Annotated in this window: 98 protein-coding genes and 1 riboswitch (1 of these 99 running past the window's edge); of the genes, 34 read left to right on the top strand and 64 right to left on the bottom strand. The window is 66.7% G+C overall.

Annotation, left to right across the window (positions count from 1 at the left end; genetic code table 11):
• Both ACPT9U_RS06495 and ACPT9U_RS06490 read left to right on the top strand, forming a co-directional pair.
• Nucleotides 1-141, top strand: the 3' portion of a protein-coding gene (locus tag ACPT9U_RS06495) for an SIS domain-containing protein (RefSeq protein WP_418364230.1). Its footprint begins 453 nt before the window's first position; the window shows 141 of its 594 coding nt (coding positions 454-594); its start codon lies beyond the left edge, outside the window; the stop codon is at nt 139-141.
• The gene (locus tag ACPT9U_RS06490; protein WP_418364231.1) at nt 141-809 is read left to right on the top strand and encodes a BON domain-containing protein; all 669 of its coding nucleotides are present in this window, start codon (nt 141-143) and stop codon (nt 807-809) included. Before ACPT9U_RS06495 ends, ACPT9U_RS06490 begins: the two co-directional genes overlap by 1 nt.
• A 73-nt stretch (nt 810-882) precedes the next feature.
• Here ACPT9U_RS06490 and mpl read toward each other — a convergent pair whose 3' ends face one another.
• Nucleotides 883-2250 carry a UDP-N-acetylmuramate:L-alanyl-gamma-D-glutamyl-meso-diaminopimelate ligase gene (gene mpl, locus ACPT9U_RS06485; RefSeq protein WP_418364232.1) on the bottom strand — a complete coding sequence of 456 codons (1368 nt, stop codon included), beginning with the start codon at nt 2248-2250 and terminating at the stop codon, nt 883-885.
• A 156-nt stretch (nt 2251-2406) separates the two neighbouring features.
• On the opposite strand from mpl, the gene ACPT9U_RS06480 reads away from it, so the two are divergent.
• The 5 genes from ACPT9U_RS06480 (at nt 2407) to ACPT9U_RS06460 (ending at nt 7403) form a co-directional block, all read left to right on the top strand.
• Nucleotides 2407-3024 carry a hypothetical protein gene (locus ACPT9U_RS06480; protein WP_418364233.1) on the top strand — a complete coding sequence of 206 codons (618 nt, stop codon included), beginning with the start codon at nt 2407-2409 and terminating at the stop codon, nt 3022-3024.
• A 430-nt stretch (nt 3025-3454) separates the two neighbouring features.
• Nucleotides 3455-3907 carry an acetyl-CoA carboxylase biotin carboxyl carrier protein gene (gene accB, locus ACPT9U_RS06475; protein ID WP_435750279.1) on the top strand — a complete coding sequence of 151 codons (453 nt, stop codon included), beginning with the start codon at nt 3455-3457 and terminating at the stop codon, nt 3905-3907.
• Nucleotides 3908-3918: 11 nt separating this feature from the next.
• Nucleotides 3919-5277 carry an acetyl-CoA carboxylase biotin carboxylase subunit gene (gene accC / locus ACPT9U_RS06470; protein ID WP_435750278.1) on the top strand — a complete coding sequence of 453 codons (1359 nt, stop codon included), beginning with the start codon at nt 3919-3921 and terminating at the stop codon, nt 5275-5277.
• A 6-nt stretch (nt 5278-5283) separates the two neighbouring features.
• A complete protein-coding gene (prmA, locus tag ACPT9U_RS06465) occupies nt 5284-6186 on the top strand; it encodes a 50S ribosomal protein L11 methyltransferase (RefSeq protein ID WP_435750277.1) in 903 nt (300 codons plus the stop codon).
• Nucleotides 6183-7403 (top strand): DUF3426 domain-containing protein, encoded by a 1221-nt coding sequence (locus tag ACPT9U_RS06460; protein ID WP_435750276.1) that lies wholly within the window; start codon nt 6183-6185, stop codon nt 7401-7403. Before prmA ends, ACPT9U_RS06460 begins: the two co-directional genes overlap by 4 nt.
• Nucleotides 7404-7480: 77 nt before the next feature.
• Here ACPT9U_RS06460 and ACPT9U_RS06455 read toward each other — a convergent pair whose 3' ends face one another.
• The 3 genes from ACPT9U_RS06455 to ACPT9U_RS06445 all read right to left on the bottom strand — a co-directional run bounded on the left by ACPT9U_RS06455 (nt 7481) and on the right by ACPT9U_RS06445 (nt 9458).
• Nucleotides 7481-7954 (bottom strand): glycine zipper 2TM domain-containing protein, encoded by a 474-nt coding sequence (locus ACPT9U_RS06455; protein WP_418364238.1) that lies wholly within the window; start codon nt 7952-7954, stop codon nt 7481-7483.
• A complete protein-coding gene (locus ACPT9U_RS06450; RefSeq protein ID WP_435750274.1) occupies nt 7948-8883 on the bottom strand; it encodes a carbohydrate kinase family protein in 936 nt (311 codons plus the stop codon). The genes ACPT9U_RS06455 and ACPT9U_RS06450 overlap by 7 nt, the downstream gene beginning before the upstream one ends.
• A 134-nt stretch (nt 8884-9017) precedes the next feature.
• Nucleotides 9018-9458, bottom strand: coding sequence for an HIT family protein (locus ACPT9U_RS06445; RefSeq protein ID WP_435750273.1), 441 nt, complete (start codon nt 9456-9458; stop codon nt 9018-9020).
• Nucleotides 9459-9571: 113 nt separating this feature from the next.
• Here ACPT9U_RS06445 and ACPT9U_RS06440 point away from each other — a divergent pair, with 113 nt between their 5' ends.
• Both ACPT9U_RS06440 and ACPT9U_RS06435 read left to right on the top strand, forming a co-directional pair.
• The gene (locus ACPT9U_RS06440) at nt 9572-10339 is read left to right on the top strand and encodes a GNAT family N-acetyltransferase (RefSeq protein WP_418364268.1); all 768 of its coding nucleotides are present in this window, start codon (nt 9572-9574) and stop codon (nt 10337-10339) included.
• A 38-nt stretch (nt 10340-10377) separates the two neighbouring features.
• Nucleotides 10378-11232 carry a lysophospholipid acyltransferase family protein gene (locus ACPT9U_RS06435; protein ID WP_435750272.1) on the top strand — a complete coding sequence of 285 codons (855 nt, stop codon included), beginning with the start codon at nt 10378-10380 and terminating at the stop codon, nt 11230-11232.
• Between the two features lie 87 nt (nt 11233-11319).
• Here ACPT9U_RS06435 and ACPT9U_RS06430 read toward each other — a convergent pair whose 3' ends face one another.
• Nucleotides 11320-12117, bottom strand: a complete 798-nt coding sequence (locus ACPT9U_RS06430) for a symmetrical bis(5'-nucleosyl)-tetraphosphatase (protein ID WP_435750271.1) — start codon at nt 12115-12117, stop codon at nt 11320-11322.
• A gap of 75 nt (nt 12118-12192) precedes the next feature.
• Nucleotides 12193-13200, bottom strand: a complete 1008-nt coding sequence (locus ACPT9U_RS06425; protein ID WP_418364271.1) for an NAD-dependent epimerase — start codon at nt 13198-13200, stop codon at nt 12193-12195.
• Between the two features lie 214 nt (nt 13201-13414).
• On the opposite strand from ACPT9U_RS06425, the gene waaA reads away from it, so the two are divergent.
• Nucleotides 13415-14686, top strand: a complete 1272-nt coding sequence (waaA, locus tag ACPT9U_RS06420) for a lipid IV(A) 3-deoxy-D-manno-octulosonic acid transferase (protein ID WP_435750270.1) — start codon at nt 13415-13417, stop codon at nt 14684-14686.
• A gap of 19 nt (nt 14687-14705) precedes the next feature.
• Here the strand turns inward: waaA and ACPT9U_RS06415 are convergent, their stop codons facing one another.
• From ACPT9U_RS06415 to ACPT9U_RS06390, 6 genes are all read right to left on the bottom strand, one after another.
• Nucleotides 14706-16010, bottom strand: coding sequence for a TolC family outer membrane protein (locus ACPT9U_RS06415; RefSeq protein WP_418364273.1), 1305 nt, complete (start codon nt 16008-16010; stop codon nt 14706-14708).
• A 33-nt stretch (nt 16011-16043) separates the two neighbouring features.
• Nucleotides 16044-16367 carry a rhodanese-like domain-containing protein gene (locus tag ACPT9U_RS06410; protein ID WP_435750269.1) on the bottom strand — a complete coding sequence of 108 codons (324 nt, stop codon included), beginning with the start codon at nt 16365-16367 and terminating at the stop codon, nt 16044-16046.
• A 7-nt stretch (nt 16368-16374) separates the two neighbouring features.
• A complete protein-coding gene (locus ACPT9U_RS06405) occupies nt 16375-17028 on the bottom strand; it encodes a protein-L-isoaspartate O-methyltransferase family protein (RefSeq protein WP_418364275.1) in 654 nt (217 codons plus the stop codon).
• A gap of 65 nt (nt 17029-17093) precedes the next feature.
• The gene (locus ACPT9U_RS06400; RefSeq protein WP_418364276.1) at nt 17094-20318 is read right to left on the bottom strand and encodes an efflux RND transporter permease subunit; all 3225 of its coding nucleotides are present in this window, start codon (nt 20316-20318) and stop codon (nt 17094-17096) included.
• On the bottom strand, nt 20315-21322 hold the full coding sequence (locus ACPT9U_RS06395; RefSeq protein ID WP_418364277.1) for an efflux RND transporter periplasmic adaptor subunit: 1008 nt from the start codon (nt 21320-21322) through the stop codon (nt 20315-20317). The genes ACPT9U_RS06400 and ACPT9U_RS06395 overlap by 4 nt, the downstream gene beginning before the upstream one ends.
• Before the next feature lie 192 nt (nt 21323-21514).
• The gene (locus ACPT9U_RS06390) at nt 21515-23302 is read right to left on the bottom strand and encodes a surface-adhesin E family protein (RefSeq protein WP_435750268.1); all 1788 of its coding nucleotides are present in this window, start codon (nt 23300-23302) and stop codon (nt 21515-21517) included.
• A gap of 96 nt (nt 23303-23398) precedes the next feature.
• Nucleotides 23399-23494, top strand: a riboswitch (TPP riboswitch).
• Here ACPT9U_RS06390 and thiD point away from each other — a divergent pair.
• The 3 genes from thiD to ACPT9U_RS06375 all read left to right on the top strand — a co-directional run bounded on the left by thiD (nt 23488) and on the right by ACPT9U_RS06375 (nt 29841).
• Complete coding sequence (gene thiD / locus ACPT9U_RS06385) at nt 23488-24381, top strand: bifunctional hydroxymethylpyrimidine kinase/phosphomethylpyrimidine kinase (RefSeq protein WP_435750267.1); 894 nt, start codon at nt 23488-23490, stop codon at nt 24379-24381. Its footprint overlaps the riboswitch before it by 7 nt.
• Nucleotides 24382-24463: 82 nt before the next feature.
• Nucleotides 24464-26395, top strand: a complete 1932-nt coding sequence (thiC, locus tag ACPT9U_RS06380; protein ID WP_418364280.1) for a phosphomethylpyrimidine synthase ThiC — start codon at nt 24464-24466, stop codon at nt 26393-26395.
• A gap of 143 nt (nt 26396-26538) precedes the next feature.
• Nucleotides 26539-29841 carry an SNF2-related protein gene (locus ACPT9U_RS06375; RefSeq protein ID WP_435750266.1) on the top strand — a complete coding sequence of 1101 codons (3303 nt, stop codon included), beginning with the start codon at nt 26539-26541 and terminating at the stop codon, nt 29839-29841.
• A 138-nt stretch (nt 29842-29979) separates the two neighbouring features.
• Here ACPT9U_RS06375 and ACPT9U_RS06370 read toward each other — a convergent pair whose 3' ends face one another.
• Both ACPT9U_RS06370 and crcB read right to left on the bottom strand, forming a co-directional pair.
• The gene (locus tag ACPT9U_RS06370; RefSeq protein WP_418364282.1) at nt 29980-30645 is read right to left on the bottom strand and encodes an OmpA family protein; all 666 of its coding nucleotides are present in this window, start codon (nt 30643-30645) and stop codon (nt 29980-29982) included.
• 111 nt (nt 30646-30756) lie between these two features.
• A complete protein-coding gene (crcB, locus tag ACPT9U_RS06365; RefSeq protein ID WP_418364283.1) occupies nt 30757-31140 on the bottom strand; it encodes a fluoride efflux transporter CrcB in 384 nt (127 codons plus the stop codon).
• Nucleotides 31141-31297: 157 nt separating this feature from the next.
• Here crcB and ACPT9U_RS06360 point away from each other — a divergent pair, with 157 nt between their 5' ends.
• From ACPT9U_RS06360 to mnhG, 13 genes are all read left to right on the top strand, one after another.
• Entirely contained in the window at nt 31298-33031 is a 1734-nt protein-coding gene (locus ACPT9U_RS06360) for a glutamine--tRNA ligase/YqeY domain fusion protein (RefSeq protein ID WP_435750265.1), read from the top strand.
• A 429-nt stretch (nt 33032-33460) separates the two neighbouring features.
• Nucleotides 33461-34351 carry a restriction endonuclease gene (locus ACPT9U_RS06355; RefSeq protein WP_435750264.1) on the top strand — a complete coding sequence of 297 codons (891 nt, stop codon included), beginning with the start codon at nt 33461-33463 and terminating at the stop codon, nt 34349-34351.
• Nucleotides 34352-34364: 13 nt separating this feature from the next.
• Nucleotides 34365-35513: an efflux RND transporter periplasmic adaptor subunit gene (locus tag ACPT9U_RS06350; protein WP_435750263.1), complete on the top strand. Its 1149-nt coding sequence runs from the start codon at nt 34365-34367 to the stop codon at nt 35511-35513.
• Nucleotides 35514-35538: 25 nt separating this feature from the next.
• A complete protein-coding gene (locus ACPT9U_RS06345) occupies nt 35539-36258 on the top strand; it encodes an ABC transporter ATP-binding protein (RefSeq protein ID WP_418364286.1) in 720 nt (239 codons plus the stop codon).
• Complete coding sequence (locus tag ACPT9U_RS06340) at nt 36255-37463, top strand: ABC transporter permease (RefSeq protein ID WP_435750262.1); 1209 nt, start codon at nt 36255-36257, stop codon at nt 37461-37463. Before ACPT9U_RS06345 ends, ACPT9U_RS06340 begins: the two co-directional genes overlap by 4 nt.
• Nucleotides 37464-37474: 11 nt before the next feature.
• A complete protein-coding gene (locus ACPT9U_RS06335; RefSeq protein WP_435750261.1) occupies nt 37475-38674 on the top strand; it encodes an ABC transporter permease in 1200 nt (399 codons plus the stop codon).
• A 187-nt stretch (nt 38675-38861) separates the two neighbouring features.
• A complete protein-coding gene (locus ACPT9U_RS06330) occupies nt 38862-39074 on the top strand; it encodes a hypothetical protein (protein ID WP_418364289.1) in 213 nt (70 codons plus the stop codon).
• Between the two features lie 180 nt (nt 39075-39254).
• Complete coding sequence (gene mbhE / locus ACPT9U_RS06325) at nt 39255-41981, top strand: hydrogen gas-evolving membrane-bound hydrogenase subunit E (RefSeq protein WP_435750260.1); 2727 nt, start codon at nt 39255-39257, stop codon at nt 41979-41981.
• Between the two features lies 1 nt (nt 41982).
• A complete protein-coding gene (locus tag ACPT9U_RS06320) occupies nt 41983-42393 on the top strand; it encodes a sodium:proton antiporter (RefSeq protein ID WP_435750259.1) in 411 nt (136 codons plus the stop codon).
• Nucleotides 42390-43883: a proton-conducting transporter transmembrane domain-containing protein gene (locus tag ACPT9U_RS06315; protein WP_435750258.1), complete on the top strand. Its 1494-nt coding sequence runs from the start codon at nt 42390-42392 to the stop codon at nt 43881-43883. The genes ACPT9U_RS06320 and ACPT9U_RS06315 overlap by 4 nt, the downstream gene beginning before the upstream one ends.
• 2 nt (nt 43884-43885) lie before the next feature.
• Entirely contained in the window at nt 43886-44425 is a 540-nt protein-coding gene (locus tag ACPT9U_RS06310; protein ID WP_435750257.1) for a Na+/H+ antiporter subunit E, read from the top strand.
• Nucleotides 44422-44790, top strand: coding sequence for a monovalent cation/H+ antiporter complex subunit F (locus ACPT9U_RS06305; protein WP_435750256.1), 369 nt, complete (start codon nt 44422-44424; stop codon nt 44788-44790). Before ACPT9U_RS06310 ends, ACPT9U_RS06305 begins: the two co-directional genes overlap by 4 nt.
• Nucleotides 44787-45179: a monovalent cation/H(+) antiporter subunit G gene (mnhG, locus tag ACPT9U_RS06300; RefSeq protein WP_418364295.1), complete on the top strand. Its 393-nt coding sequence runs from the start codon at nt 44787-44789 to the stop codon at nt 45177-45179. Before ACPT9U_RS06305 ends, mnhG begins: the two co-directional genes overlap by 4 nt.
• A 5-nt stretch (nt 45180-45184) precedes the next feature.
• Here the strand turns inward: mnhG and ACPT9U_RS06295 are convergent, their stop codons facing one another.
• The 7 genes from ACPT9U_RS06295 to ACPT9U_RS06265 form a co-directional block, all read right to left on the bottom strand.
• Complete coding sequence (locus ACPT9U_RS06295) at nt 45185-46273, bottom strand: pseudouridine synthase (protein ID WP_435750255.1); 1089 nt, start codon at nt 46271-46273, stop codon at nt 45185-45187.
• Between the two features lie 84 nt (nt 46274-46357).
• Nucleotides 46358-46771, bottom strand: coding sequence for a Na+/H+ antiporter subunit G (locus ACPT9U_RS06290; protein WP_418364297.1), 414 nt, complete (start codon nt 46769-46771; stop codon nt 46358-46360).
• 10 nt (nt 46772-46781) lie between these two features.
• Nucleotides 46782-47051, bottom strand: a complete 270-nt coding sequence (locus ACPT9U_RS06285; RefSeq protein WP_418364298.1) for a K+/H+ antiporter subunit F — start codon at nt 47049-47051, stop codon at nt 46782-46784.
• Nucleotides 47048-47575 carry a Na+/H+ antiporter subunit E gene (locus ACPT9U_RS06280; RefSeq protein WP_418364299.1) on the bottom strand — a complete coding sequence of 176 codons (528 nt, stop codon included), beginning with the start codon at nt 47573-47575 and terminating at the stop codon, nt 47048-47050. The genes ACPT9U_RS06285 and ACPT9U_RS06280 overlap by 4 nt, the downstream gene beginning before the upstream one ends.
• The gene (locus tag ACPT9U_RS06275; protein ID WP_418364300.1) at nt 47575-49098 is read right to left on the bottom strand and encodes a monovalent cation/H+ antiporter subunit D; all 1524 of its coding nucleotides are present in this window, start codon (nt 49096-49098) and stop codon (nt 47575-47577) included. Before ACPT9U_RS06275 ends, ACPT9U_RS06280 begins: the two co-directional genes overlap by 1 nt.
• Nucleotides 49095-49529, bottom strand: a complete 435-nt coding sequence (locus ACPT9U_RS06270; RefSeq protein WP_435750254.1) for a Na+/H+ antiporter subunit C — start codon at nt 49527-49529, stop codon at nt 49095-49097. Before ACPT9U_RS06270 ends, ACPT9U_RS06275 begins: the two co-directional genes overlap by 4 nt.
• Nucleotides 49529-52390: a monovalent cation/H+ antiporter subunit A gene (locus ACPT9U_RS06265; RefSeq protein WP_435750253.1), complete on the bottom strand. Its 2862-nt coding sequence runs from the start codon at nt 52388-52390 to the stop codon at nt 49529-49531. Before ACPT9U_RS06265 ends, ACPT9U_RS06270 begins: the two co-directional genes overlap by 1 nt.
• 342 nt (nt 52391-52732) lie before the next feature.
• Between ACPT9U_RS06265 and ACPT9U_RS06260 the strand changes: the two genes are divergently transcribed.
• A complete protein-coding gene (locus tag ACPT9U_RS06260) occupies nt 52733-53464 on the top strand; it encodes an IclR family transcriptional regulator (RefSeq protein ID WP_418364371.1) in 732 nt (243 codons plus the stop codon).
• Nucleotides 53465-53482: 18 nt separating this feature from the next.
• On the opposite strand, the gene pbpG is transcribed toward ACPT9U_RS06260, so the two are convergent.
• From pbpG to ACPT9U_RS06245, 3 genes are all read right to left on the bottom strand, one after another.
• Nucleotides 53483-54562: a D-alanyl-D-alanine endopeptidase gene (gene pbpG, locus ACPT9U_RS06255; protein WP_418364302.1), complete on the bottom strand. Its 1080-nt coding sequence runs from the start codon at nt 54560-54562 to the stop codon at nt 53483-53485.
• Nucleotides 54563-54726: 164 nt separating this feature from the next.
• Nucleotides 54727-55866 carry a patatin-like phospholipase family protein gene (locus ACPT9U_RS06250; RefSeq protein ID WP_418364372.1) on the bottom strand — a complete coding sequence of 380 codons (1140 nt, stop codon included), beginning with the start codon at nt 55864-55866 and terminating at the stop codon, nt 54727-54729.
• A 100-nt stretch (nt 55867-55966) separates the two neighbouring features.
• Nucleotides 55967-58240, bottom strand: coding sequence for an NADP-dependent malic enzyme (locus tag ACPT9U_RS06245; RefSeq protein WP_435750252.1), 2274 nt, complete (start codon nt 58238-58240; stop codon nt 55967-55969).
• Nucleotides 58241-58679: 439 nt separating this feature from the next.
• Between ACPT9U_RS06245 and ACPT9U_RS06240 the strand changes: the two genes are divergently transcribed.
• Both ACPT9U_RS06240 and ACPT9U_RS06235 read left to right on the top strand, forming a co-directional pair.
• Nucleotides 58680-60527 (top strand): phosphoenolpyruvate carboxykinase (GTP), encoded by a 1848-nt coding sequence (locus ACPT9U_RS06240; protein WP_418364304.1) that lies wholly within the window; start codon nt 58680-58682, stop codon nt 60525-60527.
• 100 nt (nt 60528-60627) lie between these two features.
• A complete protein-coding gene (locus tag ACPT9U_RS06235; protein ID WP_435750251.1) occupies nt 60628-61803 on the top strand; it encodes a pyridoxal phosphate-dependent aminotransferase in 1176 nt (391 codons plus the stop codon).
• 91 nt (nt 61804-61894) lie between these two features.
• Here the strand turns inward: ACPT9U_RS06235 and ACPT9U_RS06230 are convergent, their stop codons facing one another.
• The 10 genes from ACPT9U_RS06230 to ACPT9U_RS06185 all read right to left on the bottom strand — a co-directional run bounded on the left by ACPT9U_RS06230 (nt 61895) and on the right by ACPT9U_RS06185 (nt 71652).
• On the bottom strand, nt 61895-62740 hold the full coding sequence (locus ACPT9U_RS06230; protein ID WP_435750250.1) for a transglycosylase SLT domain-containing protein: 846 nt from the start codon (nt 62738-62740) through the stop codon (nt 61895-61897).
• A 456-nt stretch (nt 62741-63196) separates the two neighbouring features.
• The gene (ampD, locus tag ACPT9U_RS06225) at nt 63197-63760 is read right to left on the bottom strand and encodes a 1,6-anhydro-N-acetylmuramyl-L-alanine amidase AmpD (RefSeq protein ID WP_435750249.1); all 564 of its coding nucleotides are present in this window, start codon (nt 63758-63760) and stop codon (nt 63197-63199) included.
• A gap of 66 nt (nt 63761-63826) precedes the next feature.
• Nucleotides 63827-64951 (bottom strand): deoxyguanosinetriphosphate triphosphohydrolase, encoded by a 1125-nt coding sequence (locus ACPT9U_RS06220; RefSeq protein ID WP_418364308.1) that lies wholly within the window; start codon nt 64949-64951, stop codon nt 63827-63829.
• A gap of 36 nt (nt 64952-64987) precedes the next feature.
• Nucleotides 64988-66070: a 3-dehydroquinate synthase gene (gene aroB, locus ACPT9U_RS06215; protein WP_435750248.1), complete on the bottom strand. Its 1083-nt coding sequence runs from the start codon at nt 66068-66070 to the stop codon at nt 64988-64990.
• The gene (locus tag ACPT9U_RS06210; RefSeq protein ID WP_418364310.1) at nt 66058-66588 is read right to left on the bottom strand and encodes a shikimate kinase; all 531 of its coding nucleotides are present in this window, start codon (nt 66586-66588) and stop codon (nt 66058-66060) included. Before ACPT9U_RS06210 ends, aroB begins: the two co-directional genes overlap by 13 nt.
• 88 nt (nt 66589-66676) lie before the next feature.
• Nucleotides 66677-68791 (bottom strand): type IV pilus secretin PilQ, encoded by a 2115-nt coding sequence (gene pilQ / locus ACPT9U_RS06205; RefSeq protein WP_435750247.1) that lies wholly within the window; start codon nt 68789-68791, stop codon nt 66677-66679.
• Nucleotides 68788-69309 (bottom strand): pilus assembly protein PilP, encoded by a 522-nt coding sequence (locus ACPT9U_RS06200; protein ID WP_418364312.1) that lies wholly within the window; start codon nt 69307-69309, stop codon nt 68788-68790. Before ACPT9U_RS06200 ends, pilQ begins: the two co-directional genes overlap by 4 nt.
• A complete protein-coding gene (locus ACPT9U_RS06195; protein WP_418364313.1) occupies nt 69309-69989 on the bottom strand; it encodes a type 4a pilus biogenesis protein PilO in 681 nt (226 codons plus the stop codon). The genes ACPT9U_RS06200 and ACPT9U_RS06195 overlap by 1 nt, the downstream gene beginning before the upstream one ends.
• Nucleotides 69986-70579, bottom strand: a complete 594-nt coding sequence (locus ACPT9U_RS06190; protein WP_418364314.1) for a PilN domain-containing protein — start codon at nt 70577-70579, stop codon at nt 69986-69988. Before ACPT9U_RS06190 ends, ACPT9U_RS06195 begins: the two co-directional genes overlap by 4 nt.
• A complete protein-coding gene (locus ACPT9U_RS06185; protein ID WP_418364315.1) occupies nt 70576-71652 on the bottom strand; it encodes a pilus assembly protein PilM in 1077 nt (358 codons plus the stop codon). The genes ACPT9U_RS06190 and ACPT9U_RS06185 overlap by 4 nt, the downstream gene beginning before the upstream one ends.
• A gap of 189 nt (nt 71653-71841) precedes the next feature.
• On the opposite strand from ACPT9U_RS06185, the gene ACPT9U_RS06180 reads away from it, so the two are divergent.
• Nucleotides 71842-74259, top strand: coding sequence for a penicillin-binding protein 1A (locus ACPT9U_RS06180; protein WP_435750246.1), 2418 nt, complete (start codon nt 71842-71844; stop codon nt 74257-74259).
• A gap of 12 nt (nt 74260-74271) precedes the next feature.
• Here the strand turns inward: ACPT9U_RS06180 and cyaY are convergent, their stop codons facing one another.
• The gene (gene cyaY / locus ACPT9U_RS06175; RefSeq protein ID WP_435750245.1) at nt 74272-74598 is read right to left on the bottom strand and encodes an iron donor protein CyaY; all 327 of its coding nucleotides are present in this window, start codon (nt 74596-74598) and stop codon (nt 74272-74274) included.
• A gap of 45 nt (nt 74599-74643) precedes the next feature.
• Between cyaY and lptM the strand changes: the two genes are divergently transcribed.
• Nucleotides 74644-74817 carry an LPS translocon maturation chaperone LptM gene (gene lptM / locus ACPT9U_RS06170; RefSeq protein ID WP_418364318.1) on the top strand — a complete coding sequence of 58 codons (174 nt, stop codon included), beginning with the start codon at nt 74644-74646 and terminating at the stop codon, nt 74815-74817.
• Nucleotides 74814-76088: a diaminopimelate decarboxylase gene (gene lysA / locus ACPT9U_RS06165; RefSeq protein WP_435750244.1), complete on the top strand. Its 1275-nt coding sequence runs from the start codon at nt 74814-74816 to the stop codon at nt 76086-76088. The genes lptM and lysA overlap by 4 nt, the downstream gene beginning before the upstream one ends.
• Before the next feature lie 37 nt (nt 76089-76125).
• On the opposite strand, the gene ACPT9U_RS06160 is transcribed toward lysA, so the two are convergent.
• The gene (locus ACPT9U_RS06160; protein WP_418364320.1) at nt 76126-76488 is read right to left on the bottom strand and encodes a hypothetical protein; all 363 of its coding nucleotides are present in this window, start codon (nt 76486-76488) and stop codon (nt 76126-76128) included.
• Between the two features lie 150 nt (nt 76489-76638).
• Between ACPT9U_RS06160 and dacB the strand changes: the two genes are divergently transcribed.
• Nucleotides 76639-78087 carry a D-alanyl-D-alanine carboxypeptidase/D-alanyl-D-alanine endopeptidase gene (gene dacB / locus ACPT9U_RS06155; protein WP_435750243.1) on the top strand — a complete coding sequence of 483 codons (1449 nt, stop codon included), beginning with the start codon at nt 76639-76641 and terminating at the stop codon, nt 78085-78087.
• 22 nt (nt 78088-78109) lie between these two features.
• On the opposite strand, the gene ACPT9U_RS06150 is transcribed toward dacB, so the two are convergent.
• The 10 genes from ACPT9U_RS06150 to ACPT9U_RS06105 all read right to left on the bottom strand — a co-directional run bounded on the left by ACPT9U_RS06150 (nt 78110) and on the right by ACPT9U_RS06105 (nt 87114).
• Nucleotides 78110-78529: a DUF4870 family protein gene (locus ACPT9U_RS06150; protein ID WP_418364322.1), complete on the bottom strand. Its 420-nt coding sequence runs from the start codon at nt 78527-78529 to the stop codon at nt 78110-78112.
• A gap of 149 nt (nt 78530-78678) precedes the next feature.
• Nucleotides 78679-80169 (bottom strand): 4-hydroxy-3-polyprenylbenzoate decarboxylase, encoded by a 1491-nt coding sequence (gene ubiD / locus ACPT9U_RS06145; protein WP_435750242.1) that lies wholly within the window; start codon nt 80167-80169, stop codon nt 78679-78681.
• Between the two features lie 131 nt (nt 80170-80300).
• Nucleotides 80301-81125 carry an orotidine-5'-phosphate decarboxylase gene (gene pyrF / locus ACPT9U_RS06140; protein ID WP_435750241.1) on the bottom strand — a complete coding sequence of 275 codons (825 nt, stop codon included), beginning with the start codon at nt 81123-81125 and terminating at the stop codon, nt 80301-80303.
• A 70-nt stretch (nt 81126-81195) separates the two neighbouring features.
• Entirely contained in the window at nt 81196-82077 is an 882-nt protein-coding gene (gene ubiA / locus ACPT9U_RS06135; protein WP_435750240.1) for a 4-hydroxybenzoate octaprenyltransferase, read from the bottom strand.
• Entirely contained in the window at nt 82074-82667 is a 594-nt protein-coding gene (locus ACPT9U_RS06130) for a chorismate--pyruvate lyase family protein (protein WP_435750239.1), read from the bottom strand. Before ACPT9U_RS06130 ends, ubiA begins: the two co-directional genes overlap by 4 nt.
• A gap of 26 nt (nt 82668-82693) precedes the next feature.
• A complete protein-coding gene (gene recG / locus ACPT9U_RS06125) occupies nt 82694-84736 on the bottom strand; it encodes an ATP-dependent DNA helicase RecG (RefSeq protein ID WP_418364327.1) in 2043 nt (680 codons plus the stop codon).
• 90 nt (nt 84737-84826) lie between these two features.
• A complete protein-coding gene (locus ACPT9U_RS06120; protein ID WP_435750238.1) occupies nt 84827-85207 on the bottom strand; it encodes a RidA family protein in 381 nt (126 codons plus the stop codon).
• A 135-nt stretch (nt 85208-85342) separates the two neighbouring features.
• Nucleotides 85343-85786: a flagellar assembly protein FliW gene (gene fliW / locus ACPT9U_RS06115; protein ID WP_435750237.1), complete on the bottom strand. Its 444-nt coding sequence runs from the start codon at nt 85784-85786 to the stop codon at nt 85343-85345.
• Between the two features lie 78 nt (nt 85787-85864).
• Entirely contained in the window at nt 85865-86476 is a 612-nt protein-coding gene (locus ACPT9U_RS06110) for an SPOR domain-containing protein (RefSeq protein ID WP_435750236.1), read from the bottom strand.
• The gene (locus ACPT9U_RS06105; RefSeq protein WP_435750235.1) at nt 86473-87114 is read right to left on the bottom strand and encodes a DUF2802 domain-containing protein; all 642 of its coding nucleotides are present in this window, start codon (nt 87112-87114) and stop codon (nt 86473-86475) included. The genes ACPT9U_RS06110 and ACPT9U_RS06105 overlap by 4 nt, the downstream gene beginning before the upstream one ends.
• Before the next feature lie 173 nt (nt 87115-87287).
• Between ACPT9U_RS06105 and ACPT9U_RS06100 the strand changes: the two genes are divergently transcribed.
• Nucleotides 87288-88070 (top strand): YdcF family protein, encoded by a 783-nt coding sequence (locus tag ACPT9U_RS06100; RefSeq protein WP_435750234.1) that lies wholly within the window; start codon nt 87288-87290, stop codon nt 88068-88070.
• A gap of 119 nt (nt 88071-88189) precedes the next feature.
• Here the strand turns inward: ACPT9U_RS06100 and nqrF are convergent, their stop codons facing one another.
• From nqrF to ACPT9U_RS06010, 18 genes are all read right to left on the bottom strand, one after another.
• A complete protein-coding gene (gene nqrF / locus ACPT9U_RS06095; protein ID WP_418364333.1) occupies nt 88190-89413 on the bottom strand; it encodes an NADH:ubiquinone reductase (Na(+)-transporting) subunit F in 1224 nt (407 codons plus the stop codon).
• A 15-nt stretch (nt 89414-89428) separates the two neighbouring features.
• Nucleotides 89429-90037: an NADH:ubiquinone reductase (Na(+)-transporting) subunit E gene (nqrE, locus tag ACPT9U_RS06090; protein ID WP_418364334.1), complete on the bottom strand. Its 609-nt coding sequence runs from the start codon at nt 90035-90037 to the stop codon at nt 89429-89431.
• Between the two features lies 1 nt (nt 90038).
• Entirely contained in the window at nt 90039-90707 is a 669-nt protein-coding gene (locus ACPT9U_RS06085) for an NADH:ubiquinone reductase (Na(+)-transporting) subunit D (RefSeq protein ID WP_418364335.1), read from the bottom strand.
• A 2-nt stretch (nt 90708-90709) separates the two neighbouring features.
• Entirely contained in the window at nt 90710-91498 is a 789-nt protein-coding gene (locus ACPT9U_RS06080) for a Na(+)-translocating NADH-quinone reductase subunit C (RefSeq protein WP_435750233.1), read from the bottom strand.
• Nucleotides 91491-92702: an NADH:ubiquinone reductase (Na(+)-transporting) subunit B gene (locus tag ACPT9U_RS06075; protein ID WP_418364337.1), complete on the bottom strand. Its 1212-nt coding sequence runs from the start codon at nt 92700-92702 to the stop codon at nt 91491-91493. The genes ACPT9U_RS06080 and ACPT9U_RS06075 overlap by 8 nt, the downstream gene beginning before the upstream one ends.
• Nucleotides 92703-92704: 2 nt before the next feature.
• On the bottom strand, nt 92705-94045 hold the full coding sequence (locus tag ACPT9U_RS06070; protein WP_435750232.1) for a Na(+)-translocating NADH-quinone reductase subunit A: 1341 nt from the start codon (nt 94043-94045) through the stop codon (nt 92705-92707).
• Between the two features lie 241 nt (nt 94046-94286).
• The gene (locus ACPT9U_RS06065) at nt 94287-95486 is read right to left on the bottom strand and encodes an acetyl-CoA C-acyltransferase (protein WP_435750230.1); all 1200 of its coding nucleotides are present in this window, start codon (nt 95484-95486) and stop codon (nt 94287-94289) included.
• Between the two features lie 38 nt (nt 95487-95524).
• Complete coding sequence (locus ACPT9U_RS06060) at nt 95525-97906, bottom strand: 3-hydroxyacyl-CoA dehydrogenase/enoyl-CoA hydratase family protein (protein ID WP_435750229.1); 2382 nt, start codon at nt 97904-97906, stop codon at nt 95525-95527.
• Nucleotides 97907-97972: 66 nt separating this feature from the next.
• Nucleotides 97973-99616, bottom strand: coding sequence for a fatty acid--CoA ligase (locus ACPT9U_RS06055; protein WP_435750228.1), 1644 nt, complete (start codon nt 99614-99616; stop codon nt 97973-97975).
• A 55-nt stretch (nt 99617-99671) separates the two neighbouring features.
• Nucleotides 99672-100082 carry an acyl-CoA thioesterase gene (locus tag ACPT9U_RS06050; RefSeq protein ID WP_435750227.1) on the bottom strand — a complete coding sequence of 137 codons (411 nt, stop codon included), beginning with the start codon at nt 100080-100082 and terminating at the stop codon, nt 99672-99674.
• A gap of 108 nt (nt 100083-100190) precedes the next feature.
• Nucleotides 100191-102182 carry a 3-hydroxyacyl-CoA dehydrogenase NAD-binding domain-containing protein gene (locus ACPT9U_RS06045; protein WP_435750226.1) on the bottom strand — a complete coding sequence of 664 codons (1992 nt, stop codon included), beginning with the start codon at nt 102180-102182 and terminating at the stop codon, nt 100191-100193.
• Nucleotides 102182-103462 (bottom strand): acetyl-CoA C-acetyltransferase, encoded by a 1281-nt coding sequence (locus tag ACPT9U_RS06040; protein WP_418364344.1) that lies wholly within the window; start codon nt 103460-103462, stop codon nt 102182-102184. The genes ACPT9U_RS06045 and ACPT9U_RS06040 overlap by 1 nt, the downstream gene beginning before the upstream one ends.
• Complete coding sequence (locus ACPT9U_RS06035) at nt 103459-105945, bottom strand: acyl-CoA dehydrogenase (protein ID WP_435750225.1); 2487 nt, start codon at nt 105943-105945, stop codon at nt 103459-103461. Before ACPT9U_RS06035 ends, ACPT9U_RS06040 begins: the two co-directional genes overlap by 4 nt.
• Nucleotides 105946-105966: 21 nt before the next feature.
• Nucleotides 105967-106668, bottom strand: a complete 702-nt coding sequence (locus tag ACPT9U_RS06030; RefSeq protein ID WP_435750224.1) for a TetR/AcrR family transcriptional regulator — start codon at nt 106666-106668, stop codon at nt 105967-105969.
• 136 nt (nt 106669-106804) lie between these two features.
• Nucleotides 106805-109141 carry an efflux RND transporter permease subunit gene (locus ACPT9U_RS06025; RefSeq protein WP_435750223.1) on the bottom strand — a complete coding sequence of 779 codons (2337 nt, stop codon included), beginning with the start codon at nt 109139-109141 and terminating at the stop codon, nt 106805-106807.
• Nucleotides 109141-110115, bottom strand: coding sequence for a WD40/YVTN/BNR-like repeat-containing protein (locus ACPT9U_RS06020; protein WP_435750222.1), 975 nt, complete (start codon nt 110113-110115; stop codon nt 109141-109143). Before ACPT9U_RS06020 ends, ACPT9U_RS06025 begins: the two co-directional genes overlap by 1 nt.
• 138 nt (nt 110116-110253) lie before the next feature.
• Nucleotides 110254-111585, bottom strand: a complete 1332-nt coding sequence (locus ACPT9U_RS06015) for a DUF1329 domain-containing protein (RefSeq protein WP_435750221.1) — start codon at nt 111583-111585, stop codon at nt 110254-110256.
• A 29-nt stretch (nt 111586-111614) separates the two neighbouring features.
• The gene (locus ACPT9U_RS06010; RefSeq protein WP_435750220.1) at nt 111615-113540 is read right to left on the bottom strand and encodes a DUF1302 domain-containing protein; all 1926 of its coding nucleotides are present in this window, start codon (nt 113538-113540) and stop codon (nt 111615-111617) included.
• Nucleotides 113541-113948: the final 408 nt, after the last annotated feature.

Raw genomic sequence — 113948 nt, 5'->3', positions numbered from 1 at the left:
ATCGCAGAAATCCTGACCCCTGCCGACATCCTGCTCGACGTACCCGCCACACGCACCGCGCGCATCCAGGAACTGCACTTGCTCATTCTGCACTGCCTGTGCGACGGTATCGACTGTGTCTTACTCGGAGAAGAAGACTGATGAATACATCCCTCACCCCGCAGCCCACCCTCGACAAGGACACGCCGCACATCGGCCGGCGCCGGATCCTTCTCGCCCTTGGCGTTGCGGCCCTGCCGCTGCTCCAGGGCTGCTTCCCAGTGGTCGCCACCGGCGTCGGCGCCGGCGCCGCCATGGTTGCCGATCGGCGCACGAGCGGCACCTACGTCGAGGACGAAGGCATCGAGTGGAAGGTGTCTGCGCGCATCCGCGAGCGACTCGGCGACATGGCACACGTGAACGTGACCTCGTACAACCGCAACGTGCTGCTTACCGGCGAGGCGCCGAGCGAGAACATGCGCGCGCAGCTCAATGAGGTCGTGGCCGGGGTCGAGAACGTACGCGGCGTCGTCAACGAAGTCGTGGTTGGTCCGAATTCCACGCTCTCCGCGCGGGCCAACGACACCCTGATCACCTCCAACGTCAAGGCCCGCTTCGTGGATGCACAGCGCTTCTCGGCGCACAGCGTGAAGGTCGTGACCGAGGCGAACGTCGTGTTCCTGCTCGGCATCGTCACCCGCGCCGAGGCCGATGCGGCCGCAGAGATCGCCCGCACCAGCAAGGGGGTACGCAAGGTCGTGCGCGTGTTCGAGTACATCAGCGAAGAAGAAGCCCGCCGCCGCGACAACCCCACCAACGCGAAGCGCTGAGCGGCACCTCCGGCCGCGCCCACGCAGGGCGCCGGCCGGGAGGCAGCAGCCGGCAGCCTCCCGGCCGCAGGGCTCAGGTGGCTGCGTTCGGCGCGCGCGCGGCGAGCGCGTCCAGCAGCTTCTGATGCACCCCGCCGAAGCCGCCGTTGCTCATCACCAGCACGTGGTCTCCGCCCCGGGCGGCAGCGACCACGTCGTCCACCAGGCGTTCGAGCGCCACATACGTCCGTGCCCGCTCCCCCAGCGGCTCGAGTGCGGCCGCAACGTCCCAGTCCAGCCCTTGGGCGTAGCAGAACACCGCGTCGGCCGCCTCGAGGCTGGCGGGAAGCTGCGCCTTCATGGTGCCCATCTTCATGGTATTGGAGCGCGGCTCCAGCACGGCGAGGATACGTCCCCCGGGCTCGCGGCGGCGCAAACCCTCCACCGTCAGCGCGATCGCCGTCGGGTGATGCGCGAAGTCGTCGTACACGCGCACGCCCACCACCGTTCCGCGCAGTTCCAGCCTGCGCCGGATGCCCGCGAAGCGCGCGAGGCTGGCGATCGCCTGGGCCGGGGCGACCCCCACATGACGCGCCGCAGCGACCGCGGCCAGGGCGTTCTCGCGGTTATGGCTGCCGGCCAGCGGCAGTTCCGCCCGTCCCTGCTCCGTCCCGGCGAGCGCGAACACTGCCTCGGCATCGCACCCCCCCGCCTGCGCGGTCCACTGCGCGGGGTCGTTGAACCACTCCAGTTCCGACCAGCAACCGCGCCCGATCACACGCTTCAGGCTGTCCTCACGCGCATTCGCCACGATGCGACCGGAGGCGGGAATGGTCCGCACCAGATGATGGAACTGGGTCTCGATAGCCGCCAGGTCGACGAAAATATCGGCATGGTCGAACTCGAGATTGTTCAGGATCGCGGTGCGCGGCCGGTAATGCACGAACTTCGAGCGCTTGTCGCAGAAGGCAGTGTCGTACTCGTCCGCCTCGATGACGAAGAAGGGCGATTCCGTGAGGCGCGCCGACACGCCAAAATTCTGCGGCACGCCGCCCACGAGAAAGCCCGGGTTCAGCCCCGCATCCTCAAGCATCCAGGCCAGCAGCGAGGTGGTGGTCGTCTTGCCGTGGGTTCCGGCCACCGCCAGCACCCAGCGTCCGGCGAGCACATGCTCGGCCAGCCATTGCGGGCCGGAGACGTAGGGCAGGCCGCGGTCGAGGATCGCCTCGAGCAAGGGATTGCCGCGTGAGACGGCATTGCCCACGACGAATACATCGGCCGCCAGATCGACCTGGGCGGCATCGTAGCCTTCGATCAGGGTGATACCCTGCGCCTCGAGCTGGGTGCTCATGGGCGGGTATACATTGGCGTCGCATCCAGTGACCTTGTGGCCGGCCGCACGCGCCAGCAGCGCGACGCCGCCCATGAAGGTGCCGCAGATACCGAGGATGTGGAGATGCATGGCGAAGTCGCTCCGAGGATGCCGCGAGCGCGCCGCAAGAGCGCGCCGGAAGGGTTGCGAGGCGTTGCGAGGAGGTCGGCGCCGCGCGACACGGGGCGGTCATGCAGCTGCAATCCGCCCGTGTACAATGGACGCGCATTCTACCCGAGCCCGACCATGCCCTCACACGCCCAATCCCTACGCAGTGGCGGCCTGCGGCGCGAGATCGCCGCGCTGGCCGCGCGCATGATGGCCGAAGACGGCATCAGCGACTTCGGCTTCGCCAAACGCAAGGCCGCCAAGCAGTTGGGCGCGACCGACCTGGACGCGCTCCCCAACAACAGCGAGGTCGAAGCCGAACTGCGCGCATGGCTGGCGCTCTACCAGGACGAGGAGCAGCCCGAGCGCCTGTTCGAGATGCGCAGCGCCGCCGTCGAAGTGATGCGCCTGCTTGCGGACTTCCGCCCCTATCTGACCGGCGGCGCACTCGACGGCACCGCGGGGCGCTACTCCGAACTGGAGATCGAGATCTTTCCGGAAAGCACGAAGGACGTGGAGATCTTCTTCCTCAACCAGGACTTCCCCTACGAACACCGCGAGCCGAGACGGCCCGCACCGCATGCACCCGAGGCCGTGCTGAGCTTCGATTGGGGAGAGGTGCCGGTGAAGGTCTCCATCTACCCCTCGTCTGCCGAGCGCAGCCCGCGCCGCGGCCAGGATCGCGCACGGCTCGCCCAGGTCGAGGCGCTGCTCGCGGACGGACTCGCCACGGACACGCCGCCCGCCCCCTTCTGATCTGCCCTTGCGCGCGCTTCGTGCTGCATCGTTCCGGTGTGTCGCCCCGACCCGTTGCGGACGTGCGACCGCGCGGGATCGCTTGCGATGGACGAGACTCGGGCGCACAATCCGCGCACAAAAATCCTCGTGCCGCACTTGATGCGCCTGCGCAAACCGGCACCCAACGTGGACAAAATGCCGCGAAATGCGTCAAACTTGCAGGCATGAAGCACGCAAAACAACAAATGCGGCCACCCCCACAGCGTTGAAGGGCTCGCCCTCAGGCACGCACTGCGACAGATGGCGACGCCGCCGTCTTGGCACGTCATGCTTCGCCCCGCGTCGGCTCATCGACGCCCCCGGCCCGCCGCAAACCGACGGGCCCGCGAATACCAGTCACCCCAGGCCGTCAAGCACACTTCACTGACGGTCGCGTCCGGAGAACATCATGGATCTGCGCAAGCTGAAGAAACTCATCGACCTCGTCCAGGAGTCGGGCATCGCCGAACTCGAGGTCACCGAAGGCGAGGAAAAAGTCCGTATCGCCAAGCACAGTCCGGCAGCACCGACCACCTATTACGCCCAGCTTCCCGCTTCGGCGCCCGCACCGGCCGCGCTGGTGGCGGGTGACGCGCCGGCCGCCCACGTCAGCAGTGCGCTCCCCAGCGGCCACATCGTCAAGTCACCCATGGTCGGCACCTTCTATCGCGCCAGTTCGCCAGGCGCCAAGCCCTTGGTCGAGATCGGCCAGTCGGTCTCCGAAGGCGACCGACTGTGCATCATCGAGGCGATGAAGCTGATGAACGAAATCGAGGCTGACGCGGCCGGCGTCATCAAGGCCATCCTGGTCGAGAACGGCGAGCCGGTCGAGTACGGCCAGCCCCTGTTCGTCATCGACTGAGCGCACGCACGATGTTCGAGAAGATCCTGATCGCCAACCGCGGAGAGATCGCCCTGCGGATCCTGCGCGCATGCCGCGAGCTCGGCATCAAGACCGTGGCGGTGCACTCGGAGGCGGACACCGACGCCAAGTACGTCCGTCTCGCCGACGAGTCGGTGTGCATCGGCCCACCGCCCTCGCTGCAGAGCTACCTGAATGTGCCGGCCATCATCTCGGCTGCCGAGGTGACCGACGCCGAGGCCATCCACCCCGGCTACGGCTTCCTGTCCGAGAACGCCGACTTCGGCGAACGCGTCGAGCAGTCCGGCTTCGTCTTCATCGGGCCGCGCCCCGAGACCATCCGTCTGATGGGCGACAAGGTTTCAGCCAAGGACGCGATGAAGGCCGCCGGCGTGCCCTGCGTACCCGGCTCCGACGGCGCCCTGCCCGACGACCCGAAAGAGATCGTCAAGATCGCGCGCGCGATCGGCTACCCGGTCATCATCAAGGCGGCCGGCGGCGGCGGCGGTCGCGGCATGCGCGTGGTGCACACCGAAGCCGCCCTGCTCAACGCGGTGACCACCACGCGCACCGAAGCCCAGGCCGCGTTCAACAACCCGGTCGTGTACATGGAGAAGTTCCTCGAGAACCCGCGCCATGTCGAGATCCAGGTACTGGCCGACCAGCACGGCAACGCCGTGTATCTGGGCGAACGCGACTGCTCGATGCAGCGCCGCCACCAGAAGGTCATCGAGGAGGCGCCCGCGCCGGGCATCGACCGCAAGGCAATCGCCGCCGTGGGCGAGCGTTGCGCCGAGGCGTGCCGCAAGATCGGCTACCGTGGCGCCGGCACCTTCGAGTTCCTGTTCGAGAACGGCGAGTTCTACTTCATCGAGATGAACACCCGCGTGCAGGTCGAGCACCCGGTCACCGAACTCATCACCGGCATCGACATCGTGCAGGCGCAGATCCGTATCGCTGCCGGCGAAAAGCTGTGGTTCCGCCAGCGCGACATCGCGTTCCGCGGACACGCCATCGAGTGCCGCATCAACGCCGAGGATCCGTTCAAATTCACGCCCTCGCCGGGGCGCATCACCAACTGGCATACCCCGGGCGGCCCCGGCGTACGCGTGGACTCGCACGTCTATAACGGCTACACGGTGCCGCCGCACTACGACTCGATGATCGGCAAGCTGATCACCTACGGCGACACGCGTGACCAGGCGATCCGGCGCATGCGCATCGCGCTGTCGGAGATGATGGTCGAAGGCATCAAGACCAACGTCCCGCTGCACCAGACGCTGATGCTCGACCCGCGCTTCGTCGAAGGCGGCACCAGCATCCACTATCTCGAGCACAAGCTCGCCGACCGCAACGAAGTCCAGGGCTGACACACGATGTGGATCTCGGTCACCCTGCAGGCCGACGCCGACAAGGCCGAAGCACTCTCCGATGCCTTGATGGAGGCGGGCGCCCTGTCCGTCTCCATCGAGGATGCCGACGCCGGGACCGAGGCCGAGACACCGCAGTTCGGCGAACCCGGCCATCTGCCCACCAGCCTGTGGGCGCACAGCAAGGTGATCGCGCTGTTCGACGGCGACACCGGCGGCGAGACGCTCGCCGCCATGTTGGGCGAGGCGGCGAGCGCAGCGGGCTTCGCGGCCGTGCCGCCGTTCTCGACCGAAACCTTGGCCGAACAGAACTGGGTGCAGCTCACCCAGAGCCAGTTCGACCCGATCCGCATCACCGATCGCATGTGGATCGTGCCCTCGTGGCATGAGGCGCCGGACGCAGATGCAATCAACATCGAGCTCGACCCGGGCATGGCCTTCGGCACCGGTTCGCACCCCACCACCCGGCTGTGCCTGGAATGGCTGTGCGACACCGTTACGCCCGGCTGCAGCGTACTCGACTACGGCTGCGGCTCGGGCATCCTCGGCATCGCGGCGGCACGCCTGGGCGCAGGCGACGTGCTCGGGATCGATATCGACGAGAAGGCGGTCGAGGCTGCGCGGGACAACGCCGAGCGCAACCGGGTACGGCTGCGGCTGCAGCACTCCGCACAGCCCACCGGCGAGACCTTCGAGTGCGTCGTGGCGAACATCCTCACCAACCCGCTGTGCGTACTCGCCCCGGCGATCGCGGCACGCGTCGCACCGGGCGGTCAGGTCGCACTGTCCGGCGTGCTGGAGAGCCAGGCCGAGCAGGTCATCGAGGCCTGGGCGCCATTCATCACCCTGCGGGCCGGCGCCACGCTCGAGGGCTGGGTGAGACTGGAAGGGCGCCGCCCGGGGCCATGATGCTCACGCGCTGCCCTGCCTGCCAGACCGTGTTCCGGCTTCGCCCGGAACAGCTGGACGCACGAGGCGGCGAAGTCCGCTGCGGGCACTGCTTCCATCCCTTCAACGCGCGCGCGCACGCCTTCGAGCCACCCACAGAAGCCAAAAGGGAGGAAGCCCGTGCTGCTGCCAGGCAGCCCCCTCCGCAGGTCCAGACGCAGTCCGCACAGGGCGCGCCGACGGCGCCCGCATCGCTGACGACACTGGATTTCGACATCCCGGGCAGCCCATTCGATGCGGCGCAGGACACGCCGCCCCCAGCGCCCTTCGATGAAGCCGGCCTCGCGCCCCCTGTGACCGAGTTCGAACTCGCTCCACCAGCCCGAACGGAACAGGCTGCGCCGCATTTCCCCGAGGTATTGCGCCATGTACGGCGCGCCACGAACAACGATTCAGACCCAGCGCTCGACGATGCCCTCCGCGGCCGGCCGTCCGCTCAACCGTCGCCGGCAGAAGCACCGCTGCCTGCATTCGACCGCAGCCAGCACCCGATGACCGCGGACAGCACGGGGGCCTTCTCAAGCACACGAGCCATCGCCATCCCGGAGCCTTCCGAGGCCCCCGCCTCCCCCGAGCCCCCCAGTGCGGTCCGGACGGCGTCGATGGCACAGCGCGAAGCGGATCGATCCGAAGCGGATTCCGCAGAACCCGACCTCGCCCGCCTGGATGCCACCTACGGGCGACCGACGCAGGCCCGGAGCCCGCTGGCGAATGCCCTGGGCCGCGTACTGGTGCTGCTGATGGCGATTGGCCTGGGCGCCCAGGCCGTCTACCTGTACCGGACCGACATCGCACGCGAACTTCCCGGCCTGCGCCCGGTGCTGGAGCAGACCTGCGCGCGCATCGGCTGCATCGTTCCCTACCCACGCGACGCAGAGCAGATCGCCATCGAGGCATCCGACCTGCAAGCCGAGCCTGGAAAGCCCGGGTACTACATGCTCCGCGCAACGCTCAACAACCGCGCCCAGTACGCGCAGCAATGGCCCCATCTCGAACTGACGCTGACCGACGCCGGCGACAACCCGATTTCGCGCCGCGTGCTCGCGCCCGCGGAGTGGCTGGCGGAGACTCGCAGCGCGCCGGCCTTCGCCGCACGCAGGCTGGTCGACCTGCGCATCCCCTTCGAAACGACCGGAATCGCCCCCACCGGCTACCGCATCTACGCCTTCTACCCATGAACGGCGCGTAAACGCAGCCGGGGCCCCGCAAGGCCCCGGCCGGATAAGACCACGACGCCATCAGGCGCACGAAGGCGTCAGCGCGACACCCTCGTCGTTCCGCCGTCCCGCAACACGCGCACCCGCTCACCCGCCCGGAAGCGCTCACCTTCATCCGCCTGCACTACAGCGAGAAACTGCCCATTGTCGAGGCGCACCGTCACTTCCACGCCCGGCGTGCGCGTCGCGCCTTCCTCAACCGCCGCGCCCGCGACACCGCCCACGACTGCACCGATCACCGTCGCTACCGCCTGTCCCCGGCCGCCGCCGATCGTGCTGCCCGCGATGCCGCCGACCGCGGCGCCGGCCACCGAGCCCACCGGCGTCTTCGTGCCTTCGAGTTGCACCGCGCGCACGGACTCGATCGTACCGAACTGCACGGTCATGGCACGCCTTGCCTCCGTACGCGAATACGTCCCGCCCCCCAGCCCCTGCGCGCAACCGCCGAGGACCAGGGCCGCCAGCATCGCACCGACTGCCGCCTGCATCTTCATGCCCTTTCGACTCACCATAGCTCCTCCCCGAAGGCCGCGCGGAAGCGGGATCCGATCTCCGTCCGCGTGGGTTGATGATTCTGTCCGCCGCGATGGGCGATCTTGATCGCCCCCATGACCGCTGCCAGACGCGCGCTCTTGACCATGTCCCAGCCGCTGGCAATGCCGTGCAGCAGACCTGCACGATAGGCATCCCCGCAGCCGGTGGGATCGACGACCGCATCGGCCTGCACCGCGGGAACGACATGGCGCTCGCCCCTCCAGTACAGGCGCGACCCTTCGGCACCCAAGGTCACGACCAGCGCCTCGACCTCGCGCGCGAGTTCCTCCTCGCTGCGTCCGGTCTTGTCGCACATCAGGCGGGCCTCGTAGTCATTGACCGTACAGTAGCGCGCCTGTTGCAGGCATTTCAGTAACGCCTCGCTACCGAGGATCGGTAGCGCCTGGCCAGGATCGAACACGAAGGGCACGCCCGCCGCAGCGAATCCGTCGGCGTGGCGCAGCATCCCGTCCGCACCATCGGGCGAGACGATGCCCAGGGTCGCACCCTCTGCCTCGCGAACATCGTTGAGGTGGGAGTGGAACATCGCCCCCGGGTGAAACGCAGTGATCTGGTTGTCGTCGAGATCGGTGGTGATGAAGGCCTGCGCCGTGAAGGTCCCCGGCACCTCGCGCACGAAGTCCTCGCGCAGGCCAAGCGCACGCATGCGCGCACGGTAAGGACCGGCATCTTCACCCACGGTCGCCACGATTCTTGGATCGCTGCCCAGCAACTTCAGGTTGTAGGCGATGTTGCCTGCGCAGCCGCCGAACTCCCTGCGCATGTCGGGCACCAGAAAGGAAACGTTCAGGATATGGATCTGCTCAGGGAGGATGTGGTTCTTGAAGCGGTCATGAAAGACCATGATCGAGTCGTAGGCGACCGATCCACAGACGAGGATGGACATGGGCGGGAGGGCCGAGAGGATCGAAACCGCGATTATACGCAGCCCGCCCCTTGCCGCCCCGCCCCTGCCGCGCTCCCACGCGAACAGCCCATGCCGACGCAGCGGCGCGGAGCCAGCTCGCAGCCGTGCCGCACTCAGTCTCCGTCGGCGAGTGTGGTCCTGAGCTTCTCCGCCATCGCCTCCAGCGCCTCGCGCAGCGGATTCTTCACCGGCCAGGCCAGTTCCATGCCGTCCCCCTCCCAGCGCGGGAGCACATGGATGTGGAAATGGAACATGGTCTGCGCACCCGCCTTCTCGTTGGCCTGGAGCAGGGTCACACCCTGGCAGCCGGTGGCACGCTTGACCACGCGCGCCATGCGCGCGGCGGTGCGAAAAACCGCGCCAGCCAGTTCATCGTCGAGCGCATAGACGTTCGCCCGGTGCGGCTTGACGAGCACAAGCATGTGCCCCGGATTGACCGACTGGATATCCATGATCGCCAGCGTATGCGCATCCTCGTACACCTTCGCGGCAGGCAACTCACCGCGGACGATGCGGCAGAAAACACAGTTCTCGTCGTGATCGCTCACTGTCATGCCCAGGCAACTCCTTGTCGTTCATGGTCGTCACCCCATCGTAACGGGCACGTCAACGCGTCGCAACACAGGCTTTCGAGAATGGTCCGACCCGAACAGGACGGAAGGACACCATGCTCCAGCACATCCAGCCCCGCCAGGAAAGCCCGGCGCGCGCGCCGCGACGCCTGAACGTCAGCCTTGCAAGCTGCGAGACCGAAATCCTCGAGGCCCAGCGGCTGCGCTACCGCGTCTTCTCCGAGGAGATGGGGGCACGCCTGCCGACCCGCACACCCGGCGTCGACCGCGACATCTACGACCCCTTCTGCGAGCATCTCATCGTGCGCGACGAGGCGGCTGGACGCATCGTCGGCACCTACCGCATCCTCTCACCCTCCGCGGCGCGGCGCGTGGGCGGCTACTATTCGGAGAACGAATTCGACCTGACCCGCCTTCAGCATCTGCGCAGCCGTCTGGTCGAGATCGGGCGCTCGTGCATCGACGCGGAGTATCGCAGCGGCGCCGTGATCGCACTGCTGTGGTCCGGACTCGCCCGCTACATGCTGGAGAACGGCTACGACTACCTCATCGGCTGCGCATCGATCGCCATGGGGGACGGCGGCCACCGCGCGGCCAGCCTGTATAATCGGCTCGGCCAGGCGCATATGGCGCCGCTCGAATACCACGTGTTTCCGCGCAATCCGCTGCCGCTCGACAAGCTGCGTGGCGATCTCGAGGTCGACGCGCCCCCGCTCATCAAGGGCTACCTGCGTGCAGGAGCCTGGATCTGCGGCGCGCCCGCCTGGGACCCTGACTTCAACACCGCCGACCTGCCCATCCTGATGCCCGTCGGGCGGTTCGACGAGCGCTATGCGCGCCACTTCATGGGACGCAAGGACTGAAGACACCACTCCGATCTCCTCCCGACCACACGTCCGCGATGACCACGAACGCCTGCACAGCACCTACCCGCTCGCCCGGCGCCATGGGCTCGGGCGAGGATGCGCGAGACCTCCGCGAAGCCTCCCCGAACGGACGGGAGGCCACCACACCTCGCCTGCTTCGCGCCTGGCGCTATACGCACCTCGCTCTGCTCCTTGCCCGGGGCGTGGCGACCGTAGCGCTGCGTTACCCCTTCTGCAGCGCAGCGCGACGCAGAGCGCTGCGCCAGCGCTGGTCGGCACGCATGCTGGAGGTTCTCGGCATCCGCCTCGAGCATCGTGGCTGCCCAATCGCCCCGGGCTGCATGCTGATCGCGAACCACATATCCTGGGTGGATATCTTCGTGATCAACGCACTCGCGCCCGCAGCCTTCGTTTCCAAGGCCGAAGTGCGCGACTGGCCGGTGATCGGCTGGCTCGCCGCCCGCAACGACACCATCTTCCTGCGCCGGGGCAGCCGTGGTCACGCCCGCATCATCAATGCCGAAACCGCGGCGCTGCTCGACACTGGCAACAACGTGGCGATCTTCCCGGAAGGCACGACCACGGACGGCGGCACGCTGCTGCACTTCCATGCGGCGCTGCTGCAGCCGGCAATCGCCTGCGGTCATGCGGTGCAGACGCTGGCCCTGCAGTACCGCACACCCGAGGATCACTTCAGCAGCGCGCCGGCGTATATCGGCGAGATGAGCCTCGGTGCGTGTGTGGCGAACATCGTCGCCCGGCGCAAGACCCTCGCCCGCATCACGGTGGCCGAGCCGATCGCCACCACGGACGGAGCCGATCGCCGCGTCCTTGCCGTCCGCGCGCGCAGCGAGATCGCCGCTGCGATCGGCGTCGAACTGCCCGACTGAGGCCGCTGGAGTGCCGCGCACGAGCGCCTTCAAATCGCCTTGGGACGCCTTCAAACCCGCGCCAGTTCGCTTCTCAGCGCTTCCGGATCAGCCAGGCACCTGGAACACGGCGCCGTCCTCGATGCGCAGGGCAGTGAGTTTGCCACCCCACACACAGCCCGAGTCGAGCGCAATCAGACCCGGCTCGCGATAAAAGCCGAGCGCCGACCAATGGCCGCATACGATGGTGTGTGTCAGGCTTTCCCGCCCGGGCACGCGGAACCACGGCATCATGCCTGGCGGCGCCTTCTGTGGTGCCCCCTTCGCACGCAAATCCATGCGCCCCTCTGCAGAGCAGAAGCGCAGCCGCGTCATCGCATTGACGATCACCCGCAGGCGATCCCATCCGCGCAAGCCGTCCGACCAGCGCTCGGGCTGGTTTCCCGCGAGATTGAGGAGAAACTCCTTTGCCCTCTTCCCCGCAAGCGCCGCCGACACCTCGCCTGCCAGGGCTTCGGCACGCGTCACCGTCCACCCCGGCAACAGACCGGCGTGCACCAGCACGTACTCGCCTTGCACGCGCAGCAACGGCAGGCAGGAAAGCCAGTCGATGAGTTCCTCACGGTCAGGCGCTTCGAGCACCTGGTACAGGGTGTCATCGCCGAGGCTGCGTTTCAGGCCGGCATCGATCATCAGCAGGTAGAGATCGTGATTGCCGAGCACGATGCTTGCGGCATCGCCGAGATCGCGCAGCAGGCGAAGCACGCGCAACGACTCCGGCCCACGGTTGACGAGGTCGCCCACGATCCACAGCCGGTCCCCTGCGGGATCGAACGCGATCCGGTCGAGCATGCGCTCGAGTGGCGCATAGCAGCCCTGGATGTCTCCGATTGCGTAGGTTGCCATCTTTTCCTGTCGCAGCGGCCCGGGGCCAGCCGCGGATCAAGTTCCGATGTGTGGGGGGCCTCCCCCACGCCCAGATCAGACCCGATAGTACTCGCGGTACCAGGCCACGAACCGCCCCACCCCCTCGCGCACGCTGGTCGCCGGCGCGAAGCCGGTCCAGGCGTTGAGCGCGGCGGTGTCGGCGTAGGTCGCGGGCACATCTCCGTCCTGCAGGGGCAGGAAGTTCTTCTCCGCCGTCACCCCCAGTGCCTCCTCGATCGCGGCGATGAACTCCATCAGGTCGACCGGATCATGGTTGCCGATGTTGAACACGCGATAAGGCGCGCTGCCGGTGCCAGGATCGGGCTGCATCGGGTCGAAGGCCGGGTCCGGCTCGGCAACATGATCCAGCGTGCGCAGGACGCCCTCGACGATGTCGTCCACATAGGTGAAGTCGCGCCTCATGCGGCCGTGGTTGAAGACGTCGATCGGGCGGCCTTCGAGCATCGCCTTGGTGAACAGGAAAAGCGCCATGTCCGGCCGACCCCAGGGCCCATACACGGTGAAGAAGCGCAGCCCGGTGGTGGGCAGGCCGTACAGATGACTGTAGGTGTGCGCCATCAGCTCGTTGGCCTTCTTGGTGGCTGCATAGATGCTGACCGGATGGTCGACGCTGTCGCGCTCGGAGAAGGGCATCTTCGTGTTGCCGCCGTAGACGCTGGAGCTCGACGCGTAGACCAGGTGCTGCACCCGTGAATGCCGGCACCCTTCCAGGATGTTCATGAAGCCGACCAGATTGCTGTCCACATAGGCGTGCGGGTTCTGCAGCGAATAGCGCACCCCCGCCTGCGCCGCGAGATGAATCACGCGATCGAAGCGCTCTTCGGCAAAGAGCTTTTCCATGCCGGGGCGGTCAGCCACATCCATCTTGACGAAGCGGAAGCTGGCATGGGGCCGCAGCTTCGCCAGGCGCGCCTCCTTGAGCGTGGGGTCGTAGTAGTCGTTCAGATTGTCGAGTCCCACGACCTCATCGCCGCGGGCAAGAAGGCGCAGGGTGGTGTGCATGCCGATGAAACCGGCGGCACCGGTGACGAGGATCTTCATGAGAATGGGCGTCGCAACGGGAAAGTTGGCAGGGATTATCGCATGCACGCATCCTGTGAGCGCATTGCAGCGAGATTGCAGTCGTCCGGCCCCTGAACGGCGCCGCTGCCTTGCCAACCGGAGATGAAATCTCGGACAGGCGGCGCTTTCGTGTTCAGGGCGCCCACTGCGCAGCTTGCGTATACTGGCGCGCGTCGCGCCCTCTCCCGATCCGATGCTCAAGCGCCTGCCCTATACCCTACTGTGGTTGCTCGCCCTGCCCTTCGTGCTGCTGCGCCTGGCATGGCGCGCGCGGCGACAGCCGGATTACCTGCGCAATCTGGGCGAACGCTTCGCATGCTACCAAATGCGCGCACCGGCCCAGGTGATCTGGGTGCATGCTGTGTCGGTCGGTGAAACCCGTGCCGCGGAGCCCCTCGTGCGCGCGCTGCTCGCACGCTGGCCCGAGCACAGCATCCTGCTCACCCACATGACACCGACCGGCCGCGACACCGGCCGCAGCCTGTTCGGGGACGAGCGGCGCGTGCTGTGCGCCTACCTGCCCTACGACATCGGCTTTCTTGCGCACGCCTTCCTGCGCCACTTCCGTCCAAGCTTCGGCGTGATCATGGAGACCGAGTTGTGGCCCAACCTGCTCGCAGCCTGTCAGCGCCGCCGCATTCCGGTGATGCTCGCGAACGCCCGGCTGTCCGAGCGCTCGGCCCGCCGCTATGCCCGCCTCCCCGCTCTGACCGGCCTGACGCTGAAGGCGCTGGCCGCGGTCGGCGCGCAGACCGCGGCCGACGCCGCCCGGCTGAGCCAGCTGGGCGCACGACAGGTCACCATCACCGGCAACATCAAGTTCGACATCACCCCGCCCGATGCGCTGCTCGAACGCGGACACCGCCTGCGCGCCCGCTCAGGCACACGGCCGGTCGTGCTCGCTGCCAGCACGCGCGAGGGCGAGGAAGCACCCATGCTGGAGGCCTTCCTCCGGCACGCGCCGGCCAACGCGCTGCTACTGCTGGTGCCACGCCATCCACAACGCTTCGACGAGGTGGCGGCGCTGGTCGCAGCCCGTGGAGTCGCGCTGCAGCGGCGCAGCGCAGAAGGTGCCGTCGCAGCAGGCACACGGGTGCTGCTCGGAGACTCGATGGGAGAGATGTTCGCCTACTATGCCGCTGCCGACGTCGCGCTGATCGGCGGCAGCTGGCTGCCCTTCGGCGGTCAGAACCTGATCGAGGCGTGCGCGGCCGGCACTCCGGTGGTGATCGGCCCGCATACCTTCAACTTCCAGGCCGTTGCCGAAGATGCCGTGCGCGCCGGAGCCGCGCTGCGCGCCTCGGACGCAGACGAAGGCATGCGCCAGGCCTCGGCACTGCTCGGGGATAAGCCACGGCGGGAGACGATGGCGACCGCCGGACGGGCGTTCGCCACCACGCACCAAGGCGCGACGGCGCGCACGATTGCCGTTCTGGAGAGTCTGCAGGCCAGCACCCTGCCCTGACCGGGCCAGAGTGACCGGATCAGGGAGCGAGCAGGGCGTTGATCGCCTGCACGTCCTCTTCGCCCAGCGTACCCGCTGCGGCCTTCAGGCGAAGCTGTGCGAGCAGGGTGTCGTAGCGCGCACGCGAAAGCTGCTGCAATGTGTCGGCAAGCTGGGTCTGCGCGTTGAGCACGTCGATGTTGATGCGCACGCCGACCTCGTAGCCAAGCTTGTTGGCGTCGAGCGCCGACATGGACGAAACCCGCGCCGCCTCGAGCGCCTTGACCTGCGCCATGCCGCTGGTCACGCCCAGCCAGGACTGGCGGGCCTGCAGTGCAGCCGTGCGACGGGCATCCTCGAGATCGGCATCGGCCTTCATGCGCAGCGACGCGGCCTCGCGCGACACCGAGGAAACCCGCCCGCCCGCATAGAGCGGCACATTCAGCTGCAGCCCGATCGAAGTCGCCTCGGAGCGGTCGGTGCCCGGCTGCGGACGATTGTTGACGCCATGGCTGGCGACGATATCCACCGTCGGCAAGTGGCCGGCACGCGCACGCTCGACCTCTCGCGCAGCAATCTCGCGCGCGAGTTGCTGGGCCTGCACACCAAAACTGCCGGACTCCGCCGCTGCGACCCAGTCGGCGATGTTCTCGGGTTGCGGACGCTGCAGCGCCACGCCCTCGCGCAGGCCGGCGAGCGGCTCGGGCTGGCTGCCGATGATCTGCGCCAGGCTCTGGCGCGCGACCTCGAGCTGGTTCTGCGCGGCGATCTCCTGCGCCGAGGCGAGATCGAAGCGCGACTGCCCCTCATGCACGTCGGTAATGGTGACCGTACCAACCTCGAAGCTGGTCTTCGCCAGTTCGAGCTGCTCGGCGGCGGCGGTACGCAACTGCGTCACCGCGGCCAACGCATCCTGTGCATTGAGCACGTTGAAATAGGCTTCTGCGACCCGCAGTACGAGATCCTGGCGAGCGATACCGAACTGCGTCTCCGCGAGCGCAGTCTGCAGTTCGCCCTGCTTGTACTGCACCCAGTTCTGCCAGCGGAACAGGGGCTGGGTGAGTTGCACACCGTAGCCGTTGGTATTGTAGGTGTAGTCCCGTCCAGGGCCGGTCGCGGGGGTGATTTCGGAGTCGTTATGGGTCGTATTGGCCGACATCCCGATCTGCGGCAGCAGACCGGCACGCCCCTGCACCACCTTCTCCTGCCCGGCCTCGTACTGCGCGCGTGCTGCGGAGAACTTCGCATCGTTGGCAACCGCGTCCCGATACACCTGCATGAGGTCCGCAGCCGCGGTGCCCCCTGCAAACAGGCCTGCGACAAGAACTGCCAGGATTCGCTTCATCGTGCTCCGCTCCGCTGTTGTGCTGCGCCGCAGTCAATATTGCGGCATGTTCAGATCGACCTCGTTGGCCCAGCCGGCGACGCCGCCAGACAGATTGGCCAGATTGGAGAAGCCCTGGCGCTCGAGGAACATGCACACCTGCCAGCTGCGCCCGCCGTGATGGCAGATCACCACCGTCTCGCGCTCGCGATCGAGCTCCAGGTAGCGCGCCGGCACGCTGCCCATCGGCATCGCCACCGACCCCGGGATCTGACAGATCTGCAGTTCCCAGGCTTCTCGCACGTCGAGCAGCAAGGGTGCAGGCCGGCTTTCATCCTGCAGTCGTTCGGCAAGCTTGCGCGGAGTGATCTGCTGCATGCGTCGCTCAGAAGCTGAACGGGTCGCGCGCCGGGGCGTTACGCAGCACCGGCACCACGGTCTCGAAGATGTCCTCGGTGCGGAAGCGGCCTTCGGCCTCGCAAGTGATCAGGCGGGCCTTCATCACCGGCGCCTCCCCCACAAATGCAAACAGGCGGCCACCGACCTTGAGCTGCTCGAGCAGCGCCTGCGGCACCGAGGACAGTCCACCCGAAACGGCAATCACGTCATAAGGCGCACGCTCGGCGAAGCCATGGATGCCGTCCCCCTGCATGACCACGACGTTGCCCACACCGCTGCGCTCGAGGTTGGCGCTGGCCTGCTTGACCAGCTCCGGCTCGATCTCGATGCTGCGCACCCACTCGGCACGCGCGGCCAGCAGCGCGGCGAAATAGCCCGAACCCGAGCCGATCTCGAGCACCGAATCCGACTTCGCCGGACGCAGGGCCTGCAGCACCTTGCCTTCGATCACCGGCTTCAGCATCACCTGCCCGCAGCCGATCGGAATCTCGACGTCGGCGAAGGCCAGTTCGCGATGTTCGGCAGGCACGAACTCCTCGCGCTTGACCGTCATCAGGAGGTCGAGCACGTCCTGATCCAGCACCTCCCAGGGGCGGATCTGTTGCTCGACCATGTTGAAGCGCGCTTTCTCGAAATTCATCAGGGACTCCCGGCAGAATATTAGCACACGCTAATTGTTAGCGTTACCCGTACAGGCAAACCGCGTCATTCTAGCGCAGAAGCCGCAGCCCCATCCGCGCTGCCACCGCGCTCGACATGCGAAGGCTTTACCCGGAACCACGCGGCGTACAACGCCGGCAGGAAAAGGATGGTGAGCACGGTGGCCACCGTCAGGCCGCCCATGATCGCCACCGCCATCGGACCGAAGAAGGTGCTGCGCGACAGCGGCACCATGGCGAAGATGGCGGCGGCGGCGGTGAGCATGATGGGGCGGAAACGCCGCACCGTGGACTCCACGATCGCATCCCAACGCGTGCGCCCCGCCTCGATGTCCTGACGGATCTGGTCCACCAGGATCACCGAGTTGCGCATGATCATGCCCGACAGAGCGATGGAGCCGAGCATGGCGACGAACCCGAAGGGCTTGTTGAACGCGAGCAGGAAGGCCGTCACGCCGATCAGGCCCAGCGGCGCCGTCAGCACGACCATGAAGGTGAGCGAGAAGCTCTGCAGCTGCAGCATCAGCACCGTGAGCACGACGAGCACGAAGATTGGCATGCCGGCGCCGACCGATGTGGTGCCCTTGGCGCTCTCCTCCACAGAGCCGCCGACATCAAGCCGGTAACCGAGTGGCAAGGCGTCGCGGATGCCCTGCATCTGCCCGGCCAGCTGTCCCACCACGACGGCAGGCTGCGTGCCGCCGTAGAGCGAGGCGCGCACGGTGACGGTGGGGATGCGGTTGCGGCGCCAGATCACGCCCGGCTCGAAGTCGTGTTCCAGACGCGCGATCTGCGCCAGCGGCACACTGCGTCCGCCCGCCACCGGCAAGGCCAGATCGGACAGCTGGGACAGGTGAACGCGCTCGGATTCCGCCCCGCGCAACACCACGCCGATGGTCTCGGTGCCCTCGCGGAACTGGGTCACGGTCATGCCCTGCAGCGAGGTTGCGAGCAGGTTCGAAATGTCCTGGGTGCTCACCCCGAGCAGGCGGGCCTTGTCCTGATCAATGGCCAGGCGCACCACCTTGGACGGCTCTTCCCAGTCCAGATGCACGTTGGACAGGTGAGGATTGCCGCGCATCGCCTCGGCCACGGCGTGCGCCTGACGGCGCAGCTCGCCAAGATCCGGCCCGCTCACCCGGTACTGCACCGGGAAGCCGACCGGCGGCCCGTTCTCGAGCCGGTTGACAATGCCGCGCAAGGGCCAGGGCTCATCCTGGAACAGGCGGATCAGCTTCTCGCGCAACGCCTCCCGCTCGGCCAGCCCGGCGGTCAGGATGACGACCTGCGCGAAACTGGTCTGCGGCAACTGCTGGTCCAGCGGCAGGTAGAAGCGCGGGCTGCCGCTGCCAACCCAGGACACGTAGTTCTCGATACCGTCCTGCTCGCTCAGGAAGGCCTCCAGCCGCAGCACCGCCGCCTCGGTCGCCTGATGCGAGACGCCCTCGGCCATGCGCAGATCGACGAGCAGCTCGGGCCGGGTCGAATCCGGGAAGAACTGCTGCGGCACGAAGCGCCCGAACGCAAACAGCGATGCTGCGAAGATCGCCACCGTGAGCACGATCACCACCCAGCGCAGGCGCACGCAGGCATCGACCAGCCTGCGCAGGCGGTTATAGAAGGCGGTGTGGTAGATCGCAAACTCGTCGTGCTGCTCGTGGGCATGGAGGTCGTGCTCCGCCATGCGGCGCCCGATCGCCGGCCACAACTTGCCGACCAGGCGCGCCAGCCAGGAGGGCTTGCCTGCGCGCTTGCTGAAGTCGGGGAGCAGGTAGTAGCCGAGATAGGGCACGAAGATCACCGCCGCGATCCACGAAACCAGCAGCGCGGTCACCGTGACCTGGAAGATCGAGCGGGTGAACTCGCCCACCGATGAGGCAGCCAGCGCCACCGGCAGGAAGCCCGCCGCCGTCACCAGTGTGCCCGAGAGCATCGGCATCGCGGTCGAGGTCCAGGCGTAGCTCGCCGCCCTCACCCGGCCCCAGCCCTGCTCCATCTTGCTCGCCATCATCTCGACCGCGATGATGGCGTCGTCCACCAACAGGCCAAGCGCGATGATCAGCGCGCCGAGGGAGATCTTGTGCAGGCCGATGTCCAATAGGTGCATGAACATGAACGTGATCGCCAGCACCACCGGAATGATCACCAGCACCACCACCCCGGTGCGGAAGCCGAGCGACAGCAGGCTCACTGCCATGACGATGATCACCGCTTCGGCCAGCACCTTGACGAACTCGTTCACCGCCCGCGTGACCGCGCGTGGCTGATCGGCGACACGTTCGAGCCGGATGCCCGCCGGCAACTGGGCGTCGATCTTCTCCACCGCCTCGTCGAGGTGACGACCGAGCGCCACGATGTCACCGCCACTGCGCATCGACACGCCGATACCGAGCGCCTCCTGCCCCATGTAGCGCAGCCGCTCGCCCGGCGGGTCGGCGTACCCGCGCCGCACCTCCGCGACATCACCGAGCCGGAAGCTGCGCCCGGCGGCACGGATCACCGTATCGCGGATCGCGTCGAGATCCTCGAACTGGCCCGAGGGGCGCAGCCAGACGCGCTCCTCATCCGTCTCGAAGAAACCCGCACCCGTCTCCGCGTTCTGCTGGGCAAGCGCGCCCACGATGTCGTCCAGGCGCAGGCCGAAGGTCGCGAGCTTGGCATTGGAGATCTCGACGAACACGCGCTGCGGCTGCTCGGCGAAGAAGCTCACCTTGGCAACGTCCTTCACCCGCAGCAGCTCGCTGCGGATCGCATCGGCGTGGCGCTTCAGCTCCGCATGGCTGACGTCCTCTCCGACCAGCGCGAAGAGGTTGCCATAGGTATCACCGAACTCGTCGTTGAAGAAGGGCCCGCGCACGCCTGCTGGGAAAGTGCCGGCAATGTCGCCGATCTTCTTGCGCACCTGGTACCAGATGTCGGGCACGTCGCGCGAAAGGGTCGCGTCCTTGACGATGAAGAACACCATCGTCTCGCCCGGCTTGGAGTAGCTGCGGATGACGTCGGCCTGTGCGATTTCCTGCAGCTTCTTCTCGATCCTGTCGGTGACCTGCTCGGCCATTTCGAGCGCACTCGCCCCGGGCCACTCGGCGCGGATCACCATCACCTTGAAGGTGAACGGAGGGTCCTCGGACTGGCCCAGGCGGGCATAGGAAAACAGCCCGAGCAGGGTCGACACGATGAGGAAATACAGCACCAGAGCGCGGTGCTTGAGCCCCCACTCGGAGAGATTGAAGCGCCCGCTCCCGATCGGGCTGGGCTCGGGCAGGCTCATCGTGCAACGTCCAGCAGCACGGGCGCGCCCTCTTCCACTGCGCGCACCTGCTCGCCCTCGACCAGGGTATGCACGCCGGCCACCACCACCCTCGCCCGTGACGGCAAGCCGCCGCGAACCAGGGCGCCATCCTCGCGCCAGGCCGCAACCTCGACCGCATGCGGCGCCAGCCTGCCGTCGGTATCAACCAGCCATACGGTGGCCGCAGCATCGTCCAGCCGGGTGAGCGCTGCCAGCGGCAGCAGCAACGCATCGCCCGCCTCGGGCATGGCAAACCGCACCCCTGCCGTAGCCCCCAGCGGCAAGCCTGCATCGGCCTCAGCCAGCGCCACGCGCACCGCAAAGGTCCGGGTTGAGGCATCGGCCGCCGGCGCGATCTCGCGCACCTGTGCCGCATACTCGCGCTCGGGAGCCGCCCAGGCCCGCACCACCGCGGGCATGCCCTGGCGCAACGCGCCGGCGCGCCCCTCTGGCACATGGATGAGCACCTCACGCGCTTCCGGGCGGGCGAGACGGAACACCGGCTGCCCCGCGCCCACCACCTGCCCCGGCTCGGCCAGTACGGCCGTGATCACCCCGGCCGCGGGGGCCTCCAGGCGGGTATAGCCAGCCTGGTTGGCCGCGCCCTCGGCCTGCGCCCGCAACTGCCGCAAGCGCGCCTCGGCGGCCTGCAGCGCCGTGCGGCGCGCATCCAGCGCCGCGGGCGAAACGAACTTGCGCGCGGCCAACTCCTGCGCCCGCGCGTATTCGGCCCACGCCAGCGCCAGATCCGCCTCCGCAGCCATCGCCGCAGCGCCCGCGGCATCGGCCGCAAGGCGCGCATCCTCGGGATCGAGCAGCGCAAGCGTCGCACCTGCTGCCACCTCCGACCCCACATCGACCCTGCGCTCGACGAGCTTGCCACCGATCCGGAAGCCGACGTCGACCTCGATGCGCGCACGCACCTCGCCTGCATAGTGCTGGATAGCCTGCGGCGCCGCGGCGCCGTCTACGGTGCGCACCATGACGGCGCGGAGCGGCGGCGTTTCGGGTGCGGGCGCAGAGCAGGCGGCAAGCAAGCAGCAGCCGCCCAGAAAAATCGGGGCAAGACGGGAGCGCATCGGGGATCGATCTCTATGCAAGGCAGGCATGCCGCATGGGCACCGCGGCCGGCCTGCGCGACGAAGCGGCGTTAGTGTAACGCCGCAAAGGCCCGTTCAGCGCGACTCGAGCACGAGGCGGCCGTTATCCGGCTGGATCGGACGGCCGTTGCGCGGATAGAGTCGCGCAAAAACGTCGAGCTGGGCGTCAGAGATCCGCACCGGCGTCTTCATTACCACCCACAGCACGTCCTCCGTGCACGGCGGCGTGGGCAACGAGCCCGTGTAGAGGAAGTGCCCGGGGTCCTGCGGCACCATCGTCGCCAGGTCGATCACCGCCTCGGGCGTGAACGCACGCCCGCGGTCCAGCGGCAGGTTGGCCCACAAGGTGCGAAACAGGGGGTGCTCCTCCCCCCCAGCGGACAGCAGCACCGAGAGGATCATCTGCCGCCCGTCGGCGCTGCGATGCTCGAGATAGGCCGCCATGTCGTGCGCCATGCCACCGACCCGGTCCTGCGAGGGGCGATGCAGCGTGAAGCGCTCAAGCTCATAGCGCACGCCACGCACGATCACGCCCATGCCGTTGCCAACATCCACCTGCAGCAGGTTTCCGGTGTCGCGGATGCGGAACCCGCTGCGATGGTAGTGGAACCTGACCGGCTCCAGATCCACCGCAAGCCCGTCACGCAGGTCGATCGGCGACTGCCGCCTGCCCTCTTCGCAGACGCGCCACTCGGGCCGCAAGCGCCCCCAGTGCTCGGGCCCGGTCTCGCCTGCATAGCTCCAACCCGGCTGGCCTTCGCCCACCGCGCTAAGACGGATGGCCTGCCGCGCGAGCAGGTCGGCGATCGCATCCTGCTCTGCCGGGACGGCCGCTGCATCTCGACGCACCGCCGGCGAGCGCGGCGCCGCCAGGGCCACGTCGCGCGCACGCGCGCTGAGCGCCGGACTACCCTGACGGGACACAGCCACGGCCTTGCGCGCAGGCGCAGAAGGGGCACCTGCCGGGGGCGGCGCGGACGGCTTGCGGGTTTCGGCCGGCGAGGCCACTGAAACCCCCGTCACCGGACCCGATTCCTTCGAAGGAGTGGCCACCTGCGGCTGGGGACGGACCGCCTGCGTGGCCGGAGGCTCGGGTGGCCGTTCCGCTTTGGCTGCGAGCGTGGGGATCGGGGGGAGGATGGATGTGCGCGGAGCACTGTCGGCAGCTGCGCCCTGCCCCCCGGGCAGGAACTTGGCAGGAATCTCCACATGGGTTTCGAAGGCAGGCACCACCTCGCCTCCGTCCGTCGGCACGGCTGCGGTTTTCAAGGCGGCCGGCGGGGTCTCGGGCGCCGCTGCGATGCTGCCTGCACGCTCGCGCCCCGCAGCGCCCGCCCCTTCCGCGACCGACGGCTTCGCTTGCGCGGGCGCTGCAGGCTTTGCCACAGGCGCCACGGCCGTGGCGGACCCGTCCTGCCGGGCGGCAGCGGCGCTTGCAGCCTCGCTGGCGAGCTTCTGCAGGTCGGCTGCGGAGGGCGGCTCGCAAACCTCGCGCCACATGCGCTCATCGACCGAACCGCGCGCGACCTCCAGGAAAGTCTGGTCCGCAACCGACTCCTCGCGCACGATGTTGTCGAAGGCATCGACATACACGCGCTTGATGGTGGTGAAGCTGCGCTTACGACAGTCGTAGCGATTCAGGGCCTTGATCATCGCGTACCCCGAGGCGCGCGCCTCTTCGGTAGTCAGCACCACCCGTCCCCAGGAAATCTTCGTGCCCCCATCCGAGGTCAGGATGCTGCCACGGTCGATCTCGACGCGGCGATTGCGGTCGCTCAGCACGAGTTGCCAGTCGGCAGCCTGCACGGCTCCGGCAGCCTGGGCGAGCAGCAATGCGGCAAGGATCGAGCGGAAAGGTCTCATCGTCGTAGGCGGATGCGGAATGTTCATCATGCTAATCGACCTTTTCCACAAAATCTTGAGCACCTTGCCACGCCCGGGAGCATCCAGTATCGTCCCAGCTCTCGTTAGGGGTGCCCGCCGCGCACGGGCTGAGAAACACCCTTGGAACCTGATCCGGCTCGCACCGGCGTAGGGAAACGTAATTCATGAGCTCGTCCGCAACATCCGCTGCCACCGGCAGCGCGTCGTCCGCTTCTTCCTCCGTCCCACCGCGCATCCCCAACGTCGTCTCCATCGCCGGGGTTGATCCAAGTGGCGGCGCTGGCGTATTCGCCGACCTCAAGACCTTCTCCGCGCTCGGCGCCTACGGCTGCGGCGTGGTTGCCGCCCTCACGGCGCAGAACACGCAGGCGGTCACCGGCGTGCATGTACCGCCCACCGATTTCCTGCGCCTGCAGATCGACACCCTGTTCGCCGACGTCGCAATCCACGCCACCAAGATCGGCATGCTCGGCAGTGCGGAGGTCACCGCCACGGTGGCCGACCGCCTCGCGCACTGGAAGGCCGCCCGCGTGGTGCTCGACCCCGTCATGGTGGCCAAGAGCGGCGACAGCCTGCTGGCGAAGAGCGCAATCTCGGCGCTGCGCGAGGCGCTCTTCCCGCAGGCCTTCCTGATCACCCCCAACCTGCCCGAGGCCGGCGTGCTGCTCGAGCAGCGCGCGCCCGACACGGTCAAGGAGATGTACCGCGCCGCCGAGCGCCTGCGCGAGCTGCTGCCGCTGTCCTCCGAGCGCTGGGTGTTGCTGAAGGGCGGCCACCTGCCCGGCGACGACCTGGTCGACCTACTCTTCGACGGCGACCGTATGGTCGAACTGCCGGCGCAGCGCATCGACACCAAGAACACGCACGGCACCGGCTGCACGCTCAGCTCGGCGATCGCTGCACTGCTGCCGCAGGCCGAGGGCCAGTTCCGTCCCGTCGAAGCCGCGGTGCGCCATGCACGCCAATGGTTGCTCGGTGCGATCGCGCATGCGGGCGAGCTGGCGGTCGGCAGCGGCCATGGACCGGTGCATCATTTCCACGCACTGTGGAAGCGGTGAGCGCATCCACCGCCGGCGCCTGCCCGCCGGCATGCATCCCAGGCAGCACATAACCAACGCTCCCCCCTCCCCAGGAGACCGCATGAACGCCAACGAGAAATTCATCGCCGCCAAGGCCCATGTCGACGAGGCCGCGATCGCCCCGCTACCCAACTCGCGCAAGATCTACGTCGAGGGCTCACGCCCCGACATCCGCGTGCCGATGCGCGAGATCTCGCAGGCCGACACCCCGGCCTCCTTCGGCGCCGAGCAGAACCCGCCGATCTTCGTCTATGACTGTTCGGGCCCCTACTCCGACCCGGCCGCGAAGATCGACATCCGCTCCGGCCTGCCCGCGCTGCGCCAGCAGTGGATCGAGGAGCGTGCCGACACCGAGCTGCTGCCCGATCTTTCGTCCGAATTCGGGCGCCAGCGCGCCGCCGACAAGAGCCTGGACGAGTTGCGCTTCCCCGGCCTGCATCGCAAGCCGCGCCGCGCCAAGGCGGGGGCCAATCTCAGTGGCAATGTCACGCAGATGCACTACGCCCGCCGCGGCATCATCACCCCCGAGATGGAATACGTCGCCATCCGCGAGAACCTCAACCGCGAGCAGTACATCGCCTCGCTGCGTGCCAGCGGCGGCCTCAAGGGCCAGAAGATGGCCGAAATGATGCTGCGCCAGCACCCGGGCCAGAACTTCGGCGCCAGCCTGCCGGCGACGATCACCCCCGAGTTCGTGCGCGACGAGATCGCCCGCGGCCGCGCCATCATCCCGAACAACATCAACCACCCCGAGTCCGAGCCGATGATCATCGGCCGCAACTTCCTCACCAAGATCAACGCCAACATCGGCAACTCGGCGGTCACCTCCAGCATCGCCGAAGAGGTCGACAAGATGACCTGGTCGATCCGCTGGGGCGGCGACACGGTGATGGATCTCTCCACCGGCAAGAACATCCACGAGACCCGCGAGTGGATCATCCGCAACAGCCCGGTGCCGATCGGCACGGTGCCGATCTACCAGGCCCTGGAGAAGGTCAACGGCAAGGCCGAAGACCTCACCTGGGAGATCTTCCGCGACACCCTGATCGAGCAGGCCGAGCAGGGCGTGGACTACTTCACCATCCACGCCGGCGTGCTGCTGCGCTACGTGCCGCTGACCGCCAACCGCATGACCGGCATCGTCAGCCGCGGCGGCTCGATCATGGCCAAGTGGTGCCTGGCGCATCACAAGGAGAGTTTCCTCTACACCCACTTCGAGGACATCTGCGAGATCATGAAGGCCTACGACGTGGCCTTCAGCCTCGGCGACGGCCTGCGCCCGGGCTCGATCTACGATGCCAACGACGAGGCGCAGCTGGGCGAGCTCAAGACCCTGGGCGAGCTCACCGAGCTCGCCTGGCGCCACGACGTGCAGGTCATGATCGAGGGCCCCGGCCACGTGCCGCTGCAGCTCATCAAGGAGAACATGGATCTGCAGCTCGAGTGGTGCAAGGAAGCGCCCTTCTACACCCTGGGCCCGCTCACTACCGACATCGCCCCGGGCTACGACCACATCACCAGCGGCATCGGCGCGGCCACCATCGGCTGGTACGGCACCGCGATGCTGTGCTACGTGACGCCCAAGGAGCACCTGGGCCTGCCCAACAAGCAGGACGTCAAGGAAGGCATCATCACCTACAAGCTCGCCGCGCATGCCGCCGACCTCGCCAAGGGCCACCCCGGCGCGCAGATCCGCGACAACGCCTTGAGCAAGGCGCGCTTCGAGTTCCGCTGGGAGGACCAGTTCAACCTCGGCCTCGACCCCGACAAGGCGAAGGAATTCCACGACGAGACCCTGCCCAAGGACTCGGCCAAGGTGGCGCACTTCTGCTCGATGTGCGGCCCGCACTTCTGCTCGATGAAGATCACCCAGGACGTGCGCGACTTCGCCGCCCAGCAGGGCATCGACGAGGCCGAGGCGCTCAAGAAGGGCATGGAGGAGAAGTCGATCGAGTTCGTGAAGAGCGGGGCCGAGGTGTATCGCAACGTGTGATGCCGCTCGCCGCCGTTTGAGCATCGACGGCCCGCAACATGCGGCCCGTCGGGTTTTGCCGTGCATCAAGCGCCAGCATCTGCATCCGGCGTGTAAACTGACGGGTTTTCCGCTCGCGCCCGCCTCGGGCCTGCCCTTCGCCGATGACCCCGCTCGACCGTTTCACCCAGGATGATCTGATCGCCCAGCTCGGCATGGAAACCGTGGCCAAGGGGCTGGGCTACCTGAGCCGGGTGAGTGCGCTTTCGGCCGAGGGCGGCGAGGTGTCGGCGCTGGTGAAGGGCCGGCAGCGCACGCCTTACAACGTGTATGCGAACGTCCTCGAGGAAGCCGGGCGCCCCGCGCTCACCAGCACATGCACCTGTCCGATGGGCTACGACTGCAAGCACGTGGCGGCAATGATGCTGGTGTGGCTGCACCAGCGCGGCCGCCCCGAGCGCCCGCGGGAGCAGGTGCGGGCCTGGGTCGAAGGCTTTCGCCAGGCGGCCCGCGCGCTGGGCCCCGGAGGCACGGACACGACCAGGACGAACAAGACGCTGCACGCGCTGCACTACGTCATCGAGCCCGATGCCTACAGCAGCGACTACCGCGTCCTCTGCTACAAGGTGCGCCTCGACCAGCAGGGACAGATCCGCCAGCACGAGCGCTGGAGCAACATCGAGCGCGCGCTGCAGGCTCCGCCCGCCTTCGTCGCGGAGGACGACCATGAGGTTCTGCGCCTGCTGTGGGCACACCGTCCGCGCGGCCGCCCGATGCTCAATGAAGGTGTGATGCTGGACGGCAAGCACAGCGCCGAGCTGATGGCGGCCTTGCTCGCCAGCGGTCGCGCACACTACGACCGCCTCGCTGGCCCGGTACTGAACGCGGGCGAGCCGCGCCCGGGCACACCCGACTGGACGCTCACCGCCGACGGCCTGCGCGCCCCAACGCTCAAGATCGAGCCCGCTGCCGACCACGTCCTGCCACTGCTGCCACTCTGGTACGTGGACGTCGCCACGGCAAGCGCCGGCCCGGTCACGCTCGAAGTGCCTGCCGAACTGGTGCAGCGCATGCTGTGGCTGCCGCCGCTGACTCAGGCTGAATCCGAGCTGGTCGCCGAAACGCTTGCCGACGTAGCCCCTGCCCTGCCCGTACCGACCCTGCGCGGCGAGCCGCCAATCGAGCTCGGCGGTGTGCCGGTGCCGGTGCTGCGCCTGGAATCGCGCCCGGTGCTCCAGGTGCGCTATCGCAGCTACGCCGCCTACGGTACCTATGTGCTCGATCTCGCGCTGCTCGCTTTCCGCTACGGGCCGTTGACGGTGGAAGCAGGCGACGCCAGCCTCTTCCACCCCTTGCCCGACGGCCGCAGCGCCCGCCTCACTCGCGACGAGGCCGCCGAGCGCACCGCCGCACAGCGGCTTGCGGCGGCCGGTTTCACCCGCATTCCGCCCGGCGCGGTGCAGGCCAGCTTCGGCCCCCTGCCGGCCGATGCACTCGGCCTGGCAAGCGAGGCGGAATGGTCGACCTTCATGGCCGGCGCCGTGCCGACGCTGCGCGCAGAAGGCTGGGAGATCGCGTTCCCAGCCGACTTCCGCCACAACGCCATCGACATCGACGCACTGATGCTCGACATCGACGAGCACGAGGACGGCTGGCTGGGCCTGTCGCCCGGCATCGAGGTGGACGGCAAATCCCTGCCGCTTGCACCGCTGCTCGCCGGCCTGTTCGCCCACGACCCACGCTGGCTCTCAGGCAGGCTGGACGACATCGACGACCACGAGGCGCTGATCCTCGAGGACGAGACGCTCGGCCGCCTGCGCATCCGCGCCGGGCGGGTAAAGCCGCTGGTGCGCGCGCTGGTCGACCTCTTCGACCGGCCAGACCACGACTGGCGGCTCTCGAAGCTCGATGCCACACGCCTGGCCGACCTCGACCTGCCCGGCCGCGGCCACGATCTGGTTTCCAGGCTCACCAGCCGCCTGCGCGACGCCGCGGGCATCGAGGCGGTGAATCCGCCGAAAGGCTTCCGCGCCGAACTGCGCCCCTACCAGCTCGAGGGCCTGGCTTGGCTGCAGCACCTGGTGCGCCACGACCTCGCCGGCATCCTTGCCGACGACATGGGCCTGGGCAAGACCGCACAGACGCTCGCCCACCTGCTCACCGAGAAGCACGCCGGCCGACTCGACGCACCCGCACTGGTGATCCTGCCGACCTCGCTGGTGTTCAACTGGCAGGCCGAAGCCGAGCGCTTCGCCCCAGAGCTGAACGTGCTGAACCTGCACGGCGCCGACCGCCACGCACGCTTCGACGAACTGGACGCGGACGGCAAGGACAGCGAGAAGATCGACATCGCGCTCACCACCTACCCGCTGCTGTGGCGCGACGCCGAGCAGTTGCAGGCGCGCGAGTGGAGCCTGCTGATCCTCGACGAGGCACAAACGGTGAAGAACGCCGCCAGCAAGGGCGCGCAAGTCATCCGCCAGCTCAAGGCCCGCCATCGCCTGGGCCTCACCGGCACGCCGCTGGAGAATCACCTCGGCGAACTGTGGGCGCAGTTCGACTTCCTGCTGCCGGGTTTCCTCGGCACGCACAAGCAGTTCACCCAGACCTGGCGCACGCCGATCGAAAAGCACGGCGACACCGTGCGCCGCGACCTGCTCGCCGCCCGCCTGCGCCCGTTCATCCTGCGCCGGCGCAAGGAAGACGTCGCCACGGAGCTTCCGCCCAAGACCATCATCGTGCGCAGCGTGGGCCTGGAGGGCGGCCAGCGCGACCTGTACGAGACGGTACGCGCAGCCATGGACGAGAAGGTGCGCGCCGAGATTACGGGCAAGGGCTTTGCGCGCAGCCAGATCGTGATCCTCGATGCGCTACTGAAGTTGCGCCAGGTGTGCTGCGACCCGCGCCTCCTCAAGTCCCCCGCCGCCGCACGCGTCAAGGAGCGGGCCAAGCTCGACCTGCTGATGGACATGCTGCCCGAACTGATCGACGAGGGCCGACGCATTCTGGTGTTCTCGCAGTTCACCACCATGCTGAGCCTGATCGCCACCGAGCTCGACAAGGCGAAGATCGGCTGGGTCGCACTGACCGGGGACACCCGCGACCGCCGCATTCCGGTCGAAGACTTCCAGAAGGGCCGCGTGCCGGTGTTCCTGATCAGCCTAAAGGCGGGCGGCGTGGGACTCAACCTGACCGCCGCCGACACCGTGATCCACTACGATCCGTGGTGGAATCCGGCGGCGGAAAACCAGGCCACCGACCGCGCCCATCGCATCGGACAGGACAAACCGGTGTTCGTGTTCAAGCTGGTGTGCGCGGGCAGCATCGAGGAGAAGATCCTCGCCCTGCAGGAGAAGAAGGCCGCGCTGGCCGAGGGCGTGCTCTCGGAGGATGCGAATGCGCTGGCAAAGTTCGGCGAGTCGGATATCGCCGCCCTGCTTGCGCCGCTGCCAGCCCCGGCCCGCTGACAGGGCGCGTGCTGTCCGATCATGACGGGCGGGCTCGCGGACAGCCCGACCTCGCGGCTCATTCCCAAGGAGTCGCTGCCACAGGCGCAAAAAACCCGGCCGGGCGGACCCAGGCCGGGCTCGTCGCGTCCCGAACGCTTAGCGCGCCGGTTCTGCGATGAAGATCTCCACGCGGCGGTTCATCGCCCGCCCTGCTGCGGTCGCATTGTCGGCCACTGGCTGGTAGGAGCCCCGGCCATCGACCGCGATGCGCTGCGCCGAAACGCCGCGCATGACCAGATAGTCACGGGTCGCCGCGGCACGATTCACCGAAAGCGGGTTGTTGATGGCGTCGGAGCCGGTGCTGTCGGTGTGACCGATGATGGACACCGTGGTCACGGGGTGCTGATTCAACGTAGCGGCCAGGCGGTCGAGCACCGGACGCATGTTCGGCTTGATGTCATACCGGCCCACGTCGAAAGAGACATCCGAGGGGATATCCACCTTGAGCTGGTTGTCGGCCGTCTGGCTGATGCCGATACCGGTACCCGCGGTGGCCTGCTCCATCTCGGCACGCTGCTTCTGCATGTTCTGCGACCACAGGTAGCCGCCCGCGGCCCCGATCGCCGCGCCAACGGCTGCGCCGGTCGCCGTGCTCTTGCTCTTGTTGCCACCCGCAGTGGCACGTCCGATGATCGCACCCGTCACCGCCCCGATGCCTGCGCCAACGCTGGCGTCACGCTGGGTTTCCGTCATGTTCGCGCAACCCGACAGCCCGCCCATGGCGAGCGTGATTGCGGAAAAGGTGATGATGACTTTTTTCATGTTGTTTGCCTCCGTTGAGCTGCGGGAATACGAATTATGGCCGCTTCGCGCTTTCACTCTAGCCCATCCGAATGCAACAGAACATGACGGCGGCGCCTGGATGCGAGCGGCTCAGGCGCGCAGCGCGTTGAACAGCGAAAAACCGACCCAGGTCATCAGCACCGAGCCGAGCACATGCAGCAGCAGGTGCGCACCCAGCCAGCCGAGCGCGCCGCGCTGCAAGAGATGAAAGGCCTCTGCCGAGAAGGTCGAGAAGGTCGTCAGTCCGCCGAGCAACCCGGTCGTAAGCAATAGCTTCAACGCCGGCGTCATCGTCGGCCAGGCCTGCACCGCCGCCAGCGCAAGCCCCATCAGCAAGCCGCCCAACAGGTTCGCCGCCAGTGTGCCGAGCGGCACCAGTGCGAACACCGGATTGAGCCACAGCCCGAGTCCCCAGCGCAGCCACGCGCCGCAGGCCGCGCCCACCCCCACCGCAGCGAATGCCGCGAGATTCATCACCCGCCCTCCCCAGAACACGCAGGCCATGCACCCGCACCTTGCGATTCTAACCAGTCCGGAACGCACCGCCGGAACACGAACGGTCGATCGGCTACAATCAGCGCATGCCCGAAACCGGCCCCAGGCCGATTTTTCCTCCTTCCCGCACACCCCGATGAAACCCGAAAAGAACCCTGCCGCCGAAGCGCCCGTCGTATCCAATTTCATCCGCAACATCATCGACGAGGACATCCGTACGGCGAAATGGGGCGGCCGCGTCGAGACGCGCTTCCCGCCCGAACCCAACGGCTACCTGCACTACGGCCACGCCAAGTCGATCTGCCTGAACTTCGGCCTCGCCGAGGCCTACGGCGGCGCCTGCCACATGCGCTTCGACGACACCAACCCCGAGAAGGAAGAGCAGGAGTACGTCGACGCCATCCTCGAGGCGGTGCAATGGCTGGGTTTCGAGTGGGGCGAACACCTGTACTTCGCCTCGGACTACTTCGACCGCATGCACGACTGCGCGATCAGCCTGATCCAGGCTGGCAAGGCCTATGTGGACTCGCAGTCGGCCGAGGAGATGCGCGCCAACCGAGGCACGCTGACCGAGGCGGGCAAGGACAGCCCCTACCGCGAGCGCAGCGTCGAGGAGAATCTCGATCTCTTCGCGCGCATGCGCGCCGGCGAGTTCGCTGAAGGCACGCACATCCTGCGCGCGAAGATCGACATGGCCAGCCCCAACATCAACCTGCGCGACCCGGCGATCTACCGCATCCGCCACGCCACCCACCATCGCACCGGCGACGCGTGGTGCATCTACCCGATGTACGCCTTCGCCCACCCGATCGAGGACGCGATCGAGAACATCACCCACTCGGTGTGCACGCTCGAGTTCGAGGACCAGCGCCCCTTCTACGACTGGCTGCTCGACGCGCTCGCCAGCGCAGGCCACTTCCCACGCCCGCTGCCGCAGCAGATCGAGTTCGCCCGCCTCAACCTCACCTACGTGGTGCTCTCCAAGCGCAAGCTGATCCAGCTCGTGAATGAAGGCCACGTCGCCGGCTGGGACGACCCCCGGCTACCCACGCTCGTCGGCGCCCGCCGCCGCGGCTTCACCGCCGCCGGCTTCCGCCGCTTCGCAGAGCGCATCGGGGTGTCGAAGGCCGACTCGTGGATCGACATGAGCGTGCTCGAAGAATGCATGCGCGACGACCTCAACGAAGCCGCCGAGCGCCGGGTGGCGGTGCTCGACCCGCTGAAACTGGTCATCACGAACTATGAAGAAGGTGCCTCCGAGCTGTGCCAGGCGCCCAACCACCCGCTCAAGCCCGAACTGGGCAAGCGCGACATGCCGTTCTCGCGCGAGCTGTGGATCGAGCGTGATGACTTCATGGAAGAGCCGGTCAAGGGCTTCCACCGCCTGTATCCCGGCAACATGGTGCGCCTGCGCTACGGTTTCGTGGTGAAGTGCACCGGCTGCGAGAAGGACGCCGCCGGCAACGTCACCGCGGTGCTCGCCGAGTACATGCCCGACTCCAAGTCCGGCACCCCGGGCGCCGACAACTACAAGGTCAAGGGCAACCTGCACTGGGTGTCGGCGGCGCACGGCTACGAGGCAGAGGTACGCATCTACGACCGCCTCTTCGCCCACCCGCACCCCGGCCAGCGCCGCGAGGGCGACGCGCCCGACTTCGAGCGCGACTTCCTCACCGACATCAACCCCGACAGCAAGCGCGTCATCACCGCGTATCTGGAAGCAGCGCTCAAGGATGCCCAGCCCGAGGAGCACTTCCAGTTCGAGCGCCACGGCTACTTCGTGGCCGACCGGGTGGATTCGAAACCCGGCGCGCCGGTGTTCAACCGCACGGTGACGCTGAAGGACTCGTGGGCCAAGGGCGGAAAGTAGATCAGGCCCGAGAGGAGAGCGAGGATGGCGACGAAGGGCTCGACCGATACGATGGCCGCCTCGCGCGCGGGTCGTGTCAGCGACCTTGCGCGGCTCGGGCAGACTTCCTTGACCACGCCCGGCGCGAAGAAGCCGCCGGGACTGCGCGGGGCATTCCTTCTGCAGGCTGCGGAACTCGCCCTTCGGGCTCGGACAGTCCTCGCCTGCGCCAGGAACACCCCACACATCCCCGGCTCACGCCATGGGGTTCCATCGGCCCATAACAGGATCCTGATGAAACCTTTCCTTCCGATCGGACGGCGAAAGCGGTTCCTGGATGCGTGCGTGGTGTTCCTGGAGAGGCGAGGACTGTCCGAGCGAAGCGAGTTCCGCAGCCCCGGAAGGAACTCCACGCACGCATCCCTCGCGCAGGCTTGAGGCATCCCCACAATGACCGTCCCGAAGTACCACGAACTCATTCGCCCCCTGCTCGACCTCGTCGCCGACGGACATCCTCGCAACCTGCGAGAAGCGTCACAAGAGCTGGCAGAACAGTTGCAGCTCAGCGACGAGGATCTGGCTGAAACCCTCCCCAGCGGCTATCCGCGCTACCTGAACCGGGTCGGCTGGGCGAAAAGCGATCTCAACAAGACAGGGCTCATCGAAAGCTGCGGTCGTGGCTTGTTCAGGATCTCGGACAAGGGCCGCAACCAGCTACCTGAGCTCCCCCTCCAGCTCGATCGTAAATACTTCGAAGCACGCGGGATGGGAAGCTGGAAGGCCACCACTGCACCCAACGCGACGGAGGCGGTCGATGCAAGAGCAGACGAGGCACTGACCCCGGAAGAGCGGATCGACGAAACGCTGACAGAGATCCAGGACGCACTCGAGCAGGAAGTTCTCACGCAGCTTCGCTCGATCAACCCGGCGAGTTTCGAGCGCTTCGTCGTCCGCCTCCTGGCTGCGATGGGTTATGGCGTCGGCGAAGTGACCGGGCGCTCCGGCGACGGAGGCATCGACGGCGTGATCTACGAGGATCGACTCAAGCTCGACCGGATTTACCTACAGGCGAAGCGATGGGCAGACGCACCGGTGGGCGGGCCGGACATCAACGGGTTCCTCGGCGCCCTCGCCAAGCATGGTGCGAACCGCGGCGTTTTCGTCACCACAAGTCGATTTACCCAGGACGCGAGGCGTGCAGTCGAGCTGCCTCACCTCCGACTGGTGCTGATCGACGGCGAGGAGCTCGCCCGGCTCGCCGTCGAACACAACGTCGGGGTATCGGTGAAGCGCAGAATCGAGCTGAAGCGTTTCGACACCGACTTCTTCGACGACCTCTGAACCCACCTTCTCGATGAAAGCCCTGCGCCGCCTCCTCCTGCTCGCACTGCTCGCCGCACTGGTGGGCGCCGGGGGGTGGTGGATGACCCGCCCCAAGCCCGTCGAGGTGGTGGTGCACGCGGTGGCCCGCGGCACGGTCGAGGCCACGCTGACCAACACCCGCGCGGGCGAGGTGGAGTCCTGCCAGCGCGCAAAGATGGCGACCATCGCCGGCGGGCGGATCGAGTGGCTGGGGGTCCAGGAAGGCGATCGGGTCGAAGCGGGACAGGTGCTGATGCGACTGTGGCACGGTGACCTCGACGCGCGTGCGGCGGTCGCCCGCGCGCAACTGGCCACCACGCGCCAGCGCGTGCAGGAGGTCTGCACGATGGCGGCCAACGCAGCGCGCGAGGCGGCGCGCCAGGCGCAGCTGCGCAAGCGTGGCTTCGTCTCGGCGAGCGCCGAGGACATGGCGCGCACCGAAGCCCGCGCCCGCCGCGCCGCCTGCGACACCGCACAGGCCGACGTCGCCACCGCCGAGGCCCAGCTCACCGCCACCGAGACCGAACGCCAGCGCCTGGTGCTGGTCGCCCCCTTCGCCGGCACGGTCGCGAACATCAGTGGCGAGCTCGGCGAATACGCCACGCCCTCGCCCCCCGGCGTGCCGATGCCGCCGGCGATCGACCTGATCGACGATTCCTGCCTGTACGTGAAGGCGCCGATGGACGAGATCGACGCCCCGAAGATCCAGCCCGGGCTCCCGGTGCGCATCACCCTCGAGGCCATGCCCGACAAGGTGTTCGCGGGCACGGTGCGGCGCGTGGCGCCCTACATCACCGCGGTGGAAAAGCAGGCGCGCACGGTGGCGGTGGATGTGGATTTCGTGAATCCGGACGAGGCGCGCGGGCTGCTGGTCGGTTACAGCACGGACGTGGAGATCGTGCTGGCGACGCGCTCGGACGTGCTGCGGATTCCGACCGGGGCCTTGCGCGAGGGTGGCAGGGTGCTGGTGGTGGAGGGCGACGTGCTGGCGGAGCGCACCGTGGAGACGGGCGTGTCGAACTGGGCGTTCACCGAGGTGGTGTCGGGAATCGCCGAGGGAGAACGCGTGGTGACTTCACTGGAGCGCGAGGGGGTGATCACTGGCGCCAGGGTGGTCGTTCGCGCCGCACCGGCAGGGTGACGACGAACGCCAACGGCCCGAGCCCATGCCCCAGATCGAACTCGACCACATCGACCGCATCTTCAAGCTCGGCGACAGCGAGGTTCATGCCCTGCGCGACCTCACGCTGCGCATCGAGGCCGGCGAGTACGTCTCGGTCATGGGCCCATCCGGCTCGGGCAAGTCCACCCTGCTGAACCTGCTCGGTCTGCTCGACCGCCCCAACGCCGGCGCCTACCGGCTCGAAGGCCGCGACGTCACCACGCTCTCGGCCGACGAACAGGCCGCCGTGCGCAGCGCGCGCATCGGCTTCGTGTTCCAGAGCTTCCACCTCGTCCCCCGCCTCACCGCCGCCGAGAACATCGGCCTGCCGCTGGTGCTCGCCGGCGTGCCCGCCGTCGAGCGCGGGGTGCGCGTCTCGCAGGCCGTCAGCGACTTCGGCCTCGAAGGGCGCGCCCACCACCGGCCCGACGAACTCTCCGGCGGCCAGCGCCAGCGCGTCGCCATCGCGCGCGCCACCATCATGCGCCCGGCGCTGCTGCTCGCCGACGAACCCACCGGCAACCTCGACCGCGCCACCGGGCAGGAAGTCACCGCCCTGCTCGAGTCGCTCAACGCCGCCGGCACCACGCTCATCGTCGTCACCCACGACCCCACGATGGGCGAGCGCGCGCGACGACGGCTGATGATGGAGGACGGCGCCCTGGTCCACGACGAGCGCGAGGAGCATGACGGGCACGACAGGCGCGACGGGCGTCCCGCATGAACCCCGCCGACACCCTGCGCTTCGCCACCCGCGCGGCCACCGCCTACCCGCTGCGCACTGCGCTGATGATGCTCGCGATGTCCATCGGCGTGGCCGCGGTGGTGGTGCTCACCGCGCTGGGTGAAGGCGCGCGCCGCTACGTCGTCGACGAGTTCGCCGCGCTCGGGGCGAACCTGCTCATCGTGCTTCCCGGGCGCACCGAGACCGGCGGCGTCAGCGCCGGCAGCTTCGTCACCAGCACCCCGCGCGACCTCACCAACGACGACGCTGCCGCCCTCGCCCGCCTGCCGCTGGTGCGCCGCGTGGCGCCGCTCGCGGTGGGCAACTCCGAGATCGCCGCCGCAGGACGGCTGCGCGAGGTGATGGTGCTCGGCACGAGCGCGGACTTTCTCGACCTGCGCGGGCTGGCGCTCGCGCAGGGGAGCTTCCTGCCGCGCACCGATTTCGACCGTGCGGGGGCGGTCGCCGTGATCGGCGACGCGATCCGCGTAGAGATCTTCGGCCACCAGGCCGCAGTCGGACGCATGATCCGCATCGGCGACAACCGCCTGCGCGTGATCGGCGTACTCGCGCCCGCCGGCCGCGGACTGGGGATGAGCACCGACGAGCTCGTGCTGGTGCCGGTCGCCACCGCACAGGCCATGTTCGACACCAGCGGCCTGTTCCGCATCTTCGTCGAGACCACCGAGCGCAGCGCCCTCGCGCCCGCCCAGGACCAGATCGAGGAACTGCTGCGAACGCGCCGCGACGGCGAGCTCGACATCACCGTGATCACGCAGGACGCCATGCTCGGCACCTTCGACCGCATCCTCGGCGCGCTCACGCTCGCGGTCGCCGGCATCGCAGGGATCAGCCTCGCAGTGGCGGGCATCCTGGTCATGAACGTGATGCTGGTCGCCGTCACCCAGCGCACCGCAGAGATCGGCCTGCTGAAGGCGCTGGGCGCGCGCACGACAACCATCCGCCACGCCTTCCTGGCCGAGGCGGTGCTGCTGTCGCTCGCGGGCGCCGTCAGCGGCTTTGCGCTCGGCCACGCGGGCGCCTGGAGCGTGCGCACGGCGTGGCCGATGCTGCCCGCGTGGCCGCCCGACTGGGCGGTGGCGGCGGCGCTGGCGACGGCGCTCATCACCGGTGCGCTGTTCGGCGTGCTGCCGGCGCGCCGCGCCGCGGGGCTCGACCCCGTGCAGGCCTTGTCCAAGCGCTGAGGCCGACGACGATGCGCTGGCAGGACGCCCTCCACCTTGCGCTGCGTGCGCTCACCGCGCACCAGTTGCGCAGCTTCCTGACCCTGCTCGGGATCGGCGTCGGCATCGCGGCAGTGATCTTGCTCACGTCGATCGGCGAGGGCCTGCACCGCTTCGTGCTGGCGGAGTTCAGCCAGTTCGGCACCAACGTGCTCAGCATCAACCCAGGGCGCCAGGGTGCGCGCGGCGGACCGCCCGGCCTGCCCTCGACCGCGCGCGAGCTCACTCTCGACGATGCCGACGCGCTCGCCCGCCTGCCCAACGTGCGCCACGTCACCGCCTCGGTCAGCGGCAACGCCGAGGTGCGCGCGCAGGGTCGGGTGCGGCGCACCATGGTGCTCGGCGTGGGGCCGCAGATGCAGGAGGTCTACACCATGCGCGCCCGCGTCGGCCAGTTCCTGCCCGCGGACGATGCGGCCACGGCGCGCGCTTTCGTGGTGCTGGGCGCCAAGCTCAAGCGCGAACTGTTCGGAAACGCCAATGCGCTCGGCGAGCGCGTGCAGATCGGCGACGAGCGCTTCCGCGTGATCGGCATCATGGAAGAGAAGGGTCAGTTCCTCGGCATCGACCTGGACGACGCAGCCTACATCCCGGTGGCGCGCGGCATGTCGCTGTTCCGCCGCGACGGCGTCATGGAGATCGCGCTCACCTACGAGGAGGCCATACCCGCGGCGCGGGTGGCGGAGTCTGTTCGCCGACTCATGACCGCGCGCCACGGCCAGGAGGACTTCACCATCATCACCCAGGAGGACATGCTCGCGACGCTGTCGAACATCCTCGACATCCTCACCGCGGCGGTGGGCGCGCTGGGCGGGATCTCGCTGCTGGTGGGCGGCGTAGGCATCGTGACCATCATGAGCATCGCCGTCACCGAACGCACCAGCGAGATCGGCCTGCTCGTGGCCCTGGGGGCGCGGCGACGCACCATCCTCACGCTGTTCCTCGGCGAGGCGGTGGTGCTCTCCGGCATCGGCGGCCTGCTGGGGCTGGCTGCCGGGGCGGGGCTGGCGCAACTCGTCGGCCTCGCAGTGCCGGCAATGCCGGTGGCAACGCCCTGGCAGTTCGCGCTCGCCGCCGAAGTGGTGGCGCTGGTGGTGGGGCTCGCGGCGGGCGTGCTGCCGGCGCGACGCGCGGCTCGGCTGGACGCAGTGGAGGCGTTGCGGGCCGAGTGAGCGCGCGCCGCGCAAACGATGCATCGGCGCAAACCTTGCGACTCGTTGACTTTGGTCAAGCTTTCTTCAGATTCCAGGCGCATCAAGCGGCGCGGCCATCTAGATTGGAAGCGAGCAATCCGTGAAATAAGTCACGGTTCTTCAGGGAAACAGCCCATGAGACCGTGCGCCAGGACAGGAGACCATCATGTGTACATTCGACGCCCCCATCGCCCGTTGCGAAACCATGCACCAGATGGTGTTGCTGGACGAAACCCGCCGCGAATGCGCCTGCGAACACGGCTGCCCGCCGGGTCAGGCATGTCCGCTCGCCGCCTGCTTCGCACGCCAGAGCGGCCTGTACGAAACGCACCCCGAGATCCGCCGCGACGGCCAGCCACGTCACGCGCCGGTGCATTGATCGCCGACGTGATCGACCACGCAGTGATCCACTGATCGCACTTCGGGAAAACCTTGACGGAACCTGAAAGTCCCCGCGCCGGTCATTACTCCCAAAAGCACAATCGGGCGTCGCACGCAGCGTGACGACGCCCTTTTCGCAAGGGGACCATGACATGACGCCGATCCGCGGGGGTGAGACGTGCTCGCGAGCATAGGCCTGATCGGCCTGGCCGCGCTACTCGCACCAGCCTTCACCGCGCGCCTGCAGAGCCGGGCGGCGTGGGTGTTGGCGATTGCGCCCCTTGCCTGCTTCGTCCATTTCCTCGTCCTGATGGGGGACGTCGCTGGTGGCGGCGTGCTCGAACAGACGCTGCCCTGGGTGCCGGCGCTCGGCGTCGAACTCTCCTTCCGGCTCGACGGCCTGTCCCTGCTCTTCGCCCTGCTGATCACCGGCATCGGCACCCTGATCGTCCTCTACGCCGGCGCCTACCTGTCGGACCATCATCATCTCGGCCGCTTCCACGCCTATCTGCTCGCCTTCATGGCGGCCATGCTGGGCCTGGTGCTCTCGGACGACCTCATCGCGATGTTCGTGTTCTGGGAGCTGACCAGCGTCACCTCCTTCCTGCTCATCGCCTTCCAGCACGACAAGGGCGAGTCGCGCCGAGCGGCCCTGCAGGCGCTGCTGATTACCGGGGGCGGCGGCCTCGCACTGCTCGCCGGCCTGGTGCTGCTCGGCATCGCCGGCGGCAGCTGGCAGTTCTCGGGGCTGTCGGGCGAGGCCATCGCCGGCCATGCGCTCTACCCGGCGATCCTCGCGCTGGTGCTGCTCGGCGCCTTCACCAAGTCGGCGCAGTTGCCCTTCCACCTCTGGCTGCCCAACGCCATGGCGGCACCCACGCCGGTGTCGGCCTTCCTGCACTCGGCGACCATGGTCAAGGCCGGGGTGTATCTGCTCGCGCGCCTGAACCCGACCCTGGGCGACTCGATCGCGTGGAGCACGATCCTGATCACCGTCGGCGCCGCCACCGCGCTCGTGGGCGCGGTGCTGGCGATCCGCCAGACCGACCTCAAGCGCGTGCTCGCCTATACCACGGTCACCGTGCTCGGCCAGCTCACGATGCTGCTCGGCACCAACACGCATTATGGCCTGCAGGCCTTCGCGATCTACCTGGTGGCGCACGCCTTCTACAAGGCGGCGTTGTTCATGGCGGTGGGCGCGGTGGATCACGCCACCGGCACACGGCAGATCGCCCGCCTGGGTGGCCTGATGCGCTACATGCCGCTCACCGGCTTCGCGGTTGCGCTGGCGGCGTTCTCGAATGCGGGCCTGCCGCCTTTCTTCGGTTTCATCGCCAAGGAGTTCAAGTACGCGGGGCTGATCGAGCTCGGGCTCGCGGGCTGGATCACCACCGCGGTGATGATCCTCACCAATGCGTTGCTGCTCACCGCAGCCGGCGTCGTCTTCGTGCGCACCTTCCTGGGCAAGGAGGGCAACTATCCGCATACGCCACACGAAGCCAGCCTGCCGATGTGGCTCGGGCCGATGCTGCTCGCGGTGGGCGGCTTCGTGTTCGGTGCCTTCAACAACCTCGCCGAGGTGTGGCTGATCGACGCCGCGGTGCAGGCGGTGTCGAGCGCAGCGGTGCCGGTGAAGCTGTACCTGTGGGGCGGCGTCACGCCGGCCCTGCTGGCGAGCCTGGTCACGGTGGCGCTCGGGGTGTTCTTCTACCTGCAGCGTACCCGGCTGCGCCGGCGCCTGTCGCTGTGGCGGGTGCTGTGGCGGGTGAGTGGCGACATGGTGTGGGACCGACTGCTCAAGCGCGTCTTCGTCTTCGCCAGCGGCGTGGCCGACCGCTTCCAGCACGGCTCGCTGCGGCAACATGTGGCTGTGCTGGTGGTCGCGACCACAGGCTTCGCGCTCATCGGCCTATCGGCCTCGACCGACGGTCTGTTCGCGTGGCCACAGGCCACGAGCCCGATCAACCCCGCCGCCCTCGTCGGCTGCGTGCTCGCGGTCGCCGGCGCCGGAGCCGCGGCGGTGATGTCAGGCCGCGTGGCCCTGGTCGCCACGCTGGGCGCGAGCGGCCTCGGCATGGCGATGTTCTTCCTCGCCGCGCGTGCGCCAGACGTGGCCATCACCCAGCTCATGGTGGAGACGCTGACGGTGATCTTCCTCGCCTTCGTCCTGCGCCGCCTGCCGCCGACCCGCCTGGTGGGCTCTCGCAAGCCGGCAGCGAAGCGCTTCCATGCGGTGATCGCGATCGTGTTCGGCAGCGTGGTCACGGCCATGATGCTGATGACCATGAGTCAACCCCTGCCCGGCGACATCGCGCAGTGGTATCTGGCCAACAGCCTGCCCGCTGGGCAGGGTGCCAATGTGGTGAACGTGATCCTGGTCGACTTCCGCGCGCTCGACACACTCGGCGAGATCCTCGTCGTGGGTCTTGCGGCGCTGGCGGCGGCCAGCCTGCTCGGCGCGGGCAAACCCGGCGCCGGGGCGCGCGAAGGCAGCGCCGAGTTCGGTTCGGTGCTGTTGCGGCAGGGCATTCTGCCCCTGTCGGCGGTGCTCGCGCTGGTGTCGCTGATGCTGCTGTGGCGCGGCCACAACCTGCCGGGCGGCGGCTTCATCGGCGGGCTGGTGGCGGCAGGTGCGGTCGTGATGCTGGCGCTGGCCTTCGGCGTGGACCGTGCGCGCGCGCTGCTGCGCGTGGCGCCGGTGGCGCTGCTGGCAGGAGGCCTTGCGGTGGCCGCAGGCGCAGGGGTGATCGCGCTCACACAGGGCCAGCCCTTCCTCACCGGCAACTGGGTGTTCCCGGGCGGGCTGCCGCTGGGCACGCCGCTGCTGTTCGATGTCGGCGTGTATCTCACCGTGCTCGGCGCGGTGCTGCACATGCTGCTCCGTCTGCTCGAGCGGGAGGCCTGAGATGGAAATCGTCGCTGCGTTCACCGCCGGCCTGCTCGTTGCCATCGGGGTGTGGATGCTGCTCGACCGCGGGCTGCTGCGCGTGGTGCTGGGCATCGTGGTGCTGGGCAACGGGGTGAACCTGGCGGTGTTCTCCACCGGCCGGCTCGACGGCCGCGCCGCCGCATTCGTCACCGAGGCGGGCGCGCCCGCGCTCGCGGCCAACCCGCTGCCACAGGCGCTGGTGCTCACCGCGATCGTGATCGGCTTCGCGCTCTTCGTGTTCGCGCTCGCCGTGCTCAAGCGTAGCTGGGAGGAGCACGACAAGGTCGAGACCGATCGCATCACCGCCGTCGCCGAGGAGACGGCGCCCGACCTGCCCGTGCCGAAATCCGACCGGGGTTCGGTACCGGACCATGGAGGCGAGCGATGAACGCGCTGATCGTCTCGCCGCTGCTGATCCCGCTCGCCACCCTGGTCGCGACCCTGCTCGCGCGCCGCGCGCCGGCGCTGGTCAAGGCGCTGAGCCTGACCGGGGCGGTGGCGCTCACCGCTGCCGGTCTTGCCCTGGTGTGGTTCGCCGCGCAGGGCCACATCCTCGCCACCCAGGCGGGCGATTGGGCGGCGCCGTACGGCATCACCCTCGTGGTTGACCGCCTCTCGGCGGTGATGGTGGCGATCACCGGCATCGTCGGTCTGGCGACGCTGGTGTTTGCGCTCGCGCACGACGAAGACCCGGCGCGCTGCCGCGACTTCCACCCGTTGGTACATGGTCTGCTGGTGGGCGTGTGCGGCGCCTTCATCACCGGCGACGTGTTCAACCTGTACGTATGGTTCGAGGTACTGCTGGTCGGCTCCTTCGCGCTGCTGGTGCTGGGCGGCGGCAAGCGCAGGTTGTCGGGCACGGTGGTGTACGTGGTGCTCAACCTGGTAGCGACGATGATGTTCCTGCTCGCGGCCGGCATACTCTACGGCGCCACCGGCAGTCTCAACATGGCGCTGCTGGCGCGGGCCTTTGCGGCCGGAGAGGTACCGATCACAGCGCATGCAGCGGTGGTGCTGATGCTGACGGCGTTCTCGATCAAGGCCGCGCTGTTCCCAGTGTTCGGCTGGCTGCCGGCGTCCTACCACGTGGCATGGACGCCGGTATCGGCGCTGTTCGCCGGCCTGCTCACCAAGGTTGGCGTGTATGCGCTGATCCGCATCGTGACCTTGTTCTGGCCGGACGCAGGCGTCGCCCACGAGGTGCTGCTGTGGGTAGCGTGCGCAACCATGCTGATCGGCGTGCTTGGCGCCGCAGCTCAGACCGAGGTGCGGCGCATCCTGTCCTTCCACATCGTCAGCCAGGTCGGCTACATGATCCTGGGCCTGGCGCTGGCCACCCCGCTCGCGCTCGCCGGGGCGGTGTTCTACCTCATCCACCATATCGTGGTGAAGGCCAACCTGTTCTTCATCGGCGGCATCGCCGCGCGCCTGACCGGCTCGGAGCGGCTCGCGGCGATGGGCGGGCTGTACGCACGCGCGCCGTGGCTGGCGCTGCTGTTCGCGATTCCCGCGCTATCGCTCGCCGGCATCCCGCCGCTGTCGGGCTTCTGGGCCAAGTTCGTGCTGGTCAAGGCGAGCCTGGAGACGAGCGCGTGGATCGCCGCCGCGGTGGCGCTGGTCACCGGCATCTTCACACTGCTGTCGATGAGCAAGATCTGGAACGAGGCCTTCCTCAAACCACATCCAGCGGGCCGGGAAGGCGAACGCAGCGCTGCCGGGCTGCAGCCCGCGGTGTGGGCGGTGAGTGTGCTGGCAGCCATGACCGTGCTGATCGGCCTGGCCGCGGGGCCGGTGATGGACTACGCGGTGGCCGCGGCCGAACAGCTCAGCACGCCGTTGGGCTACATCGACGCCGTGATCCGCGCGGGAGGGCGATGACCATGCTCGGCCTTCATCTTCTGCTTGCCGCAGGTCTCGCTGCCTACGCTGACGCGCTGAGCCCGCTGGGGGTCTGTGCAGCATTCCTCGTCATCTACGTGGCGCTGCGGCTCGCGATCGACCTCCTCGGGCTGCGGCACTATCTGCGCCGGCTCGAGATCGGCACGGCCTTCGTGTTCTGGTTCATCGGCGAAGTCTTCCGCGCAAGCCTCGGTGTGGCGCGCATCGTGTTCGCGCGCAGCGTGACGCCACAGCCCGCCGTGGTATCGATGGTGCTCGCACGCCAGGACGAGCGCTTCGCCACCCTGCTCGGCTGCCTGCTCACGCTCACGCCGGGGACGATGGCGCTGGAGTACCGTCCCGACACCGGTCACATGTTCATCCACGCGCTCGACGCACGCAGCGCCACCGAGGTCGAAGCAGGCGTACGCGAGATCGAGCGCCGCCTTCTGCGCTGGCTCGAGGCCGGTGAGGTACCTGCAGTGGAACGTCACACGGAGCGGAAAAAAGACGAGGATCAGGCGATGAGAGGCCCGAGATGAGCACGATCATTGCCGGTGCGGTCTGGATGCTGCCGCTGAGCTTCACGTTGCTGGCGTTGAGTGCGGCGCTGGTGCTGGTGCGCCTGATCCGCGGCCCACGCGCCGCCGACCGGGTGGTGGCGATCGATGCACTGACCATGCTCGCGATCGCCGCAATCGCGCTCTTCGCCCTTGCCACAGGCCAGCCGATGCTGCTCGATGCAGCGGTGGTACTGGCGCTGATGTCCTTCCTGGGCACGGCGGCTTTCATCCTGCTCTTCCGCCGACGCGGCCGCGGGCCGGACGAGGTGGTGACCTGGAACGACCGCAAACCCGCGGCAGACGAGACCGTCGCTGCGCCCCCCGACCGGGAGAGGATGCGATGAGCAACGGATTCCTGCCCTGGCTGTCGTCGGTCCTGCTGCTGCTGGGTGCTCTGATCGGCCTGATCGGGGCGATCGGGGTGCTGCGCCTGCCCGACAGCTACACGCGGATGCATGCGGCGAGCAAGGCCGGCGCACTGGGCACGGCACTGATCCTGGCCGGCGTGGCAGCCGCGAGCGAAGGCGCCTTCGCGCTCGCGGCGCTGTTCGCGATGGCGATCCTGCTCGCCACCGCACCGCTGGCCGCGCACGCGATGGCGCGCGCTGCGCATCGCGCGGGAATCACTCCGGCGACGGGCCCCTTGGGGGATGCGCTGGCCGACGAGGATGGCAACGGACACACCGAAGGAAACCCGGCCGCTTCAGCGCCGCCGACGGCGGGCAAGCGCTGAGCGCCTCAGGCAAAGCGCTCGTCGTCGCGCAGGAAGCGCCACTGGCCGACCGGAAGGTCGCCGAGCTTCACGCAGCCGATGCGCACCCGCTTCAACCCGACGACCTTCAGGCCCACGAGCTCGCACATGCGCCGGATCTGACGCTTGCGCCCCTCACGCAGCACGAAGCGCAACTGATCCGCGTTGAGCCACTCGACCTGGGCCGGGCGCAGCGGGCGGTCGTCCAGCGAAAGACCGTGGTTGAGCAGCGCCAGTCCATCCGGGGCCAGTTGCCCCTCGACGCGCACCAGGTACTCCTTGTCCACGCTCGAATGGTCACCGATCAGCTGACGAGCCACGCGCCCATCCTGGGTCAGCACGAGCAGGCCGGTGGAGTCGATGTCGAGCCGGCCGGCCGGCGCGAGGTTCTTCAGATGGCTGGGGTGGAAGCGCTGTGCGGTGTCGCGGTCGAACTGGTTGTCAGGGCCGATCAGGCTCGCCGCCGGGGCGTAGCCGGGTTCGGGCTGACCGGACACGTACCCTACCGGCTTGTGCAGCAGGATGGTGACGCGCTGCTGCTGGGTGCGCGTGGCCTCGGGGGCGAGCGTGACGCGCGCGTCCGGGTCGATGCGGGTGCCGAGCTCGGACACGCGGCGGCCATCGACGAAGACCCAGCCGCGTGCGATGAATTCGTCCGCCTCGCGACGCGAGCAGATACCGCGTTCGGCCATGACCTTGGACAGGCGCACGCCTTCGGCGACGTCGGTGGTAGCGCGCGGCTGCGGAGCGGCCGCCCCGCGGGCGGGCACCGAGGCCACTTGGGCCGGCGGGCGGCTTCCCCGCGCTTGCACAGGACGGGCGGGCTTCCCGTTGCGTGCGCGGGGCGGCACCTCTTCTCGCGGGCGGGCCGGCTTCGTGTCACGTGGCCGCGGCGGCGCTTCGTCGCGCGGGCGCGCGGGCTTGCGTGCCGGCCCGCCCTGCGCCTCACCCGCGCCGGGCTGGCGCGCGGGGGGCGTGGTCACATCACTTTCGGCAGGCTTGCGCGCGGGCAATCCGAGCGTGCCGGAGACGCGGGTGGGTACGGGCTGGGGTGTTTTTCTGCGTTGGGTGCTCAAGATGATCCCCGGACGGGCATGTGCGAGCCGTCATTATCGCGCATTCAACGCTACACACGCCCGCCCCGGGGCGCGTGTTCAATTTCAGTGATGCGCCGCGTGGCGGTCGTCCTCCGTCTCCTCTGTCACCTCGTCTTCGTCAGGCATGCGCTCGAAGGTGCTCCAGCCCAGCGGCCGCCCGGTATCCGGGAGATCCTCGCGCAGCTCGGGGTATTCGTGCAGATGGGCCTTGGCGATGAAGTGCGCGCTGATCGGCGCGGTCAGGAACAGGAAGGCGGTGATCAGCACCTCGTGGATCGACAACCTGCCCTCGAGGCCGGCGAAGAAGACCATCGACGCCACCAGCGCCCCCCCCACACCCAGGGTGGTGGCCTTGGTCGGCGCGTGCAGGCGGGTAAGCAGATCAGGCAGCTTGACCATGCCGACCGAGCCGACGAGGGCGAAGATGCCCCCCAGCACGATCAGCACCGACACCACCAGTTCGACGATGAAGTCCATGCCGCGCCCCTCACTCGATGACGTCGCCGCGCAGCGTGAAGCGGCAGTAGGCGACGGTGGAAATGAAGCCGAACATCGCGAACAGCAGCGCGGCCTCGAAGAAGATGGTGGTGCGCTGCTGGATGCCGAACAGGATGATCAGCGCGATGGCGTTGATCACCATGGTGTCGACCGCAAGCACGCGGTCCATCAGCGAGGGCCCCTTGAACAGACGCCAAAGGTTGAGCAGCACCGCCAGCGACAGCGCGAGGAAACCGAAGGCAAGCGCGTATTCGATCACGGGAAAATCTCCTTCAGACGGGTCTCGTAGCGGCCCTTCATCTGGCGCACCGTTTCCTCGGCATCCTGCGCATCCAGGCAATGCACGAGCAGGCTGCGGCCATCGGCCGAAAGATCGCACGACACGGTGCCGGGCGTCATCGTGATGGTGCCCGCGAGCACGGTGATGGCCTCCGGCGAGCACAGCTCGAGCGGCACCGTGACCCAGCGCGTGCGCAATTGCGAGGTAGGACGGAAGAGGATCAGGCGCGACACTTCGAGGTTGGCCACCACCACGTCCCAAGCCACCAGGCCGAGATAGGAGAAGGCCTTCCGCCAGGACTTCACGGGCGGGCGCTCGGGCCAGAAATTGCTCGTCACGCGGGTGATGATCAGGGCGAGCAACACGCCCATCACCAGCCCGCCAATGCTGAAGTTGTTGAGCAACAGCATCCACAGCAGCACCAGCACCACGGTGAGCACCGGGTGCGGCAACCAGCGCTCGCGCAGGCTGCGCTGCGGCTTCGGTTCCTGATGCACGCCCATCAGCGCCCCCCTTGCGCGGCGCCCAGCACCGCTTCGATGTATCCCGCCGGCGCATACAGCTGCGCGGCGACCAGATCCAGCCAGCCGTGGATCGCGCCCGCGAACACGGTGAGCAGCAGCAGGCAGGCGAGCAACCCACCCACCGCAACGAAGGGTAGCGCCGCCGGCGCACCGCGCGTGCCCGACTGCGCCGCCGGCATCGGACGCGTCTTCCAGAACAGCATGCTGCCGCCGCGCGAGAAGCCGACGATGGCGATCAGCGAGGTCGACAGGATCAGCGCCCAGAACCAGCCAGCATGGGTGGAGCTGCGCACGCCGTCGAGCACCAGCAGCTTGCCGATGAAACCCGACAGCGGTGGCATGCCGGTGATACCGATGGCGGCGACGAAGAACAACGCCGAGATCAGCCCGATCTGTGTAAAGCGCGGCCCCACGGCCAGGCGGTCGCGCTGCACGCCGCGGCGTTCGGCGACGAGGTCGGCGATCAGGAACAGAGCAGCCGCCGCGAACGTGGAGTGGATCAGGTAGTACAGCGCGGCGCTGGTGGCCTGTTCGGTGAACACCCCCACCGTGGCGAGCAGCATGCCCATCGAACCAACAACCGCGAAGCTCGCAATCTGGCCGAGGCTGCGCGCCGCGAGCACGCCGGTCATGCCCAGCACCAGCGTCACCAGCCCGGCCGGGAGCAACCACGGCGCAGCCAGCCAGGCCGCATCGCCCGCATCGGCGCCAAAGGCCAACACATAGAGCCGGATGATCGAGTAGGCCCCGACCTTGGTGAGAATCGCGAACAGCGCGGCCACCGGCCCCGGCGCATTGGCGTACGTGCCCGGCAACCAGAAATGCAGCGGCACCAGCGCCGCCTTAACCGCGAACACCAGCAGCAGCAGCACCGCGCCGGTCTGCAGCAACGCCTGGTCGGCGGCCGGCACCTGCGGCACCTTCACCGCCAGATCCGCCATATTGAGCGTGCCCGTAACGCTGTACATCAGGCCCGCCGCGATCAGGAACACCGAGGAGCCGACCAGGTTGGTCACCACGTACTGCACGCCCGCCTTCACCCGCAGTCCGCCACCGCCGTGCACCATCAGGCCATACGAGGCGATCAGCAGGATCTCGAAGAACACGAACAGGTTGAAGAAGTCGCCGGTGAGGAAGGCGCCGTTGATACCCATCAGTTGAAACTGATACAGCGGATGGAAATGCTTGCCACGCATGTCCCAGCCAGTGATCGCATACAACAGCACTCCGAGCCCGAGCAGTCCGGTGAGCACCAGCATCAGCGCCGAAAGGCGATCGAGCACGATGACGATGCCGAAGGGCGCGGGCCAGGCGCCGAGCGCGTACGAGCGCACCTGGCCGTCGCTGGCCATCACCAGCAGCGTGACCGCAACGCCCAGCATCAGCACCATCGACGCGAGCGAGAACACTCTCGCCAGCACGCGGTCATGGCGCGCCGCGATGACCAGCAGCGCGCCGACCACCGCCGGTATCAGGATGGGGAGGATCAGCGTGTGATTCATGCTGCGCCCCCACGCTTGCCGTTCGCACCAGTCTGTGGCGCAGGCGTGGGCGCGGACGGCCGGCTGGCACGCAGCTTCCAGTCGTCCTCCTGTGCCTCGGGCGAGGCGTCGCCGGGCAGGTCGACGTGGTCGTTGCCGGTTTCGAGATAAGCACGCAGCGCCATGACCACGACCACCGCGGTCATGCCGAAGGAGATCACGATCGCAGTGAGCACGAGCGCCTGCGGCAGCGGATCGATGTAGCCATTGAGGCTTGCGCCGATCACCGGCGGACGGTTGATGTCGAGCCGGCCGGTGGCGAAGAGAAACAGGTTGGTGGCATAGGTGAGCAGCGACAGGCCCATCACCACCGGGAAGGTGCGCGTGCGCAGCACCAAGTAGAGCCCGGTGGCCGTCATCACGCCAATCGCACTGGCAACGAGAAATTCCATCAGCTACGGCCTCCTGCGGCGGTGACGCTCGGATCGACATCCATGGCCGCCTCGTTGACGCCCCGGGGCGCCGTCCACCGGCCCATGCGCGACAGATTCGCGAGCGCCAGCATCACCGCACCCACCACGGTGAGAAACACGCCGGTATCGAAGGCCATCGCGCTCGCCACCTCGAACTCGCCCACCAGCGGCAGATGCACATGCGCGAAGGCGGAGGTCAGGAAGGGTTGCTCCATGACCATCGCCGCGATACCGGTCGCCGCCGCGACCAGCACGCCGGTACCGATCATGGCGTGGTAATTGATGCGCACCCGCTGCGCGGCCCAACCGAAACCGCTCGCCATGTACTGCATGATGAGCGCGATCGACACCACCAGCGCTGCGATGAAACCGCCGCCGGGCTGGTTGTGGCCACGCAGGAAAATGTACGCGCCCACCAGCATCGCCAGCGGCAACATCACGCGCGTGGCCACCACCATGATCATCGGATGGCGGTCGGCCGACTGCGGCAGGTCCGGCGACCAGGCGCTCAGGCGACGCCCGACGCGGCCGAACAGCGAGCCGTCGAGCAGCGCGTAGATGGCCAGCGCCGCAATGCCGAGCACCGTGATCTCGCCAAAGGTGTCGAAGCCGCGGAAGTCCACCAGGATCACGTTCACCACGTTGGTACCGCCGCCACCCGACACCGCGTTATCGAGGTAGTACCCGGACAGCGACTCGACATCGCGCGTCATCATCGCCCAACTCGCCCCCGCCATACCCAGGCCGGCCAGGCCAGCCAGCACTGCATCCCGGGTGTGGCGCACCGGATCGGCCTGCACCGCCGAGCTCGGCGGCCCGTACTTGGGCAGGAAGTACAGCGCGAGCAGGATCAGGATCACCGTGGTGACCTCGACCGAGATCTGCGTGAGCGCCAGATCGGGCGCGGACAGGTATATGAACGCGACGCACACGATCAAGCCTACCGTGCCCACGATCAGCACTGACAACACGCGGCGGCGGAACAGCGCGACGGTGAGCAGACAACCCGCCACGAGCAGCAACCAGGCCACGACCGCCACCGGATTGGCTGGCAGCAGCGCGCGCGTCCCCGCCGCATGCGGCGCGGCGAAGAAGGCGACGAAGCCCGCGAACACGAAGGCGCTCACCGCGAAGGCCAGGTAGCGCTGCAGCGAACCGTTGTGCAAGCGGTGCGTGATCCACGCCGCCAGGTGCACCGCCGCGTCGATGAGAGCGTCGAACATCGCCTTCGCCTCGGGATGCGGGCCGGCCTGCCACACCGCGCGCACGCGGCGATAGGCGGCGAGCGCGGCCAGGCCGACCACCACCGCGATCGCCGACAGCGCCAGCGCCGGGTTGAAGCCATGCCACAGGGCCAGATGATGCTCGGGCGCGGGCGCACCGATCACCGCCCCCGACACCACGGCCACCAGCGGCCCGGCCAGGGTGTGCGGGAACAGCCCGATCGCCACCACCAGCGCCACCAGGACCGCCGGAGGCAGCCACATGCCCGCGGGCGGATCGTGCGGCGTATGCGGATAGTCGTCGCGCTTCGCGCCGAAGAACACATGCACGATGTAGCGGAACGAGTACGCAACCGAGAAGCAGGCCGCCAGCGCCGCCAGCGCGGGGATCGCCCAGTCGCTGCCGAGCCAGGAGGTGTGCACCGCCTCGTGCAGCATCATTTCCTTGGAGATGAAGCCGTTGAAGGGCGGCAGGCCGGCCATCGACGCCCCCGCCACCATCGCCAGCGTGGCGGTGATCGGCATCAGCTGCAGCAGCCCGCCGAGGCGCTTGATGTCGCGCGTACCGGCCTCGTGGTCGACGATGCCGGCGTTCATGAACAGCGCCGCCTTGAAGCTGGCGTGATTCAGGATGTGGAATACCGCCGCCACTGCCGCCATCGGCGTACCGAAGCCGAGCAGCATGGTCACCAGGCCGAGGTGGCTCACGGTGGAGTAGGCGAGCAGACCCTTGAGGTCGTCCTTGAATAGCGCGATCCCGGCCGCCACCAGCATGGTCACCAGGCCGGTGGTGGCGACGATGTAGAACCATTCGGGCGTGCCGGCGAGCACCGGCCACATGCGCGCCATCAGAAAGAGCCCCGCCTTCACCATGGTCGCCGAGTGCAGGTAGGCCGACACCGGCGTGGGCGCCGCCATCGCGTGCGGCAGCCAGAAATGGAAAGGGAACTGCGCGCTCTTGGTGAAGCAGCCGGCGAGGATCAGCACCAGCGCGGGCAGGTACAGCGGCGAGGCCTGGATCGCCTCCCGCTTCTGCAGGATCTCGGTGAGGTTGTACGAGCCGGCGATGTCGCCCAGGATCAGCATGCCGGCGATCATCGCCAGCCCGCCGGCGCCGGTGACGGTGAGCGCCATGCGCGCGCCCTGGCGGCCTTCGGGCAGGTGCTTCCAGTAGCCGATCAGCAGGAAGGACGACAGGCTGGTGAGCTCCCAGAACACCAGCAGCAGCAGGATGTTGTCCGACAGCACCACGCCCACCATCGCGCCCTGGAAGAGCAGCAGATAGGTGTAGAACACCCCCATCGGGTCTTCCTTGGCGAGGTAATAGCGCGCGTAGACGATGATGAGCAGGCCGATGCCCAGGATCAGCCCGGCAAAGAACAGGCCCAGCCCGTCGAGGAAGAAGCTCGCCTGCAGGCCGAGCGCGGGCAGCCAGTCCCAACTCGCGGTAAGCGTTTCGCCGCGGAACACCGCCGGCGCATGCGAGAGCAGCAATGCGAAGGCGAGCAGGCTGAAAAAGAAGGCGCTCGTGGCGCACGCGTTGCGCCCGGCACGAATCATCAGCGCGGGAAACAGCGCACCGATGAAGGGTAACAACACGATCAGGACGAGGCTCATCGGGGCATCTCGACTAGGGGACGAGGTACGAATTCACGCCGTGCGCGCTGGCCTGCAGCGCATTCGAGCGCGGCGGCAAAATGGCCGCACGCCGTGGCTCCGGCATCTTTGTTGCGCCCAAAGTATATACGCAAGCACTGATGGCTCCGCACGGAAGCCTGTTTCACTAGGCGAAATTCAAACACGCGTTTACCATGCCTGACGTCCCCCCTCACCGGGCCAGATCCGCCCCTTCCCGCCTTCCGAACCTCTCCCACCGTGTCCGCCTCCAGAACGCCCATCGCCAAGACCGACCCCGCCCCAGGCACCGAAGGCAAGGCCTCGATCCAGGTCATCGAGCGCATGATGAAACTGCTCGACGTACTTGCCGAGCATGCCGATCCCATTCCGCTGAAGCAACTTGCCGCAGAAACCGGACTCCACCCCTCCACCGCCCACCGGATTCTGGGCGCGATGACGCACAGCGGCTTCGTCGAGCGCTCGGACGCGGGCGCCTACCGTCTCGGTATCCGCCTGCTGGAACTGGGGAGCCTGGTCAAGTCGCGCATCTCCTTGCGTGAAACGGCCATGCCCTACATGGTCAAGCTGCATGCGGCCACCGGCGAGAGCGTTAACCTCGGGGTGCGCGCGGGAGACGAGATCGTCTATGTAGAACGCAGCTCGAGCGGCCGGGCATCGGTGCGCGTGGTACACATCGTCGGTGCCCGCGCGCCGCTGCACACCACAGCCACCGGCAAGCTCTTCCTCGCCGAGGACGGGCCTGAGCGCATTCGCGACTATGCGCGCCGCACGGGTCTGCCCGCGTCGACCCCGACGTCGATCACCGCCCTCCCCGCGCTGGAAAAGGAACTCGAGCGTGTGCGCAGGCACGACGTCGCATTCGACCTGGACGAGGTGGAAGCCGGGGTGCGCTGCATCGCAGCGGGGATTCGCGATGACGCAGGAGAGCTGATCGCGGGCCTGTCACTATCGACGCCATCCGAGCGCTTCAACCCCGACTGGGCGCCACTGGTACGTGAAACGGCGAACGAGATCTCGCACGCGCTCGGCTACGTCGCGCCGCGCGCAGCTTGAGCGGGCCGCGCCTGCCGCTTACAGCCCCACTTTTTGCGGTGCAGCGGCGAGGCGCTGCACGGAATGCTCCTCGAGCCACCGGCGCACACGCTTTGCGTCGGCGGTGCGCGTGTAGCGTCCGGTCGAGTCCATCAGCACCATCACCACAGGTTGCTGGTGCAGCCAGGTCTGCATGACGAGGCAACGCCCCGCCTCGGAGATGTAGCCCGTCTTCGACACGCTGATCGCCCATTCAGGGCTCTTCACCAGACTGTTGGTGTTGCCGAACCGCAGCATGCGCCCGCCCACTGCGACATGGCGCTCGTGCGAGGTCGAGAACGCACGGATGAGTGGATACGAAGCCGAAGCAGCGACGAGCCTGGCGAGGTCGCGCGGACTGGAAACGTTGGCCGGATCCAGCCCGGTGCTGTCGTGGAAGCGAGTGTCCCACAGACCGAGCAGACGGGCCTTGACGTTCATGGCCTGCACGAAGGCCTTCTCCCCGCCGGGATAATTGCGTGCGAGCGCGGAGGCTGCGCGATTCTCGGAAGACATCAGCGCCAGATGCAGCATGTCCTCGCGTGTCAGTCGCGTCCCGATGCCAAGGCGCGACCCCGTGCCCTTCAGCCGGTCGATGTCGCCCTCGGTGATGGCGAGCGCCTCGGAGAGGGACTGGCCTGCGTCGAGCACGACCATCGCGGTCATGAGCTTGGTGATGGAGGCGATCGGCAGCACGGCCATCGCGTTCTGTTCGAGAAGCACCTCGCCGGTGTTCTGGTTCACCACATAAAAGGCGCTGGAGCCGAGTACCGGACGGCCGCTGGCATCGAGCACGAGCGGCGTGTCGGGCTCGACCGCGCCCGCCGCCGCGGGGAGTGCCGCAGCAGCAGCCTTCTTGGCAGGGGACTTCTTCGCCACCACCTTCTTGCTGCCTGCCTTCTTCCCCGACGCCTTCTTCGTCACCGCAGGCTTCTTGGCCGCGGCCTTTCTGGCCGCCGGCTTGGCGCTTGCTGCCGCCGGCTTTGCAGATGTGCGCGATGCCGAGGAGGCGGCAATGGCCACGCCGGACTGCAGTGCGAACAGTGCGGCAAGCACGGCAACGAGGGCTTTTGCTTTCATGGTTTGGAAGCGTGCTTGAGAGGGAGATTGCTTGAACCTGCGTTTTGTTTCAAAAATAAGCAGATACAGAAATGATTTCAAGTCATTTCTAGATACAGGCCGGGATTTCCTCTTGAAATGTGACTTTCGCCGCGGCCCTGCCCGCCCTTGCACGCACCATTGCCTCACTCGATGCGCAGAAAGCGGCGTATCGCGCCCGACTGCGCAAGCGCGTCATGGTAGCCGAGTTCGATCAACGCACGTGTGAATCCCGGCTCGAAAAGGAGGTAGGACAGCAGCGTGGAGCCTTCGCGGCGCAGCGTGCCCAGGCCGCGCAGCACCACGCGCAGCAGGGGCGGAAGGCTGCGCGCATGACGCGCTGCGATGGTGTCGAGCCGCTGCGAGGGCTGGATGACGAGGGCTTCGATCGGTCGCAGCCCGATCCCGGCCACCTCGCGCTGCGCAGGGTCCAGGCGGCTCACCGTGTCGTTGATCCGCGCCAGCCGCTCCAGATCCACCTCCAGCGTGTCGAGAAATATGCTCGACAAGGCGTGACCGGCAATCTGCGCCGGCGACGGATACTGATCGCTACGCACCCGACCTTCCTCCGCAGTGCGGCCAGCGCCGATCACCAGGATGCGGTCAGCGCCGAGATGAACCGCGGGGCTGACCGGCGCGAGCTGACGCATGGAGCCGTCACCGAAATACTCACGATGGATCTTCACTGCGGGAAAGACGAACGGAAGGGCCGCGCTCGCGAGCAGGTGATCCACCTCGAGGCTGCCTCGCACGCCCAGGCGCTTCGCCCGACGCCAGGGCTGGATGTCGCAGGCACCCTGATAAAAGGCGAGGCTCTCGCCACTGGAGTAGCCAGACGCCGTGACGCTCACCGCATACAGATCACCTGACGCAATCGCACGATCGATTGCCCCGAAGTCGAGCGCGTGCTGCAGCAGGGCGCGCAGCGGTGCATTGTCGAGCAGCGAGCGCGGGGTCTGCCGCAACAGCCAGCCCCCGAACAGCGCTGACCCCCAACGCAAGCCGCTGCCGAGCAGAGCCGGTGGGTCGACACGGTAAACGTCGGCCACATGCAGCCCACGCCAGATCCGGGTGATGTGCCGCACCGCACGGTTGAAGTCGCCGGCGTGGGTGGCGAGCGCCACCGCATTGATCGCGCCTGCAGAAGTGCCGCACAGGATCGGGAAGGGGTTGCCAGAACGCTTGCCACGCAACTCACGAATGGCATGCAGCACGCCGACCTGATAGGCCGCGCGCGCCCCGCCTCCCGTCAGCACCAGTGCCGCACGCCCCGTCCCCTCCGCCATCGCCGCTCCCATTGCGCTCCACGGAGGGAAGCATCGCGCAGGCGGCCTGCCGGAGGCAAGCGCCAAGGCGCACCCTCCGGCATGAAACGATCTGCGGCCCTCAGCCTGCCTGGCCGGCCTCGACCACGGTCAGGGCCGTCATGTTGATGATGCGGCGCACAGTCGCCGAGGGGGTGAGGATGTGCACCGGCTTGGCAGCACCGAGCAGGATCGGGCCCACGGTCATGCCACTGCCGGCAGCGTTCTTCAGCAGGTTGAAGGCGATGTTGGCTGCATCCAGGGTCGGGAAGATCAGCAGGTTTGCGTCCTCACGCATCTTTGCGTTGGGGAAGATCTGCAGGCGGTGCTTCGCGTCCAGCGCGGAGTCTCCGTGCATCTCACCCTCGACCTGCAGCTCCGGATGCCGCTCGTGCAGCATGCGCATCGCCGCACGCATCTTCTCGGCAGTAGGCGAATCGGCCGAACCGAAGGACGAGTGCGACAGCAGCGCCACCCGCGGCTCGACACCGAAGCGCTGCATCTCTTCCGCGGCAAGCAGCGTCATCTCGACCACCTGCTCCGGCGTGGGGTCGTAATTGACGTAGGTGTCAGCGAGGAACAAGGTGCGGCCGGGCAGGCTGAGCAGGTTCACCGTGTACAGGTTATCCACCCCTTCGCGACGACCGAGCACGGTCTCGACGAACTCGCGGTGCAGGCGATGCATGCCATAGGTGCCGCAGATGAGGCCATCGCCGTAGCCGAACTTGAGCAGCAGCGTACCGATCAGCGTGGTGCGGCGGCGAACCTCCTTCTTGGCGTATTCGACCGACACGCCACGGCGCTCCATCAACGCGTGGTAGTGCTGCCACAGTTCGTTGAAGCGCGGATCGGAATCCGGATTAACCAGTTCATAGTCGCGCTCCACGGCCATGCGCAGGCCAAAGCGCTCGATGTTGTGCTTCACCACGTCCGGGCGACCGATGAGGATCGGGCGCGCGAGGCCCTCGTCCACCACCTGCTGCACGGCGCGCAGCACCTTCTCGGACTCGCCCTCGGAGAAGATGATGCGCTTCGGATTCTTGTGCGCGGCGGCGAACACCGGCTTCATGATCAGGCCGGAGTGCCACACGAAATTGTTGAGCTGGCTGCGATAGGCGTTCCAGTCGCTGATCGGTCGGGTGGCCACGCCCGAGCTCATACCTGCCTCGGCGACCGCGGGCGCGATCTTTACGATCAGGCGCGGATCGAAGGGGCGCGGGATGATGTACTCGGGGCCGAAACCGCCGACCTTCTCGCCATATGCGGCGGCAACGATGTCGCTCTGCTCCACGCGCGCCAGCTCGGCGATCGCCTTCACCGCGGCGAGTTGCATCTCGTCGGTGATGGTGGTCGCGCCGACATCGAGCGCACCGCGGAAGATGAAGGGGAAGCACAGCACGTTGTTGACCTGGTTCGGGTAGTCCGAACGCCCCGTGGCGATGATCGCGTCGCTGCGCACCGCCTTGACCTCGTCGGGGAGGATCTCCGGAGTCGGGTTGGCGAGCGCAAGGATGAGCGGGTTGGCCGCCATCTTCGCCACCATATCGCCCTTGAGCACACCACCCGCCGACAGCCCGAGGAACACGTCCGCGCCTTCGATGACCTCGGCGAGCTTCCTCGCATCCGTGTGCTTGGCGTAGCGCGCCTTGATCGGGTCCATCAGCACGGTGCGCCCCTCATAGACCACGCCCTCGATGTCGGTGACCCAGATGTTCTCCACCGGCACGCCGAGCTTGACCAGCAAGCCCAGGCAGGCGAGCGCCGCGGCGCCAGCGCCGGAGGTCACGAGCTTGACCTTCTTGAGGTCCTTGCCCTGCAGGTGCAGGCCGTTCAGCACCGCGGCGCCCACCACGATCGCCGTACCGTGCTGATCGTCGTGGAAGACCGGGATCTTCATGCGCTCGCGCAGCTTGGCCTCGATGTAGAAACACTCGGGCGCCTTGATGTCCTCGAGGTTGATGCCGCCGAAGGTGGGTTCAAGCGCGGCGATCATGTCGATCAGCTTGTCGGCGTCGGGCTCGTCGATCTCGAGGTCGAAGACGTCGATGCCGGCGAACTTCTTGAACAGCACACCCTTGCCTTCCATCACCGGCTTGGCGGCGAGCGGGCCAATGTTGCCCAGGCCAAGCACGGCGGTACCATTGGTGACCACACCGATCAGGTTGGAGCGCGCGGTGAGTTCGGCCGCCTGCGCCGGGTCTTCGACGATCGCGTCGCAGGCCGCAGCGACGCCGGGCGAATAGGCCAGCGACAGGTCGCGCTGGTTGGACAGCACCTTGGTAGGCGTCACCGAGATCTTGCCCGGACGCGGATAGCGGTGATAGTCGAGGGCGGCGTTGCGGATCAGCTCATCCATTGTCTTTGTCCTGTCTCTTCAACACGTCGATCGGAATGCAGGCAAGCGGGGCTTCAGCCTTTTCGGCACGCTTCACCTCGGCCTCGCGCGAGCCTACGAAGCATAGCGCGAAACCGTTTATACCGCATTACGAAATTAATAACTACATCGTGGAAAATCATCCCCCGCTCTGTCAACGCCAAGGGCCGCCGCCCGCCTGCCGAGCGGCGGCCGCTTCACTCGACTGCAACAATCCTCTCGACCACGTTCAAAAGCCCCCCTGTGCCGTGGCATAATTACGGGCTTTCACCGATTGCGATTTGTCGCGGGACGTCGCAAGCGGAGGTCGGGGCGCCCCTGGCGGGGAGCCCGAGCAGCCCGCCGGCCAGGCAGCAGCCTGCGTTTCAGATGGCCGACCGACGGGAATGGTTTCGCATCACAGCACGGGAGAGCTGTTTACATGTCTCAGAACCACGCCCAGGCGGCAATCGCCGCTGCCCCTGAATACGTCCGCCACGAAGGCCTGAAGCAGTGGGTCGGCGAAATCGCCGCGCTCACCGAACCCGACCGCGTGGTCTGGTGCGACGGCTCGCAGGAAGAATACGACCGCCTGTGCGCCGAGATGGTCGAATCCGGCATGCTGATCAAGCTGAATCCGGAGAAACGCAAGAACTCGTTCCTCGCCTGGTCCGACCCTTCGGACGTCGCCCGTGTCGAAGACCGCACCTTCATCTGCTCGCAAAAGAAGGAAGATGCCGGCCCGACCAACAACTGGGAAGACCCGGCGGTGATGCGCGACACGCTGAACGGCCTGTTCAAGGGCTCGATGCATGGCCGCACCATGTACGTGATCCCGTTCTCCATGGGTCCGCTCGGCAGCCCGATCGCCCACATCGGCGTCGAGATCTCCGACAGCCCCTACGTCGTCACCAACATGCGCATCATGACCCGCATGGGCAAGGGCGCGATCGAGGTGCTCGGCACCGAAGGCGAGTTCGTGCCCTGCGTGCACACCGTCGGCGCCCCGCTCGCCCAGGGCGAGAAGGACAGCCGCTGGCCGTGCAACCCCACGACCAAGTACATCGTGCACTACCCCGAAACCCGCGAGATCTGGTCCTACGGCTCGGGCTACGGCGGCAACGCCCTGCTCGGCAAGAAGTGCTTCGCGCTGCGCATCGCCTCCACCATGGCGCGTGACGAAGGCTGGCTGGCCGAGCACATGCTGATCCTCGGCGTCGAGTCCCCCGAGGGCGAGAAGTCCTACGTCGCCGCCGCCTTCCCGTCGGCCTGCGGCAAGACCAATTTCGCCATGCTGATCCCGCCGAAGTCCTTCGACGGCTGGAAGATCACCACCGTCGGTGACGACATCGCCTGGATCAAGCCCGGCCCTGACGGCAAGTTCCGCGCCATCAACCCCGAGTTCGGCTACTTCGGCGTCGCCCCCGGCACCTCCGAGAAGACCAACTTCAACGCGATGGCCACGCTGAAGGAAAACATCATCTTCACCAACGTCGCACTGACCGACGATGGCGACGTTTGGTGGGAGGGCATGACCAAGGAGGCACCGGCTCACCTGGTCGACTGGCAGGGCAAGGACTGGACGCCCGAGATCGCCAAGGAAACCGGCCGCAAGGCCGCGCACCCGAACGCGCGCTTCACCGCACCGGCCAGCCAGTGCCCTTCGGTCGACCCCGCCTGGGAAGACCCTGCCGGCGTGCCGATCTCGGCCTTCATCTTCGGCGGCCGCCGCGCCACCACGGTTCCGCTGGTGTACCAGGCGTTCAACTGGAATTTCGGCGTCTACATGGCTTCGACGCTCGGCTCCGAAACCACCGCCGCCGCCTTCGGCGCACAGGGCGTGGTGCGCCGCGACCCGTTCGCGATGCTGCCCTTCTGCGGCTACCACATGGGCGACTACTTCAACCACTGGCTGCGGATGGGCCACGTGGTCGAGGACACCCCCAAGATCTTCTGCGTGAACTGGTTCCGCATGAATGAGAAGGGCGAGTTCATGTGGCCGGGCTTCGGCGACAACATGCGCGTGCTCAAGTGGATCGTCGACCGCTGCAAGGGCAAGATCGCCGCCAAGGAGACCGCGCTCGGCTGGATGCCGCGCTTCGAGGATCTGGACTGGAGCGGCGCCGACGTCAGCCGCGAAGAATTCGAGGCCTTGACCCAGGTGGACGCCGAAGCCTGGCGCGCCGAGCTGAACTCCCACAAGGAGTGGTTCGACAAGCTGCAGGACCGCCTGCCGCGCCAACTGGTACTCAAGCGCGAGCTGTTCGAACTGGCGCTCAACGCCGACTGAGGACCGCCGCGGCCCCCGCCGCGACCTTCCCGGACCAGGAAAAAGCGCCTCCGGCGCTTTTTCCTTTTCAGCCTCCCTAACCCTTCCGAGGACCCTCCCCATGTACTGCTCCCACCGCCTCCAGGACATCCAGCCCTTCCACGTCATGGAGCTGCTGCGCCGAGCACGGGAACTTGAGGCGCAGGGTCGGGACATCATCCACATGGAGGTTGGGGAACCGGACTTCCCGACCCCGCAGCCCATCATCGAGGCGGCACAGACATTCCTGGCCGGCGGCGACGTGCATTACACGCCCGGTCTCGGTCTACCCGCATTACGCGAAGCCATCGCGAGCTTTTATCACACGCGCTTCGGCGCCGATGTGCCGCCGGAGCGCATCGTCATCACCGCCGGCGCCTCGGGTGCGCTGATGCTGGCACTCGCCGCAACGACCGACCCGGGGGACGAGTGGCTGCTGCCCGACCCCGGCTATCCATCCAACCGCCACCTGGTGCGCGCCTTCGAAGGCGTAGCCCGGGCACTGCCTGTCGACGCCGCCACGCGTTACCAGCCCACGCCGATGCAGGTCGATGACGCCTGGCAGGCGCGCACACGCGGCCTCATGATCGCCACGCCTTCCAATCCGACCGGCACCCTGCTCGAATCAAGCGAAGTCGCAGCCCTGCACCAGCGCACGCGGGCGCACGGCGGCGTACTCTTGGTGGACGAAATCTACCAGGGGCTGAGCTACGGTGTCGCGGCCTGCGCGGCCCTCGCCGACCCCGTGCTTAATCGGGCGGACGACGTCTTCGTCGTGAACAGCTTCTCGAAGTACTTCGGCATGACGGGCTGGCGCCTGGGCTGGCTGGTGGTGCCGAAGGGCTATGCGCGTGAAATCGAGAAGCTGGCGCAGCACTTTTTCATTTCGCCTTCCACACCCGCACAGTACGCGGCACTTGCCGCGTTTGCACCCGCCACGCTGGACATCCTGGAGGAGCGCCGTAACACCTTCGCCGAGCGGCGCGATGCACTGCTGCCTGCGCTACGCGAACTCGGCTTTGGCATCACCGCCGAGCCACAGGGTGCGTTCTACATCTACGCCGATCTCTCGCGCATTGCGGACGACGCCGAAGCCTTTGCCCGTCGCCTCATCGAAGAGGCTGGCGTCGCTGCAACACCGGGGCTGGATTTCGGCCACCATCTGGCGCGTCATCACCTTCGCATCGCCTACACCACTCGACGCGAGCGTCTGCTCGACGCGGTCGAACGTATGCAGCGCCTGCTGCGTACCGCCTGAATCTGCGGCGTCTGAACTCGGGCCTCGTCAACGCAGCGCGGCACACGAGGCTTCCGCCCGCGTGTGCCGCCAGGTCAAGCAGGCACCGTGCTCAGCCGGCCTGGCCGACCAGCATGGGCGCTGCTTCGCGCCCCGCCACCAGCATCAAGCGCTTCTTGAGCGCCAGAACCTTGCGCGTGTAACGCGCGTTCGGATCCTTGAGCGAGCCGTTGTAATACTGCAGTGCGCGCTGCATGGTCCCGTAGCGTTGCAGACCCTCGTGCAGAACGAGCGTGCCGACCCGGACGTTGGTCTGGGGATCGAAGAGCGCATTACGCCCTGCGTCCGGACCGATCTTGTCCTTGTGATAGCGCGGAATCACCTGCATCAGCCCCTGCGCCCCCATGTGGCTGACGGCGCGGGAATTGAAGCTAGACTCGACGCCCATGATGGCAACGATCAACAGGGGGTCGAAGCCAAGCTCCTGTGCCGAGGTCTCGGCCGCAGCCAGCGCCGGCTCGAGCGCAGTTTCGGAAACGCGATAGGTATCGGCAATCCAGTCCCGCACGCGTGCCATTTCTGCAGATAGCGCGCCCTCGTCTTCCGCGAAGGGGTCTTCGGCCACGCCTGCGAGCTCATCGAGCGCGGATTTCAGACCGGCACCCGCGGACTTCTCTGCAAAGCTCGCGCGCAGACTCATCGTGTCCGATTCCGGGCGGCCGATGCGAAGCGCGAAGCGCTCGAAATCGCTCGCCACCATCGCCAGTTCGGCAGAGGTAGGACCGGCTTCGGTCTGCCCCACGAGATCATCGAACCCGATGCCCGAGACGTTGGCCATGTTGCCGCCAAGATGGGACGCGCCCATGATGCCCGCGGTGAGCACCGCACCCTGCGCAATACTGCGCACAACACCGCCCGCCTGACGCGCGAGCGCCTTGAATCGAGTTGCGTGTTTCATGGTGTCCTCCGTGCTGTGGCCGGAGTCCTTGCCGCGGCTACGCCCGGGTACAGGCCTCGCCGGCGCCGCCGCTTGGGGCAACGCCTGCGCCCTGCGGCGAGTGGGCCGCAAGACGGACAAGTGAACTCGGTCGCCAGTGGGTATCAAGCCCGCCGCCGCAACCAGACGACGGACCCCGCGGTGCGAGCGTCCATGAAACTGCAGCCATCCCCCCAATGGGAACAGCCCCGCACCGAGCAAAACAGATGTTGCATCGCAACAGCCGGCGGATTCTATTCGTCGCCATCCATTTTGTCAAAAGTTGACCGCCAGAGTGGCCGCCAGACCCGGGCACTCGATCTACCGGAGCCGCCCCGAAACGGTCTCTGGAACCCGTAACCCGACGCACCTAACAGCCGTTTTTCCATTCTTCGACCAGAAAGGAGGCCGGAATCGCCGCCTCGGCAACCGCTGCGCTCAAGCCTCGCTGGCGATCCGCCCCCGCCCGAGCTCTGCACTCAAGCGCATCCAGTCGAAGCATGGCCCGGGATCGGTCTTGCGTCCGGGCGCGATGTCGGAGTGCCCGACCACCGCCTCGATCGGGAAGCGCCCTTGCAAAGTGCGGATCAGGTCGGCCAGGCGCGCGTACTGCACGGGTTCGAACGGAAGACTGTCGCACCCCTCGAGCTCGATACCGATCGAGAAGTCGTTGCAGCGCGCACGCCCATTCCAGCTTGAGACGCCAGCGTGCCACGCGCGCTGCGCGGGCTCGACGAACTGGAGGACCTCGCCGTCCCGCCGCACGAGATAATGTGCGGACACGCGCAGGTGATGGATCTCCGCGTAGTAGGGATGCTCCGCGGGATCGAGCGTGTTGGTGAATAGCTGCTCCACCCCGGGCCCGCCAAAGGAGTCCGGCGGCAGGCTGATCGCATGCACCACGATCAGGCTGACTGGCAGGCCGGGAGGTCGTTCATCCTGATTGGGCGATGCGCACACCCGCACCCTGAGGGCATCGGGCGCAGAGGGCAAGGGCGCCACGCACGCAAGAAGATCCCGTATCACGGTATGGTCAGCCCTCAGGCAAGCCCATTGCGCCGCCCGCGCTCAATGAATCTCACCCACGGCAAAGAGCCGTCGATGCTCCTTCATCGCGTAGCGGTCCGTCATGCCGGCAATGTAGTCAGCGATGGCACGCGGCTTGTCCTCGCGCGCCATCGCCTGGTACTGCGGCGGCAGGATCTGCGGGTCTTCCATGAAGGCGGCAAACAGGTCGCCGACGATCCGGCGCGCCTTGTTGGTCATGCGCAGCACCTGGTAGTGGCGGTACAGCTTGTCGCGCAGGAAGCCCTTCAATTCCCGCAGCGGCGACTGCAGCGCTGCGGAATAGGCCACCAGGCGCGGGGCGTTGCGGACATCCTCGAGCGTTCTGACGCCGGCTGCCTCGATGTTCGCGCGGGTCTGGTCGATAAGATCGATCACCATCAGGTGGATCATGCGCCGCACCGTTTCGTGGATCAGCTTGCGCCCGGACAGTCCTGGCCAGCGCGCCTCCACTTCGCGACGCTGGGTCGAGAACAGCGGCACCGCTTCGAGTTGCTCGAGCGTGATCAGGCCCGAACGCAGGCCATCGTCTACGTCGTGATTGTTGTATGCAATCTCGTCGGCGAGGTTCGCAAGCTGGGCCTCGAGCGAAGGCTGGGTGCCCTCGAGGAAACGCTGCCCGACGGCGCCCAGGCGCTCAGCGTGAATGCGCGAGCAGTGCTTCAGGATGCCCTCGCGCGTTTCGAACATCAGATTCAATCCATCGAAACCGGCATAACGGTCCTCGAGCACATCCACGGTGCGCAAGGATTGCAGGTTGTGCTCGAAACCGCCGTAATCCTTCATGCACGCATTGAGCGCCTCCTGCCCGGCATGGCCGAAGGGTGTATGGCCAAGGTCGTGCGCGAGTGCGATCGCCTCGGCCAGATCCTCGTTCAGACCGAGCTGGCGGGCGATTCCGCGCGTAATCTGCGCAACCTCGATGCTGTGGGTGAGGCGCGTGCGGAACAGGTCGCCCTCATGATTCACAAACACCTGGGTCTTGTACTCCAGGCGCCGGAAGGCGGTCGAATGCACGATCCGGTCGCGGTCGCGCTGAAACTGGCCGCGCGCGACCGGGGCCGCCTCATCATGCGTGCGCCCCTGGGAGTTTGCTTCGGTGACGGCGTAGCTTGCGAGTTGCAGCATCAGATTGTCCTCATTGCAGGCTTGCCGAAGCGGCTTTCAGCGGCAGCGCGCCTCGATCGCAGCGGCGATCTCACCCTGCGTTGCATCGCCGTGAATCACCGCGCGTCCAAGCGCGCGCAGCAGGACCAGGCGCAGGCGGCCCGCCTCGACCTTCTTGTCATGCGACATGAACTCGAGATAACGCTGCACGCCGAGCCTCGGCCCCCAGACAGGCAGGCGAGCGCGCTCGAACAGCGCCTCGACCCGGGCCACATCCTCCTTCCCGATCCAGCCGAGCGCGCGCGACAGCTCTGCAGCCATCATCGTCCCCGCCGCGACCGCCTCGCCGTGCAGCCATTGACCGTAGCCCATGCCGGTTTCGATCGCATGCCCGAATGTATGACCGAGATTGAGCAGCGCGCGCTCGCCCTGCTCCGTCTCATCGGCAGCCACCACCTCGGCCTTGTTGCGGCAGGAGCGCTCGATGGCAAACGCAAGTGCCGCGGTGTCGCGCGCCAACAGGCGATCGAGGTGGGTCTCGATCCAGGCAAGGAACTCCGGATCGCGGATCAGCCCGTACTTGATCACCTCCGCCAACCCCGCGGAAAGCTCACGATCCGGCAGCGTATCCAGGGTATCGATGTCGGCGAGCACCAGCCTGGGCTGGTAGAAGGCGCCGATCATGTTCTTGCCGAGCGGGTGGTTGATTGCGGTTTTGCCTCCGACCGAAGAGTCCACCTGGGCCAGCAGCGTGGTCGGGATCTGGATGAAGGGCATGCCGCGCTGGTAACATGCGGCAGCGAAGCCCCCCATGTCGCCCACCACACCGCCACCGAGCGCGATCAACGTGGTCGAACGTTCGCAGCGCTCGGCAAGCAACATGTCGAAGATCCGATTGAGCGTCTGCCAATCCTTATGCGCCTCGCCGTCGGGCAGCACCACCGTCGACACCACCACCCCTGCACCCTCGAGCGCACGGCGTAAACGCTCGAGATACAGTGGCCCGACCACGTCATTGGTGACGATGGCAACACGCTGCGTTTTCAGGCAAGGCAGGATCCGCCCTGCCTGCTCCAGCAGGCCACGCCCGATGTGGATGGCGTAAGCACGGTCGCCAAGTGCGACATTCAGGGAGTGCATGGTCTGGCCTCGTGTTTGCGCAGCGCCTCCTCGATGGCGCGCACCATGGCGCCCGGGTTGGTACGCCCGCCGTCGACGATGATGTGCGCGACCTCGCGGTACAGCGGGTCGCGCTGGCGATGGAGTTCCTCGATGCGCTGACGCGGATTCTCGACCTGAAGCAAGGGACGGTTGCGGTCGTGCCGGGTGCGCTCGAAAAGGATCTGCGGCGCCACATTGAGATAGATCACCACGCCGCGCTCGCGCATCAGCGCACGGTTCTCCGCTGCAATCACGACACCGCCGCCGGTTGCGATGACGATGTCGGACGCCTGGGTCAGTTCATCGATCATCTGCGTTTCGCGACGGCGAAAACCGGCCTCACCCTCGATTTCGAAGATGGTCGGAATGCTCACGCCCGTGCGCGCGACAATCTCATGGTCGCAGTCGGCGAAGCGTATCTTTCGCCGCCGCGCCAACTCCTTGCCGACCGTGGTCTTGCCGGCACCCATCATGCCGATCAGTATCAGACAGCTCACGCGTGACTCGCCGGAAATCCAGATGAAAAAGGGGCGGGCACCCTTTCGGGATGCCCGCCCCACCGATTCTAACAGGAGCGCAGCTGGCTCAGCGCAATGTTAGCGAATCCGAAACAAGTCTCGGCGTAATGAAGACCAACAACTCTTTTCTGTCGGCGACTGCCGATTTCGTGCGGAACAATGCGCCGATCACGGGCACCTCGCCCAGCACGGGGACTCGATCAACGCCTTCCGTCGTCACTTCCTCGTAGACGCCGCCCAGCAACACGGTTCCACCGTTTTCCACAGTGATGGTCGTGACGGCTTCCTTGGTCTCGATCAGCGGAACCCCATCCACCGTGAAGCTGAAATCAGGCCTGTCCTTGTTGATCCGGACCGTGAGTTGGACTCGACCGTCTGGTGTGATGGAAGGAACAACGTCAAGCTTGAGAAGCGCGTCGACGTATTTCACGTCGCATTCACGATCTGCCCCCGTTCCGGAGCAGTCACGAATGGGAACCTTCGCCCCCTGCTTGATGGTCGCGTTGCCTTGGTTGGCAGTCAGGACTCGCGGGCTGGAAACGACTCTTCCTCGCCCATCGGACTCAAGTGCCTGCAACTCAAGATTCAGGAAGCGGGTGACGCCACTGTTGAAGATGCTGAGCGCGAACGATCCATAGCCTTCCGGCTGGAATCCGGTGCCACTCTGTGCAGCCTCGGGCGTAAATTGCCCGAATGTCGAGCTACCGAATCCGATCTGCGCCTTGCCGTCGTTCGTGCGCCAAGGCCGCTGCTTCCCGAAGCCGAGTCGCACCCCAAGATCCCTAGAGAAGGTCTTGCTCGCTTCCACCACACGCGCCTCGATAAGAACCTGTTGTGGTGCTCGGTCAATCTCCTGGACAAGCCGGCGAGCGGCTTCAAGCCGTGACGAGATGTCGGTGACGAAGACCATATTGCTTCGTTCATCGAAGGAAACCTTACCCCTCTTGGAGAGGAAGCCCTTCGTGCTGTCAGTATTGCTTTCAAGCAAGGCAGCAACATCTTTGGATTTGTGATAGTTGATCTGGATGTTCTCAGTCTGAAGCGGCTCAAGATCGGCTCTGAGTGCGGAGGCCTCGAGTTCTGCCTTGTCCCGCTCACGCAGCTCCACATCCGGAGCAACCCAGATCACATTTCCAGACTTCCGATAACCAAGCTGCTTGGCGTTGAGGATGATGTCCAGCGCCTGATCCCAGGGCACATCCTTCAAGCGCAGAGTGACATTGCCCTGCACGGAGTCCGACGTGATGATGTTGAAATCGGTGAAATCGGCAATGACCTGCAGTACGGAGCGAACGTCCACATCCTGGAAATTCAGTGACAGCTTCTCGCCCTGGAATTCGTTCCGCCCCCGCCCAAGCTTGGTTGGATCCTCGACCACACGCTTGACTTCGAGCACGAACCGGTTCTCGCTCTGATAGGCGTTGTGCTCCCACAGGCCGTTCGGCGAAACGGTCAGCCGCACGCGGTCGCCGACCTGCTGGGCAGTCATTGCACTGACTGGAGTCGCGAAATCGGTGACGTCCGAGCGACGACGGAGATGCTCAGGCAACGACGTCTTCAGGAAATCCACGACCAGATTCGCACCCTGACGACGAATGTCGATGCCCGCGTCGGAAGTGGACAGATCGACGATGACGCGCCCCTCCCCTTCCGTGCCTCGCCGGAAGTTGATGTCGCGCACGGCCAAGCCACCTGCGAGCGCGCTGCTCGACCCACCGAAATTAGCCTGGGAGGCACTGACCACCGTGCTGCGCACAGCCTGCGCAGCCGCAGGAGAAATCGCAATGATCAGATCGCGCCCCTGCACCCTGGCCTCGTAGGGGCTCATCTTCACGAGGTTCAGCACCACCCGGGTCCGGTCCCCGACCTGAACAATGTTCGCGCTGCGCAGGTCACCCTGCTCGATACTTTGTGTATTACGTCCGAGCGCATTCCCCGTTCCGGAGAAATCGAAAGCGATTCGTGCAGGATTGGCAACAGAGAAGCTCGGCGGCGGCGCCGAGAGTGGCTCACGCAGTGTCATTCGCACGTAAACCGTGCCGCCTTGCTCGGCCACCTCAAATCCTTCGATCTGGTTGGCGAGCACCTGCGTCTGCCCGGTTTCCTGCGCAAGGGCAACAGGCGCCGGTGCGATCCCGGTAAAAGCGGCTGCAAACAGCAGCGTCCCGATTCGATGTTTCATTTCCCGGCCTCCTGCCGCTCCTGCAGTGTCAGCGTGCTGGTGCGCTCCACCCAGTCGCCATACGCATCTTCCACGAGTTCGCGCAAAACAACCTCGTGCTCGGTAATGCTCGTCACCACGCCGAAATTCTGTCCCATGTAGTTTCCGACCTTCACCTGGTGGAGCGCATTGTTCACGCTGATCAAGGCGTGGATGGTGGCACCCTGCATGAGCACGCCGACCATATGCAACGACTCCAGCGGATAGGATTCGAGGGGCTCCCGGCGGCGATCCATGTCGGGACGGAGCGCACCGGACGAAGCCGTCCGGTCCGGCTCCATGCGTGCCGCCCGGAAAGGATCATCGCCCTGCGCACCCGCATAAGCCACCACCGGAAACGGCTTCAGTTCAGGCGTGGGCTTCACCTGTCCGCGCAGGTTCTTCGCCTGGCCAGCCATCCAGGCCTGAAGATCATCCTGATTGCCCCCCGCGCAGCCGGCAAGCAAGGCGCAAGCGCCGAGAATGAGGAAGGCCTTCATTACTTGTTCCCCTTCTTCGCTGCCTGCGCCGCCTGGCGCTGCCGGGCGAGTTCTTCTTCGTCCAGGTAACGATAGGTCGTCGCCTTGGCATCCATCTTCAGGACGCCGTCCTTGTCCGCCGTTAGCCCGACGTCGTTGAGGGTCACGACACGCGGCATGCTCGCCACGTCCGACACGAACTCGCCGAGGTCATGGTAGCCACCCGAGAGGCGCACTTCGATCGGCATCTCGGCGTAGAACTCCTTCACCACGTCCGCGCCTGGCTTGAACAGCTCGAACTGCAGGCCGCGCCCCAAGCCGGCCTGGTTGATATCCGACAGCAGGGAGTCCATTTCGGCCCGGTTAGGCAACTGCTTCAGCAGCGCACCGAACTGGCGGTCGATCTCCTCCAACTGGCGACGATATTCTTCAAGATTGACTGCCTGACGCTTCTTTGCCACCCAGCTATCGCGGAGCTGGGTCTCTTCCGCACGACGGGCCTCCAGTGTCAACGCCTGGTCCTGCCAGTCGAACCACCAGAAAGCCGCCACGGTCAGCACCAGCACCGCCAGGTAAACAGCCACCTGCGGCGCAGCCGGCCAGAGGCCGGGATCATTCGGATCCAGCCCGCGAAAATCCTGCGCCAGACGCTGAAGGTCGATGCCCCGGCCTTTGTTTGCCGTCGTTCGGGTTGCGCTCATCTGGCAGCTCCCTTGGCTACAACCGCCCCGGCGGCCGTTTCTTCGGCCTGCGGCTGACGGATGCCGATGCCTAGCGTGAATTCGCTTACACGACGGGAATCGACCGTGCTTGCCTTGGCTTCGATCAGGATCGGCAGTTCAAGGAAGGGCGAAGCCTCCACGTTGCGCATCAAATGCGACACGCGCGCGTTCGATTGGGCGTAGCCCTGAAGCGTCACCCGCTTTCCGCTCTGCTTGATCGATTTCAGATAGACGCCCTCAGGCATGCGCTGCGCGAGCTCGTTGAAAAGATGAACCGTCTCGGCGCGCACGCTCTGCAGGGATTCGATGACCTGCTTGCGTGCGAGCAAGGCATCGATCTGCTCGCCAAGCCGGCGTATTTCAGCAATCTCACGATCCAGCTTTGCGATCTCGGTCTTGAGTTGGGTGTTGCGCGCCTCCTGAGCTTCGATCTGGCCGACATATACTGCGCGCACGCCGAAGCCAATCAGGGCGCCCAGGAGGATCGACAGCACGAACAAAACGAGGAACTGCTGTTTCCGCAAGCGGCGCTTCTCGGCGCGATGCGGAAGAAGGTTGATGCGGATCATGCGTCGAACCTCCTCAGCGCCAGGCCGCAGGCGACCATCAGGGACGGCGCATCGGCAAGCAGGGCCTTCGGCCGCAGCTTGCTCCCGAGCGTCATGCTGGCAAACGGATTGGCGATGATCGTGTCAACCTGGGTGCGCGCGCCGACGATTTCACCGAGGCCGGGCATCACCGCACAGCCTCCGGCAAGCACCACATGGTCGACCTGGTTATAGGGCGTCGATGTGAAGAAGAACTGCAGTGCCCGAGACACCTCAAGCGCAAGGCTGTCCATGAACGGCCGCATGAGATCGCGTGCGTAGTTGTCCGGCAGCGACCCGGTGCGCTTGGCGGCTTCGGCCTCCTCGAAGCTCATCCCGTACTGACGAGAGATGTCCTGCGTGAGCTGGTTTCCGCCGAACGCCTGCTCCCGCGAGTAGATCGACTGCCCGTTGCGGAACATGGTTACGGTCAGAACCGTCGCGCCGACGTCGACCAGCGCGATCACCTGGTCACGCGCCCGCTGCGGAAGCTGGGCCGAAACGAGCTCCAGCGCGGATTCGGTGGCGAGCGACTCGACATCGACGATCACCGCCTTGAGCCCGGCAGCCTGTGCCACGGCGACTCGGTCCTCGACCTTGTCCTTGCGCGAGGCGGCGATCAGCACCTCGACATCACCAGGGCTGCTCGCCGCGGGGCCGATCTCCTGAAAATCCAGATTAACCTCGTCCAGCGCGAAGGGAATGTACTGATTTGCTTCGCCCTCGACTGCGAACTCCATCTCGGTTTCGCGCATACCCGCCGGAAGGATGACTTTCTTCGTGATGACCGACGAGGAGGGCAGCGCCACCGCAACGTTCTTCACGCCACCGCCAAATCGCCGGAGAGCGCGCTTGATGGCTTCCGTTACAGGTTCGAGGCTGGCGATGTTGCCATCCACCACCGCATCGCGCGGCAGAGGCTCGATGGCATATCGCTCGACTTTGTAAGCGCCCTTGTCTCCCCCGGAAAGCTCGACGAGCTTGACGGATGAAGAAGAGATGTCGAGTCCGGCGAGTTGACGCGTCGCCGACTTCAAAAAGGGGAGGTCAATCACAAAGAAAGTCCTTACATTTCTTTATGTTACGCGCTATTGCTCAGTCATGCTCTCGCATGCTAACGCCAAGTCCCCCGCGCTGTAAAGGGAACTTGTTCACGCTTAACGCCTGCTAACAAGGCGGCCCGATGGCGCCGCGCCCGCATCCCGTATAATGCCCACCCGTTCGAAACCACTTCTGGACTGCCCATGCGCTGGGTCCTGTATCCGATCGCAGCGCTGATTGCGCTTGTCATCCTCGGCCTCGCCACCCTTGCCGCGATGGCCACGCTCGCCTGGCCGAACCTGCCGGCACTTGACTCGCTTACGGACTATCGTCCTCGCATTCCGCTGCGAGTATATACGGCGGATGGCCACCTCATCGGCGAGTTCGGTGAAGAACGGCGTGACGTAGTGCGCATCGCCGAGGTTCCTTCCCACCTCAAGCACGCGATTCTGGCAGCAGAGGATGAACGCTTCTACGAGCACAGCGGCATAGACCCGGTAGGATTGGCGCGCGCAGCGCTCGCGAACCTCTCCAGCGGTGGCCGGGGACAGGGTGCCTCCACGATCACGATGCAGGTCGCACGCAACTTCTTCCTCACGCGCGAGAAGACATACAGCCGCAAGCTCTACGAGATCCTGCTTTCCCTGAAGATCGAGCAGAACCTCACGAAGGACCAGATTCTGGAGCTGTACATCAACCAGATCTTCCTCGGCCAGCGCTCCTATGGTTTCGCTCAGGCGGCACGCGCCTACTACGGCAAGACGCTCGATGAGCTGACCCTGCCCGAAGCTGCGATGCTTGCTGGCCTGCCCAAGGCCCCCTCTGCGTTCAACCCGATCGTCAATCCTGCTCGCGCGGCAGTTCGCCAGCAGTACGTGCTGCGCCGCATGCTCGAGGCCGGCTTCATCGGCGCAGCCCAATACCAGGAGGCGCTCGCCTTCGCCACACCTGCACAGAGCCGGCACGACACGGCGCGAGCGCGCAAGCACCAGGACATCACGCTCCACGCCGACCATGTCGCCGAGATGGCGCGCCAGATCGCCCTCGAGCAGTTCGGCGATCAGGCCTACGAATTGGGTATCCGCATCGTCACCACGATCACCCGCAAGGACCAGGAGGCCGCCTACGCTGCCCTGCGCAAGGGTGTGCTCACTTACGACCGCCGTCACGGCTATCGGGGCCCGGAGGCCTTTGTGGAGTTGCCCAGCGGCGACATCGCACCCGAGTTGCTCGATGAAGCCCTGGAGAATCATGGCGACCACGATGACCTCCTCGCCGCGATCGTCCTGAGAGCCTCTTCGAAGGAAGTCGTCGCCTATCGCCGCGGCGAGTCGCTGCGCATCGCTGGCAAGGGGCTCGGGCTTGCGGCGCCGATGCTGGCCGAGAAGGCGCCGCAGAGCCGCAGGATCCGCCCCGGAGCGATCGTGCGCCTGCGCAGCACCGGCAAGGACGCCTGGGAAATCGCCCAACTCCCCGAGGTCCAGGCAGGATTCGTCGCCATCGACCCGCACAACGGCTCCGTACGCGCCCTGGTTGGCAGCTTCGATTTCGAACGCAACAAGTTCAACCATGTCACGCAGGCGGTGCGCCAGCCGGGGTCGAGCTTCAAGCCCTTCATCTTCTCTGCCGCGCTCGAGCGCAGTTTCGGACCAGGCAATGTCCTTGAAGACGGCCCCCTCTACTATCCTGCGGGGGTCACGGGCTCGAAGGCATGGGAGCCCAAGAACTACGACGGCCGCTATGCCGGCCCGATGACGCTGCGCGAGGCACTGGCACGCTCGAAAAACATGGTCTCGATCCGCCTGCTCGAGGAGATCTCCCCCGCGTACGCGCAGGAATTCCTCGGCCGCTTCGGCTTCGACCGCAGCCAGAACCCCGCCTATCTGACCATGGCGCTGGGCGCAGGCGCTGCAACGCCTTGGCAGATGGCCGCCGGCTATGCGGTGTTCGCCAATGGCGGCTACCGCATTGAGCCCTACGTGGTGAAGGAGATCTACGACGGCAGCGGTCGCCTGATCGCACGGACGGACCCGCCCGTGGCCGGCCAGAGCGCAGCGCGCGTGATCGACGCGCGCAATGCCTGGCTGATGGATTCGATGATGCGCGACGTAGTACAGCGCGGAACGGCAACAAGAGCGAAGGTGCTCAAGCGCCAGGATCTCGCAGGCAAGACGGGGACCACCAACGACTATGTCGATGCATGGTTCTGTGGCTACCACCCGGATCTGGTCGCCGTGAGCTGGGTCGGGTTCGGCCAGCCGCGCAACCTGGGCCGAGGCGAAACCGGCGGCGCAGCGGCACTACCGATCTGGGTCGACTACATGCGCACGGCGCTCGAAGGCGTGCCGGACGTTTCGCCCCCGCCCCCACCCGGACTGAAGCTCGTCGAGAACGGCCTGGGCTCCGGCGAGGACTATCACTATGCCGAGTACGCCCCACCGACGCCGTCGATCGCCCCGGACTGGCTGCAGGAGATGTTCGCCGGCGACGGACTGCCCGCCATGGAAGCGGAAACCGAGGCCATACCGCCGGCGCCGGTCACCCGTTCGCAACTTCCGGGCTTTCCGGCACAGACCCCTGCCCCGGTCGAAGACCGCCTGCCGACGCCGATCAGGCGTTGAGCGGCTTCCCCTTCAGGCCGGCGGGGTCAACACCACAGGCTCGCCAGCCTGCGCTCCGATCAAGCCGGCGAGCATCTTCCACAGCTCCGCGCCATCCCGGGTATTGATCCACTGTCCGTCGAGCAGACGAAAGTGGAAGCCCCCCGATCTGGCCGCCACCCAGATCTCACGCGCCGCGGTGTGGCGGTTGATGATCATCTTCGTGCCGTTCTCGAATTCCAGCTCCAGGATGCCTCCGGGCTTCGGCTCGATGTCCAGATCCACACCGCAGTCCTCGAGCGCGGACTCGATGCGTGCCAGTTCGGCCTCGGCCAGTGCGTTGAACGCGGATTCTTCCATGCTGATTCCTTCTGTTAGGATTTCGGTTTTACCTGAAGAATGGCGATGCGAGCCAGAATTCCCTTCATCGCGCTGTGCTGCGCGCTGCTGTCGGCCTGTGGCATCAAGGGCCCGCTCTATCTGCCCGAGCCTGGCACCTCCCCCGCCTCGAGTGCGGGCGCCGATCATAACAAACCCCTCGTCCCGCCGGACCTCACCTCCGACTCCCTGCTCCAATGAACACCTCTGCTACGCCCGCCTGGCCTCTCCCCACGCTCACGCTGCGCGAAGGCGCATTGTGGTTGGAGGAGACTTCACTGGAAGACATCGCCCAGCGCTTTGGCACACCGACCTATGTCTATTCGCGTGCAGCACTGGAATCCGCCTTCGCTGCCTGGAAACAGGCGCTCGCCGGACGCCGCGCGCTGGTGTGCTACGCCGTCAAGGCCAACTCGAACCTCGGCATTCTTTCAGTCTTCGCCCGTCTTGGCGCTGGCTTCGACATCGTTTCCGGCGGCGAACTCGCCCGTGTCCTCGCTGCGGGGGGCCGCGCGGACAAGGTCGTGTTCTCGGGCGTGGGCAAGACCCGCGCGGAGATGCGACAGGCGCTGGAGGCAGGGATCCGCTGCTTCAACATCGAGTCGGCAGCCGAACTGGAGCGCCTGAATGCGCTGGCAGGCGAACTCGGCAAGCAGGCGCCGATCGCGCTGCGAGTCAATCCGGACGTCGATCCGAAGACCCACCCTTACATCTCCACCGGCCTGAAGGGCAACAAGTTCGGCGTCGCCTTTGCCGACGCACTTGCGCTCTACCGGCAGGCCTCCAGGCTGCCCCACCTGCGGATCAGCGGAGTAGCCTGCCATATCGGCTCCCAGCTGCTCGACCCCGCCCCCATGGCCGAGGCGGCGGAGAAGTTGCGCGACCTGGTCGAGCAACTCGCAGCCGAGGGAATCGCGCTCGAGCACATCGACCTGGGTGGGGGGCTGGGCATCCGCTACCGTGACGAAACACCCCCTTCAGCGACCGATTACCTGGCGCCGCTGCTCGAGGTGTTCGCCGGTCGTAACGAGGAGCTCTGCTTCGAGCCCGGTCGTTCGCTGGTCGGCAACGCGGGGCTGCTGCTGACCCGGATCGAATACCTCAAGCCCGGCGAAACAAAGAACTTCGCCATCGTCGACGCTGCCATGAACGACCTTGCACGCCCGGCGCTGTACGATGCATGGCACGAAGTGGTCGAAGTCCGCCCGCGCGCGGCATCTGCTGCGCAGTACGACGTGGTCGGCCCGATCTGCGAGAGCGGCGACTTCCTCGCCCGCGGACGGATGCTCGACGTGGCCGAAGGCGACCTGCTCGCGATCCTCTCCGCAGGCGCCTATGGCATGACCATGAGCTCCAACTACAACACCCGCCCCCGCGCCGCCGAGATCCTGGTGGAGGGGAGCCGCGCGCTCGTCGTGCGCGAGCGCGAAACCGTCGCCGAACTCTTCTCCGGCGAGCGCGTGGCCAACTGAATCGGCATCGCCCCCGGGTTCCGACGACCGCAAAGCGTCAGGCCTGCAGTCCTTCCTTGGGCACGGGGCGCCGGATCCCTGCGTCGTACTCCTCGTTCAAGGCTCGCCCGAAAGCCTTCCATGCCGGGCCACCGTGCGTGTGAAGCCCCATTTCCGCACTCTGGCGCATGTTCTCAAGCATCAGCTCCGAAAGCGCGAACAGCTCGCCAGTGAGCTTTTCCTGCCGCACCGGACTGCGCAGCAACTTCATCATGCAGTCCGACGAGCAACTCAGCGCCTGCCGCGCCAGGTCGCGCATGCGGGCCTGATCCTGCCAATCGACGCCAATCGCAATACCACGCTTGACGATCTCACGCTCAAGCTCATCTGCCGTACGAGTGTAATGTCCGAATCCGCTCATCGTTCCTGCCGGCCCCAGACCTGGCACACCTTTCCTGCACCAAGCGCCGAGGCCGGGACGCCCCCATTTAAAATGCAGACAATCTCACTGTCCGCCGCAAGGCCTTCATTCTAGCCGTTCTCCCCGCGCCATCCGATCAGGATACGTTTCATGGCCATCAGGTATTTCTTAAGACTGCTGCCCCTCGCTGGCGTGCTTTTTCTCGGCCCGCCCGCGCAAGGTGCGACCGTCAGCGCCCCGCTCCCGCCCGGCGTGCGCCTGGCACTCGACGCAGCCCACATCCCCGTGGAGGCGGTTTCGGTGTGGGTCCAGCCCGTGGATGCCGACCGCCCCACGCTCGCCATCCGGGCAGACCAGCCCATGAATCCGGCCTCGGTCATGAAGCTGGTGACCAGCTTCGCCGCACTCGAGCAGTTGGGCCCTGCACACACCTGGCGTACGCGCCTCGCGGTAACGGGCCCCATTCGGGGCGGGTTGCTCGAGGGCGACCTCCACCTGCTTGGCGGAGCCGACCCGATGCTCGGCTACGACCGCCTGTGGAAGATGCTGCGCCGCGTGCGCAACCTGGGTATCGAAGGTGTGGCGGGCGACATCGTGCTCGACGCTTCCGTGCTGCACCTGCCCCCGCACGACCCGGACGCCTTTGACGGACGCGGGCTGCGGCCCTACAACAGTGGCCCCCACGGCCTGCTGATGCACTACAACACCGTGCTGCTGGGCCTCTACCCGGGCAAGGCGGCGAGCGAGCCGGTCACCCTCGCTGCGGAACCACCGCTTGCCGGCGTCACCATCGACAACCGGATCAGGACGTCCGACGCGCCCTGCGGCACCTGGTACAAGGATCTTCAGGCGCAGATCGAGCCGGGCCAACGCCTGGTGCTCAGCGGCACCCTCCCGCGCGCCTGCGGCCCCCGCACCTGGAGCGCCGCACCACTGCCCCCCGCCGAATTCGGCACGGCACTGGTCAGCGCGCTGTGGAGCGAGTCGGGAGGCCGACTGGGAGGGCAGGTGCGTGAGGGAACGACGCCGACCGGCGCCACGGAACTCATCCGCGACGACTCTCCTGCGCTGGCCGACGTGATCCGGGAAATGAATAAATGGTCGAGCAACGTGATCGCGCGCCAGCTGCTCGCCACACTCGGCGCGAGCCGTCCCGAGCTCCCCCAGTCCGCCACCGACATGGTCACCGCCGGGGCACAGTCCGCGCAGGAAGCGCTTGCAGCCGCGGGGATCGGTACCGAGGGCCTGGTGATCGAGAATGGGTCGGGTCTTTCACGCATCGAGCGCATCCGCGCCGACAGCCTGGGGCAGTTGCTGATCGCGGCATGGCAACGTCCCTGGATGCCGGAATACATCTCGGCGCTGCCCGTCGCCGGCCTGGACGGCACGGCACGTCGCCGGCTGTCTGGCAGCCCGGTATCCGGACAGGCGCACATCAAGACCGGGACCCTCAACGGCGTGCGCGCAATGGGCGGCTACCTGCTCGACCGCCATGGGCGTCGTCATGCGCTGGTGATGATGATCAATCACCCGGAAGCCGCCCAGAGCGCTGCGGCGCAGGATGCATTGCTCGAATGGATCTGGGCAGGCGGCGGATAAGCAGCTCAGCAGTTACAGGGCCTCAGGTCGGCGGCATCGGCAGCGGCCGCCGCTGCATCAGCACCCACCAGCCGCGCACGATACGGTACAGGATCCACAGGCCGACGATCAGCAGCAGCCCGATCGCGAATGGCACACCGATGATGGTCAGCACCATCAGTCCGGCCACCACGACCCAAAGCACCGCGAACCAGAAGGTGCGGATCTGCCAGCGGAAATGGCTCTCCAGCCAGGTACCGCGCACCGCGTTCTGATTCCAGTAGTTCAGCACCACTGCTGCAATGGAGGGCAGGCTGGCGACGAAGCTGAAGATGATCGTCGCCGAACCGACCACCGCCGAAAACACCGCGAAGGCGTGCAGCGCATAGACCAGATGGGTGACAGTGACCATGTTCTCGGACGGCTGGTCCACCTGGAGCGGAGCGGGATAGGGGGTGCTCATCGACTTTCCTCGAAAATGAAGCCCGCGCAGGGAAACTCCGCGGCGTATGAAGAAGACTTCGAGCGCGGACCATGACGCCTGTCCGCACAACGCGCAACAACAAAACGTAACGCGCGCCCGCATTACGGTTCGTGCGTTCAGGCCCCGCGCTACAGTCCCAACTCACCCCACATCGCGTCCACCCTCGCCTTCACCGCCGCGTCCATGACGATCGGCGTGCCCCATTCGCGGCTGGTCTCGCCTGGCCACTTGTTGGTCGCATCCAGCCCCATCTTGCTGCCCAGGCCGGCGACCGGGCTGGCGAAATCGAGGTAATCAATGGGCGTGTTGTCGACCAGCGTGGTGTCGCGGGTGGCGTCCATGCGCGTGGTGAGCGCCCAGATCACCTCCTTCCAGTCGCGGATGTTCACGTCCTCGTCCACCACGATGATGAACTTGGTGTACATGAACTGGCGCAGAAAGCTCCAGATGCCGAACATCACGCGCTTGGCATGGCCCGGGTACTGCTTGCGGATGCTGACCACCGCCAGGCGGTACGAGCAGCCCTCAGGCGGCAGGTAGAAATCCACGATCTCGGTGAACTGCTTCTGCAGCAGCGGCACGAAGACCTCGTTGAGCGCCACGCCCAGCATCGCCGGCTCGTCGGGCGGCTTGCCGGTGTAGGTGCTGTGGTAAATCGGATCGCGGCGCAGGGTGATGCGCTCGATGGTGAACACGGGGAAGTCGGAGACCTCGTTGTAATAGCCCGTATGGTCGCCGTAGGGGCCTTCAGGCGCCATGTCGTTCGGGTGGATCGCGCCTTCGAGCACGATCTCGGCCGAGGCCGGCACCTGCAGGTCGTTGCCCAGGCACTTCACCAGCTCGGTCTTGGCGCCACGCAGCAGGCCGGCGAACTGGTACTCCGAGATCGAATCCGGCACCGGCGTCACCGCGCCGAGGATGGTCGCCGGGTCGCAACCGAGCACCACCGAGATCGGAAAAGGCTCGCCCGGATGCGCGCGCTGATGCTCGAGGAAGTCGAGCGCGCCGCCGCGATGCGCCAGCCAGCGCATGATCACGCGGTTGCGGCCGATCACCTGCTGGCGGTAGATGCCCAGGTTCTGGCGCTTCTTGTGCGGCCCGCGCGTCACCACCAGGCCCCAGGTGATCAGCGGCGCGGCGTCGCCGGGCCAGCAGTGCTGGATGGGCAGCCTCGCCAGGTCGACCTCGTCCCCCTCCCACACCACCTGCTGGCAGGGCGCGGAACGCACTTCCTTGGGCGCCATGTTGAGCACCTGCTTGAGCACCGGCAGCTTCTCCCAGGCGTCCTTCAGGCCCTTGGGCGGCTCGGGCTCCTTCAGGTAGGCGAGCAGCTTGCCCACCTCGCGCAGTGGCGTGCTCCAGTTGCCGTCGGCGACGTCCTCGCCCATGCCCATCGCCACCCGCTGCGGGGTGCCGAAGAGGTTGGCGAGCACCGGGATCGACTGCGGCACACCCTTCGTCACCGGCTTCTCGAACAGCAGGGCCGGGCCGCCGGCACGCAGCACGCGGTCGGCGATCTCGGTCATCTCGAGGTGGGTGTCGACCGGGACGGTGATGCGCTTGAGCTCGCCGCGCGCCTCGAGCTGGGAGATGAAGTCGCGCAGGTCGTCGTATTTCATTCGGGCGTCTCGTGTTGGATGCGTGGCATGGGCGGGCGAGCCCTGGTCAGGCATTGACGCGCCCGCCGGCGCGAAGTTGTGGTCACACGCGAGCGTACGTGCTGGGTGCAGTCACGCTCGAACAGGTGTGCTCAGCGATGGGCATTGATCGCGTCGCGGGTCTCCAGCGCGACCTTCCGTGCGGCCTCGGCGAAGTCCTCGCCCTTGCCGGCATACAGCACCGCACGCGAGGAGTTGATCATCAACCCGGCGCCCTTCGCCGTGCGCCCCGCCGCCAGCGTGGCGGCGATGTCGCCGCCCTGGGCGCCGATCCCCGGCACCAGCAGCGGCAGATTGCCGGTCAGTTCGCGCACGCGGGCGATCTCGGCCGGGAAGGTGGCACCGACGACCAGGCCACAGTTCCCGCTCGCGTTCCAGTCCTCCGCAACGGTGCGCGCAACATGTTCGTAGAGCTTCATGCGGCCCTTCGGCGTATCGACCTCCAGGAACTGCAGGTCCGACCCGCCCGGGTTGGAGGTGCGGCACAGCAGGATCACGCCCTTGTCGGGGTAGGCCAGGTAAGGATCGACCGAGTCGCGGCCCATGTACGGATTGACCGTGATCGCGTCGGCCTTGAAGCGTTCGAAGGCCTCGATGGCGTACTGCTCGGCGGTACTGCCGATATCGCCTCGTTTGGCGTCGAGGATGACCGGGGTGTCGGGGTGAGCCGCATGGATGTGCTCGATCAGGGCCTCAAGCTGCTCCTCCGCGCGGTGGGCGGCGAAGTAGGCGATCTGCGGCTTGAAGCAGCACACCAGGTCGGCAGTGGCGTCGACGATCTGCGTGCAGAACGCGAGGATCGCATCCGGGCGCCCCCGCAGATGGGTGGGGAATTTTGCGGGATCGGGGTCGAGGCCGACACAGAGCAGGCTGTTGCGCTGCAGCCAGGCGGCTTCCAGAGCGGTCATGAAGTGCATGGGATGTCCGGTAGGAGGTGCGAAATCATCGCGGGCGGAAGAGCGCACACCCGCAGGCGGCGCCCTGCGCTCACGCTGCGCACTGGAGGAGGTCGAAGAAGATGCCGGCAAACACGACGGCACCGAACCAGTTGTTGTGGCGGAAAGCCTTGAAACATCCGGCCCGCGCACGTCCCCGGATCAGGGTGTAGTGATAGCCCGCGATCACCGAGGCGGCAGCAAGGCCAAGGTAGTAGACGAATCCGGCACCGATCATGCCCCCGACCACACCCAGCAGCACGACCGCGGCGCCATAGCACAACATCACCGCGGCGACATCGTAGCGACCAAAGGTGATCGCAGCCGTGCGAATGCCGAGCCGGAGGTCGTCCGGGCGGTCCACCATGGCGTATTCGGTATCGTAGGCGATGGTCCAGAAGGTGTTGGCCAACAGCATCACCCACGCCAGCGCGGGCACCTCGCCCAGCACTGCCGCAAACCCCATCGGGATCGAAAAACCGAAGGCCAGTCCCAGGTAGGCCTGCGGCAGCGCGAAGAAGCGCTTGGTGAACGGATAGCTGCCGGCCAGGAACAATGCCGGAATGGAAAGCCAGATCACCAGCGAGCCCAGCGGCAGCACGAGCAGGAAGGCCACCGCGGAAAGCCCCGCTGCCAGCCACAGGGCCTCGCCTGCACGGACACGGCCGGTTGCGAGCGGGCGATCGAGCGTGCGCTCCACGTGACCGTCGATGTCGCGGTCAGCATAGTCGTTGATCACGCAACCTGCGGAGCGCATCAGGAAGGTGCCGATCACGAAGATCACCAGGATGTGCAAGGGCGGCAGTCCGCCGGCCGCCACCCACAGCGCCCACAGGGTGGGCCACAGCAGCAGCAGGGTGCCGATCGGCTTGTCGATCCGCATCAAGCGGACATAGTGGGGCAACTTGTCGTGCAGGCTCATGCCGAACGTCATCGGGGCAGTTCCAGGATTTCGGGCAGGAAGGCTTCGCTCACCATCAGTGCGCTGCCGCGCAGGAGAAAGATCGAGCGCCGCGCCCACAAGGCGCGCGGCACGAACTGTCCCGGGGCATGGTGGGCCAGTGCGGCTTGGGCGCGATGATACCGCGCATCGCGCCTGTCCAGACGGCGACAGGCGAGCGGCAGACGGCTGATCTCAGGATCGGAGAACAGGGCCTGCCCGAGCGGGCGCGAGCCCATGCCATGAAAGAGGTTCCAGGTCCCGCGCACGTTGCGCCGCGGCAGCAGCGAGCGTGCGAACACCACCGGCCGACCATCGGCGAGCAGCAGGACCTCGCGCAGCCAGGCGCGCTCGCCTGGCCGCAGGCCGAGCAGCAAGGCCTCGTCACGATGCACCCGCGCCAGTCGCTGGCACACCACCTGCACGGCGAAGCGCCCGCAACGTGCCCGGATGCGTGCGGTGAGCGAACCCGGATCGCGCAGCCACGGGCGCAAGGCCTCGGGTATGCCGGCACGCGGTGGATGGGCCAGCCAGGTTTCGTGGCGCGGCCCGGTATGGAGAGGAAAGGCGATCAGCGGACGCATGGTTCGGATTGGGTGACGCGCGGCGCTCAGGCCCGCAACAGGGCCTCCCGCCCGCCCAGCCAGCGCACCATCAGGGCCTCGGCGGCGGCCGGCTCGCGTCGCAGGAGATCTTCAGCAAGTGCGCGCGCAGGCTCGATCAGGTCGGCATCGGCTTCGAGGTCTGCGTAACGCAGCAGCGGCACGCCGCTCTGGCGCGCGCCGACGAACTCACCCGGGCCACGGATTCCCAGATCCTCGCGCGCAATCGCGAAGCCATCGGTGTTCTCGTAGATCACTCTCAGGCGCGCACGGCCAGTCGCGGAGAGTGGCTGGGCGTAGATCAGGATGCACTCCGACTCCGCCGTACCGCGCCCGACCCGGCCGCGCAACTGGTGCAGTTGCGCGAGCCCGAAGCGTTCCGCATGCTCGATCACCATCAGGCTGGCATTGGGCACATCCACACCGACCTCGATCACGGTGGTGGCCACCAGCACATCGAGCTCCGCCGCCGCAAACGCCGCCATTGTGGTGGACTTCTCGTCGTTCTTCAGGCGGCCATGGATCAGCCCGATGCGCAACTCCGGCAGGGCCTCAACCAGTGCCGCCCAGGTGTCCTGCGCCGTCTGCAGTTGCAGGGCCTCGGATTCCTCGATCAGCGGGCACACCCAGTAGGCTTGCCGCCCCCCCAGGCAGGCCGCGCGCATGCGCGCCACGACCTGTTCACGGCGCGCCTCGGAGACCAGCCGGGTGCGGATCGGGGTACGGCCTGGAGGCAGTTCATCGAGCACCGACACGTCGAGATCGGCGTAATGGGTCATCGCCAGCGTACGCGGGATCGGCGTCGCCGACATCATCAGCATGTGCGGACGCCGCCCTCCTTCGCCCTTCTCGCGCAGCGCCAGGCGCTGGCGCACACCGAAGCGGTGCTGCTCATCGACCACCGCGAGCGCCAGCCGTGGCAGGGTCACCGGATCTTCGATCAGCGCATGCGTGCCCACGGCAAGCAGCACCTCGCCACTGGCCAGACGGGCCAGTGCGGCCTCGCGCTCGCGCTTCCTGCGTCCGCCCGACAGCCAGGCGACTTCGACGCCCAGCGGCGCGAGCCAGGCCGAGAGCTTTCTCCAGTGCTGCTCCGCGAGAATCTCGGTGGGCGCCATCATCGCGGCCTGCCAGCCATTCTCGGCGGCTTGCAGCATCGCGAGCGCAGCCACCAGGGTCTTGCCCGAGCCCACATCGCCCTGCAGCAGGCGCTGCATCGGGTGCGGCGCGGCGAGATCGGCGGCGATCTCGCTCCAGGCACGCGCCTGCGCGCCCGTCGGCCGGAAGGGCAGGGTGTCGAGCAGCGCCGCGGTCAGGACTGCGCGCGCCGGCAGCGCCACCGCCGAGCGCGCGCGGCGTGCGAGGTAGGCACGGCGCAGCGACAGCTGCTGCACCAGCAGTTCCTCGAACTTCATCCGCCGCCAGGCGGGATGAGTCCGACGCTCAAGGGCATCGGGAGCGGCGTCCGGCGCAGGGTGATGGAGTGCATGCAGGGCATCCGCGAGGCCTGGAAGCCCGAGGCGCTGCAGCCACTCTTCGGGCAGCAACTCGTCCAGGGGCTCCGTCTGCAGCGCACGATCGACCAGCTTGCGTAAAGTCGCCTGCCCCACGCCGGCCGTGGTCGGATAGACCGGGGTCAGGGCCTGCGGCAACGGCTCGCCCGCGTCGACGCTGCGCACCCGTGGATGCACCATCTCGTCGCCGAAGAACCCGCCGCGGACCTCGCCGAACAGGCGGACCCGCCGACCCGGCGCAAGCTGCTTCTGCTGCGAGGGGTAGAAGTTCAGCCAGCGCGCCACCAGGGTTCCGCTACCGTCCCCGACCCGCGCCACGAGCTGGCGCCGCGGGCGCAGCATGATCTCGCACGACACCACCTCGCCCTCCACCTGCGCCGGCAAACCAGGCCGCGCTGCCCCGATGGGGGTGAGCCGCGTTTCGTCCTCATAGCGCAAGGGCAAGTGCAGCAGCACGTCGCGTGGCGCGCGGAGATCGAGCCTGGCGAGGCGGGCCGCAAGCGCCCCACCCACGCCGGCCCAGCCCTGCGGCTGCAACGCCGGAGCAGGCGATTTCGCTTGCCCCGCCGTCAGGCTCCCCCCCCTCACGCCAGACCCTTCACACCTGCGCCTTGAGCCTGGCCCTGCTCAATCGACCACGAGCACCAGGTCTGCCTCGACCAGCGCACCCCGCGGGAGCTCGCGCACCCCAACGGTCGCGCGCGCCGGATAGGGCTCGGCGAAGCAGGACTTCATGACCTCATTGACGACGCCGAAATTCGACAGGTCGGTGAGATAGATGGTGATCTTGACCACATCCGCGAACGAGCCGCCCGCAGCCTCGGCCACCGCCTGCAGGTTTGCAAACACGCGTTGCGCCTGCGCCTCCACCCCCTCGACCATCTCCATGGTCACGGGATCCAGGCCGATCTGCCCCGACAGGAACACCTGGTTGCCGGCCTTGACGGCCTGCGAATAGGGGCCGATCGCGGCCGGTGCGTTGGGGGTGGAAATGATCTGACGGGCCACGGACTTGCCTCCGGAATCACAAAAGCGTGATTGTACCCGCGCCTGCCGGGGGCGCACGCACCGCCCGCTGCGCCCGAAGGCACGGCGGGCGAACTGCCTCGCGAATCGGCCCCATCCGCACAGGGCCGCTCGCGCTCAAGCCTGGGCGCGCAGGGTGATGTCGCAGCCCAGGCGGTTGATCACCTTCTGCATGCCAACCCGCGCGCCAACGTTGATCACCAGCGGCGCGACGAAATTGGCCCGTAGCCCGGCCGAGGCGGGTCCGCTCGACGGCCCGTCGTCCTTGCGCACGATCACCGCGACCGCGGCATCCTCGGGCGACTGAAGCTTCAGCATGGCGACCTCCTCGTCGCTCAGCTGGAACTCGAGGTTGATGCCGAGCCGCTCGGGCAAGGTGATCGAGAACGCCGCCTGAGGGTCGTCGACGCTCTGCAACAGGAGTACCTCGGCGCCCCCGCCCTCTTCGTGCACGAGCGCAAAACGCCTGCACTCCTCGAAGCCCGGCAAGCCCATCGGGAACTCGATGATCTTGTCCTCGGGCACTTCCGCACTGCCAAACATCGGACTCTTGATCTGCATTGGCTCACCCTCTCCTCAAAAATGGATGCATCGTCCCCCCTGTGGGGCCTTGCACGCCGTGAAGGCAGTCACGGCGCATCAATTCGAACGCGGCGGCGGCACGAGCACGCCCGCGCCATGACCGCCCTCGCGCAACTTGCGGCGCGCCCGCTCCGCAGCGTCCCGGTCGGCAAAGGGGCCCAGGACGACACGGCTCTGGATGCCCGCAGCGTACCCTTCCGCCGCCAGCCGCTCGTAGAGCTGCAGGGCATTGGCCGGGTCGCCGAAGACCCCTAGCTGAATCCGGTAGCCCGGGCCGCCGCCACTCGCGGCGGCGTGCGGCAACAGCACACCCTCGGGCACTTCCGGCACGGAAGGAGGGGTGCTGGCCGGCGCAGCGGGATTCTCGGCGCTGGCAGGCGCAGGGCTTGCAGCGGGCTCCAGAGAAACCTCGGGGTGATCGAGCGCCAGTGCGGTGGACGTCTCCACCGGCACTGGCACCACCGCAGGCAACCGAGACGGAGCGACACTTTCGGCGGCCGGTGGGGCGGCCGGTGGGGCGACCGGTGGGGCGGCCTGCGGCCAGGGGGCCGGCACCTCAGGCCGGGCACTCAGCAACAAGGCCGCAAGACCGAGCGCCACCGCTGCGGCCAGCGCTGCCGTGGCGCGCAACAACAGTACGCGCCGTGGAGCGGTCAGACGTGCGCTCATGTCCCCCCCTCGCCCCGCCGACTCAAGGAAAGCACAAGCTCCGCCTCGGCGAGCGTGATGCCGCAGCGGGCCGCGATCATCTCCGCATTGAGCCCCTGTGAGGCAAGCAGCAGCGCTTCGGAGTACTCTGGCGAACTCGCGGGCTGTACCCTGATGCGGTCGAGTTCATCCTGCAGCGCAGTGACATCCTCTACCAGCCGGGTGATCTCCTGCTGCTGCAAGGCGACCAGATCGCGCTGCGCCTGGAACTCCTGGCGTAGCCGGGAATTCTCCAGCTGCAGCGCAAAGACCTCCGCTTCGGCTCCACCACCCGGCTGCTCGGCAGACCCGGCTCCAGACGAGCCATACCCGCCGGCCGCCGGCTCCGCAGGCGCCGGCGCAACGACAGGGCGGGAGGCCAGCACCGGCGCGTACTCGAAATCACCCTCGTCCAGTCCATCCTCATCATCTGCAATCGTCGCATTGGCACCCGCCTCCTCCGACTCACGCGGGCCGGCCGGCCCGGTCGGCCCGCGTGCCGGAGCCTGCACGTGGGCAGCGCCAGGCTCGCGCGGGGCACGCAAGGCGCGCACGAACTGCCAGCTCGCGTAGCCAAGCAAAGCGATCACGGCCAGCCAGAGCAGATCGCGCAGGCTCATGTGCGTACGCGCCCCTCTTCCACCGCGGAAAGCGGGATGTGGAACGGGGGCGTGCGCGAGGCGGAGGGGAAAGAAGGCGTTATCGTTCTGCGCATGGGCGACGTGTCGGGCTCGATGCACCGATAATACTTGCCCCTATCCCCACCGACAAACGACAAGCCCGGTGCATGCGAATGGAACTCGAGCTGACCTCCCTGCTGTTCTGGCTGAAGAAGGCGCTGGCCGTGGCTGCGCTGCCGCCGCTGATGCCCTTGCTGCCCATCGTTGCCGGCCTGCTGCTGCTCGAGCGCCGCCCCCGCCTCGGCCGATGCTTCGCCTGGACCGGCGTGGTCCTGAGCCTGGCGCTGGTGACGCCCGCAAGCGTGAACTGGCTCGTGGCCCGGGCCGAATACCCGCATGCGCTCGCGCCGGGTGCCGCACAGGACGCGGAAGCCATCGTCGTTCTCGGCGCCGGGCGGCGCAAGCATGCGCCCGAGTTTGGCGGCGACACCGTCAACCGCCTCGCGCTCGAGCGTCTGCGCTATGCGGCCCGCCTTGCGCGCGAGACCGGGCTCCCGGTCCTGGCCAGCGGCGGTGCCCCGCAAGGAGGCGTACCGGAGGCCGTGCTGATGCAACGCAGCCTGCGCGAGGACTTCGGCATCAGCCCGCGCTGGCTGGAGTCCGCATCGCGCGACACGCGGGAGAACGCACGCTTTTCGGCAACCCACCTCCAGGCTGCGGGCGTGCGCAGCATCCTTCTGGTCACGCACGCCATGCACATGGAGCGCGCACGTGCGGAATTCGAAGCGGCCGGGCTGAGAGTGACTCCCGCGCCGACGGCGTGGCTGGGCGGAGGGGGCGGCAACGGCGCGGAAGAACAGGGCCTGCAGTTCATCCCCGGGCAGAACACCGCCTACGCTGCGTGGTTCGCACTGCACGAGTTGCTCGGCCAGCTTGCCTATCGCCTGTCGCGCTGAATCTCACATGCGAGGGCCGGAAAGAACGAACCCGCAACGGTTGAGGAAACCGGTTGCGGGTCCTGTTACGGGTTGGCCTGCTGGCAGCGCGGGCGACTGCAGGCCGGCCGCCGGGTTGCTCAACCGCCGAAATCGTCGAGCATGATGTTCTCGCGTTCGACGCCGAGATCCAGCAGCATCTTGATCACTGCCGCGTTCATCATCGGAGGGCCGCACATGTAGAACTCGCAGTCCTCGGGGGCCGGGTGGTCCTTGAGGTAGTGCTCGTACAACACGTTGTGGATGAAACCGGTATAGCCGGTCCAGTTGTCCTCGGGGAGCGGGTCGGAGAGCGCCAGGTGCCACTTGAAGTTGGGGTTCTCCGCGGCAAGCTTGTCGAATTCGTCGACGTAGAAGGCCTCGCGCATCGAGCGCGCGCCGTACCAGAATGTGATCTTGCGCGTGCTATGCAGGCGCTTCAACTGGTCGAAGATATGCGAGCGCATCGGCGCCATGCCCGCGCCGCCGCCAACGAAGACCATCTCGTTGTCGGTCTCGCGCGCGAAGAACTCGCCGAAGGGGCCGTACACCGTGACCTTGTCGCCCTTCTTGAGGTTGAATACCCAGGACGACATCTTGCCCGGCGGGATGTCGTCGCGACCCGGCGGGGGCGAGGCGACACGGATGTTGAACTTCACCACGCCCTTTTCGCCCGGGTAGTTCGCCATCGAGTACGCGCGGATGGTGGTCTCGTCCACCTTGGAGACATAGCGCCACAGGTTGAATTTGTCCCAGTCGCCGCGGAATTTCTCCTGGATGTCGAAATCCTTGTAATTGACCACGTGCGGCGGGCACTCGAGCTGCACGTAACCGCCGGCGCGGAAGGCAACGTCCTCGCCCTCGGGCAGGCGCAGCGTCAGCTCCTTGATGAAGGTCGCCACGTTGGGGTTGGACTCGACGGTACACTCCCACTTCTTGACGCCGAAGACCTCCTCCGGCACCTCGATCTTCATGTCCTGCTTGACCGGGGTCTGGCAGGACAGGCGCCAGCCTTCCTTGGCGTCACGCTTGGTGAAGTGCGACTCCTCGGTGGGCAGCATCGAGCCGCCACCTTCGGTGACGACGCACTTGCACTGCGCGCAGGTACCGCCACCGCCGCAGGCCGAGGGCAGGAAAAGTCCACTCTCGGCCAGGGTCTGCAGCAGCTTGCCGCCCGCCGGCACGGTGATCTTCTTCTCGCCGTTGATGTCGATGGTGACGTCACCCGACGACACCAGCTTCGAGCGGGCGGCGATGATGAACACGGCCAGCGCGAGCACGATGGCGGTGAACATCCCGATGCCCAGAATGATTTCGGTATTCATCGTTTCACGGTCTCCTTACAGCTGCACGCCCGAGAAGGACATGAAGCCCAGCGACATCAGGCCGATGGTGATGAAGGTGATGCCCAAGCCCTGCAGGCCCTCAGGCACGTCGCTGTACTTGAGCTTCTCGCGGATGCCGGCGAGCAGTGCGATCGCCAGCGCCCAGGAGAACCCAGAGCCCAGGCCATACACCACACTTTCGGAGAAGTTGTAGTCACGTTCGACCATGAACAACGTGCCGCCCATGATCGCGCAGTTCACCGTGATCAGCGGCAGGAACACACCGAGCGCGTTGTAGAGGCTGGGCACGTACTTGTCGAGCAGCATCTCCAGGATCTGCACGATCGCCGCGATGACGCCGATGTAGGACAGCAGCCCGAGGAAGGACAGATCGACATCCGGCAGGCCTGCCCACGCCAGTGCGCCGTCACGCAGCAGGTAGGTGTAGATCAGGTTATTGGCCGGCATCGTGATGGTCTGCACGACCACCACGGCGATACCGAGTCCGATCGCGGTCTCTACCTTCTTCGAGATCGCGATGAAGGTGCACATGCCGAGGAAGAAGGCGAGCGCCATGTTCTCGATGAACACGGCCCGCACGAAGAGGCTCAGATAGTGCTCCATGTCAGTAAGCCTCCTTTTCCACGACTTGCGGCGCCATGCGGAAGCTCGGTTCCTCGACCTGCTCGGTCCGCCAGGCGCGCAGCCCCCAGATCAGCAGGCCGATCAGGAAGAACGCAGAGGGCGGCAGCAGCAGCAGGCCGTTGGGCACGTACCAGCCGCCATCCTTGGCGAGCGCGATGATCTCGACGCCGAACAGCTTGCCGGCACCGAAGAGCTCACGGATCACGCCCAGGGTGAGCAGCACCACGCTGTAGCCGAGACCGTTGCCGATGCCGTCCATGAACGAGAGCATGGGCGGGTTCTGCATGGCGAAGGCTTCGGCGCGGCCCATCACGATGCAGTTCGTGATGATGAGGCCGACGAACACCGAGAGTTGCTTGGACAGGCCATAGGCGTAGGCCTTGAGGATCTGATCCACCACGATGACCAGCGACGCGATGATCACCATCTGCACGATCATGCGGATCGAGCTCGGGATCTGGTTGCGGATCATCGAGATGAACAGGTTGGAGAAGCCGGTCACCAGCGTGAGCGCAATCGACATCACGAGCGCGGTCTGCAGGTTCGACGTCACCGCGAGCGCCGAGCAGATGCCAAGGATCTGCAGGCCGATCGGGTTATTGGCGAAGACCGGATTGAACAGGACTTCCTTGACGGTCGGTTTGGCCATTTTCAAGCCCCCTGTTGGGTACGCAGCTTGGCGAGCAGCGGGCCGAAGCCCTGTTCACCAAGCCAGAATTGGATCAGGCGGTCGACACCGTTGCTGGTCAGGGTGGCGCCGGCAAGTGCGTCGACCTGGTGCTTCGCGTCCGGGCTAGCGGGGTCGACGCCACCCTTGACGATGCGGATCACCGGCTTGCCGGACGCGTCGAAGAGCTCCTTGCCAGGCCACTGCGCCTTCCAGTTCGGGTTGTCGACCTCGCCGCCGAGACCGGGGGTTTCGGCGTGCTGATAGAAGCCCATACCCACCACGGTGTTGAGATCGCCCTTCACCGCCATGAAGCCGTGCAGCGTGGACCACAGGCCGTAACCGCGAATGGGCAGAATCAGGGTCTCGAGCTCGCCCTCGCGCTGGACCATGTACACCGTGGTGTAGCGCTCACGGCGCTTGATCATGGCGATGTCCTGCTCGCCCGGCAGCGCATCGGACAGCGCCGGATCGCGCGCGGCCTTGAGCGGGTCGAACGTCGCCGGATCCTTCGCATCGGTGAACTGGCCGGTTTCCAGATCCACCACCTTGGCACTGATGCGCTCGGCGAACAGATCCTTGACCTCGCGGCCGGACATGCCCGCTTCGCCCAGGCCGGCGATGGACAGGATGCTGCGTTGCTTGTCGAGCTGGCGGTTCTCGATCTGCACCGGCTTCAGCGACACCGCTGCGCCGGCGACGAAGACCGAACTGACGAGACTGACCGCGAGCGCCACCAGCAGCGTACGGCTCGTCGATTCTTTCTTAGACATTGCGCGCGAGCCTCCGCTTGATGTTGGCCGCGACCACGAAGTGGTCGATCAGCGGTGCACACAGGTTGCCGAACAGGATGGCGAGCATGATGCCTTCCGGGAAGGCCGGGTTGACCACGCGGATCAGCACGGTCATCACGCCGATCAGCGCACCGAAGATCCACTTTCCGGTATTGGTCATCGAAGCCGATACCGGATCGGTGGCCATGAAGATCATGCCGAAGGCGAAGCCCCCCATCACCAGGTGCCAGTGCCAGGGAACGGCAAACATGGCGTTGGTATCGGAGCCGATGGCATTGAACAGCAGGCTGGTCGCGATCATGCCCACCATCACGCCGGAAACGATGCGCCACGAGGCAATCTTCATCCCCAGCAGCACCACGCCGCCCAACAGGATGGCGAGCGTGCTGGTCTCGCCGATCGAACCATGCACCGTGCCGAGGAACGCGCTCATCCAGTCGATGCCGTTGCCGAGCACCGCCTCGATGCCGCCCGAGGCGCCGAGCGAAAGCATGGTTGCGCCGGTATAGCCATCGACTGCGGTCCACACCGCATCGCCCGACATCTCGGCCGGGTAGGCGAAATACAAGAAGGCACGGCCGGTGAGCGCCGGGTTGAGGAAGTTCTTGCCGGTGCCGCCGAAGACTTCCTTGCCGATCACCACGCCGAAGCTGATCCCGAGCGCGACCTGCCACAGCGGGATATCCGGCGGGCAGGTGAGGGCGAACAGCACCGAGGTGACGAAGAAGCCCTCGTTGACCTCATGCTTGCGGATCGAAGCGAACAACACCTCCCAGAAGCCGCCGACGATGAAGGTAGTGAGATAAACAGGCAGGAAGTACGTCGCCCCGTGGAGGAAGTTCGCCCACAGGCTGGCCGGATCCAGCCCCGCCAGCGCGCCGGTGAGTGCGATGCGCCAGCCCTCCTGCGCCGCCATCAGGTCGGCATTGGCTGCGAGGATGCTGTTGGCCTGGTAGCCGACGTTCCACATGCCGAAGAACATGGCGGGGAAGGTGCACAGCCACACCGTGATCATCATGCGCTTGAGGTCGAGACCGTCACGCACGTGGGCCGTGGTACGGGTGACGCTGGCCGGTTTGAACAGACCGGTGTCGACGGCTTCGTACAGGGCATAGTACTTCTCGTACTTGCCGCCCTTCTCGAAGTGATGCTCGATGCTGTCGAGCCAGGAGCGCAGACTCATGCTCAACCCTCCTTCTCGATGCGCGTGAGATTGTCACGCAGGATGGGACCGTACTCGTACTTGCCGGCGCACACGTAGGTGCACAGCGCGAGATCTTCCTCGTCCAGTTCCAGACAGCCGAGCTTCTGGGCGGTTTCGGTGTCGCCGACGATCAGCGCGCGCAGCAACTGCGTAGGCAGCATGTCGAGCGGCATCACCTCTTCGTAGTTCCCGATCGGCACCATCGCACGCGGACTGCCGTTGGTGCTGGTGGTGAAGTTGAACAGCTTGCCGGGAGAAAGCCTGGAGATGTACAGCGGGAGCACCGAGTGCTTCTCGGCCCCTGCACGCAGGTAATGCAGCATCTCGCGGTCGGTACCCTCTTGAAGGCAGGACACCTGCAGGTGATAACGTCCCAGGTAGGCACAGGCACCACGGGAAGTGCGCCCTCCGAACACAGAACCCGAGATCACGCGCACCTTGCAGCCAGTCTTGAGTTCTCCTGCGGTGAGTTCGTCCAGACTAGCGCCCAGACGCGCCCGCAGCAGGCGGGGTTTTTCAACCATGGGACCGGCAATCGCCACGACGCGCTCGGTCCACAACCGCCCGGTGGCGAACAGCTTGCCGATCGCGATCACGTCCTGGTAGTTGAGCGACCACACCGATTTCTCGGCATGCACCGGATCGAGGAAATGAATGTGTGTCCCCGCAAGGCCCGCCGGATGCGGCCCGGCGAAGGCTTCGGTACGCACGTTTGAGAGGCCGGCACACGGCATCTGCGTGCCCTCGGCGTGGCAAACCATGACCGGCGCGATGCGCGCAAGCACGCGAGCACCGCGCGCGAAATCGTCCTTATGCTCTCCAATAACCACCGTCGGGTCGGCCGCAAGCGGATGGGTGTCCATCGCGGTGACGAAGATCGACTTCGGCTGCGCATCGATCGCGGGCACCTTGCTGAACGGCCGCGTACGCAGCGCAGTCCACAGACCCGACTCGATCAGGCCCTCGCGCACCTTCTGCGGGTCGAGCCCGTCGATCTCGCTATCGCCGTAGCGCGCGAACTCGACGGCCTCATCGCCTTCGAGATCGATCACCACCGACTGCAGCACGCGCTGATCACCGCGATGGATGGCGCTGACCGTGCCGGCGCCCGGCGCAGTAAACACCACGCCCGGCGTCTTCTTGTCGGAAAAAAGGACCTGCCCGAGCTTCACCCGGTCGCCGACCTGCACTGCCATGGTCGGCTTCATGCCGTGGTAGTCGAAGCCGATGACGGCCACGCTGCGCACCGGACGTCCGTCCTCGATCCGCTGCGCGGGCGCGCCGGTGATGGGCAGGTCCAGGCCGCGTTTGATTCTTATCATGCGCTTTTCGCCCATAGACTCGTGGGAATGGACGAGGCCGCCCTGGATCTGCGCACCTGCCCCCTCGGCAAGCGGCTGAAGTGACGGCCTCGCGTCGATAAACGCACGAATTATAAAAGATTGTTACCCCGGGATCACGCCGAGAGCGTGTTGACGTTCACGTCATCCGTGTTATCCACACGCCAACCAGGGCCCGCCGCGAGCAACCAGCGGCGCTCACGGCGGAGAAGGACAGAAGCGATCAGCAGCGCTCGAAGACGCCTGCAGCCCCCATGCCCGTGCCGATGCACATGCTGATCATGCCGTGGCGCAGCCCCGGGTCGCGCTGCATCGCCGCCATCAGCGTCGCGGTGCGGATTGCCCCCGTAGCGCCCAACGGGTGGCCCAGTGCGATCGCGCCCCCGAGCGGGTTCACCTTCGCCGGGTCCATCTCAAGCTGACGCATCACCGCCAGCGCCTGGGCGGCAAAGGCCTCGTTGAGCTCGGTCCAGCCGATGTCCGCCATCGTCACTCCGGCGCGCGCGAGCGCACGCGGGATCGCCTCCACCGGACCGATACCCATGACCTCGGGCGGCACGCCGGCGACGGCGAAGCTGGCGAAGCGTGCGATCGGCCGCACGTCGTAGCGCTTCACCGCGGCCTCGCTCATCAGCAGGACCGCAGCAGCGCCATCGGACATCTGCGAGCTGTTGCCCGCCGTGACCGAGCCGCGCGCGGAAAACACCGGGCGCAGCTTGCCGAGCTTTTCCACCGCGGAGTCGGGGCGCGGCCCCTCGTCATGCTCGAGCACACGCTCGCTGATGCGCACCGCGCCATCGCCGCCGGGCACATGCGACTGCACCGCGTAGGGCACGATCTCGCTCGCGAAGTGGCCCGCCGCAATCGCCGCGCAGGCACGGCGGTGCGACTCGACCGCAAAGGCATCCTGGTCCTCGCGACTCACCCCCCACTGCTGCGCGACCTTCTCGGCGGTCAGACCCATGCCATATGCGATCGCGACATTTTCCGCATGCGCAAAAATCTCGGGGTTGAGGCTGACTTTGTTGCCCATCATCTGTGGCATCGCACTCATGCTCTCGGTGCCGGCGGCAATCATGACGTCCGCCTCGCCCAAGCGGATACGGTTGGCGGCATCGGCCACCGACTGCAGGCCCGAGGCGCAGAAGCGGTTTATCGTGAGGCCCGGCACGCCGTCGGGAAGGCCCGCCAGCAGCAAGCCGATGCGCGACACGTTCATGCCCTGCTCAGCCTCCGGCATCGCACAACCGGTGATGACGTCGCCAATCTCGTTGGCGTCGAGGTTGGGCACCTTGGCCACCACCGCGCGCAGCACCTTCGCCAGCAGGTCGTCGGGGCGCACGTAACGGAAAGCCCCATTGCGCTTGGCGACCGGCGTGCGCACCGCGGCGACGATGTAGGCGTCCTGAATCTGTTTGCTCATGCTTGTTTCCTCAATCCGTTGCCGTCAGACGGCGGCCATCAGTTGCGCAGGGGCTTGCCAGTCTCCAGCATGTGCGCGATGCGCTGCTGGGTCTTCTCGGTCTTGAGCAGTTCGACGAACTGCGCACGCTCGACATCCAGGATCCACTGCTCGCCAACACGGCGATGGGTGTCCACCTCGCCGCCGCACAGCGCGGTGGCCGCCGCCCTGGCGACGCGGTAGTCGTGCGCCGAGATGAAGCCGCCCTCGGCCATGTTCACCAGCATCATTTCGCAGGTGGCAATGCCATTGCGTCCCGCCACGGTGACCTGCGGATCGAGCAGAGCCGGCCGCCAGGCCGATTCGGCCATCGCACGCGCACGGCGGATCGCCGCAAACAGGATCTCGTGCGCGTTGAACAGCACGTCGTCCGAGGCGCGGCCGAAGCCGAGCCGCACCGCATCCTGCGCGCTCTTGGCCACGGTGGCCATGGCGATGGTCTGGAACGCGTTCTGGATGAAGGGGAACACGTCGCCGCCCGCCGCACGCTGCGCCATGGCGTGCGCCTGCAGAGCAAACTCCTTGCAGCCGCCGCCGGCCGGGATCAGGCCCACGCCGGCCTCCACCAGGCCGACATAGCTCTCCAGCGCAAAGACCCGGTGCGCGGCGTGCATGACGAACTCGCAGCCGCCCCCCAGCGCCATGCCCTGCACTGCAGCCACCACCGGCACCTGTGCATGCTTGATCGCCATCGAGGTGCGCTGGAACTTGGCCACCATGTTCTCGAGCAGATCGAACTGCCCGGCACGGCAGGCCTCACCCACCTGCTGCAGGTTGGCGCCCACCGCAAAGGGTGCGGGCTGCCAGATCACCAGCCCGTCGAGTTCGCGCTCGGCACGCGCGATCGCCTCGAGCAGGCCATCCATGACCTCGTCGCCGATCGCGTGCATCTTGGAGGTGATCGACACGATGCCGATGCGCGCATCCTGGTCGGCACGGCGCCACAGGCGCACGCCGGCGTTCTCCCACAGCGTCTCGCCACGATCGTCCGGCGCCTCGCCAAGCACACGGTCGGGATAGAGCTGGCGCTCATACACCGGCAGCTTGGCACGCGCCTTCAGCGCGTTCTCCGCCGCACTGTAGGCGCCGGCCGGCGCATGCACGCCCTCGCGCTCGAACACCCAGGCCGGCAGCGGCACGTCGGCCATGGCGCGACCGTGCGCGATATCGTCGCGAACCATCTCCGCCACCGCCTTCCAGCCGGCGGCCTGCCAGGTTTCGAAAGGTCCCTGCGCCCAGCCGAAACCCCACCGCATAGCCAGATCCACATCGCGCGCGTTGTCGGCGATGTCGCCCAGGTGCACCGCGCAGTAATGGAACACATCACGGAAAATCGACCACAGGAACTGCGCCTGAGGGTGCGGATGCGCTGCGAGCTGGGCGAACTTTTCCGCCGGGTTCTTCAGTTTCAGGATCGCGTCGACCTCGGGGAAGACCTCACCGCCACTTTCGCGGTAGTCCTGCAGCTTCAGGTCGAGCACCTGGATCTGCTTGCCTTGCTTGCGGTAGATGCCGCACTTGGTCTTCTGCCCGAGCGCGCCCTTGGCGATCAGGGCCTGCAGCCATTCAGGCGTGCTGAAGTGCGCATGCCAGGGGTCGTTGGGCAGGGTGGCCTGCATGGTGCCGACCACGTGCGCCAGCGTATCCAGGCCCACCACGTCGCCGGTACGGAAGGTCGCGCTCTTGGGGCGGCCGATGCGCGGGCCGGTGAGCAGGTCGACTTCATCGAAGGCCAGCCCGAGGCGGGCGGTATGGTGCAGCACCGCGAGGATGGAGAACACGCCGACGCGGTTGGCGACGAAGTTGGGCGTGTCCTTGGCGCGAACGATGCTCTTGCCCAGACGCGTGGTCAGCCAGGTTTCCAGGCCGTCGAGCAGCGCGGGGTCGGTGGCCGCGGTGGGGATCAGCTCCACCAGCGGCATGTAGCGCGGCGGGTTGAAGAAGTGGATGCCGCAGAACTGACTGCGGCGATCGACCGGCATCCCGGCAGCAAGCGCCTCGATCGACAGGCCGGAGGTGTTGGAGGCAAAGATTGCCCCCGCCTTGAGGTGCGGCGCCACCTTGGCGTAGAGATCGAGCTTCCACTCCATCTTCTCCGCAATCGCCTCGATGACGAGGTCGCACTCGCCCAGGCGTGCGAGATCGCTGCCGTAGTTGGCGGGCTCGATGTACTGCGCCCGATCCTTGGCGGCGAACGGCGCCGGATCGAGCTTCTTCATGCCGGCGACGGCCTTGTCGATGATGCCGTTGGCCGGGCCTTCCTTGGCCGGTAGGTCGAACAGGACCACCGGCACGTCGGCATTGGCGCAATGGGCCGCAATCTGCGCCCCCATGACGCCGGCGCCGAGCACGGCAACCTTGCGAATGATCAATCTGCTCACATGCACCTCCTGATGAGAGAGTCTCGGTTCAAGCCCGCGCGCACGCGGCGCGGGCGCATTCGTGCTTCAGGCGAAGCGGGCGCGCAGGGCGCGCTTGTTGATCTTGCCGACACTCGTGCGATCCAGCGCATCGACAAACACCACCTTGTCGGGCACTGCATAGCGCGACACATGGCCTTCCTGCGCGGCACGCTCGACATGGGCGCGCACCGTGCCGGCATCCAGCGTGTCCTCGCTGCCGGGCTTTCGCACCACCAGCGCGGCGGGACGCTCGCCCCATTTTTCGTCCGGCACCCCGATCACCGCCACTTCGGCGACCCCCGCGCAGCGCCCGATGAGATCCTCCAGCTCGAGCGAAGACACCCACTCGCCGCCCGTCTTGATCACGTCCTTGATGCGGTCGGTGACCTGCAGGTAGCCGGCCGGGTCGATGTGGCCGATGTCCTGGGTATGCAGCCAGCCGCCTTCCCACAGATGCGCCGACGCCTCCGGGTTGTGCAGATAGCCTTGCGTCAGCCAGGGCGCGCGCACCACTACCTCGCCCACACTGCGGCCATCGCGGGCCACGTCGGCGAGATTCGCATCGACGGTGCGCAAATCGACCAGCGGGATCGGACGCCCGGTCTTCACGCGCAGATCGGCATGTGGCTGCGACGGGTCGGCGTCATGCGGCAGGTGCGCCAGGGTCAGGATCGGGCAAGTCTCCGACATTCCATAGCCGGTGAAGGCATCGATGCCACGCGCGAGCGCCTGCTCGGCCAGACCCGTGGGCAGCGCCGAACCGCCGATGACCACTTTCCAGCCGGAGAGGTCGACGTCCTTGGAGCGCGGCGACATCAGCAGCATCATCAGGATCGTGGGCACGCAGTGCGAGAAGCTGACCTTCTCGCGCTCGATCAGGCTCAACAGCGTGTCGGGGTGATAGCGCCCCGGATAGACCTGCTTCACCCCCGCAAGCGTGGCGATGTAGGGCACGCCCCAGGCATGGACATGGAACATCGGGGTGATCGGCATGTACACGTCGCCGCGATGGAAACGCCCCTGCGCGGGCGACAGGCCCAGCGCCGCCGTGGTCGCCAGCGTGTGCAGCACCAGCTGGCGATGGCTGAAATACACGCCCTTGGGCAGCCCCGTGGTGCCCGTGGTGTAGAAGGTGGTGGCCCGGGTGTTCTCGTCGAAATCCGGAAATTCGAACTCGCTGGACGCCTGCGCCAACAGCACCTCGTACTCTCCCACGAACCCTTCGGGCAGCGCATCCTCGTCGACCGGCTCGTCGCTGATCAGCACGAGCTTGCGCACGCTCTCCAGTTCGGTACGGAATTGCTTCAGCAGCGGTAGGAACTCGGCATTGACCAGCAGCACGCTCGCACCGGCGTGATTCAGCGTATAGGCGATCTGGTCCGGCGACAGGCGCACGTTCACGGTCTGCAGCACGGCGCCGTACATGGGTACGGCGAAGAAGCACTCCAGATAGCGGTGGCTGTCCCAGTCCATCACCGCCACCGTGTCCCCGCGCTGCACCTCGAGGCTGGCGAGTGCATTGCCGAGGCGGTCGATGCGTTCGAACAGGTCCGCATAGCGCATGCGCACCTTGTCCGCGTAAACGATCTCCTGGTCCGCGGCGGTGGCACGCGGCGTGTGCAGGAGTTGCTTGATCAGCAGTGGATAGCCATACGCCGAGGGCGTCGATTCGATCAGATGTTCATGCATGGACAGCAAACCTCCGGTTGTACAGTGCGGCATTCGTGCGGCGCTTGTGCCGCATTCACTCGGCCGGAATCGGCCGCTTGCGCCCGCGATCATCGAGCGCCACGTAGGTGAGGCGCGCGTCCGTCACCTTCACCACCACCAGGTTCTCCGGGTCACGCTCGGCGAAGACCTCCACATCGACCGTCACCGAGCTGCAACCCACCGACACCACCTCCGCATAGAAACTCACCAGGTCGCCCACCGACACCGGCTGCTTGAATACGAACGAATTCACCGCCACGGTCGCGACGCGACTCTTGGCCCGCCTGTGCGCGGGGATCGCCCCCGCGATATCGACCATCGACATGATCCAGCCACCGAACACGTCACCCGCAGGGTTGAGGTCGGCGGGCATCGGCATCACGCGCAGGGCGGGCTGTTTGTGCTCCGGAAGCGAGGTAAACACGGGGGCTGCATGCGGGGGCATCACGAACTCCTTGCGCCAGGCACCAACTTCGAAGGGGAAAAGACCGGGGCTGGCCGGGATGCAAGCCACCCGCGGCCACCTGTGCCGCAGGGCGACACGTAGCGGGCCCTAGCTCCTGTTCGCAACATAGTGCATCGGCCCGCCGGTGTGAGGTGCGAAGCCCGCACCGAAGATCACGCCTGCGTCGGCCAGGTCGGCATCGGCGACCACCCCCTGCGCCACGCAGCGCTGCGTGGCGTCGAGCAAGGGGGCGATCACGCGTCCGGCCAGCCCGTAGGGAATCGGCTCGGGCGCAGGCTTGCGGCGCTTGCCGCCCTTTTGCTGCGCCTCGCCCTTGATCGCCTTGCCATCTTCCCAACGATAGTAGCCTTCCCCGCTCTTGCGGCCGAGCTTGCCTTCGCCGACCAGCTTCATCAGCCGCCTCGGCGGCTCGGCCCCCTCACCCGCAAGCGCCTTGCCCGCCGCGACCGCTATATCCAGCCCCACGGTATCGACCAGCTCGACCGGCCCCATCGGCATGCCGAAGGCAAGCAATGCGGCATCGACGGTCTCGGGGGCGACGCCTTCCTCCACGCAGCGCAGGGCCTCGAGCATGTAGGGGCCGAGCACCGCATTGACGAGAAAGCCCGGCGTACTCTTGACCGGCAGCGGCAGCTTGTCGATCCGGCGCACGAAGCCGGTGGCGCGGCGCAGGACTTCGGCGTCGGTGGCCTCGCCCTGCACCACCTCGACCAGCGGCAGCATCGGCACCGGGTTGAAGAAATGGATACCCACCAGCCGCGCGGGGTCTTTCAGCGCAGTGGCGATGTCCTCCAGGCGCAGGCTGGATGTGTTGGTGGCCAGCAGCGCATCGGGCTTCGCGCGCGCTTCCAGATCCGCGAACAGGCTACGCTTGGCGTCCAGGTTCTCGAAGATGGCTTCGATGATCACGTCCGCGCGCGCCACACCCGTGCCCCTGGGGTCGGGGATGAGCCGGTCGAGTGTGAACCGAACCTGCTTCGGATCGCCCTTGTGGCGGCGCTCGAACAACTTTGCGGCGCGCGCGATCGCCGGTGCGATGCGCTCGACGGACTGGTCCTGCAGCGTCACCGTCATGCCGCGCAGCGCACACACCGCGGCGATGTCGCCGCCCATGACGCCCGCACCCACCACATGAACGTGGCGTGGCGCGAAGTCGCTGTCCTTGCCGAAGGCCTTGAGCCGCTCCTGCAGGAAAAAGACGCGTACCAGGTTGCGCGCGGTCGGCGAGGTGAAGATCGTGTCGAGCGAGGACGGATCCTGCGCCGGAACGTCGAGCGCGTTGCCGCGGTAGCGCTCCCAGATGTCGATGATCGCGAACGGTGCCGGGTAGTTTTCGCGGCTCACCTTGCTCGCAGCCTGGGCGCGGGCCTTGTCGGCGACCTTTGCCCGCGCCGGGCCGTTCATCGCCCAGCGCAGCGCGCGCTCCTTGAGCGGCAGCTTGCGTGCCGGCGCACCGGACAGGGCCATGATGCGCGCGGCCGATTCCATCACCCGCGGCGGCACGCAGTCGTCGGCGATGCCGAGGCGCTTCGCCTTCCTTGCGTCCACCGCCTTGCCCGTCAGCATCATGTCCAGCGCCGCAGCTGGGCCGATCCGGTCGGGCAGGCGCAACATGCCGCCCCACCCCGGCACGATGCCGAGCATGACCTCGGGCAGCGCGAGCTTGGTGCCGAGTTCGTCCACCACGATGCGGTAACGGCAGGCGAGCGCCAACTCCAGCCCCCCGCCCATGCAGTGGCCGCGGATCAGGGCCAGCGTGGGGTACCCCACCGCAGCCAGCCGGTTGAACAGCAGCCAGCCACGCTCGACCAGCCTGCGCGCGGCCAGCACCGAGTCCAGCCGCGAAAACTCCTCGATATCGGCGCCGGCGATGAAGCCGGCGGGCTTGGCCGAGGCAATCACCAGCGCCTTCGGCGGCGCAGCGTCCAGCGCGTCGAGCACGCTGGCGAACTCGCTCATCACCTCGGACGACAGCACGTTCGCGCTCGCGTCCGCCTTGTCCAGATCCAGCCAGGCCAAACCGGATTCCTCCCGACGCAGGCGCCAGTGCTTCCAGTCATGTTGCATGTTCGTGCTCATCAGACGGTCTCCACCAGCATCGCGCCACCCTGCCCACCACCGATGCAGATCGACGCGAGGCCACGCCCGCCGCCCTTGCGGCGTAGCACATGCAGCAGATGGAGCACGATGCGAGCTCCGCTCGCGCCGACCGGATGGCCGAGCGCGACCGCGCCACCATCCACGTTGAGCCGCTCCGCAGCCGGTGCGCCAGGGGCGTCGGTGCCGAAATGGGTGCGGCAGTATTCGTCGTCGCCGAAGGCACGCAGGCAGGCGATCACCTGCGCTGCGAAGGCCTCGTTGAGCTCCCACGCATCCAGGTCGTTCGGCGCCAGGCCGTGGCGCTGCAGGATCGGCATCGTGGCGTGCACCGGCCCCAGACCCATCTGATCGGGCGCGAGGCCTGCCCACTGACTGTCGACGATGCGCCCGAGCGGCTGCAGGCCGTGGCGCTCGACCGCCTCTTCCGAGGCCAACACCAGCCAGGCGGCGCCATCGGTGATCTGCGAGCTGTTGCCGGGGGTGACACGGCCGTACTTCCTGTCGAAGAACGGCTTGAGCTTGGCGAGATTGGCCATGGACGAGTCGTGCCGCACGCCGTCGTCGGCCGCGTAGACCTTGCTGTCGCGATCGACCAGCGGAACGATCTCGTCGGCGTAGTGCCCAGCGTCCTGCCCGGCGCATACGCGGCGGTGGCTCTCGACCGCGAAGGCGTCCATGTCCTCACGGCTGATGCCGAACTTCCACGCCAGATTCTCGGCAGTCTGGCCCATCAGTTGCCCGACGATCGGGTCGGTCAGCCCCTTCATGATGCCGATCACCGGACTCAGGTGGCCGAAGCGGAAGCGCCGGAGCATCTCGAAGCGCTGTCCTGCGTCCCTGGCCGCGTACCAGCCCGCCAGCCAGCGCACCATCTTGTCCGAGAACAGCAGCGGCGCGTGCGACAGCGCATCCACACCGCCGGCGAGCACGAGCTGGCTGCGACCGCACTGGATGTTGGCAATCGCGGAGTCGATGGCCTGCATGCCGGAGGCACAGTTGCGCATCACCGTCCAGCCGGGCACCGCGTTGCCGCAGCCCATGCGCAGCGCCACCACACGGCCGATGTTGACCTCGTCGACCGAAGGGCTGGCACAGCCCAGGATCACCTCGTCGAGTTCATCGGGAGCGAAGGGCTGGCGCACCAGCAGTGCACTGCCCGCGGCGGTGGCCATGTCCGCCCCGGTGAAGGGACCCGGCGCATTGCGTGCCTTGAGGAAAGGCGTGCGCGCACCGTCGACAATGTAGACCGGACGCGTCATGCCGCCCCCTCGCGCGCCGGCGAGTGCGACGGCACCTTGCGCATCGCAGCCTTGAGTCCGAAGTCGTACTTGAAGTCGTCCACCCGGATGACCTTGTCGCGCAACATGTTCCGGCGCTCGATGATCGCGTACTCGCGCTCGTCGATCACCCCCGCATGCAGGGCAATGCGCCAGATCTCATCCACGTCCCCGGAGGCGAGGATCCTGGGATCGAAGCGCCCCTCACGGCGCGCCTCCTTGAGCTTGGCCTCGATCCGCTCCGCGTCGATGGTCGCGACCAGCGCTGCCTCGAGCGCACCGACGGGCTCCTCGACATCGGTGGGCAGATGCACATCGGACGTCAGGCGGTCGCGGGTTGGCGAGGGTTCGAGCAGCAGCGCCGCGACCTGATGCCCGAGCTTGTCGGAAGGCACGACATACGGGCGGCCGAGCGGGAACACCACCACGCGGTGCAGCAGGAAGGCGAAGAATCGGTTCGGGAAGTTCGCGATCACGCCCTCGAAGGCCTGCTGGATACGGAACATGCAGTCCCAGATCGCCCAGTGCATCAGGGGCGCATCGGCCGCCTGGCGACCTTCGGCCTCGTAGCGCCGCAGGGTTGCGCTGACCAGGTACATCAGCGAAAGAATGTCACCCAGACGGGCGGAGAGCTTTTCCTTGCGCTTGAGCGCACCGCCCATCGTGCCCATGGAGATGTCGGCGATGAAGGCGAACGCAGCCGAGAAGCGCGTGAGTTGCTGGTAGTAACGCCGGGTTTCCGGCGCCACCGTGTCCGGCACGCCGACGAAGTGCGAACCGGTCAGCCCCATCACCAGCGCCCGCGCCGCATTGGACACGGTGAAACCGACGTGCCCCCAAAGCGCCTTGTCGAAGGCCTTCAGGTCGCCGCGCTGCGCCGCGTGCATTTCCTTGAGCACGTAGGGATGGCAACGGATCGCACCCTGGCCGAAAAGGATCAGGCTGCGGGTGAGGATGTTGGCACCCTCCACGGTGATGCCCACCGGAATCTGCTGGTAGGCACGCCCGAGGAAGTTCTGCGGCCCCAGGCAGATGCCCTTTCCGCCGATCACATCCATGCCGTCGTTCACCGTCTGGCGAGCGCGCTCGGTAACGTGATATTTCACGATCGCCGACACCACCGAAGGCTTCTCGCCCAGATCGATTGCGCCCGCGGTCATCACCCGCGCCGCATCGCACAGATAGGTGTTGGCGCCGATGCGGGTAAGCGCCTCTTCCACGCCCTCGAAGCGACCGATCGCGGTCTTGAACTGGTAGCGCACGCGAGCATAGGCGCCCACCGCACGCGCAGTCATCTTCTGCATGCCGGTATTGGAGCCCGGCAGCGAGATGCTGCGGCCGGCCGCGAGGCACTCCATCAGCATGCGCCAGCCCTGGCCGGCCATCTTCGGCCCGCCGATGATGAACTCGAGCGGCACGAACACATCCTTGCCGCGCACCGGACCATTCATCCACACCGCATTGAGCGGGAAGTGGCGGTGCCCGATGTCCACTCCCGGATGGTCGTGCGGGATCAGTGCGCAGGTGATGCCGAGCACCTCCTCGCCCCCCAGCAGGCGATCGGGATCGTAGAGATGGAAGGCCAGGCCGAACACGGTGCATACCGGCGCCAGGGTGATGTAGCGCTTGTCGAAGCTGACGCGCATGCCGAGCACTTCCTCGCCGTTCCACATGCCCTTGCACACCACGCCGGCATCGGGGATGGAGGCCGCATCGGAGCCCGCCCACGGACTGGTGAGCGCAAACGCCGGAATCTCCTCACCGGTCGCCAGTCGCGGCAGATAGTGCTGCTTCTGCTCGGGCGTGCCGTAGTGCAACAGCAATTCCGCCGGTCCGAGCGAATTGGGCACCATCACCGTCACCGCCGGCGCCGAGGAGCGCGTGGACAGCTTGGTCACGACCTGGGAGTGGGCGAAGGCGGAGAAGCCCTTTCCGCCGTACTCCTTGGGGATGATCATGCCAAGGAAGCCCTTTTCCTTGATGTACTGCCAGACCTCGGCCGGCATGTCGCCCTTCTGCGTGCAGTCCCAGTCGTCGGTCAGGCGGCAGAGTTCATCGGTTTCGTTGTCGAGGAAGGACTGTTCCTCTGCGTTGAGCTTCGGCCAGGGATAGGACTGCAGCTTGTTCCAGTCGGGCTTGCCGGCGAACAGCTCGCCTTCCCACCACACGGTGCCGGCCTCGAGCGCGTCCTTCTCGGTCTGCGACATCGTCGGCAGCACCGCGCGGAAGGCCTTGAAGATCGGACCGGTGATCCGCTTCAGGCGCATGCCTTCATTCATCATCGCTCCGAGCGCGCCGCCATAGGCCAGAAGCGCGAGGACAGTCCAGCCAAACCCCCAGCCTGCAGCCCAGCCCACGGCAGCAAGCCACGCCAACCCAAGCCCGAGCCAGGCAAAAAGAGGCGCTCGCCCGTAGGCGAGCGCGCCTGCCAAGGGAGGGAGGGAAACCAGTAGCAACCAGATCATCTTTCGTATTCTCCTGATCGGTCAGCGCACATCGCCCGGCTCGGCCGTGCCGGAGTGTGCAAAATCGGGCAGGGGCGCCCTGAGGCCGCCCAGCAGGAAGGACATCAATCGCGGAATCAGCCGCGCGGGGTCTTCGTCGTCGAACTTGCCGGCGAAAAGTTGCAGTGCGTCAGTGCCGGCGATCGCGTAGGAGGTCGCACCCATCATGAAGTGGAAGCGCCACAGGATCTCCTCGCGTGGCACGCCCGGCAGGGACTCGTACAGCGCAGCGAGAAAGCGCTCCAGCGTGTCCGCATATTCGGCCGCGAGAAACTTGCGCACGAAGGCGTTCGGCTCGGTGTAGGTCCGACCGAGCAGCTGCATGAAGATCCGCCCCCCGTGTGCGAGATCGGTCGCCATCTGCAGCGAGGGCTCGAAGAACGCCTCCAGCACCTGCGAGGGCTTGACGCGGACACCTGCACGCACCGCATCCGCCTCCACCTGATCCAGCGCAGCCAGGCGGCGCTGGTTGAGTTCCCCCAGACGGCGCCGGAAAACCTCCTGGATCAGGTTTTCCTTCGAGCCGAAGTGATAGTTCACGGCAGCCAGGTTCACCCCCGCGAGCGCGGTGATCATGCGCATGGAGGTCACCTCCAGCCCATGCTCGACAAACAGGGCCTCGGCTGCATCCAGGATGCGGCCGCGCGTCTCGGGTCCATGTCTGCCGGTTGTTGTGCTCACCATCGGTCTCCTGAATGAGTCAAGCTCATTCAAACGTTCGTTTGAATTCTAAGGAAAGCCTGAAGCCTGTCAATATTTTTCATGTGCGGATTTGTCTCTCTTTGCGCGAACCTCGCCGCCGGACGCAAGGCCCGCACGCTCAGCCCTTCCTTTCGGCCGCCGGGCGGTCGCCGAGCAGCAATGCCGCCAGCGAGGGCAGCAGCAGCAGCGCGCCAAGCATGTTGATCACGAACATCAGCGCCATGATCAGACCCATGTCGGCCTGGAACTTGAGCGCCGAGAAGATCCACGTGCCTACCCCCACCGCCATGGTCGTGGCGGTAAACATCACCGCCGTGCCGCGCTGGCTCAACGCGGCGTAAAAGGCGTCGGGCAGCGAATCACCATGCTCGAAGCGGTGCGACATGCGTTCGTAGAAATAGATGCCGTAGTCGACCCCGATCCCCACGGCGATCGCCACCACCGGCAGCGTGGACACCTTGAGCCCGATGCCGAGCAGCGCCATCAGCGCGTTGCAGAACACCGCAGCGATCATCAGCGGCAGGATGATGCACAACGTGGCACGCCAGGAGCGGAACTCGAGGAAGAACAGCAGGCTGATCGCCCCGAACACCAGCACCAGGATCTCGAGCGAGGCCGCGTCGACGGCCTCGTTGGTCGCGGCCATGACCCCCACGTTGCCGGAGGCGAGCAGGAAGTCGATATGCTCGCCACGATTGGCTTCGCGGAAGGCCTTCACCTCGGAGACGATGTGGGCGATCGTCGGCCCTTCGTGGTCGCGCGTGAAGATCAGCACCTGCATCGCGCTGCAGTCGGTATTGAGCAGGCCGGTACTGGTATCGACCGGCGTCACCGACTGTGCGAGCACGGTCGGGTTGCGCGACAACGCCCGCCAGGCGGGGTTGCCTTCGTTCCACCCCGCATTGATCGTCCTTGCCACGCCCGGCAGGCCAACCACGCTCTGCACCCCATGAACGCCGCGCATGGTGGTTTCGAAGCGGTCGATGGTGTCCATGATTTCGAAGTTCGTGCATGCGCCATCCACGCCCTTCGTCTGCACGATCACGGACAGCACATCCACACCGATCGAGAACGACTCGACGATTGCGGCCGTATCCTGGTTGTAGCGTGAGTCCTCATGCAGTTCGGGGATGCCGTGACCGAGATCGCCGGTGCGCAGGTCACGCGACTTCCAGGTGGCTGCGCCCAGCAGCACCGCGGTGATCAGCACCACCACCGTGGCTCGCTTGGGCTCGGCCAGCGTACGCAGGCGCGCCCACAGCCAGTGGTCCTTCGCTTCGGCGGTCATGGTCCGCCGCATCGCCTCCGCATCGAGCCGCGTCCACGACAGCAGCACCGGCAGCAGCAGCATGTTGGTGACCAGGATGAGTGCCACACCGAGCCCGGCGGTAAGCGCCAGCTCGCGCACCATGTCGATTTCGATGCGCAGGATGACGAGGAAGCCGACCACGGTCGTGGTCAGCGCCATCGAGCCCGGGAGCACCAGACGGCGGAAGGCATTGTGCGCACCGGTCAGCGGCCCCACCCCCTGCATGATTTCCAGCCGCCAGGCGTGCGTCATCTGTACCGCATGGCTGACGCCGATGGCGAAGATCAGGAAAGGCACCAGAATGGACATCGGGTCGATGCCGAAGCCGATCAGCGGTAGCAGCCCCATCAGCCAAACGACCGGGACCATCGCGCATGCCAGCGTGAGCACTGCAAGCTTGACCGAACCCGAGTACAGGAACAGCAGTACCGCGGTAATGCCGAACGCAACCACGAAGAACATCAGCACGCCACGCGCGCCGTCGGTGATGTCACCCACCGCCTTTGCGAAGCCGATGATGTGCACATCCAGCCCCTCGCCCGCATAGCGCGCGCGCAGGTCCTCGAGTTGCTTCGCCACGGCAAGGTAATCCAGCCGGGCACCGGTGTTCGGATCGATCTCGAGCAGCTCCGCGCTGATCATCGCCGCGCGGTGATCGTTGGACACCAGGCGGCCGACGCGACCGGACTTGAGCACGTTCTCACGCACGGTCTCGAGATCCGCCGCCGTGCCCTCGAAGTCCGCCGGGATGACGTTGCCACCGGCAAAACCGGCCTCGACCACCTCGATGAAACGTACGTTGGGCGTAAACAGCGAGGTCACGGTCGCCCGGTCCACGCCCGGAATGAAGAACACCTCGTCGGTGGCAGATTTCAGCTTCTGCATGAAACCCGCGTTGTAGATGTCGCCCTCATGCTGACGCAGCGCGACCAGCACGCGGTTGGCACCACCGAAGGTGTTGCGGTAGGCCATGAAAGTCTTCATGTATTCGTGCTCGAGCGGGATCATCTTCTCGAAACCCGCGTCGACCTGCAGGCGGCTCGCCGACGCGCCGAGCAGCACGGTCAACAGCACGAAAACGCCCAGGAAGAACTTGCGCCGCTTGAACAGCAGCAGACCAAGGAACTCGACGAACTGCTTCAACATCAGGACTTCTCCCCGGCCACCGCGGGCAAGCTCATGCGCACCACGCCCTCCTCACCCACCAGCAGAATCTCGCCATCCCCCACTTCTGCCACCGCCGCACGCACCAGCCGGTCCGGCCCCTGCAGACGGTCGAAGCTGTGCCCCTGATCCGCACTCACCAACACCACGCCGCTCTGGCCAACCAGTACCACCCTGCCGTCCCGAAGCACGCGCCCGCCGAAGAGAGAGGCATGCACGCCCGTATCGACCTCGGTCCAAGAGTCCCCAGCATCATCGGTGCGGAACACATGGCCCCGCATGCCGAACACCAGGGCACGCCCCTCGGCAAGCGAAAGCGCATTGAAGAAGGACCCCGCATAGGGGGACTCGAGCGCTGACCAGGTCTGCCCGCCGTCGTCCGAACGCAGCAGCGTGCCGGCCTCGCCGGCAATCAGGAAACGCTCGCCACCGAGCGGCAGCACCGCATTGAGGTGCAGCGCGTCCGCGTTCGCCTCGATCTCGCGCGGCGCCCAGGTTTCGCCGCCATCGGAGGTCGCGAGGAAACGCCCGTAGGCACCGACCGCAAAGCCCTGTCCGCCTTCACCGAGCCACAGCCCGAACAGCGGCTCTTCGGCCTCGGGATCGGATTGCACCATGCGCCAGCTCTCGCCCCCGTCCTCGCTGCGCAGGACCACGGCGTCATGCCCGACCGCGACCGCCTGCCGGGCGTCGATGAAACGCACCGCCGCAAGCACTGCTGCGCCTGGGGCGCTGGCTGCACGCCAGCTCCCGCCACGATCGTCGGAGATGAAGATCTTCCCGCGTTCACCCACCGCGAGCAGCCGGCCTTCGGGGCTCTCGGCAGCATCGAGCATCTGCAGGTTCGAGATCCGGACCTGGGTGGGCGGCATGGGCGAGTCGCTTCGCCCGGAGAAAGCGTAGGCCGTCGCTGCCACCACGAAGGCGACGAAGAGGACGCCGATTGCTCGGTTCATGAGGAGGTGCTCGCATGCCGCGCCCTTGCAAGGGGCCGGCAGTCAGGACAGGAAAGAGGTCTTGCCGTTCGTCGGGGACGGGCGACCCGCAGCCCGACGAACGAAAACGCCCGGCCTCGGCAGGCCGGGCTTGCCGCATCAGCGCGTACCCGCGCCGCGCAGGCCCGCCGGCGTGAAGTCCGCCGGACGCGCATCGATCGCCTGATAGACGCGCGGCTCGTCGTTACGCAGGCCCATCGCGATGTAGCGGCCGGACTGCAGGTCGTGGTGCACCTCCAGGCTCGGGTACAGCATCGGAATGTCGTACCAGTTCACGGTGTGCAGCTCCGACACCCGCCACAGCTGGTCACGAGCGTCGTATTTGTCGATCACCAGGATCGACCACGAATCCTCGTCGAGGTAGAACGTCCGGCGCTTGTAGCTGTGGCTGGTGCCGTCCTTCAGCGTCGCATCCACCACCCACACACGGTGCAGCTCGTAGCGCGCGTGCTCGGGATTCAGGTGCCCGGCCTGCAGCACGTCAGCCATCTTCACCGTGTTGCCCACCAGCTTGTAGCTGTTGTAAGGAACGTAGATCTCCTTCTTGCCTACGAGCTTCCAGTCGTAACGGTCGATGGCGCCGTTGTACATGTCGAAGTCGTCGTTGGTGCGCAGACCGTCGGCCGCTGTGCCCGGGTTGTCATAGGCGACATTGGGCGCCAGGCGCACGCGGCGCTGGCCGGGGTTGTAGGTCCAGGCCTGGCGGCGGTCGAGGAACTCGTGCACCAGCAGGATCTGCCCCGCCAGTCGGGCCGGCGCGGTCACCGTTTGCAGGAAGTTGAACAGTTTGCCCTGCTCGATCTGCTCCGGCGACTTGTTCAGGCTGCCGTAGTGGAAGTCGTACTGGTACTCGAAGCGCACCGGCGTGTAGGTGCCCTGGCGTGTCACCGCTGCCTGGCTCCAGTTCATCGCATAGGCCTCGCCGCGGTAGCGGGCGAGGTGGTTCCAGATCGCCTCGGCGCCGTTCTGCGGAATCGGGAAGGGGATGCCGCCCGTGGTGCCTTCAACCGTGCGTCCACCGTCGACCAGCCTGGCGCGGCTGGCGTTGGCGACGGTCTGCTCGTAGTGCCCCTGCGGGAAGGCCGCGCTGCGCCGCGTCGGGTAGACGTTCAGCTTCCAGGTGGCGTAGGTCTTGAGCATCTCGAGCTGGCCCGGGGTGAGCTTGTCGGCATGCTGCGCGTGGTTGCTGGCGTCGATCGTGAACAGCGGCTTGTCGGCTGCGAAGGGGTCGGCATAGTGCCCGCCCGCCTCATGACCCGCCGGAGCGGCTTTCAGGCCGCCGTCCCAGGCGGGAATGGTGCCCGCCGCGTTGCCGGCGAGTTCCGCCCCCATGGGCGTCAGGTCCTTGCCCAACCGCGAGGCATCGGCCAGGGCCGGCGTGGCCAGCGCCACCGCGAGCGCTGCGCCGAGAATCGTGAGTGTCTTGCGCATAACTTGAGTCTCCAGAATCCGGTGGGTGCTCAGAACGAGTAGCTGACGCTGACCGAGAGGAAATCGCGGTCGTAGAGCGGGTTGGTGTGGCTCGCGTAGGTCTGCGGCTGGCCATACGGATTCGGGCTCGGATCGACCCCCGTGATCTTCTTGCCACCGAAGAAGGTGCTGTACGCAATGTCGGCCTGCCAGTTCTGCCGGTAGTTCATGCCCAGCCCCAGCGTGACGGCCTTGGCACCTTCATTGAAGGTCGGCCCCCTGCCGCTGACGTCATGCGAAAACGCGATGCGCGGCGAGAGGTTCACACCGGCAACCGCGTTCGGGTACTCGAAGCGGGCAAGCAGCCGATACCCCCACGAGTTTTCCGTCATGAAGCAACCGGCGCTGGTGGCGCCGAACGAAGTGGCCGTCGACGAACCCACCTGCGGCAGATGGCAGCCGGATGCTGCGAACTTCAGATTCGAAGGCAGATTCAGATGCGTATAGCCGATCTCTCCGACCACGACCATCTGCTCCGCACCCAGCACCTGCGGCACCGCCTTGGTACCGGTCAGCTGAACCTGATGCATCTTCACGCGGCGATACCCCGTGATCTCCTCGCCATAGGGCTTCAGGAAGGCAGTCGGAACGAATGTGCTCGGCCCCACCTGCGTCACGCCCGTGCCCGTGATCTGGTTGGGCGCACCCAGCGCTGCAAGCAGCAATTCTGCCGACGGCAACTGGACCGGCTGGTTCTTGCGATATGAGTACTCCCCCTGCAGGGCGATGCCGGCCGGACCTGCGGTGTTGAAGCTCAAACCGAACAGCTTGATGTTCTCTGGATAATCGACGAAATACTCCCCGCCACGACCGCTCGCGTAGGCGCACCCGCCCGGCAAGCCGCTTGCCCCTGAGGCGACGACAGGATCGAACACGTTGCAGCCGGGAATCGGCGTGCCGTGGGTCGAGTACCCTCCCCGGTAGCCCGAAACGAACGGAATCCGGCTGTGGTAGTTCACGTGATAAAGGCCGAATTCGGTGTAGTTCCACTCAGGTACCAGCATCCTCAACGCAAGACCGTACTCGCCGCCATTCCCCGGCTCCCGGTCATCCGCACGAGGCGCGAAAAGCTGGGCGGGCGTGGTCGGTCCCATGTACATCATCGGCGGCTTGTTGCCGTCATTCAGCCGGCCAAAGCCGGTGTAGGCGATGTTGCCCCCCGCAGACACGAAGTCGTTGGTGCTGAAGAAGGTCCCCGCCGGCTCGATCTTGGTCTTCTCCCACTCCGCCATCCACACGACTTCAGCGGAGACGTTGTCGGTGAGTTCCTGCGAAGCCCACAGCATGCCGATCGGGGTCAGGCCTTCCTTGAGTTCGGAGCCGGGCACGCGCAAGCGGCTGACGTTGACCGGGTTGAGGACATTGATGCCGTTCTGGATGAAGGTGCTCTCGCCCCAGCTCACCACCTGGCGACCGGCACGCACATTGAGCGCCCGACCGCCAACGTCGAAGCGCCCGCGCACATAGGCGTCGAGCAGCTCCGCATCGCGCCCGAGTTCGCCGCGCGCGGCATTGCTCATGCCGCTCTTGTGCATGAAGGCGTGGTCGTAGAAATAGGTGCCACGGAAGAAGGCGCCGAAGTTCCGGTAGCTCAGCTCCAGGTCGTGCGTGGCCTTGAAGGCCAGCGAAACCATGTCACCCTTGTCGTACTTGAGGTTACCGTCATCGGAGTTGGGGTCGCGCGAGGTACCGCCGTTGGCGATGCTGATCAGCGAAGACTCGCGATCCTGCATCCGCCACAGGCCGCCGACCGAAAGCGTGGTATCGAAACTGCCCGTCACCTCGCCGCTGGCACTGGTGAACTCGAACGCATGCACCGCGGTGGGCGCAGCAAAGGCCAGGGCAACGGAAGCTGCCAGGGTACCGAGCGCCAGCCCGGGGCGGCGCGGCTGCGCTGCTGAATGACTCCGACTCATTTGACTCCTCCTCATGGGCGATTTCGCCGCCAACTGGCGGAAAATCTTGTTGTAGACGTGGCCAAGGTTCTGCGAAACACGCATCGCATGCCGAGCGCATCGCGCAAACACCGATACCGAGCATGCGCAAGTCCGCGTTCCGTGTCTCCTCGGGAAAAACGCGTATGCACCGTCCGGCCTGCGTGAGCCACCCATCGTTTCTGCGATGAGCGTATCGAAAGAACTAATTCGAACGTTTGTTTGAATACTACAAAGTCCGCCGCGGAAGTCAAGCTGAGCATGCGTGTTTTTTTGCACGGAAGGCCCGGAATTGTTGGCAACAAATAGAACTGTCCGGTGTTGTAGCAAATGAATTGTCCGCTCGGTTATGCGAGGTGGGAAGCCTGCAAAGGGCGTAGCCCGAAGCAG

Source organism: Thauera sp. AutoDN2 (genome assembly GCF_051280715.1).
In the GTDB taxonomy this organism is placed as follows: Bacteria; Pseudomonadota; Gammaproteobacteria; order Burkholderiales; family Rhodocyclaceae; genus Thauera.
The sequence above is the reverse complement of the archived record's forward strand: the minus strand, read 5'-3'. Positions and strand labels throughout refer to the sequence as shown.

What these genes read in the sequence shown, in the direction of transcription:
- ACPT9U_RS06035 (WP_435750225.1), bottom strand. Translation starts at nt 105,945, where the DNA reads ATGATCTGGTTGCTACTGGTTTCCCTCCCTCCCTTGGCAGGCGCGCTC.
- ACPT9U_RS06100 (WP_435750234.1), top strand. Translation starts at nt 87,288, where the DNA reads ATGGAACTCGAGCTGACCTCCCTGCTGTTCTGGCTGAAGAAGGCGCTG.
- nqrE (WP_418364334.1), bottom strand. Translation starts at nt 90,037, where the DNA reads ATGGAGCACTATCTGAGCCTCTTCGTGCGGGCCGTGTTCATCGAGAAC.
- ACPT9U_RS06480 (WP_418364233.1), top strand. Translation starts at nt 2,407, where the DNA reads ATGCCCTCACACGCCCAATCCCTACGCAGTGGCGGCCTGCGGCGCGAG.
- ACPT9U_RS06030 (WP_435750224.1), bottom strand. Translation starts at nt 106,668, where the DNA reads ATGGTGAGCACAACAACCGGCAGACATGGACCCGAGACGCGCGGCCGC.
- ACPT9U_RS06440 (WP_418364268.1), top strand. Translation starts at nt 9,572, where the DNA reads ATGCTCCAGCACATCCAGCCCCGCCAGGAAAGCCCGGCGCGCGCGCCG.
- ACPT9U_RS06445 (WP_435750273.1), bottom strand. Translation starts at nt 9,458, where the DNA reads ATGACAGTGAGCGATCACGACGAGAACTGTGTTTTCTGCCGCATCGTC.
- ACPT9U_RS06360 (WP_435750265.1), top strand. Translation starts at nt 31,298, where the DNA reads ATGAAACCCGAAAAGAACCCTGCCGCCGAAGCGCCCGTCGTATCCAAT.
- accC (WP_435750278.1), top strand. Translation starts at nt 3,919, where the DNA reads ATGTTCGAGAAGATCCTGATCGCCAACCGCGGAGAGATCGCCCTGCGG.
- ACPT9U_RS06195 (WP_418364313.1), bottom strand. Translation starts at nt 69,989, where the DNA reads ATGAGCGCAACCCGAACGACGGCAAACAAAGGCCGGGGCATCGACCTT.
- ACPT9U_RS06425 (WP_418364271.1), bottom strand. Translation starts at nt 13,200, where the DNA reads ATGAAGATCCTCGTCACCGGTGCCGCCGGTTTCATCGGCATGCACACC.
- pilQ (WP_435750247.1), bottom strand. Translation starts at nt 68,791, where the DNA reads ATGAAACATCGAATCGGGACGCTGCTGTTTGCAGCCGCTTTTACCGGG.
- ACPT9U_RS06400 (WP_418364276.1), bottom strand. Translation starts at nt 20,318, where the DNA reads ATGAGCCTGCCCGAGCCCAGCCCGATCGGGAGCGGGCGCTTCAATCTC.
- ACPT9U_RS06080 (WP_435750233.1), bottom strand. Translation starts at nt 91,498, where the DNA reads ATGTCTAAGAAAGAATCGACGAGCCGTACGCTGCTGGTGGCGCTCGCG.
- ACPT9U_RS06040 (WP_418364344.1), bottom strand. Translation starts at nt 103,462, where the DNA reads ATGACGCGTCCGGTCTACATTGTCGACGGTGCGCGCACGCCTTTCCTC.
- ACPT9U_RS06245 (WP_435750252.1), bottom strand. Translation starts at nt 58,240, where the DNA reads ATGGATGAGCTGATCCGCAACGCCGCCCTCGACTATCACCGCTATCCG.
- ACPT9U_RS06265 (WP_435750253.1), bottom strand. Translation starts at nt 52,390, where the DNA reads ATGAGCCTCGTCCTGATCGTGTTGTTACCCTTCATCGGTGCGCTGTTT.
- ACPT9U_RS06275 (WP_418364300.1), bottom strand. Translation starts at nt 49,098, where the DNA reads ATGAATCACACGCTGATCCTCCCCATCCTGATACCGGCGGTGGTCGGC.
- pyrF (WP_435750241.1), bottom strand. Translation starts at nt 81,125, where the DNA reads ATGCACTTCATGACCGCTCTGGAAGCCGCCTGGCTGCAGCGCAACAGC.
- mpl (WP_418364232.1), bottom strand. Translation starts at nt 2,250, where the DNA reads ATGCATCTCCACATCCTCGGTATCTGCGGCACCTTCATGGGCGGCGTC.
- ACPT9U_RS06020 (WP_435750222.1), bottom strand. Translation starts at nt 110,115, where the DNA reads ATGAACCGAGCAATCGGCGTCCTCTTCGTCGCCTTCGTGGTGGCAGCG.
- ACPT9U_RS06235 (WP_435750251.1), top strand. Translation starts at nt 60,628, where the DNA reads ATGTACTGCTCCCACCGCCTCCAGGACATCCAGCCCTTCCACGTCATG.
- ACPT9U_RS06200 (WP_418364312.1), bottom strand. Translation starts at nt 69,309, where the DNA reads ATGAAGGCCTTCCTCATTCTCGGCGCTTGCGCCTTGCTTGCCGGCTGC.
- ACPT9U_RS06230 (WP_435750250.1), bottom strand. Translation starts at nt 62,740, where the DNA reads ATGAAACACGCAACTCGATTCAAGGCGCTCGCGCGTCAGGCGGGCGGT.
- ACPT9U_RS06395 (WP_418364277.1), bottom strand. Translation starts at nt 21,322, where the DNA reads ATGGTGCGCACCGTAGACGGCGCCGCGGCGCCGCAGGCTATCCAGCAC.
- aroB (WP_435750248.1), bottom strand. Translation starts at nt 66,070, where the DNA reads ATGCACTCCCTGAATGTCGCACTTGGCGACCGTGCTTACGCCATCCAC.
- ACPT9U_RS06050 (WP_435750227.1), bottom strand. Translation starts at nt 100,082, where the DNA reads ATGCCCCCGCATGCAGCCCCCGTGTTTACCTCGCTTCCGGAGCACAAA.
- ubiD (WP_435750242.1), bottom strand. Translation starts at nt 80,169, where the DNA reads ATGAAATACGACGACCTGCGCGACTTCATCTCCCAGCTCGAGGCGCGC.
- ACPT9U_RS06320 (WP_435750259.1), top strand. Translation starts at nt 41,983, where the DNA reads ATGGAAATCGTCGCTGCGTTCACCGCCGGCCTGCTCGTTGCCATCGGG.
- pbpG (WP_418364302.1), bottom strand. Translation starts at nt 54,562, where the DNA reads ATGAAAGCAAAAGCCCTCGTTGCCGTGCTTGCCGCACTGTTCGCACTG.
- ACPT9U_RS06305 (WP_435750256.1), top strand. Translation starts at nt 44,422, where the DNA reads ATGAGCACGATCATTGCCGGTGCGGTCTGGATGCTGCCGCTGAGCTTC.
- ACPT9U_RS06015 (WP_435750221.1), bottom strand. Translation starts at nt 111,585, where the DNA reads ATGCGCAAGACACTCACGATTCTCGGCGCAGCGCTCGCGGTGGCGCTG.
- prmA (WP_435750277.1), top strand. Translation starts at nt 5,284, where the DNA reads ATGTGGATCTCGGTCACCCTGCAGGCCGACGCCGACAAGGCCGAAGCA.
- ACPT9U_RS06290 (WP_418364297.1), bottom strand. Translation starts at nt 46,771, where the DNA reads ATGGACTTCATCGTCGAACTGGTGGTGTCGGTGCTGATCGTGCTGGGG.
- ACPT9U_RS06490 (WP_418364231.1), top strand. Translation starts at nt 141, where the DNA reads ATGAATACATCCCTCACCCCGCAGCCCACCCTCGACAAGGACACGCCG.
- ACPT9U_RS06010 (WP_435750220.1), bottom strand. Translation starts at nt 113,540, where the DNA reads ATGAGTCGGAGTCATTCAGCAGCGCAGCCGCGCCGCCCCGGGCTGGCG.
- ACPT9U_RS06070 (WP_435750232.1), bottom strand. Translation starts at nt 94,045, where the DNA reads ATGATAAGAATCAAACGCGGCCTGGACCTGCCCATCACCGGCGCGCCC.
- ACPT9U_RS06065 (WP_435750230.1), bottom strand. Translation starts at nt 95,486, where the DNA reads ATGAGCAAACAGATTCAGGACGCCTACATCGTCGCCGCGGTGCGCACG.
- ACPT9U_RS06370 (WP_418364282.1), bottom strand. Translation starts at nt 30,645, where the DNA reads ATGAAAAAAGTCATCATCACCTTTTCCGCAATCACGCTCGCCATGGGC.
- ACPT9U_RS06130 (WP_435750239.1), bottom strand. Translation starts at nt 82,667, where the DNA reads ATGCGTCCGCTGATCGCCTTTCCTCTCCATACCGGGCCGCGCCACGAA.
- ACPT9U_RS06335 (WP_435750261.1), top strand. Translation starts at nt 37,475, where the DNA reads ATGCGCTGGCAGGACGCCCTCCACCTTGCGCTGCGTGCGCTCACCGCG.
- ACPT9U_RS06415 (WP_418364273.1), bottom strand. Translation starts at nt 16,010, where the DNA reads ATGAAGCGAATCCTGGCAGTTCTTGTCGCAGGCCTGTTTGCAGGGGGC.
- cyaY (WP_435750245.1), bottom strand. Translation starts at nt 74,598, where the DNA reads ATGGAAGAATCCGCGTTCAACGCACTGGCCGAGGCCGAACTGGCACGC.
- ACPT9U_RS06435 (WP_435750272.1), top strand. Translation starts at nt 10,378, where the DNA reads ATGACCACGAACGCCTGCACAGCACCTACCCGCTCGCCCGGCGCCATG.
- ACPT9U_RS06280 (WP_418364299.1), bottom strand. Translation starts at nt 47,575, where the DNA reads ATGGGCGTGCATCAGGAACCGAAGCCGCAGCGCAGCCTGCGCGAGCGC.
- ACPT9U_RS06220 (WP_418364308.1), bottom strand. Translation starts at nt 64,951, where the DNA reads ATGCTGCAACTCGCAAGCTACGCCGTCACCGAAGCAAACTCCCAGGGG.
- lysA (WP_435750244.1), top strand. Translation starts at nt 74,814, where the DNA reads ATGAACACCTCTGCTACGCCCGCCTGGCCTCTCCCCACGCTCACGCTG.
- ACPT9U_RS06085 (WP_418364335.1), bottom strand. Translation starts at nt 90,707, where the DNA reads ATGGCCAAACCGACCGTCAAGGAAGTCCTGTTCAATCCGGTCTTCGCC.
- ACPT9U_RS06160 (WP_418364320.1), bottom strand. Translation starts at nt 76,488, where the DNA reads ATGAGCGGATTCGGACATTACACTCGTACGGCAGATGAGCTTGAGCGT.
- ACPT9U_RS06180 (WP_435750246.1), top strand. Translation starts at nt 71,842, where the DNA reads ATGCGCTGGGTCCTGTATCCGATCGCAGCGCTGATTGCGCTTGTCATC.
- ACPT9U_RS06315 (WP_435750258.1), top strand. Translation starts at nt 42,390, where the DNA reads ATGAACGCGCTGATCGTCTCGCCGCTGCTGATCCCGCTCGCCACCCTG.
- ACPT9U_RS06390 (WP_435750268.1), bottom strand. Translation starts at nt 23,302, where the DNA reads ATGAGACCTTTCCGCTCGATCCTTGCCGCATTGCTGCTCGCCCAGGCT.
- ACPT9U_RS06455 (WP_418364238.1), bottom strand. Translation starts at nt 7,954, where the DNA reads ATGGTGAGTCGAAAGGGCATGAAGATGCAGGCGGCAGTCGGTGCGATG.
- ACPT9U_RS06105 (WP_435750235.1), bottom strand. Translation starts at nt 87,114, where the DNA reads ATGAGCCTGCGCGATCTGCTCTGGCTGGCCGTGATCGCTTTGCTTGGC.
- thiC (WP_418364280.1), top strand. Translation starts at nt 24,464, where the DNA reads ATGAACGCCAACGAGAAATTCATCGCCGCCAAGGCCCATGTCGACGAG.
- ACPT9U_RS06345 (WP_418364286.1), top strand. Translation starts at nt 35,539, where the DNA reads ATGCCCCAGATCGAACTCGACCACATCGACCGCATCTTCAAGCTCGGC.
- ACPT9U_RS06110 (WP_435750236.1), bottom strand. Translation starts at nt 86,476, where the DNA reads ATGAGCGCACGTCTGACCGCTCCACGGCGCGTACTGTTGTTGCGCGCC.
- ACPT9U_RS06430 (WP_435750271.1), bottom strand. Translation starts at nt 12,117, where the DNA reads ATGGCAACCTACGCAATCGGAGACATCCAGGGCTGCTATGCGCCACTC.
- crcB (WP_418364283.1), bottom strand. Translation starts at nt 31,140, where the DNA reads ATGAATCTCGCGGCATTCGCTGCGGTGGGGGTGGGCGCGGCCTGCGGC.
- ACPT9U_RS06410 (WP_435750269.1), bottom strand. Translation starts at nt 16,367, where the DNA reads ATGCAGCAGATCACTCCGCGCAAGCTTGCCGAACGACTGCAGGATGAA.
- ACPT9U_RS06270 (WP_435750254.1), bottom strand. Translation starts at nt 49,529, where the DNA reads ATGGAATTTCTCGTTGCCAGTGCGATTGGCGTGATGACGGCCACCGGG.
- dacB (WP_435750243.1), top strand. Translation starts at nt 76,639, where the DNA reads ATGGCCATCAGGTATTTCTTAAGACTGCTGCCCCTCGCTGGCGTGCTT.
- ACPT9U_RS06460 (WP_435750276.1), top strand. Translation starts at nt 6,183, where the DNA reads ATGATGCTCACGCGCTGCCCTGCCTGCCAGACCGTGTTCCGGCTTCGC.
- ACPT9U_RS06310 (WP_435750257.1), top strand. Translation starts at nt 43,886, where the DNA reads ATGCTCGGCCTTCATCTTCTGCTTGCCGCAGGTCTCGCTGCCTACGCT.
- ACPT9U_RS06190 (WP_418364314.1), bottom strand. Translation starts at nt 70,579, where the DNA reads ATGATCCGCATCAACCTTCTTCCGCATCGCGCCGAGAAGCGCCGCTTG.
- mnhG (WP_418364295.1), top strand. Translation starts at nt 44,787, where the DNA reads ATGAGCAACGGATTCCTGCCCTGGCTGTCGTCGGTCCTGCTGCTGCTG.
- ACPT9U_RS06340 (WP_435750262.1), top strand. Translation starts at nt 36,255, where the DNA reads ATGAACCCCGCCGACACCCTGCGCTTCGCCACCCGCGCGGCCACCGCC.
- thiD (WP_435750267.1), top strand. Translation starts at nt 23,488, where the DNA reads ATGAGCTCGTCCGCAACATCCGCTGCCACCGGCAGCGCGTCGTCCGCT.
- ACPT9U_RS06260 (WP_418364371.1), top strand. Translation starts at nt 52,733, where the DNA reads ATGATGAAACTGCTCGACGTACTTGCCGAGCATGCCGATCCCATTCCG.
- lptM (WP_418364318.1), top strand. Translation starts at nt 74,644, where the DNA reads ATGCGAGCCAGAATTCCCTTCATCGCGCTGTGCTGCGCGCTGCTGTCG.
- ubiA (WP_435750240.1), bottom strand. Translation starts at nt 82,077, where the DNA reads ATGACGTTCGGCATGAGCCTGCACGACAAGTTGCCCCACTATGTCCGC.
- nqrF (WP_418364333.1), bottom strand. Translation starts at nt 89,413, where the DNA reads ATGAATACCGAAATCATTCTGGGCATCGGGATGTTCACCGCCATCGTG.
- ACPT9U_RS06355 (WP_435750264.1), top strand. Translation starts at nt 33,461, where the DNA reads ATGACCGTCCCGAAGTACCACGAACTCATTCGCCCCCTGCTCGACCTC.
- fliW (WP_435750237.1), bottom strand. Translation starts at nt 85,786, where the DNA reads ATGCAGATCAAGAGTCCGATGTTTGGCAGTGCGGAAGTGCCCGAGGAC.
- ACPT9U_RS06350 (WP_435750263.1), top strand. Translation starts at nt 34,365, where the DNA reads ATGAAAGCCCTGCGCCGCCTCCTCCTGCTCGCACTGCTCGCCGCACTG.
- ACPT9U_RS06250 (WP_418364372.1), bottom strand. Translation starts at nt 55,866, where the DNA reads ATGGCGGAGGGGACGGGGCGTGCGGCACTGGTGCTGACGGGAGGCGGG.
- waaA (WP_435750270.1), top strand. Translation starts at nt 13,415, where the DNA reads ATGCTCAAGCGCCTGCCCTATACCCTACTGTGGTTGCTCGCCCTGCCC.
- ACPT9U_RS06405 (WP_418364275.1), bottom strand. Translation starts at nt 17,028, where the DNA reads ATGAATTTCGAGAAAGCGCGCTTCAACATGGTCGAGCAACAGATCCGC.
- ACPT9U_RS06025 (WP_435750223.1), bottom strand. Translation starts at nt 109,141, where the DNA reads ATGTTGAAGCAGTTCGTCGAGTTCCTTGGTCTGCTGCTGTTCAAGCGG.
- accB (WP_435750279.1), top strand. Translation starts at nt 3,455, where the DNA reads ATGGATCTGCGCAAGCTGAAGAAACTCATCGACCTCGTCCAGGAGTCG.
- ACPT9U_RS06045 (WP_435750226.1), bottom strand. Translation starts at nt 102,182, where the DNA reads ATGAGCACGAACATGCAACATGACTGGAAGCACTGGCGCCTGCGTCGG.
- ACPT9U_RS06055 (WP_435750228.1), bottom strand. Translation starts at nt 99,616, where the DNA reads ATGCATGAACATCTGATCGAATCGACGCCCTCGGCGTATGGCTATCCA.
- ACPT9U_RS06150 (WP_418364322.1), bottom strand. Translation starts at nt 78,529, where the DNA reads ATGAGCACCCCCTATCCCGCTCCGCTCCAGGTGGACCAGCCGTCCGAG.
- ACPT9U_RS06075 (WP_418364337.1), bottom strand. Translation starts at nt 92,702, where the DNA reads ATGAGTCTGCGCTCCTGGCTCGACAGCATCGAGCATCACTTCGAGAAG.
- ACPT9U_RS06375 (WP_435750266.1), top strand. Translation starts at nt 26,539, where the DNA reads ATGACCCCGCTCGACCGTTTCACCCAGGATGATCTGATCGCCCAGCTC.
- ACPT9U_RS06330 (WP_418364289.1), top strand. Translation starts at nt 38,862, where the DNA reads ATGTGTACATTCGACGCCCCCATCGCCCGTTGCGAAACCATGCACCAG.
- ACPT9U_RS06240 (WP_418364304.1), top strand. Translation starts at nt 58,680, where the DNA reads ATGTCTCAGAACCACGCCCAGGCGGCAATCGCCGCTGCCCCTGAATAC.
- ACPT9U_RS06450 (WP_435750274.1), bottom strand. Translation starts at nt 8,883, where the DNA reads ATGTCCATCCTCGTCTGTGGATCGGTCGCCTACGACTCGATCATGGTC.